General features: G+C 75.0%; 90 protein-coding genes and 1 pseudogene (1 of these 91 running past the window's edge). 57 read left to right on the forward strand and 34 right to left on the reverse strand.

Going from position 1 to position 115,343, the window contains the following annotated elements:
- Nucleotides 1-739: 739 nt before the first annotated feature.
- A complete protein-coding gene (locus D459_RS0118715; protein WP_017594534.1) occupies nt 740-1,291 on the reverse strand; it encodes an isochorismatase family protein in 552 nt (183 codons plus the stop codon).
- A 154-nt stretch (nt 1,292-1,445) separates the two neighbouring features.
- Between D459_RS0118715 and D459_RS0118720 the strand changes: the two genes are divergently transcribed.
- The 5 genes from D459_RS0118720 to D459_RS0118745 all read left to right on the forward strand — a co-directional run bounded on the left by D459_RS0118720 (nt 1,446) and on the right by D459_RS0118745 (nt 9,127).
- Entirely contained in the window at nt 1,446-3,179 is a 1,734-nt protein-coding gene (locus D459_RS0118720; RefSeq protein WP_017594535.1) for an acyclic terpene utilization AtuA family protein, read from the forward strand.
- Entirely contained in the window at nt 3,176-4,771 is a 1,596-nt protein-coding gene (locus D459_RS0118725) for an acyl-CoA carboxylase subunit beta (protein ID WP_017594536.1), read from the forward strand. Before D459_RS0118720 ends, D459_RS0118725 begins: the two co-directional genes overlap by 4 nt.
- 132 nt (nt 4,772-4,903) lie before the next feature.
- Nucleotides 4,904-6,907, forward strand: coding sequence for an ATP-binding protein (locus D459_RS32145; RefSeq protein WP_017594537.1), 2,004 nt, complete (start codon nt 4,904-4,906; stop codon nt 6,905-6,907).
- A gap of 271 nt (nt 6,908-7,178) precedes the next feature.
- A complete protein-coding gene (locus D459_RS0118740; RefSeq protein ID WP_017594538.1) occupies nt 7,179-8,336 on the forward strand; it encodes an acyl-CoA dehydrogenase family protein in 1,158 nt (385 codons plus the stop codon).
- A gap of 167 nt (nt 8,337-8,503) precedes the next feature.
- Nucleotides 8,504-9,127, forward strand: a complete 624-nt coding sequence (locus D459_RS0118745) for a TetR/AcrR family transcriptional regulator (protein WP_017594539.1) — start codon at nt 8,504-8,506, stop codon at nt 9,125-9,127.
- 72 nt (nt 9,128-9,199) lie between these two features.
- Here D459_RS0118745 and D459_RS33780 read toward each other — a convergent pair whose 3' ends face one another.
- Entirely contained in the window at nt 9,200-9,769 is a 570-nt protein-coding gene (locus D459_RS33780) for a hypothetical protein (protein ID WP_017594540.1), read from the reverse strand.
- 176 nt (nt 9,770-9,945) lie between these two features.
- Between D459_RS33780 and D459_RS0118755 the strand changes: the two genes are divergently transcribed.
- A complete protein-coding gene (locus D459_RS0118755) occupies nt 9,946-12,324 on the forward strand; it encodes a phosphoketolase family protein (RefSeq protein ID WP_017594541.1) in 2,379 nt (792 codons plus the stop codon).
- Between the two features lie 148 nt (nt 12,325-12,472).
- The gene (locus D459_RS0118760) at nt 12,473-13,570 is read left to right on the forward strand and encodes an acetate/propionate family kinase (protein WP_017594542.1); all 1,098 of its coding nucleotides are present in this window, start codon (nt 12,473-12,475) and stop codon (nt 13,568-13,570) included.
- A gap of 390 nt (nt 13,571-13,960) precedes the next feature.
- Here D459_RS0118760 and D459_RS0118765 read toward each other — a convergent pair whose 3' ends face one another.
- A complete protein-coding gene (locus D459_RS0118765; RefSeq protein WP_017594543.1) occupies nt 13,961-15,991 on the reverse strand; it encodes an acyl-CoA dehydrogenase family protein in 2,031 nt (676 codons plus the stop codon).
- 151 nt (nt 15,992-16,142) lie between these two features.
- Here D459_RS0118765 and D459_RS0118770 point away from each other — a divergent pair, with 151 nt between their 5' ends.
- From D459_RS0118770 to D459_RS0118820, 11 genes and pseudogenes are all read left to right on the forward strand, one after another.
- The gene (locus D459_RS0118770; protein WP_017594544.1) at nt 16,143-16,598 is read left to right on the forward strand and encodes a GNAT family N-acetyltransferase; all 456 of its coding nucleotides are present in this window, start codon (nt 16,143-16,145) and stop codon (nt 16,596-16,598) included.
- A 176-nt stretch (nt 16,599-16,774) separates the two neighbouring features.
- On the forward strand, nt 16,775-18,076 hold the full coding sequence (egtA, locus tag D459_RS0118775; protein WP_017594545.1) for an ergothioneine biosynthesis glutamate--cysteine ligase EgtA: 1,302 nt from the start codon (nt 16,775-16,777) through the stop codon (nt 18,074-18,076).
- Nucleotides 18,073-19,536: an ergothioneine biosynthesis protein EgtB gene (egtB, locus tag D459_RS0118780; RefSeq protein WP_017594546.1), complete on the forward strand. Its 1,464-nt coding sequence runs from the start codon at nt 18,073-18,075 to the stop codon at nt 19,534-19,536. The genes egtA and egtB overlap by 4 nt, the downstream gene beginning before the upstream one ends.
- Nucleotides 19,536-20,297, forward strand: a pseudogene (egtC, locus tag D459_RS0118785) (ergothioneine biosynthesis protein EgtC); the annotation flags it as partial. The gene egtB and the pseudogene egtC, both read left to right, overlap by 1 nt.
- A gap of 119 nt (nt 20,298-20,416) precedes the next feature.
- Entirely contained in the window at nt 20,417-21,382 is a 966-nt protein-coding gene (gene egtD, locus D459_RS0118790; protein WP_017594548.1) for an L-histidine N(alpha)-methyltransferase, read from the forward strand.
- A gap of 1,497 nt (nt 21,383-22,879) precedes the next feature.
- The gene (gene dapB, locus D459_RS0118795; RefSeq protein ID WP_081620621.1) at nt 22,880-23,623 is read left to right on the forward strand and encodes a 4-hydroxy-tetrahydrodipicolinate reductase; all 744 of its coding nucleotides are present in this window, start codon (nt 22,880-22,882) and stop codon (nt 23,621-23,623) included.
- Nucleotides 23,624-24,081: 458 nt separating this feature from the next.
- Complete coding sequence (locus D459_RS0118800) at nt 24,082-24,771, forward strand: urease subunit gamma (RefSeq protein ID WP_017594550.1); 690 nt, start codon at nt 24,082-24,084, stop codon at nt 24,769-24,771.
- Nucleotides 24,768-26,480, forward strand: coding sequence for an urease subunit alpha (locus tag D459_RS0118805; protein WP_017594551.1), 1,713 nt, complete (start codon nt 24,768-24,770; stop codon nt 26,478-26,480). The genes D459_RS0118800 and D459_RS0118805 overlap by 4 nt, the downstream gene beginning before the upstream one ends.
- A gap of 73 nt (nt 26,481-26,553) precedes the next feature.
- The gene (locus tag D459_RS0118810; RefSeq protein ID WP_017594552.1) at nt 26,554-27,246 is read left to right on the forward strand and encodes an urease accessory protein UreF; all 693 of its coding nucleotides are present in this window, start codon (nt 26,554-26,556) and stop codon (nt 27,244-27,246) included.
- Between the two features lie 28 nt (nt 27,247-27,274).
- Entirely contained in the window at nt 27,275-28,015 is a 741-nt protein-coding gene (gene ureG / locus D459_RS0118815) for an urease accessory protein UreG (protein WP_051065483.1), read from the forward strand.
- Nucleotides 28,015-28,866, forward strand: coding sequence for an urease accessory protein UreD (locus D459_RS0118820; protein WP_017594554.1), 852 nt, complete (start codon nt 28,015-28,017; stop codon nt 28,864-28,866). The genes ureG and D459_RS0118820 overlap by 1 nt, the downstream gene beginning before the upstream one ends.
- Before the next feature lie 72 nt (nt 28,867-28,938).
- On the opposite strand, the gene D459_RS0118825 is transcribed toward D459_RS0118820, so the two are convergent.
- Complete coding sequence (locus tag D459_RS0118825; RefSeq protein WP_026120532.1) at nt 28,939-29,820, reverse strand: 1,4-dihydroxy-2-naphthoate polyprenyltransferase; 882 nt, start codon at nt 29,818-29,820, stop codon at nt 28,939-28,941.
- A 331-nt stretch (nt 29,821-30,151) separates the two neighbouring features.
- The gene (locus D459_RS0118830; RefSeq protein WP_017594556.1) at nt 30,152-30,721 is read right to left on the reverse strand and encodes a GNAT family N-acetyltransferase; all 570 of its coding nucleotides are present in this window, start codon (nt 30,719-30,721) and stop codon (nt 30,152-30,154) included.
- A 164-nt stretch (nt 30,722-30,885) separates the two neighbouring features.
- Between D459_RS0118830 and D459_RS0118835 the strand changes: the two genes are divergently transcribed.
- Nucleotides 30,886-31,269 (forward strand): phage holin family protein, encoded by a 384-nt coding sequence (locus D459_RS0118835; RefSeq protein WP_017594557.1) that lies wholly within the window; start codon nt 30,886-30,888, stop codon nt 31,267-31,269.
- Between the two features lie 106 nt (nt 31,270-31,375).
- Here D459_RS0118835 and D459_RS0118840 read toward each other — a convergent pair whose 3' ends face one another.
- A complete protein-coding gene (locus D459_RS0118840; protein WP_017594558.1) occupies nt 31,376-32,722 on the reverse strand; it encodes a short-chain fatty acid transporter in 1,347 nt (448 codons plus the stop codon).
- Between the two features lie 471 nt (nt 32,723-33,193).
- On the opposite strand from D459_RS0118840, the gene dapA reads away from it, so the two are divergent.
- The 8 genes from dapA to D459_RS0118885 all read left to right on the forward strand — a co-directional run bounded on the left by dapA (nt 33,194) and on the right by D459_RS0118885 (nt 46,042).
- Entirely contained in the window at nt 33,194-34,171 is a 978-nt protein-coding gene (dapA, locus tag D459_RS0118845) for a 4-hydroxy-tetrahydrodipicolinate synthase (protein ID WP_081620622.1), read from the forward strand.
- Nucleotides 34,168-35,853: a ribonuclease J gene (locus D459_RS0118850; protein ID WP_017594560.1), complete on the forward strand. Its 1,686-nt coding sequence runs from the start codon at nt 34,168-34,170 to the stop codon at nt 35,851-35,853. Before dapA ends, D459_RS0118850 begins: the two co-directional genes overlap by 4 nt.
- 300 nt (nt 35,854-36,153) lie before the next feature.
- A complete protein-coding gene (locus tag D459_RS0118860) occupies nt 36,154-38,502 on the forward strand; it encodes a DNA translocase FtsK (RefSeq protein WP_017594562.1) in 2,349 nt (782 codons plus the stop codon).
- Between the two features lie 225 nt (nt 38,503-38,727).
- The gene (locus D459_RS0118865) at nt 38,728-41,403 is read left to right on the forward strand and encodes a RodZ domain-containing protein (protein WP_026120534.1); all 2,676 of its coding nucleotides are present in this window, start codon (nt 38,728-38,730) and stop codon (nt 41,401-41,403) included.
- A gap of 1,602 nt (nt 41,404-43,005) precedes the next feature.
- A complete protein-coding gene (gene rimO, locus D459_RS0118870) occupies nt 43,006-44,442 on the forward strand; it encodes a 30S ribosomal protein S12 methylthiotransferase RimO (protein WP_026120535.1) in 1,437 nt (478 codons plus the stop codon).
- A complete protein-coding gene (gene pgsA, locus D459_RS0118875; RefSeq protein WP_017594564.1) occupies nt 44,439-45,023 on the forward strand; it encodes a CDP-diacylglycerol--glycerol-3-phosphate 3-phosphatidyltransferase in 585 nt (194 codons plus the stop codon). Before rimO ends, pgsA begins: the two co-directional genes overlap by 4 nt.
- A gap of 4 nt (nt 45,024-45,027) precedes the next feature.
- Entirely contained in the window at nt 45,028-45,528 is a 501-nt protein-coding gene (locus tag D459_RS0118880) for a CinA family protein (protein ID WP_017594565.1), read from the forward strand.
- 157 nt (nt 45,529-45,685) lie between these two features.
- Entirely contained in the window at nt 45,686-46,042 is a 357-nt protein-coding gene (locus tag D459_RS0118885) for a helix-turn-helix domain-containing protein (protein WP_017594566.1), read from the forward strand.
- Between the two features lie 288 nt (nt 46,043-46,330).
- Here the strand turns inward: D459_RS0118885 and D459_RS0118890 are convergent, their stop codons facing one another.
- The 5 genes from D459_RS0118890 to D459_RS0118915 all read right to left on the reverse strand — a co-directional run bounded on the left by D459_RS0118890 (nt 46,331) and on the right by D459_RS0118915 (nt 52,089).
- Nucleotides 46,331-46,783, reverse strand: a complete 453-nt coding sequence (locus tag D459_RS0118890) for an RrF2 family transcriptional regulator (protein WP_026120536.1) — start codon at nt 46,781-46,783, stop codon at nt 46,331-46,333.
- Between the two features lie 340 nt (nt 46,784-47,123).
- Nucleotides 47,124-48,593, reverse strand: a complete 1,470-nt coding sequence (locus D459_RS0118895) for a glycoside hydrolase family 3 protein (protein ID WP_017594568.1) — start codon at nt 48,591-48,593, stop codon at nt 47,124-47,126.
- Between the two features lie 156 nt (nt 48,594-48,749).
- The gene (locus D459_RS0118905; RefSeq protein ID WP_017594570.1) at nt 48,750-49,661 is read right to left on the reverse strand and encodes a carbohydrate ABC transporter permease; all 912 of its coding nucleotides are present in this window, start codon (nt 49,659-49,661) and stop codon (nt 48,750-48,752) included.
- Nucleotides 49,658-50,650 (reverse strand): carbohydrate ABC transporter permease, encoded by a 993-nt coding sequence (locus D459_RS0118910; RefSeq protein ID WP_017594571.1) that lies wholly within the window; start codon nt 50,648-50,650, stop codon nt 49,658-49,660. Before D459_RS0118910 ends, D459_RS0118905 begins: the two co-directional genes overlap by 4 nt.
- A gap of 152 nt (nt 50,651-50,802) precedes the next feature.
- Nucleotides 50,803-52,089, reverse strand: a complete 1,287-nt coding sequence (locus D459_RS0118915; protein ID WP_017594572.1) for an extracellular solute-binding protein — start codon at nt 52,087-52,089, stop codon at nt 50,803-50,805.
- A gap of 265 nt (nt 52,090-52,354) precedes the next feature.
- Here D459_RS0118915 and D459_RS0118920 point away from each other — a divergent pair, with 265 nt between their 5' ends.
- From D459_RS0118920 to D459_RS0118960, 9 genes are all read left to right on the forward strand, one after another.
- Nucleotides 52,355-53,560, forward strand: coding sequence for an ROK family transcriptional regulator (locus D459_RS0118920; RefSeq protein ID WP_017594573.1), 1,206 nt, complete (start codon nt 52,355-52,357; stop codon nt 53,558-53,560).
- Nucleotides 53,561-53,792: 232 nt separating this feature from the next.
- Nucleotides 53,793-54,017 (forward strand): DUF5957 family protein, encoded by a 225-nt coding sequence (locus D459_RS0118925; protein ID WP_017594574.1) that lies wholly within the window; start codon nt 53,793-53,795, stop codon nt 54,015-54,017.
- Nucleotides 54,018-54,138: 121 nt separating this feature from the next.
- Complete coding sequence (locus D459_RS32155) at nt 54,139-55,293, forward strand: MFS transporter (protein ID WP_338044437.1); 1,155 nt, start codon at nt 54,139-54,141, stop codon at nt 55,291-55,293.
- Complete coding sequence (locus D459_RS34525; protein WP_081620623.1) at nt 55,290-55,484, forward strand: DUF3046 domain-containing protein; 195 nt, start codon at nt 55,290-55,292, stop codon at nt 55,482-55,484. Before D459_RS32155 ends, D459_RS34525 begins: the two co-directional genes overlap by 4 nt.
- 197 nt (nt 55,485-55,681) lie before the next feature.
- Nucleotides 55,682-56,848 (forward strand): recombinase RecA, encoded by a 1,167-nt coding sequence (recA, locus tag D459_RS0118940; protein ID WP_241485076.1) that lies wholly within the window; start codon nt 55,682-55,684, stop codon nt 56,846-56,848.
- Nucleotides 56,841-57,395: a regulatory protein RecX gene (locus D459_RS0118945; RefSeq protein WP_017594579.1), complete on the forward strand. Its 555-nt coding sequence runs from the start codon at nt 56,841-56,843 to the stop codon at nt 57,393-57,395. The genes recA and D459_RS0118945 overlap by 8 nt, the downstream gene beginning before the upstream one ends.
- Nucleotides 57,396-57,730: 335 nt before the next feature.
- The gene (gene rny, locus D459_RS0118950) at nt 57,731-59,317 is read left to right on the forward strand and encodes a ribonuclease Y (RefSeq protein WP_017594580.1); all 1,587 of its coding nucleotides are present in this window, start codon (nt 57,731-57,733) and stop codon (nt 59,315-59,317) included.
- Between the two features lie 152 nt (nt 59,318-59,469).
- Complete coding sequence (locus D459_RS0118955) at nt 59,470-59,652, forward strand: CopG family transcriptional regulator (protein WP_206540786.1); 183 nt, start codon at nt 59,470-59,472, stop codon at nt 59,650-59,652.
- Nucleotides 59,649-60,041 (forward strand): type II toxin-antitoxin system VapC family toxin, encoded by a 393-nt coding sequence (locus D459_RS0118960; protein ID WP_017594582.1) that lies wholly within the window; start codon nt 59,649-59,651, stop codon nt 60,039-60,041. Before D459_RS0118955 ends, D459_RS0118960 begins: the two co-directional genes overlap by 4 nt.
- A gap of 28 nt (nt 60,042-60,069) precedes the next feature.
- Here D459_RS0118960 and D459_RS0118965 read toward each other — a convergent pair whose 3' ends face one another.
- Nucleotides 60,070-62,259, reverse strand: a complete 2,190-nt coding sequence (locus tag D459_RS0118965; protein ID WP_017594583.1) for a S9 family peptidase — start codon at nt 62,257-62,259, stop codon at nt 60,070-60,072.
- A gap of 242 nt (nt 62,260-62,501) precedes the next feature.
- Here D459_RS0118965 and miaB point away from each other — a divergent pair, with 242 nt between their 5' ends.
- Complete coding sequence (gene miaB / locus D459_RS0118970; RefSeq protein WP_017594584.1) at nt 62,502-63,971, forward strand: tRNA (N6-isopentenyl adenosine(37)-C2)-methylthiotransferase MiaB; 1,470 nt, start codon at nt 62,502-62,504, stop codon at nt 63,969-63,971.
- Between the two features lie 65 nt (nt 63,972-64,036).
- Here the strand turns inward: miaB and D459_RS0118975 are convergent, their stop codons facing one another.
- Complete coding sequence (locus tag D459_RS0118975; RefSeq protein WP_017594585.1) at nt 64,037-65,329, reverse strand: cytochrome P450 family protein; 1,293 nt, start codon at nt 65,327-65,329, stop codon at nt 64,037-64,039.
- Between the two features lie 56 nt (nt 65,330-65,385).
- Complete coding sequence (locus D459_RS0118980; RefSeq protein WP_017594586.1) at nt 65,386-66,135, reverse strand: TetR/AcrR family transcriptional regulator; 750 nt, start codon at nt 66,133-66,135, stop codon at nt 65,386-65,388.
- 158 nt (nt 66,136-66,293) lie between these two features.
- Between D459_RS0118980 and D459_RS0118985 the strand changes: the two genes are divergently transcribed.
- A complete protein-coding gene (locus tag D459_RS0118985) occupies nt 66,294-66,974 on the forward strand; it encodes a class III extradiol dioxygenase subunit B-like domain-containing protein (RefSeq protein ID WP_017594587.1) in 681 nt (226 codons plus the stop codon).
- Nucleotides 66,975-67,392: 418 nt separating this feature from the next.
- Here the strand turns inward: D459_RS0118985 and D459_RS35070 are convergent, their stop codons facing one another.
- Together D459_RS35070 and miaA are read right to left on the reverse strand one after the other, a co-directional pair.
- On the reverse strand, nt 67,393-68,145 hold the full coding sequence (locus D459_RS35070; RefSeq protein WP_026120538.1) for a VOC family protein: 753 nt from the start codon (nt 68,143-68,145) through the stop codon (nt 67,393-67,395).
- A 58-nt stretch (nt 68,146-68,203) separates the two neighbouring features.
- On the reverse strand, nt 68,204-69,199 hold the full coding sequence (miaA, locus tag D459_RS0118995) for a tRNA (adenosine(37)-N6)-dimethylallyltransferase MiaA (RefSeq protein ID WP_051065481.1): 996 nt from the start codon (nt 69,197-69,199) through the stop codon (nt 68,204-68,206).
- 77 nt (nt 69,200-69,276) lie between these two features.
- Between miaA and dapF the strand changes: the two genes are divergently transcribed.
- From dapF to D459_RS0119015, 4 genes are all read left to right on the forward strand, one after another.
- The gene (dapF, locus tag D459_RS0119000; RefSeq protein ID WP_017594590.1) at nt 69,277-70,089 is read left to right on the forward strand and encodes a diaminopimelate epimerase; all 813 of its coding nucleotides are present in this window, start codon (nt 69,277-69,279) and stop codon (nt 70,087-70,089) included.
- Nucleotides 70,086-71,054, forward strand: a complete 969-nt coding sequence (locus D459_RS0119005; protein WP_017594591.1) for an ABC transporter permease — start codon at nt 70,086-70,088, stop codon at nt 71,052-71,054. The genes dapF and D459_RS0119005 overlap by 4 nt, the downstream gene beginning before the upstream one ends.
- A gap of 144 nt (nt 71,055-71,198) precedes the next feature.
- A complete protein-coding gene (locus D459_RS0119010; protein ID WP_017594592.1) occupies nt 71,199-72,902 on the forward strand; it encodes an ABC transporter family substrate-binding protein in 1,704 nt (567 codons plus the stop codon).
- A 1,943-nt stretch (nt 72,903-74,845) separates the two neighbouring features.
- Nucleotides 74,846-75,265, forward strand: a complete 420-nt coding sequence (locus tag D459_RS0119015) for a hypothetical protein (RefSeq protein ID WP_017594593.1) — start codon at nt 74,846-74,848, stop codon at nt 75,263-75,265.
- A 16-nt stretch (nt 75,266-75,281) separates the two neighbouring features.
- On the opposite strand, the gene D459_RS0119020 is transcribed toward D459_RS0119015, so the two are convergent.
- From D459_RS0119020 to aceB, 4 genes are all read right to left on the reverse strand, one after another.
- The gene (locus D459_RS0119020) at nt 75,282-76,589 is read right to left on the reverse strand and encodes a (Fe-S)-binding protein (RefSeq protein ID WP_017594594.1); all 1,308 of its coding nucleotides are present in this window, start codon (nt 76,587-76,589) and stop codon (nt 75,282-75,284) included.
- A gap of 132 nt (nt 76,590-76,721) precedes the next feature.
- Nucleotides 76,722-78,020 (reverse strand): FAD-binding oxidoreductase, encoded by a 1,299-nt coding sequence (locus D459_RS0119025; RefSeq protein ID WP_017594595.1) that lies wholly within the window; start codon nt 78,018-78,020, stop codon nt 76,722-76,724.
- Nucleotides 78,021-78,543: 523 nt separating this feature from the next.
- The gene (locus D459_RS0119030; RefSeq protein WP_017594596.1) at nt 78,544-80,037 is read right to left on the reverse strand and encodes an FAD-linked oxidase C-terminal domain-containing protein; all 1,494 of its coding nucleotides are present in this window, start codon (nt 80,035-80,037) and stop codon (nt 78,544-78,546) included.
- A gap of 92 nt (nt 80,038-80,129) precedes the next feature.
- A complete protein-coding gene (gene aceB / locus D459_RS0119035) occupies nt 80,130-81,734 on the reverse strand; it encodes a malate synthase A (protein ID WP_017594597.1) in 1,605 nt (534 codons plus the stop codon).
- Between the two features lie 312 nt (nt 81,735-82,046).
- Here aceB and hflX point away from each other — a divergent pair, with 312 nt between their 5' ends.
- Both hflX and D459_RS0119045 read left to right on the forward strand, forming a co-directional pair.
- Complete coding sequence (hflX, locus tag D459_RS0119040; RefSeq protein WP_017594598.1) at nt 82,047-83,468, forward strand: GTPase HflX; 1,422 nt, start codon at nt 82,047-82,049, stop codon at nt 83,466-83,468.
- 638 nt (nt 83,469-84,106) lie between these two features.
- Nucleotides 84,107-85,315 carry an amidohydrolase family protein gene (locus D459_RS0119045; RefSeq protein ID WP_017594599.1) on the forward strand — a complete coding sequence of 403 codons (1,209 nt, stop codon included), beginning with the start codon at nt 84,107-84,109 and terminating at the stop codon, nt 85,313-85,315.
- 42 nt (nt 85,316-85,357) lie between these two features.
- Here D459_RS0119045 and holA read toward each other — a convergent pair whose 3' ends face one another.
- From holA to D459_RS0119080, 7 genes are all read right to left on the reverse strand, one after another.
- Nucleotides 85,358-86,326 (reverse strand): DNA polymerase III subunit delta, encoded by a 969-nt coding sequence (holA, locus tag D459_RS0119050; RefSeq protein WP_026120541.1) that lies wholly within the window; start codon nt 86,324-86,326, stop codon nt 85,358-85,360.
- Between the two features lie 57 nt (nt 86,327-86,383).
- Nucleotides 86,384-87,166, reverse strand: a complete 783-nt coding sequence (locus D459_RS0119055) for an alpha/beta fold hydrolase (RefSeq protein WP_017594601.1) — start codon at nt 87,164-87,166, stop codon at nt 86,384-86,386.
- Between the two features lie 121 nt (nt 87,167-87,287).
- Entirely contained in the window at nt 87,288-89,636 is a 2,349-nt protein-coding gene (locus D459_RS0119060; RefSeq protein WP_017594602.1) for a ComEC/Rec2 family competence protein, read from the reverse strand.
- A gap of 63 nt (nt 89,637-89,699) precedes the next feature.
- Nucleotides 89,700-91,094, reverse strand: a complete 1,395-nt coding sequence (locus D459_RS36565) for a ComEA family DNA-binding protein (RefSeq protein WP_017594603.1) — start codon at nt 91,092-91,094, stop codon at nt 89,700-89,702.
- Nucleotides 91,095-91,346: 252 nt separating this feature from the next.
- Nucleotides 91,347-92,354: a phosphotransferase family protein gene (locus tag D459_RS0119070; RefSeq protein WP_017594604.1), complete on the reverse strand. Its 1,008-nt coding sequence runs from the start codon at nt 92,352-92,354 to the stop codon at nt 91,347-91,349.
- A 143-nt stretch (nt 92,355-92,497) separates the two neighbouring features.
- Nucleotides 92,498-92,767, reverse strand: coding sequence for a 30S ribosomal protein S20 (gene rpsT / locus D459_RS0119075; protein ID WP_017594605.1), 270 nt, complete (start codon nt 92,765-92,767; stop codon nt 92,498-92,500).
- Nucleotides 92,768-92,976: 209 nt separating this feature from the next.
- The gene (locus tag D459_RS0119080) at nt 92,977-94,002 is read right to left on the reverse strand and encodes a hypothetical protein (protein WP_017594606.1); all 1,026 of its coding nucleotides are present in this window, start codon (nt 94,000-94,002) and stop codon (nt 92,977-92,979) included.
- 201 nt (nt 94,003-94,203) lie between these two features.
- Here D459_RS0119080 and lepA point away from each other — a divergent pair, with 201 nt between their 5' ends.
- Nucleotides 94,204-96,045 (forward strand): translation elongation factor 4, encoded by a 1,842-nt coding sequence (lepA, locus tag D459_RS0119085; RefSeq protein WP_017594607.1) that lies wholly within the window; start codon nt 94,204-94,206, stop codon nt 96,043-96,045.
- Between the two features lie 37 nt (nt 96,046-96,082).
- On the opposite strand, the gene D459_RS0119090 is transcribed toward lepA, so the two are convergent.
- Complete coding sequence (locus D459_RS0119090) at nt 96,083-97,123, reverse strand: LacI family DNA-binding transcriptional regulator (protein ID WP_017594608.1); 1,041 nt, start codon at nt 97,121-97,123, stop codon at nt 96,083-96,085.
- 103 nt (nt 97,124-97,226) lie between these two features.
- On the opposite strand from D459_RS0119090, the gene D459_RS0119095 reads away from it, so the two are divergent.
- The 5 genes from D459_RS0119095 to hemW all read left to right on the forward strand — a co-directional run bounded on the left by D459_RS0119095 (nt 97,227) and on the right by hemW (nt 104,092).
- The gene (locus D459_RS0119095) at nt 97,227-98,843 is read left to right on the forward strand and encodes a glycoside hydrolase family 13 protein (protein ID WP_017594609.1); all 1,617 of its coding nucleotides are present in this window, start codon (nt 97,227-97,229) and stop codon (nt 98,841-98,843) included.
- Between the two features lie 236 nt (nt 98,844-99,079).
- On the forward strand, nt 99,080-100,348 hold the full coding sequence (locus D459_RS0119100; RefSeq protein ID WP_017594610.1) for a sugar ABC transporter substrate-binding protein: 1,269 nt from the start codon (nt 99,080-99,082) through the stop codon (nt 100,346-100,348).
- Nucleotides 100,349-100,351: 3 nt separating this feature from the next.
- The gene (locus D459_RS0119105) at nt 100,352-101,935 is read left to right on the forward strand and encodes an ABC transporter permease subunit (RefSeq protein ID WP_017594611.1); all 1,584 of its coding nucleotides are present in this window, start codon (nt 100,352-100,354) and stop codon (nt 101,933-101,935) included.
- Nucleotides 101,935-102,810: a sugar ABC transporter permease gene (locus D459_RS0119110; RefSeq protein ID WP_017594612.1), complete on the forward strand. Its 876-nt coding sequence runs from the start codon at nt 101,935-101,937 to the stop codon at nt 102,808-102,810. The genes D459_RS0119105 and D459_RS0119110 overlap by 1 nt, the downstream gene beginning before the upstream one ends.
- A 49-nt stretch (nt 102,811-102,859) precedes the next feature.
- Entirely contained in the window at nt 102,860-104,092 is a 1,233-nt protein-coding gene (hemW, locus tag D459_RS0119115; protein ID WP_026120543.1) for a radical SAM family heme chaperone HemW, read from the forward strand.
- A gap of 54 nt (nt 104,093-104,146) precedes the next feature.
- Here hemW and D459_RS32160 read toward each other — a convergent pair whose 3' ends face one another.
- The 4 genes from D459_RS32160 to D459_RS33785 all read right to left on the reverse strand — a co-directional run bounded on the left by D459_RS32160 (nt 104,147) and on the right by D459_RS33785 (nt 107,130).
- Nucleotides 104,147-104,743: a DUF4870 domain-containing protein gene (locus tag D459_RS32160; RefSeq protein WP_040710494.1), complete on the reverse strand. Its 597-nt coding sequence runs from the start codon at nt 104,741-104,743 to the stop codon at nt 104,147-104,149.
- A 64-nt stretch (nt 104,744-104,807) separates the two neighbouring features.
- On the reverse strand, nt 104,808-105,524 hold the full coding sequence (locus D459_RS36995) for a DUF4870 domain-containing protein (protein ID WP_081620628.1): 717 nt from the start codon (nt 105,522-105,524) through the stop codon (nt 104,808-104,810).
- Between the two features lie 91 nt (nt 105,525-105,615).
- Nucleotides 105,616-106,422, reverse strand: a complete 807-nt coding sequence (locus D459_RS0119130) for a DUF3097 domain-containing protein (RefSeq protein ID WP_017594615.1) — start codon at nt 106,420-106,422, stop codon at nt 105,616-105,618.
- A gap of 78 nt (nt 106,423-106,500) precedes the next feature.
- Nucleotides 106,501-107,130: a hypothetical protein gene (locus D459_RS33785; RefSeq protein ID WP_017594616.1), complete on the reverse strand. Its 630-nt coding sequence runs from the start codon at nt 107,128-107,130 to the stop codon at nt 106,501-106,503.
- Nucleotides 107,131-107,295: 165 nt separating this feature from the next.
- On the opposite strand from D459_RS33785, the gene hrcA reads away from it, so the two are divergent.
- The 3 genes from hrcA (at nt 107,296) to D459_RS0119150 (ending at nt 110,338) form a co-directional block, all read left to right on the forward strand.
- The gene (gene hrcA / locus D459_RS0119140) at nt 107,296-108,309 is read left to right on the forward strand and encodes a heat-inducible transcriptional repressor HrcA (RefSeq protein WP_017594617.1); all 1,014 of its coding nucleotides are present in this window, start codon (nt 107,296-107,298) and stop codon (nt 108,307-108,309) included.
- A 3-nt stretch (nt 108,310-108,312) separates the two neighbouring features.
- Nucleotides 108,313-109,455, forward strand: coding sequence for a molecular chaperone DnaJ (gene dnaJ / locus D459_RS0119145; RefSeq protein ID WP_017594618.1), 1,143 nt, complete (start codon nt 108,313-108,315; stop codon nt 109,453-109,455).
- Nucleotides 109,456-109,591: 136 nt separating this feature from the next.
- On the forward strand, nt 109,592-110,338 hold the full coding sequence (locus D459_RS0119150; RefSeq protein WP_017594619.1) for a 16S rRNA (uracil(1498)-N(3))-methyltransferase: 747 nt from the start codon (nt 109,592-109,594) through the stop codon (nt 110,336-110,338).
- A gap of 143 nt (nt 110,339-110,481) precedes the next feature.
- Here the strand turns inward: D459_RS0119150 and D459_RS0119155 are convergent, their stop codons facing one another.
- Together D459_RS0119155 and D459_RS0119160 are read right to left on the reverse strand one after the other, a co-directional pair.
- Nucleotides 110,482-111,231 (reverse strand): hypothetical protein, encoded by a 750-nt coding sequence (locus D459_RS0119155; protein WP_026120545.1) that lies wholly within the window; start codon nt 111,229-111,231, stop codon nt 110,482-110,484.
- Nucleotides 111,228-111,758, reverse strand: a complete 531-nt coding sequence (locus tag D459_RS0119160) for a SigE family RNA polymerase sigma factor (RefSeq protein ID WP_017594620.1) — start codon at nt 111,756-111,758, stop codon at nt 111,228-111,230. Before D459_RS0119160 ends, D459_RS0119155 begins: the two co-directional genes overlap by 4 nt.
- A gap of 438 nt (nt 111,759-112,196) precedes the next feature.
- Between D459_RS0119160 and D459_RS0119165 the strand changes: the two genes are divergently transcribed.
- The 4 genes from D459_RS0119165 to D459_RS0119180 form a co-directional block, all read left to right on the forward strand.
- Nucleotides 112,197-112,550 carry an HIT domain-containing protein gene (locus D459_RS0119165; RefSeq protein WP_017594621.1) on the forward strand — a complete coding sequence of 118 codons (354 nt, stop codon included), beginning with the start codon at nt 112,197-112,199 and terminating at the stop codon, nt 112,548-112,550.
- A 132-nt stretch (nt 112,551-112,682) separates the two neighbouring features.
- Nucleotides 112,683-113,696: a PhoH family protein gene (locus D459_RS32170; RefSeq protein ID WP_051065482.1), complete on the forward strand. Its 1,014-nt coding sequence runs from the start codon at nt 112,683-112,685 to the stop codon at nt 113,694-113,696.
- Nucleotides 113,697-113,715: 19 nt separating this feature from the next.
- Nucleotides 113,716-114,204, forward strand: coding sequence for an rRNA maturation RNase YbeY (gene ybeY, locus D459_RS0119175; RefSeq protein WP_017594623.1), 489 nt, complete (start codon nt 113,716-113,718; stop codon nt 114,202-114,204).
- 26 nt (nt 114,205-114,230) lie between these two features.
- Nucleotides 114,231-115,343, forward strand: the 5' portion of a protein-coding gene (locus tag D459_RS0119180; RefSeq protein ID WP_152523046.1) for a hemolysin family protein. 225 nt of this gene lie beyond the right edge of the window; the window shows 1,113 of its 1,338 coding nt (coding positions 1-1,113); it begins with the start codon at nt 114,231-114,233; its stop codon lies off the right edge, out of view.

A 115,343-nucleotide genomic window follows, 5' to 3' on the forward strand; every position in this document is an offset into this window, starting at 1 on the left:
TTGCCCGGCACCCTTCATCCCCCTTCGTCCCGGCCGTGTTGCAACACAAACTAGAACCCACCGGTTCCGGCCCCCTGCCTTGCGGCCTTCCGGGCCGCTCGAACCCCCCAACACCGGCCCGACCGGGGCGATTCGGACCCCTGGAGGGCCGATCCGGGCCGGGATGCGCGCCCGGGAATCACCGGGGTGCTCTCGCGGTGCGCAGGGCACCCCACCCCGCCATCACCCTGCGTATTCACCGAGGTCAGAGGGGGGCAGCGGTTTCACGGGTAGCCGGCCCCGGCGCCCGGGCGACGCGGGAACGGCGAACCCGCCCCCCCGGCCCGCCCCGACCGCCCCCACCCGCTCTGCCGCACCCGACCGACCGGCCGGTCCCCTGCCGCCGTCGCCGCCTGCTTGAACCCCGCCCCGCGAGGCGCCGCTCCCGGCCGAGGCGCCCGACCCTGCCCCTACCCTCTCCGTCGCCGCCGGTCTGAACCCCGGCCCCGTGGGTGCCGCACTAGACCGACCGGCCGGTGCCCACCGCTGCCTTCGCCGCCCGCTTGAACCCCCGCCCCGTGAGGCGCCGCGCCCGGGCGACCGCCTGCGCCCCGCCCCTACCTCTGCCGTCGCCGCCTGCTTGAACCCCCGCTCCGTGGGGCGCCGCGCCCGACCGACCAGCCGGCACGCTCCCCTTCCCGCCGTCGCCGCCCGTCTGAACCTTCACCCGGTGGGGCGCCGGGCCCGACCGACTGGGTGGTCAGCTCTCGCGGGGGAAGAGGTCGGCCGCCTTGACCAGGCGGACCCTGCCGCCGGGGTGGATCGCTCGGCTGAGCACCGCGTTGTGGTGCGCGACCACCTGTTCGGGGGTGAGTCCGGCCTCCGGGTCGCCCACCGACATCGGGGCGTGGCCGTCGGACACCAGGTCGACGTCGAAGCCGTGGCTCGCGGCGGAGCGCACGGTGGCGTCCACGCAGTAGTCGGTGGCGGCGCCGGTGACCACCACGGTGTCGGCGCCCAGGTCGCGCAGGGCCTCGGCCAGCCCGGTCCGGTAGAAGGAGTCGGTGGCCCGCTTGGGGACCACCCGGTCGCCGTCGCGCACCCCGATCAGCGGGCTGACCCCGCGCCCCTGCCGCTCCGGGGCGAACAGGCCGCCCGGGTCGTCGTCCACCTGGTGCAGCACCAGCACCGGAACGCCCCGCCCGCGCGCCCGGTCGGCGACCCCGCCGATCCGCCGGGCCGTCTCCGCCCCCTGCCACAGCCCCTCGACCAGGAACTCGTGCATGTCGATGATGAGCAGCGCCTGTCCCATGCCCCGACCCTAGTGGCCGCTCGGCCGGACCGCCGGGGCGTTTTCCCGCCCGCCGCCGGGCGGCGCGGCAGGTCCGGGCCGCGCCCAGTGCCCCTGTCGGAAAAACAATCATGCGCGCTTGTTTTTCCTTCGGGGGCGTGGCACGCTCGTGCGCATGACGGAGACCGGGGTCACACCGCTGCGGATCGGCAATGCGTCCGGGTTCTACGGCGACCGCGCGGAGGCGGTCGCCGAGATGCTGGACGGCGGCCCGCTGGACGTGCTCACCGGCGACTACCTGGCCGAACTGACCATGCTCATCCTCGGGCGGGACCGGCTCAAGGACCCCTCCCGCGGGTACGCGCGGACCTTCCTGCGGCAGATGGAGGGCGTGCTCGGCACGGTGGCCGAGCGCGGCGTCAAGGTCGTCGCCAACGCCGGCGGCCTCAACCCGGCCGGCCTCGCCGACGCGCTGCGCGCCCTCGCCGACCGGGCCGGCGTCGAACTGCGGATCGCCCACGTCGAAGGGGACGACCTGCTGCCCCGCGCCGCCGAACTGGGGCTGGGCGCGCCGCTCACCGCCAACGCCTACCTCGGCGGCTTCGGCATCGCCGCCTGCCTGCGGGCCGGCGCCGACATCGTGGTGACCGGCCGGGTCACCGACGCCTCGCTGGTGGTCGGGCCGGCCGCCGCGCACTTCGGCTGGGCCCGGGACGACTTCGACGCCATCGCCGGCGCGGTCGCCGCCGGCCACGTCATCGAGTGCGGCGCCCAGGCCACCGGCGGCAACTACGCGTTCTTCACCGAGCTGCAGGAGCAGGGGCGCGACCTCACCCGGCCCGGCTTCCCCATCGCCGAAGTGCACGCCGACGGGTCGGCGGTGATCACCAAGCACCCCGGCACCGGCGGCGCGGTCACCGCGGGCACCGTCACCGCCCAGCTCGTCTACGAGGTGGCCGGGGCCCGCTACCCCAACCCCGACGCCACCGTCCGGCTGGACACCGCCCGGCTCACCGAGGAGGGCCCGGACCGGGTCCGGCTGCACGGGGTGCGCGGCGAGGCGCCGCCCCCCGGCCTCAAGGTCGGCATGAACCGGATCGGAGGCTTCCGCAACGACATGGCCCTGGTCCTCACCGGCCTGGACATCGAGGCAAAGGCCGAACTGGCCGAACGGCAGCTGCGCGCCGCGCTGCGCGGCCGCGAACCCGCCCGGCTGCGGTTCCGGCTGGACGGCGCCGGGGCCGCCGACCCCGACGCGCCCACCCAGGACGGGGCGTCCGCGCTGCTCCGCATCACCGCCTCCGACCCGGACCGGAACAAGGTCGGCCGGGCGTTCAGCGCCGCCTGCGTCGAACTCGCGCTCTCCAGCGTCCCCGGGTTCCACGCCACCGCGCCGCCCGGCGACGCCCGCCCCGACGGGGTGGCGTTCACCGCCGCCCAGGTCCCCGCGGACCGGGTGCCGCACACCGCGGTGCTCCCGGACGGCACCCGGCACGGCATCGGCCCCGCCCCGGCCGCTGCGGACCCCGGACCGGTCCCCGAACCGCCGCTCCCGCCGCCGCCCCCGACCGGCCCGGTCCGCCGCGCACCGCTCGGCCTGGTGGCCGGCGCGCGCAGCGGAGACAAGGGCTCCGACGCCAACGTCGGGGTGTGGGTGCGCGACGACGCGGCCTGGAGCTGGCTCGCGCACGCCCTCACCGTCGCCGAGTTCAAGCGGCTGATCCCCGAGGCCGCCCCGCTGCCGGTCACCCGGCACCTCTTCCCGCACCTGCGCGCGGCCAACTTCGTCGTCGAAGGGCTGCTCGGCGACGGCGCCGGCGGCAACACCCGATCCGACCCGCAGGCCAAGGCGCTCGGCGAATGGCTGCGCGGCCGGCACCTGGACGTCCCGGAGGCGCTGCTGCCATGACCGTACTCAGATCCCGCCTGGACACCGCCTCCGCCGGCTACGCGCGGGCGCGCGAGGCGATGCTCGGCAAGCTCGCCGAGATCGACGCCGAACAGGCCAAGGCGCTGGCCGGCGGCGGCGAGAAGTACGTCGAGCGGCACCGCGGCCGCGGCAAGCTGCTCGCCCGGGAGCGGATCGAGCTGCTGCTCGACCCGGACGCCCCGTTCCTGGAGCTGTCCCCGCTGGCCGCCTGGGGCACCGACTTCCCGGTCGGCGCCAGCGTGGTCACCGGCGTCGGCGCGGTCGAGGGCACCGAGTGCGTCGTCATCGCCAACGACCCCACGGTGCGCGGCGGCGCCAGCAACCCCTGGACCGGCCGGAAGACCATGCGGGCGATGGAGATCGCCGAGCAGAACCGGATGCCGCTGATCAACCTGGTCGAGTCCGGCGGCGCCGACCTGCCCAGCCAGAGCGAGATCTTCATCCCCGGCGGACGGCTCTTCCGCGACCTCACCCGGTTCTCCGCGGCCGGCATCCCCACCATCGCCCTGGTCTTCGGCAACTCCACCGCGGGCGGCGCCTACGTGCCCGGGATGAGCGACCACGTGGTGATGGTCAAGGAGCGCTCCAAGGTGTTCCTCGGCGGGCCGCCGCTGGTCAAGATGGCCACCGGGGAGGAGAGCGACGACGAGTCGCTCGGCGGCGCGGAGATGCACGCCCGCACCTCCGGGCTCGCCGACCACCTGGCCGCCGACGAGTACGACGCGCTGCGCATCGGCCGGCGCATCGTGGCCCGGCTCAACCACCGCAAGGCCGGACCCGCCCCGGCCCCGGCCGAACCCCCGCGGTACGACCCCGAGGAGCTCGCCGGGATCGTCCCGGACGACCTCAAGGTCCCGTTCGACCCGCGCGAGGTGATCGCGCGCATCGCGGACGGCTCCGACTTCGACGAGTTCAAACCGGCCTACGGCACCAGCCTGGCCACCGGGTGGGCGCGGCTGCACGGCTACCCGGTGGGGATCCTGGCCAACGCCCAGGGGGTGCTGTTCAGCGCCGAGTCGCAGAAGGCCGCCCAGTTCATCCAGCTGGCCAACCGGTCCCGCACCCCGCTGCTGTTCCTGCACAACACCACCGGCTACATGGTCGGCCGGGAGTACGAGCAGGGCGGCATCATCAAGCACGGCGCGATGATGATCAACGCCGTCTCCAACAGCACCGTGCCGCACCTGTCGCTGCTCATCGGCGCCTCCTACGGTGCCGGTCACTACGGGATGTGCGGCAGGGCCTACGACCCCCGGTTCCTGTTCGCCTGGCCCAGCGCCAAGTCCGCGGTGATGGGCCCCCGGCAGCTGGCCGGGGTGCTGTCCATCGTCGCCCGCGCCTCCGCCGAGGCCAAGGGCCGCCCCTACGACGAGGACCAGGACGCCGCCATGCGGGAGATGGTGGAGAACCGGATCGAGGCCGAGTCGCTCCCGCTCTTCCTGTCCGGCCGGGTCTACGACGACGGCGTCATCGACCCCCGCGACACCCGCACCGTGCTCGGCCTCTGCCTGTCCGCGGTGCACAACGCCCCGGTGCGCGGCGCCGACGGCTTCGGCGTCTTCCGGATGTGAAGGGGCGGCCCGTGCAGACGAACCCCGCCCCGGACCCCGCCGCCCCGGAGGCCGGCGCCCCCCGCACCCGCACCGCGGAGGCCCGGCACCGGCGATGAACCACGCTCCCGCTCCCCACCACGGAGGCCCGCGATGATCACCACGCTGCTCGTCGCCAACCGCGGCGAGATCGCCCGCCGCACCATCGCGGCCTGCCGCGCCCTGGGCGTGCGCAGCGTCGCGGTCCACTCCGACGGCGACGCCGACGCGCCGCACGTCCGCGAGGCCGACGCCGCGATCCGGCTGCCCGGCACCGCCCCCGCCGACACCTACCTCCGCGCCGACCTGCTGGTCGCCGCCGCCGAGCGGGCCGGCGCCGACGCCGTGCACCCCGGGTACGGCTTCCTCTCCGAGAGCGCCGCGTTCGCCCGCGCCGTGGTCAAGGCCGGACTGACCTGGGTCGGCCCCCCGCCGGAGGCGATCGAGGCGATGGGTGCCAAGATCGCCGCCAAGGAGCTCGCCGCCCGGGCCGGCGTCCCGGTGTTCCGCTCGGTGCCGCCCGAGGAGGTCACCGAGGCCGACCTGCCGGTGCTGATCAAGGCGTCGGCCGGCGGCGGCGGGCGCGGCATGCGCATCGTCCGCGACCTCGCCGACCTGCCGGCCGAGGCGGAGGCGGCCCGCGCCGAGGCCGCCGCGGCCTTCGGCGACCCGGCGGTCTTCTGCGAGCGGTACGTGGAGCGCGGCCGCCACGTCGAGGTGCAGCTCCTCGCCGACGCGCACGGCACCGTGTGGGCCGTCGGCGACCGCGACTGCTCGGTGCAGCGCCGGCACCAGAAGCTCATCGAAGAGGCCCCCGCCCCCGGGCTCCCCGGCGGGCTGCGCGAGCGGCTGCACGGGGCGGCGCGCGGGATGGCCGCCGCGATCGGCTACACCGGCGCGGGCACCGCCGAGTTCCTCCTCGCCGAGGACGGCTCCGTCTCGTTCCTGGAGATGAACACCCGGCTCCAGGTGGAGCACCCGGTCACCGAGTGCGTCACCGGCCTGGACCTGGTGGAGTGGCAGCTGCGCATCGCCGAGGGCGAGCCGCTGCCGGACGGCGGCCCGCCGGAGCCGCGCGGCCACGCGGTGGAGGCCCGGATCTGCGCCGAGGACCCGCTGGCCGACTGGCGCCCGCAGACCGGCACCGTGGCCCGGTTCGACGTCCCGGCCGCGCGGACCGCGTTCGCCCCGCCGGACCGGTACGGCGTGCGGGTGGACGCCGGCGTCGAGGACGGCACCGAGATCGGCACCGACTTCGACCCGATGATCGCCAAGGTCGTCGCCTGGGGGAGCAGCCGCGCCGACGCGCTGCGCCGGCTCTCCGCGGCGCTGGCCGGCACCCGGCTGCACGGTGTCGGCACCAACCGCGACCTGCTGGTCCGGGTGCTGCGCCACCCGGCGTTCGCCGCCGGCGAGGTGCACACCCGGTTCCTGGACCTGCACGGCGCCGCCGAACTGGGCCGGCCGCTGGCCGACGGGAGGGCGGTCCGGCTGTCCGCGCTCGCCGCCGCCCTGGCCGCCGCCGAGGCGAACCGCGCCGCCGCGCCGGTGCTCGGCGGGCTCCCCGCCGGCTGGCGCAACCTCCCCTCCGCGCCGCACGTCCGCCGGTACCGCACCGCGGCCGGGGAGGAGGTGGAGGCCGGCTACACCGCCGGCCGGTCCGGCCCGGTCCCGCTGCCCGGCGGCGACGGGGAGGTCCGGGTGCACCGGGCCGCCCCCGACGCGGTGCAGCTGGTCGCGGGCGGGGTGCGCCGCACCTTCGAGGTGCACCGGACGCCCGGGGGAGAGGTGCACGTCGACTCGGACCTGGGCCCGGTGGCCCTGACCCCGCTGAGCCGGTTCCCGGACGGCGCCGGGGACACCCCGCCCGGCACCCTGCTCGCGCCGATGCCGGGCACCGTGGTCCGGGTCGCCGCCGCCGAGGGCGAGCGGGTGCAGGCCGGCCGGCCGCTGCTCTGGCTGGAGGCGATGAAGATGGAGCACCGGATCACCGCCCCGGCCGACGGCACCGTCACCGGTCTGCCCGCCGCCGGCGCCCGGGTCGACACCGGCGACGTCCTCGCCGTCGTCGCCCCCGCCGAGGACGGCGGCCCGGCGCCGGACGGGGCGCCCCGGTGACCTCCGCCCGGAGGCGGCGGCCCGGGGACGGCGGCCCCCGGCGCGCCGTCGCCGTCGACGCGGTCCCGGCGCCGCCCCCTTCCCGCCCGCCCCGGCCCCGCTCCGCGGGCCGGTCCGCCCGAGGGGACGCCCCCGGACCCGGGCGGCGCCCGGACCGGACCCGGCCCGATCGGGGCCGGGGAGTCCCCCACCGCGGTTCCCCGGCCGCTACCCGGCCCGGCGGCCGCGCCCTTCCCCGGGGCTCCGCCCCCCGACACCTCGGAGGTCCCAGATGACATTCACCGAACCCGGCGAGCGGACCGCGCTGCGCGAGGCGGTGGCCGCCTTCACCGCCGGCTACGGGCCGCGCTACTACAGGGAGAAGGCCAAGGCCGGCGCCTACTTGAGCGAGCTGTGGACCGAGGCCGGCAAGCTCGGCTACCTCGGGGTGAACATCCCCGAGGAGCACGGCGGCGGAGGCGGCGGCATCGGCGACCTGGCCGCCGTGCTGGAGGAGCTGAGCGCCGGCGGCTGCCCCACGCTGATGATGGTGGTCTCCCCGGCGATCTGCGGGACGGTGCTCGCCCGGTTCGGCACCGGCGACCAGCGGCGGCGCTGGCTGCCCGGGATCGCCTCCGGGGAGAGCATCCTCGCGTTCGCCATCACCGAGCCGGACGCCGGCTCCAACGCGCACAACATCACCACCACGGCCCGCCGCGACGGCGCGGACTGGCTGCTCACCGGCCGCAAGACCTTCATCTCCGGGGTGGACGCCGCCGACGCGGTGCTCGTCGTCGGCCGCACCGAGGACGCCGCCACCGGCCGGCTCAAGCCCGCCCTGTTCATCGTCCCCACCGACGCCCCCGGCTTCGAGGCGCGGCCCATCGAGATGGACCTGGTCAGCCCGGACCACCAGTTCGGGCTGTTCCTGGACGACGTCCGGCTGCCCGCCGACGCCCTGGTGGGCGACCCGGACAGCGGCCTGCTGCAGCTGTTCGCCGGGCTCAACCCGGAGCGGATCATGGCGGCGTCGCTGGCCCTGGGGTCGGCCCGGCACGCCCTGGACACCGCGGTCGGCTACGCCCGGCAGCGCGAGGTGTGGGGCCGCCCGATCGGCGCCCACCAGGGCCTGGCCCACCCGCTGGCGCAGATCAAGGTGGAGGTGGAGCTGGCCCGGCTGATGACGCAGAAGGCCGCCGCGCTCTACGACGCGGGCGACGACGCCGGCTCCGGCGAGGCCGCCAACATGGCCAAGTACGCGGCGGGCGAGGCCGCGGCGCGCGCCGTCGACCAGGCCGTGCAGACCCTCGGCGGCAACGGCCTGGCCTCCGAGTACGGCCTCGGCGCGGCGATCGCCTCCTCCCGGCTGGGCAGGATCGCCCCGGTCAGCCGGGAGATGGTGCTCAACTACGTCGCCCAGCACTCCCTCGGCCTGCCCAAGTCCTACTAGCGCGCCGCACCGCCGAACCGGTGGTCTCGGGCGCCGTCGCGGTCCCGAAGGCGGTCGAGACCGCGACGGCGCCGGGATCGATGCGGGCTGATCGGGGCGGGCGTCCGCCCGCCGGCGCCGGAACCGGATAGGTTGTCGGCGACGCGAGCGGGGGGAGGGCGTCCGAGGTGGACACCGGGCACGACCAGGGGGCGCGGACGCGCGAACCGAGGCAGGAGCGGAGCCGGGCGACCCGGCGCCGGCTGCTGGAGGCGGCCGCGGCCTGCCTCGCCGAGCGCGGCGTGGCGGGCAGCACGGTGGCCGCCGTCGCGGAGCGCGCGGGCGTCTCCCGCGGCGCCGCCCAGCACCACTTCCCCACCAGGGAGGACCTGTTCACCGCCGCGCTGCGGCACATGAGCGACGGCCGGATGGCCGAGCTGCGCCGCCGGGTCGACGACCTGCCGGCCGGCGCCGACCGCACCACCGCCGTGGTGGAGATGCTGGTGGACGCCTACAGCGGCCCGGTGTTCGCCGGGGCGGTGCAGCTGTGGGCGGCCGCCGCCAACGACCCGCGGCTGCGCTCCCACGTCATCCCGCTGGAGGACCACGTCGGGCGGACCGCGCACCGCGCCGCCGTCGAGCTGCTCGGCGCCGACGAGTCGGCCCCGGGGGTGCGGGAGACCGTGCAGGCCACCCTCGACCTCGCCCGCGGCCTGGGCCTGGCCAACCTGCTCACCGACGACGAGCCGCGCCGCCGCCGGATCGTCGCCCGCTGGGCGGAGATCCTCCGCCGCGAGCTCGGCACGGACTGACCGGCCCGGCGGGCGCGGCCCGGCCGGGCCCGGAGCCCCGCCCCACCCCCGGCCGGGGCGGGGCGGAACCGGTCACATGCCCGGGATCATCGGCTGCGGCGGGGCCGGCGGCGGGACCGTCAGGTAGGCCGCGGCCGCGGCGGCGACCAGCAGGGCGCCGATCAGCAGGACCGCGGTGGACAGCCAGCGGGCCCAGGGCCGGGTGGCCGGTCCGGCCGCGGTGAGGCCGGCCGCGGACAGCGCAACCGCGACCAGGGCGAAGACGCCGTCGCCGAGGGCGACGGCCTTCAGCGCGCCCTCCTGGGAGGCGGCGGTGGTGCTCGCCAGCAGGTCCACCACCCGGGTGCCGACCAGGGAGCCGAGCAGGGCGAGCAGGCCGGCGATGCCGAACGTCTCGGTGGACAGCGCGCCGGCCGGCCCGGCCGGCGCCCCGCCGGACTCCTCCCCGCCGGGGCCCTCCTCGCCGTCGCCGCCGTCCTCCCGGAGGCCGCCGTCCGCTACCGCCTCCCCGGCCCCGCCCTCCTCGTCCGAGGGCTCTTCGCGGGCCCGGTCGGGGCCGTCCGGCGCGGGCGGGGGCTGGACACCGGCATCGTCGCCGCTGGTCGTCTCGGCGCGGTGGCCGTCATCGGAATCGTTGCTCATCGCGGGCCAACCTACCCGCCCCGCGGAGCGCCCCGCCCCGGCCGCGTCCGGCGGGGCGCGGGGATGGGGGAAACGGGACGGACGGATGGGCATCCGGTGACCTCCCTCCGCCCATACCCGGACGGCCCGCCGGGTAGGAGAACCTCCGCTGCAGCCGCAGATCGAGGGGGACAGGCATGACGACGACCGAGACCGGGCCCCGGGCATCCCTGACCGACGAGGAGCTCCGCGCGGTCGACCTCTACTGGCGGGCCGCCAACTACCTTTCGGTCGGGCAGATCTACCTGCTGGACAACCCGCTGCTCCGCGAGCCGCTCGCCCCCGAGCACATCAAGCCCCGGCTGCTCGGGCACTGGGGCACCACACCGGGGCTCAACTTCGTCTACGCCCACCTGCAGCGGCAGGTGCGGCGGCGCGGCACGGACATGATCTGGATCATGGGCCCCGGGCACGGCGGCCCGTCCGGGGTGGCCACCGCCTGGCTGGACGGCACCTACACCGAGGTCTACCCCGAGGTCACCCGGGACGAGGAGGGGATGCGCCGGCTGTTCCGGCAGTTCTCCTTCCCCGGAGGGGTGCCCAGCCACTACGCGCCGGAGACCCCCGGGTCGATCCACGAGGGCGGCGAGCTGGGGTACGCGCTGTCGCACGCCTACGGCGCCGCCTTCGACAACCCGGACCTGGTGGTGGCGGCGGTGGTCGGCGACGGCGAGGCCGAGACCGGCCCGCTGGCGGGCAGCTGGGCCGCCAACCGGTTCATCGACCCGGCCGCCGACGGCGCCGTGCTGCCGATCCTGCACCTCAACGGCTACAAGATCGCCAACCCCACGGTGCTCGCCCGGATGCCGGAGCGCGAACTGGCCGCGCTGATGGAGGGCCACGGGCACGAACCGGTCTTCGTCTCCGGAGACGACCCCGAAGCGCTGCACCGGGAGATGGCCCGGGTGCTGGACGGCGCCCTGGACGGCATCGCCGAGATCCAGCGCCGGGTGCGGGACGGCGGCGACCGCGGCGGCCTGCGCTGGCCGATGATCGTGCTGCGCACCCCCAAGGGCTGGACCGGCCCCGGGGAGGTGGACGGGCTCCCGGTGGAGGGCACCTGGCGCTCGCACCAGGTGCCGCTGGCCCAGGTGCGGAGCGAGCCCGGGCACCTCGCCCAGCTGGAGCGGTGGATGCGCTCCTACCGGCCGGAGGAGCTGTTCGGCCCGGACGGCGCCCCGGTCCCGGAGACCACCCGGCTGGTCGTCCCGGAGGGGGACCGCCGGATCAGCGCCAACCCGGTCGCCAACGGCGGGCTGCTGCTCAAGGACCTCACCCTGCCCGACTTCCGCCGCTACGCGGTCGAGGTGCCGCGCCCCGGCGCGGTCCAGCACGAGGCCACCCGGGTGCTCGGCGGCTACCTGCGCGACGTGCTCCGGGCCAACCCGGACGACTTCCGCATCTTCGGCCCGGACGAGACCGCCTCCAACCGGCTCAACGCGGTGTTCGAGGCCACCGACCGCGCCTGGGACCTGCCGCTGCTGCCCACCGACGAGTCGCTGGCGCCGGACGGCCGGGTGATGGAGGTGCTCAGCGAGCACCTGTGCCAGGGGTGGCTGGAGGGCTACCTGCTCACCGGCCGGCACGGGCTGTTCAACAGCTACGAGGCGTTCATCCACATCGTGGACGCGATGCTCAACCAGCACGCGAAGTGGCTCAAGGTCACCCGGGGCATCCCCTGGCGGCGCCCGATCGCCTCGCTCAACTACCTGCTCAGCTCGCACGTGTGGCGCCAGGACCACAACGGCTTCAGCCACCAGGACCCCGGCTTCATCGACCACGTGGTGAACAAGAAGCCGGAGATCGTCCGGGTGTACCTGCCGCCGGACGCCAACACCCTGCTCTCCACCGCCGACCACTGCCTGCGGATGCGCGACACGGTCAACGTGGTCATCGCCGGCAAGCAGCCCGCGCTGAGCTACCTCTCCATGGACCAGGCCATCGCGCACTGCACCCGCGGCCTGGGCATCTGGGAGTGGGCCAGCACCGACGGCGGCGCCGACCCCGACGTCGTGCTGGCCTGCGCCGGGGACGTGCCCACGCTGGAGGCGCTGGCCGCCGCCGACCTGCTCCGCACCCACCTGCCGGAGCTGCGGGTGCGGCTGGTCAACGTGGTCGACCTGATGCGGCTGCAGCCGGCCGAGGAGCACCCGCACGGGCTCACCGACCGCTCCTACGACGCGCTGTTCACCATCGACAAACCGGTCATCTTCGCCTTCCACGGCTACCCGTGGCTGATCCACCGCCTCACCTACCGCCGCAACGGCCACGAGAACCTGCACGTCCGCGGCTACAAGGAGGAGGGCACCACCACCACGCCGTTCGACATGGTGATGCTCAACGACCTGGACCGGTTCCACCTGGTGATGGACGTGATCGACCGGGTGCCGGGGCTGGCGGTCAAGGCGGCGCACCTCAGCCAGCGGATGCACGACGCCCGGCTGCGCTGCCGGGCGCACACCCGCGAGTACGGCGACGACGCGCCGGAGATCCGGGACTGGACCTGGACCTCCTGAGGCCGGCCGCGGGGGCGGGGGCGGAAGCAGGGGCCGGGCGGAGCGGCGCCCGCGCCCCTCCTTGACCCGGGCGCCGGGCGCGGGGGACATTGCGGAGAACGGCTCAGGGAGCGCGCAACGGCGCGCGCGGAGGAGAGGCGGACGGCGCATGCAGGTGCTGATCGTCAACACCGGATCGAGCAGCGTGAAACTATCGGTCCTCGGCCCCGGGGACGAGCCGCTCGGGCGGCACACCATCGAACTGCAGGGCGGCGCGGTCACCGCGGAGCAGATGGAGCGGGCCCTGGCGGACCTGCCCCGGGTCGACGCGGTGGGGCACCGGGTGGTGCACGGCGGCCCCGAGTACCGGGCACCGGTGCTGCTGGACGACCGGGTGGTGGCGCGCCTGCGGGAGCTGGCGGTGCTCGCTCCGCTGCACCTGCCCAAGTCCCTGGCCGGCATCGAGGCCGCCCGCAAGACGCTGCCGGACCTCCCGCAGATCGCCGGGTTGGACACCGCGTTCCACGCGACGCTGCCCGAGGCCGCCACCGCCTACGCGGTCCCCCGGGAGTGGCGGGAGCGGCTCGGGGTGCGCCGGTACGGCTTCCACGGCCTGTCGCACTCCTACTCCGCCCGGCGCAGCGCGGAGATGCTGGGCCGCTCGGCGGGCCGCCTGGTCGTGGCCCACCTCGGCGCGGGCGCGTCGCTGGCCGCCGTGCACGACGGCGTCAGCGTCGACACCACGATGGGCTTCACCCCGACCGAGGGCCTGGTCATGGCCACCCGCAGCGGCGACACCGACCCCGGCATGCTGCTCTGGCTGATCCAGCACGCCGGGCTCACCCCCGAGGAGGTCTCCGACGGCCTGGACCGCGGCGGCGGCCTGGCCGGGCTGACCGGCGACCCCGACATGCGCGACGTGATGGACCGGGTCGACGCCGGCGACCCGCGGGCCCGGCTCGGCCTCGACGTCTACCTGCACCGGCTGCGCGCCAGGATCGCCGCGATGGCGGCCGCCCTGAACGGCCTGGACACCCTGGTGTTCACCGCGGGCGTCGGCGAGCACCAGCCGCGGGTCCGCTCCGGCGCCGCCGACGGCCTGGGCTTCCTCGGCGTGGCCCTGGACACCGCGGCCAACGAGGCGGCGCAGGGCGACGCCGACGTCACCGCCCCCGGGGCCAGGGTGCGCACCCTGGTCATCACCGCCCGCGAGGACCTGGAGATCGCCCGCGGCGTCCGCGAGGTCCTGGGGACCTCGGAACGCTGACCGGAGATCCCTCCTCTCCCGCGCCAGGTTCCGCCCCGATCCGGGAGACCCCGGCCCCGCGCCCACCCTGTCGAGCCCAGGGCCACCGCTCTCTCCCCAGGCTCCCCGGCCCCGCGCCCACCCTGTCGAGCCCAGGGCCGCTGCTCTCTCCCCAGAGTCCCCGGCCCCGCGCCCACCCTGTCGAGCCCAGGGCCACCGCTCTCTCCCCAGAGTCCCCGGCCCCGCGCCCACCTTGTTGAGCCCAGGGCTGTTGCTTTTCCCGGCCCTGGACACGCGTCCCGCGCGGGATCGCCGGGGCGGTGGGCCGGGCAAAAGCAACAGGCCGGGGCTCAACATCGTCGTGGCCCGCGATGACGACGACGCTGAGCTCGACGGGGTGGGCCGGGGCGGTCAGGAGGCCGGGGCCGGGGCGTCCTGCTCGGCGGTGTCGTTGCGGAGCTGCTCCTCCTGGCGGCGGGCCTCCGCGCCCAGGGCGATCGGGGCGGCCAGCCAGGCGTCGGGCAGGCCGAAGGCGTCGACCAGGGTCCGGGCGTGCGGGCGCAGGCCGCGGCAGAGGTCGTCCACGGCCTGCACGACCGCCTTGGCGCGGGTGCCGGAGAGCCGCTCGTGCTCCAGGAACCAGGCGCGGTCCTCCTCCACCACCGACAGCACGTACAGGTCGCAGACGCGCTCCAGCAGCTTGCGGGTCACCGGTTCGGGGCACCGCTCGATCGCGGCGACGAACGCCTCCAGCACCACCCGGTCCACGTGCACCCGGGCCGCCTTCAGCACGTGGTCCTGGGCGTCGTCGAAGATCCGGAACGCGCGCTCGGGGTCCCCGCCGCCGGCCCGGCGCAGCCGGCGGGCCAGCCCGGTGACGGTGTGCTCCTCGCGGTCCTCCAGCAGCTTGAGCTGCCAGCCGCGGTCGTACAGGTCGGCCTCGTCGCCGCGGCCCGGGGCGGCGCTGACCAGCCGCTCGATCAGCGAGCGGGCCGCGGTGCGCTCGACGACGCCCTCCAGCACCTGCCCGGCGGCGAACCGCGCCATGCGCAGCGCGTCCAGGTCGCCGAAGGCGTCCCGGTGCTCGGTGAGCAGCGCCTTGGCGAGCAGCTGGAGCAGGACGACGTTGTCGCCTTCGAAGGTGGTGAACACGTCGGCGTCGGCGCGCAGCTGGGTCAGCCGGTTCTCCGCCAGGTAGCCGGCGCCGCCGCAGGCCTCCCGGCAGGCCTGCACGGTGTCCAGGGCGTGCCAGGTCGCCACCGCCTTCAGCCCGGCGGCGCGGGACTCCAGCTCGCGCCGGCCGTGCTCGTCCAGCGGCCGCTCCCCGGTCTCCGCGTCGTGCAGCGCCGCGACCAGCTCCTCCTGGGCGAAGTGCAGGGCGTAGCCGCGGGCCAGCCGGGGCAGCAGGCGGCGCTGGTGCGAGCGGCGGTCCAGCAGCAGGACCTCGCCGTCCGGGCCCTCGAACTGGCGGCGCGCTTCGGCGTAGCGGACCGCGATGGCCAGCGCCGCCTCGGCCGCGGTGCCGGCGCCCCCGGCGACGCTGATCCGGCCGCGCACCAGGGTGCCGAGCATGGTGAAGAACCGCCGGTTCGGGTTCTCGATCGGGCTGCTGTAGGTGCCGTCCGGGGCGACGGATCCGTACCGGTCGAGCAGCGCCTCGCGCGGGACGCGCACCCGGTCGAAGGAGATGCGCCCGTTGTCGACGCCGTTCAGCCCGCCCTTGGGGCCGCAGTCGGAGAGGGTGACGCCGGGCAGCGACCGCCCCTCGGCGTCCCGGATCGGCACCACCAGGGCGTGCACCCCGTGGTCGGTGCCGAGGGTGCGCAGCCGGGCGAAGACCACCGCGGCGCGGCCGTCCCGGGCGGCGTTGCCGATGTAGTCCTTGCGCGCCGCCTCGTCCGGGGTGTGCACGGTGAACTCGCCGGTCGCCGGGTCGTAGTCGGCGGTGGTGCGCAGCCGCTGCACGTCGGAGCCGTGCCCGGTCTCGGTCATCGCGAAGCAGCCGGGCAGCTCCAGCGACATGACCCGGGGCAGGTACTCGGCGTGGTGCCGGTCCGAGCCCAGCGCGTGGATCGCGCCGCCGAACAGCCCCCACTGCACGCCCACCTTGACCATCAGCGACATGTCGCAGACCAGCATCTGGAAGGCGGCCACGGAGGCGCCGAGGTCGCCCGAGCCGCCCACCGCGGTGGGGAAGCCGTAGCCCGACACCTCGGTGGCGGCCAGCGCGGCCAGCTGCTCCGACACCCGCGTCCGGTGCTCCTCCACGGGCAGCCCGGCGACCGGGGCGAACAGCTCTCCGGTGAGCCGCTCCCGGGCCCGCTCGCGCACCTCGCGCCAGCGCCCGTCGAGCAGCTCGCGCAGCGCGGCGCCGCCGTCCGGGGGCTCCAGCCCGACCCGTGCGCCCCCCACCCCGGTTCTGGCCCCGCGCTCGTCCGCCATCGCTGCCCCCTCGCTCGGTCCGGTGCCGTCTACCTGGGCCTACCACCCGCGGATCGCCTCGAACCACCCCGGACCACCGCGAAAAGGGTGATGCCCGGCACAAGGGGAACACCACTAGGGACCGCTGCGGCGACGCACGGAACGGGGGACCATGACGACCGAAACCCGACTCACCGTCCGGAAGGCCCTGCCCACCGACGCCGCGGCGATCGCCGTGCTCGCCGAGCGCGACGACCCGGCCGCGGCCGGGACCGCGGAGACGCTGCGCTCCCGCATCGCCGCGCTGGTCGGCGACCCCGCCGCGACCACCCTGGTCGCCACGGAGCAGGAGGTGGTGCGGGGCTACCTGGTCGGCGGCACCGCCCGCTCCACCACCCGCCCGCGCGAGGGCCAGACGGCCCGGATCGAGGAGTTCGCGGTCGCCGACCCGCACGAATGGTGGCCGGTGGGATCGGCGCTGATCGAAGAGGCCCGGTCCCGGCTGCGCGCCGCCGGCGCGGTCCGCCTCATCGTCACCACCTCGGCCCGCGACCCCGCCAAGCAGGCCTTCCTCTGGCGCTGCGGCCTCACCCTGGTCACCGAGTCCTACCAGGAGGAGCTGCGCTGAGACCCCCGGGAGGGGCGCCGCTCCCCGCCCGCGCCGCCCCCTCGCGCCGGCGCCGCCGCCCGCTCTGACCGGACGGCGACCGCACCGGGAACATCGCGGAGGCGAAGATCGAAGACGTTTCGGGTGCGCGGTCCGCGGGGCATGTGTAGTCGGTGCGCGACGAATGGGAGTGAGCGATGACTCGACTCACCGAGAGCGACGTCCACCACTACATCCGCGGCATCTGCTTCAAGAACGGCCCTCCCGGCCGGGTCGGGATCGAGACCGAATGGCTGGTCACCGATCCCGCGGACCCCCGCCGAACCGTCCCCCTCGAACTGCTCCGATCACTGGTCGACCAGGCCGGCCCGCCCCCGGCGGGCAGCGCGGTCACCTACGAGCCCGGCGGGCAGCTGGAGCTCAGCTCGCCGCCCCTGCCCGGACCGGCCGCGGCGCACGCCGCACTCGCCGCCGACCTGGCGCACGTGGAAAAACCCCTGGCCGACGCCGGACTCCGGCTGGAGGGCCGGGGCCTCGACCCGCACCGCCCCCCGCGCCGCCAACTCGACCTCCCCCGCTACGCCGCCATGGAGCGGCACTTCGACACCGGCCGGTGGACCGGCGGCCGGACCATGATGTGCAGCACCGCCTCCATCCAGGTATGCCTGGACATCGGGGCCGACGCCGCCGACGCCGCCCGCAGGTGGCACCTGGTGCACCGGCTGGGCCCGGTGCTCACCGCCCTCTTCGCCAACTCCCCGGTGTGGCGTGGCCGCCGCACCGGCTGGCGCTCGGCGCGGTGGGCGGTGTGGGCCGGCATCGACGCCACCCGCACCCGGCCGGTCGGCGGCGGCGACCCGGCGGCCGCCTGGGCCGATTACGCCCTGGGCGCCCGGCTGATGGCCGTCCGCGGCGACGCCGGGCCCTGCCCGCCGCCGGCCCGGATGGCCTTCGCCGACTGGATCGCGGGCGCCGGACCCCGCCCGCCCGACCACGACGACCTCCTCTTCCACCTGAGCACCCTGTTCCCGCCGGTGCGGCCGCGGGGCTGGCTGGAACTGCGGATGATCGACGCCCTGCCGGACCCCTGGTGGCCGGTGCCGACCGCGGTCGCCGCCGCCCTCCTGGACGACCCGGACGCCTCCGCCGAGGCCGAGCGGGCGGTGGCGGAACTGCACCGCTCCGAACCGGACCCCGGCCGGCTGTGGCTGGCCGCAGCCCGCGACGCCCTCGCCCACCCCGCGCTCGCCGCGTGCGCGCGCGCCTGCACCGCCGCCGCGAGCCGCGCCCTGCCCCGGATGGGCGCCGACCGGCTCCCCCCCCCCCCCCGCGCCTACCGGGAGCGCTACACCGACCGGGGCCGCTGCCCCGCCGACGACGCCGACGGCGCGGGCGGCGCCCCGGGGGAAGGACCGGGCGCCGTCCCCGCGCAGCGGGCCGACCGCACCCCGCCGCAGGGGGCGGGCACCGAACCGACCGCGAAAGGCAGGCCGCGATGACACCGAAGCCCGACGGGCCCGCTGCCGGGCCCGCCCCCGCCGGAACCGCAGAGGAGGAGCGGCTGCGCGAGCGCATCGCCGCCGACCTGGAGCAGGTGCGCCGCCGCAGCGAGGGCCTCACCGTCGCGGCGCTGGACGAGGGCGAGCTGCTCGCCCAGCACTCGCCGCTGATGTCCCCGCTGGTCTGGGACTACGCCCACGTCGGCAACTACGAGGAGCAGTGGCTGCTGCGCGCCGCCGCCGGACGGGAGGCCCTCCGCCCCGACATCGACGTCCTCTACGACGCCTTCGAGAACCCGCGGGCCGGCCGGGTCTCGCTGCCGCTGCTCCGCCCCGAGGAGGCGCGCGCCTACAACGCCCGGGTCCGGCGCGCGGTGCTGGACTCCCTGGAGCACGCCCCGCTGGCCGACGGGGAGGGGCTGAGCGCGCACGGGTTCGTCTACAACATGGTGGTCCAGCACGAGCACCAGCACGACGAGACGATGCTCGCCACCCACCAGCTCCGCAAGGGCGCCCCGGTGCTGCCCGACCCCGAGCCCGCCGCCCCGGACGAGGTCCCGCCCGGCCCGGACGAGGTCCTGGTGGAGGCCGGGCCGTTCACCATGGGCACCACCGCCGACCCGTGGGCCTACGACAACGAGCGCCCCGCGCACACCGTGCACCTGCCCGCGTTCCGGATCTCCGCCCGCCCGGTGGACAACGCCGCGCACGCCGCGTTCATCGACGACGGCGGCTACGACGACCCGCGCTGGTGGAGCGGGCCCGGGTGGCGGTGGCGCACCGAGAGCGGCAAGCGCGCCCCGGCGTTCTGGTTCCGGGACGGGGACCGGTGGATGCGCCGCCGGTTCGGCCGGGTCGAACCGGTCCCGCCGGACGAGCCGGTGCAGCACGTCTGCTTCCACGAGGCCGAGGCGCACGCCCGCTGGGCCGGCCGGCGGCTGCCCACCGAGGCCGAGTGGGAGAAGGCCGCCCGCTGGGACCCGGCCACCGGCCGCTCCCGCCGCTTCCCCTGGGGCGACGAGGAGCCCGGCCCCGACCGCGCCAACCTGGGCCAGCGCCGGCTGCGCCCGGCCCCGGCCGGGGCGTTCCCCGGAGGCGCCTCCCCGCTGGGGGTGCGCCAGCTGATCGGCGACGTCTGGGAGTGGACCTCCACCGTCTTCGACGGCTACCCCGGCTTCACCGCCTTCCCCTACCGGGAGTACTCCGAGGTGTTCTTCGCCGACGGCTACCGGGTGCTGCGCGGCGGGTCGTGGGCGACCGACCCGACGGCCGCCCGCGGCACCTTCCGCAACTGGGACCTGCCGATCCGCCGGCAGATCTTCAGCGGATTCCGCCTGGCCCGCGACGCAGCACCGGACGAGGGACGGAGCGCGGGACGGAGCGAAGGCCGACGGAGCGAAGGGCGGAGCGAGGAACGGAGAGGTGAAGGACGACGGGGCGAGGGGCGGGTGGCGCCCTGATGTGCCGACACCTGGCCTACCTGGGCCCGCCGGTCACCCTGCACCGGCTGCTGCTCGAACCGGCGCACTCGCTGCTCCGCCAGTCCTACGCCCCGCGCGAGCAGCGGCACGGGACGGTCAACGCCGACGGGTTCGGCGCCGGCTGGTACCCGGGCGGCCCCGGCGCGGAGCCGCTCCGCTACCGGCGCGCCATGCCGATCTGGGCGGACGCCTCCTTCGCCGACGCCGCCCGCGCCATCACCACCGGGTGCGCGGTGGCGGCGGTCCGCGACGCCACCCCCGGGTTCGGCCCGGACGAGTCGTGCGCCCAGCCGTTCCGCGCCGAGGGGCGGCTGTTCAGCCACAACGGCGCCGCCGAGGACGATGCGGCGCTCACCGCTGCGCTGGCCGCGCCGCTGCCCGCCGGGGCGCTCGACGCCCGCACCCCGGTGGACTCCGCGCCGCTGTTCGCACACGCCGTGCGGCTGTGGCGGGAGGGCGCGGGCACCGCCGAGGCGCTCGCCGAGGCGCTCGCCGAGACGGTCCGCCGGGCCGAAGAGGCCTCCCCGGGCCGGTACAACCTGCTCGCCTCGGACGGCAGGACGCTGGCCGCCACGGTGTGCGGCGACAGCCTGTACACCGGCCGGCTGCCGGGCGGCCCCGGGGGCGGCGGCACGGTGATCGCCTCCGAGCCGCTGGACGACGGACCGGAATGGCGCCGGATACCGGAGCGTTCCCTGGTCATCGCCGACCCCGACGGGGTCAGAGTGGTCCCGCTCGACCGGCCCGCGGAGGCCGATCAGGGCGGGCAGACGGGCCCCGCCGGGGACCGGGCCGCCGCGGGCACCACGGACACCGGGGACAGCGCGGGCACCAGGGACGCCGGGGACGAGGAGGGCACATGCTCCGCACCGATCGCCATCTGACCGACGACGACTTGGCCAAGGCGCTCCGGCACGACGTCGCCGAAGGGCTCACCGCGAGCCCCAAGGAGCTGCCGCCGAAGTGGTTCTACGACGAGCGGGGCAGCGTGCTCTTCGAGGAGATCACCCGGCTCCCGGAGTACTACCCGACCCGCGCGGAGCGGGCCATCCTGCGCGCCCGCGCGGCCGACATCGCTCGCGCCACCGGCGCCGACACCATGGTCGAACTGGGCGCGGGCTCGGGGGAGAAGACCCGGCTGCTGCTGGACGCGCTGCACGAGGCGAACGGGCTGGCGGGCTTCGTCCCGGTCGACGTGAGCGGCGACTTCCTGGAGGAGGCGGCGGCCCGGATCGCCGCCGAGTATCCGGGCGCGGACGTGCACGCCGTCGTCGCCGACTTCGAGCGCCACCTGGACCTGCTGCCGGCCGGCGGGCGCCGGGTGGTGGCGATGCTCGGTTCCACCATCGGCAACCAGCCGCCCGACCGCCGGGTGGGGTTCCTGGCCGGGCTGCGCGGGGTCCTGGGCGACGGCGAGTCCCTGCTGCTCGGCGCGGACCTGGTCAAGGACCCGGCGCGGCTGGTCGCCGCCTACGACGATGCGCGCGGGGTGACCGCCGAGTTCAACCGGAACGTGCTCCGGGTCATCGGCCGCGAGCTGGAGGCCGACTTCGACCCCGCCCGCTTCGAGCACGTCGCGCTCTGGGACCCGGAGCAGGAGTGGATCGAGATGCGGCTGCGCTCCCGCACCGCCCAGCGGGTCCGGGTCAAGGCACTGGACCTGGAGGTCGACTTCGCGGAGGGAGAGGAGATGCGCACCGAGATCTCCGCCAAGTTCCGCGAGGAGGGCCTGCGCACCGAACTCGCCCGAGCCGGCCTGGCCCTCACCCACTGGTGGACCGACCCGGACGGCGACTTCGCCCTGCTCCTGGCCGAACCGTCCTGAGCGACCGCAGGCACCGCGCCCGGCACTCGGTCGGGCGCGGCGTCTCGCGGAGCGAAGGTTCAAGCGGGCGGCGACGGCGGCAGCGGGGACCGGCTGGTCGGTCGGGCGCGGCGCCTCGCGGAGTGAAGGTCAAGGCGGGCGGCGACGGCGGAGGTAGGGGCGTGGTCGGGCGCCCCTGGCCGGGCGCGGCGCCTCACGGGGCGGGGGTTCAAGCAGGCGGCGAAGGCGGGAGGGCATGCCGGCCGGTCGGTCGGGTGCGGCGCCCCACGGGGCCGGGGTTCAGACCGGCGGCGACGGCGTAGGCAGGGGCGGGGCGGAGGCGGTCGCCCGGGCGCGGCGTCTCGCGGGGCCGGAGTTCAAGCAGGCGGCGAAGGCGGGGAGGGGAACCGGCCGGTCGGTCGGGTGCGGCAGAGCGGGTGGGGCCGGTCGGGGCGGGCTGGGGCGGCGGGGTGGCCGTTCCCGCGTCGCCCGGGCGCCGGGGCCGACCGCCCCTGAAACCACCATCCCTCCCTGACCTGGGTGAATACGCAGGGTGATGGTGGCGTGGGGTGCCCTGCGCACCGCGAGAGCACCCCGGTGATTCCCGGGCGCGCACCCTGGGCCGGATCGGCCCCTTGGCGGCCCGATTGGCCCTGATCGGGCCGGTGTTCGGGGGTTCGAGCCGCCCGCAAGGCCGCAAAGCAGGGGGCCGGAACCCGGGCAGGGGCGGCACGAAGGCGAGATGTCGCTTTTGCCCTGCCGGGAGGGCCCGCCTCGGCCACTCTGGGTGATCGGCGAGGGGGCGATTGGGGCCTGGGGGCTTACTACTCGCTGGTAGATGTAATCGGGGTGCTCTCGCGGTGCGCAGGGCACCCCCGCTCCCGCCCGATCCCCGCCGCGAACCGGGCATACAGGGATAAGGCTCCCTGGTGGGTCCGGGTGAGCGGCCCGCCCCCTTCACCGGCGCCGCCCCGCCCGACTCCCACCCTCGCTGCCCGCTTTGACCTTCGCTCTGCGGGGCGCCGCACCCGACCGACCAGCCGGTCCCCCTACTGCCGCCGTCGCCGCCAGCCTGAACCTGCACCCCGCGACCCGCCGCACCCGACCGACCGGCCGGTCCCCCTTCCGCCTTCGCTGCCGGTTTGAACCCCGGCCCCGTGAGGTGCCGCGCTCGGGTGAGGCGTCCGGCCCCGTTCCTACTGCTGCCGCCTGCTTGGACCTTCGCTCCGCGAGGCGCCGCGCCGGACCGACCGGCCGGTCCCCTTACTGCGCCGTCGCCGCCTGCTTGAACCTTTGCTCCGTGGGGCGCCGCGCCCGACCGGTCGGCCCGCCCCTCCCGCCCTCGCCGCCCGCTTGAACCTGCACTCCGCGAGGTGCCGCGCTCAGTCAGAGCGTCCGGCCCCGCCCCCGGCAGGATCGCTCTCCGGTGGTGGGCTGAGGTGATCGTCTCAGCTCGGGGTGGGGGTGAAGTGCGGCGCGCCCGCGAGGTGGGAGCGGGGCGGCAGTAGGCTTGCCTCCGTGATCAAGGTAGGAGTATTCGGCGCCCGCGGGCGCATGGGGTCGGAAGTCGTCAAGGCGGTCGAGCAGGCCGAGGACACCGTTCTGGCGGGCACCGCCGACGCCGCGGAGGAGCGCTCCGCGGTGCTCGGGGCGGAGGTGGTGGTCGACTTCACCCACCCCGACGCGGTGATGGACAACCTGCGCTGGCTGGCCGAGAACGGCATCCACGCCGTCGTGGGCACCAGCGGCTTCGACGAGGACAGGCTCGCCGAGGTGCGCGAGATCCTCGCCGCCCACCCCGGCGTGAAGGTGCTCATCGCGCCCAACTTCGGCATCGCCGCGGTGCTGATGATGAACTTCGCGGCCAAGGCGGCCCCCTACTTCGAGTCCGCCGAGATCGTCGAGCTGCACCACCCGAACAAGGCCGACGCGCCCAGCGGCACCGCGTACCGCACCGCCGAGCTGGTCGCCCGGGCCCGCGCGGACGCCGGCAGCGCGCCGATGCCCGACGCCACCACCTCCGAGATCGACGGGGCCCGCGGCGCCGACGTGGACGGGGTCCGGGTGCACGCGCTGCGCATCACCGGCCTCATCGCCCACCAGGAGGTCGTCTTCGGCACGCACGGCGAGACCCTGAAGATCCGGCACGACTCGATGAACCGGGAGTCGTTCATGCCGGGCGTGCTGCTGGGCGTGCGCCGCGTCGGCGGCCTCCCCGAGCAGCTCACCCTGGGCCTGGAGCCGCTGCTCGGCCTGGACTGAGCCGGCCCCGGTCCCGGGCCCCGTTCCGGGGGTCCCGATTCCGGGCTTCCCGGCCCCGGTCTCGGCCCCCGATCCCGGGCCCCGGCCCCGGCGCCCGTGTGTCGGAGGGCCCGAGGGCCGGCCGGTTTCGTGGGAAAAGACGAATGCCCCGCGCCGTGTGCGCGGGGTATTCGTTTTGCTACCGATTGGAATTCATGTCCCGGAGTGCTTCACGGAAAAGGTTTCCGGTGTTCCGGGGAGGCGGATGAAGATTTCTCCATGGATCATGCTATCTTCAAGAAGCCAATGATCCGATGACTCGCATGGTGCTCTGACGTGGTCTTCTTTCCCGTCCCCTGCTGAGCCGCTCGTCTTCACTGGCCTTTCTTAACAGCCCTGCAATGGGCTTGAAACGTCGTTTTCCCGCCTTCGGGCAGCATTGCCTGGAAGGCGTGTTCGTCGTGCGCTGTGGAGGTCCGATGTTCTTGACCCCGTCCGATCGGGAGAAACTGCTGCTCAGCGTGGCGGGGATGGTCGCCCGCGACCGCCTGGAGCGGGGGGTGCGGCTGAACCATCCCGAGTCGATCGCGCTGCTGTCCTGCTGGGCGCTGGAGCGGGCCCGCGAGGGCGCCACCGTGGAGCAGCTGATGGCCGAGGGCGTGCACGTGCTCACCGCCGACCAGGTCATGCCCGGGGTCCCCGAGCTGGTGGACCACCTCCAGGTCGAGGCCACCTTCCCGGACGGGCGCAAGCTCGTCACCCTGAGCGGCCCGATCCGCCCCTCCGCAGACGCCGAGGCGGTCGCCGAGCCCGGCGAGGAGCCGGGCGCGATCCGGGTGGGCGAGGGCGAAGTGCAGATCAACACCGACCGGGAGGTCCGCACGGTGGTGGTGGTCAACGACGGCGACCGCCCGGTGCAGATCGGCTCGCACATCCACCTCGCCGACGTGAACCCCGCGATCTCCTTCTCCGGGCCCGACGGCGAGGCCGCGGACCGCTCCCTGGTGCACGGCTTCCGGCTGGACATCCCCGCCGGGACGTCGCTCCGCTTCCAGCCGGGCGACTCCCGCGCGGTGCAGGCGGTGGCGCTGGGCGGGCGGCGCGAGGTCCCCGGCATCCGGGTGCCCGCCGGCTCCGGCCTGGACGAGAAGCAGGAGGAGGCCCGATGACCGGCATCGCGCGCGCCGACTACGCGGCGCTGTACGGCCCGACCACCGGGGACCAGGTCCGCCTCGGCGACACCGACCTGTGGATCGAGGTGGAGGAGGACCGCTGCGTCGGCGGCGACGAGGCGGTCTTCGGCGGCGGCAAGTCGATCCGCGAGTCCATGCTGCAGTCCATCGCCACCTCCGCCGAGGGCGCCCTCGACATGGTCATCACCAACGTCGTGGTGCTCGACCACTGGGGCGTGGTCCGGGCCGACGTCGGCGTGCGCGGCGGCCGGATCACCGCCGTCGGCAAGGCCGGCAACCCCGACGTGCAGGACGGCGTCCACCCCGACCTGGTGATCGGCCCGGGAACCGAGGTGCTGGCGGGCGAGGGGCGCATCCTCACCGCCGGCGGCATCGACTCCCACGTGCACTTCATCAACCCCGAGCAGCTCTGGGAGGGGCTGGCCACCGGCATCACCACCGCCATCGGCGGCGGCGCCGGGCCCGGCGAGGGGAGCAAGGCCACCACGGTCACCCCCGGCCGGTGGAACCTCGCCCTCACCCACCGCGCCCTGGACGCCGTCCCGGTCAACGTCCTGCTGCTGGGCAAGGGCAACACGGTCGGCGAGGCCGCGCTGGAGGAGCACGTGCTGGCCGGCGCCGGCGGCCTCAAGATCCACGAGGACTGGGGCGCCACCCCGGGCGCGATCGACGCCTCGCTGCGCGCCGCCGAGTCGTTCGGCATCCAGGTCTCGCTGCACGCCGACAGCCTCAACGAGGCCGGCTACGTGCAGGACACCCTGGGGGCCGTCGCCGGGCGCGGCATCCACGTGTTCCACTCCGAGGGCGCCGGCGGCGGGCACGCCCCCGACATCATCGTGGTGGCCGGCGAGCCCAACGTGCTGCCCTCCTCCACCAACCCGACCCTGCCGTACACGGTGAACACGGTGGCCGAGCACCACGACATGCTCATGGTCTGCCACCACCTCAACCCCGACGTCGAGGCGGACGTGCAGTTCGCCGACTCGCGCATCCGCGACACCACCATGGCCGCCGAGGACATCCTGCAGGACATCGGGGCGATCTCGATGACCTCCTCCGACGCGCTGGCGATGGGCCGCGCCGGGGAGGTGGTCACCCGCACCTGGCAGGTGGCGCACGTGATGAAGGCCCGGCACGGCCGCTCCTCGGAGCTGCCCGCCGACAACGAGCGGGCCCGCCGCTACGTCGCCAAGTACACGATCTGCCCGGCCATCGCCGCCGGCATCGACCACGAGGTCGGCTCGGTCGAGCCCGGCAAGCTCGCCGACCTGGTCCTGTGGGACCGCGCGTTCTTCGGCATCCGCCCCGCCGCGGTGGTCAAGGGCGGCGCGGTGCTGATCGCCCCGCAGGGCGACGTGAACGCCTCCATTCCCACCGCGCAGCCGATGCTGCTCCGCCCGGGCACCCCGGCGGGCGCCGGGGCCGACCTCGCGGTGACCTTCGTCGCCCAGGCCGCCCTGGACAGCGGGCTGGAGGAGACCCTGGGCCTGCGCCGCCGGCTGTCCGCGCTCAAGGACACCCGCGGTGTCACCAAGGCCGACATGCCCAACAACACCGCGCTGCCCGAGATCGGCGTCGACCCGGAGACCTTCGAGGTCACCGTGGACGGCTACCGGGTCGACCCGCACGGCGCCGACGGCCCGGTCGCCGAACTCCCGCTGGCCCAGCGCTACAGCCTGTTCTGACCCCTCCTCCCCTCCCGGCGGCCGCCGGGAGGGGAGGAGGCGGACGGGACGGCCACGGGCGAGGAGGAACGGAATGGAAGGCGGTACGGGGGCGCTCGGCGCACTGCTGCTGGCCGACGCGCGGCTGCCCGTCGGCGGGCACGCCCACTCGGCGACCCTGGAGGCGGCGCTGGAGGCCGGCATGCCGGCCGAGCGGATCCCCGACTACATCCGGGCGCGGCTGGCCACCGTCGCCCGCACCGAGGCGGCCGCCGCGGTCGCGGCGCTGCGCGCCGCCCGCGGCGAACCGGTCGACTTCGGGCCGGTGCAGGCCGCACTGGCGGCCCGCACCCCCAGCGCGCCGCTGCGCGAGGCCTCGGCCGCGCTCGGCCGCGGGCTGGCCCGGCTGGCGCGCCGGGTCGCCGCCGGCCACCCGGCGGTCCGCGCCCTGGACACCGCCGGCCGCGCCGTGCCCGGGCTGCGGGTGCTGCGCCCGGTGGCCCTCGGCGCGCTGGGCGCGGCGTTCGGCATGACCGCCGAGCAGACCGCGCGCGCCTCGCTCTACGACGACGTGCAGACGGTCACCGCCGCGGCGCTCAAGCTCCGCCCCGGAGACCCTCTCGCCGCGGTCGACCGGCTCCTGGCCGCCGCCCCTCGGATCGAGGAGGTGGTCCGGGAGGCCGCCGCGACCGCCACCCCCCACGACATCCCCGCGTGCTCCGCCCCCCTGATCGACCACTGGGCCGGCGCGCACGCGCACACGACAAGGAGGCTGTTCGTTGCCTGAGAACACTGCGTCGCCTGAGAACACCGCACTGCCCGAGGACACCGCGGCCGGCGGAGCCGGCACCGCCCGCCGCACCCTGCGCCTGGGCGTCGCCGGGCCGGTCGGCACCGGCAAGAGCTCGCTCATCGCAACCCTCTGCCGGGAGCTCTCCGGCGAGCTGTCCATGGCGGTGGTCACCAACGACATCTACACCGACGAGGACGCCCGGTTCCTGCGCTCGGCGGGCGTGCTCGCCGAGGAGCGGATCCGCGCGGTGGAGACCGGGGCCTGCCCGCACACCGCGATCCGCGACGACATCACCGCCAACCTCGACGCGGTGGAGGACATGGAGGAGGAGTTCGCCCCGGTCGACCTGATCCTGGTGGAGTCCGGCGGGGACAACCTCACCGCGACCTTCAGCCCCGCCCTGATCGACGCGCAGATCTTCTGCCTGGACGTGGCCGGCGGCGGCGACGTGGCGCGCAAGGGCGGCCCCGGCATCGGCGGCGCCGACCTGCTCATCGTCAACAAGTCCGACCTGGCGCCGCACGTCGGGGTGGACGTGGAGCAGATGGTCGCCGACGCGGAGAAGGCCCGCGACGGCCGCCCGGTGCTCGCGCTGTCCCGCACCGACGCCGACTCGGTGGCCCGGCTCTGCTCCTGGGTCCGCGAGGTGCTGGCCGCGCACCTCAGCGGCGCGCACACCCCGCAGGACCCGGGCCCGATGGCCCCGCACAGCCACGGCCCGGAGGACGCCGGCCACGGGCACGGCCACGGACACGGGCACTGATGACGCGGACCGACACCGCCGCGCCCCGGCTCCCGGCCCGGGAGACCGGGGCCCCCGCCCCGGGGCCCGGGCCCGCGGGGGCGCCCGGGACCGGCGCGGGGCCGGCCGCCGGATCCGGCGGGGGCGGCCTGAACCCGGCCGAGCCCGCGGTCATCGCCGTGCGCCGGGTCGGCGCGCGCACCGTGCCGGTGGCCCTGGAGGCCGGGACCTTCCTCCGGCCGCGGGTGATGCGGCGGCCCGGCACCGCGCTGCGGGTCGCGCTCGCCGCGGTCCGCGCGGCGCTGTGCGCCGGCGACGACGTGCGGCTCCGGATCGACGTCGGCCCCGGCGCCGAGCTGGAGCTGGTCGACCCCAACGGCACGGTGGCCTACAACGCCCGCGGCGGCCGGGCCGCCTGGGGTGCGTCGGTGCGGCTGGCCGAGGGCGCCAGGATGAGCTGGACGGAGCCGTCGTTCGTCGTCTCCGACGGGGCCGACGTGCTGCGCGAGATCGACGCCGACCTCGCCGAGGGGGCCGAGCTGCTCTGGCGGGAGGCCCTGGTGCTGGGCCGGACCGGCGAGCGGGGCGGCGCCCTGCTCGCCACCACCCGGGTCCGGCTGGCCGGGCGCGAGCTGCTCGCCGAGGACCTCGACCTGCGCGCCCCGGGGCTGCGCGGCCTGCCCGGGGTGCTGGGCGGCGCCCGGGTGGTCGGCCAGGTCGGCCTGTTCGGGCGGGCCCCGGGCGGCTCCGCCGACCCGGACCGCCTCGACCTGGCCGGCCCGGGCGCCCTGTGGCGCTGGACCGGCGAGCACCCCTACCGGTCCGAGGCCCCGCTGACCCGCGTCTGGCGCGCCTGGGGCGGCCACGCCTGACCGCGCGTCCCCGGGCGTCGAGAACACCGTGAGGGGGCGCGGCCCCGGCCGGGCGGCCCCGCCCGGGGCCGGTCAGCCCAGGGCGCCCAGGGACAGGCCGACGGTGAACAGCACACCGAAGGCCATCTGCAGCTTCCCGGTCTCGCCGAGGCCGAGGACGAGGTCGCCGCCGGTCTGGCCGCCGCGGACCCGGCCCAGCGGGCGGACGGCCAGCGGCAGGGAGAGCAGCACCAGGGCGGTCCAGGGGGTGACGGCGACGGTGGCCAGCGCGACCAGGTAGGCGGCGGCGATGCAGCCCTGGTACAGCAGCCGGGTGCGGGCCTCGCCCAGCCGCACCGCCAGGGTGATCTTGTCGGTGCGGGAGTCGGTCCCGATGTCCCGCAGGTTGTTGATGACCAGGACCGAGCAGGACAGCAGCCCGATCGGCACCGCGGCCGCCCACGCCTGCCACGGCACCGAGCCGAGCTGGACGAAGACCGTGCCGACCACGGCGACCAGGCCGAAGAAGACGAACACCGAGACCTCGCCCAGGCCGCGGTAGCCGTAGGGGGTCCGGCCGCCGGTGTAGTACCAGGCGGCGACGATCGCGGCGGCGCCGATCAGCAGCAGCCACCACGACGAGGTGGCGACCAGCACCAGGCCCGGCACGGCGGCGGCGGCGAACGACGCCCAGGCGGCGATGAGCACCCGGCGGGCCGGGGCGGTCCCGGTGGCGGTCAGCCGCATCGGGCCGACCCGCTCGGCGGTGTCGGTGCCGCGCACGCCGTCGCTGTAGTCGTTGGCGTAGTTCACCCCCACCTGGAGGGCGAGCGAGACCACCAGGGCCAGCACGGCCTTCCACCACACCGCCCCGCCGGCCCCGATCGCCACCCCGGTCCCGACCGCGACGGGGACGATCGAATTCGGCAAAGTTCGGGGGCGGGCCCCTGCGACCCACTCGCTGACCGTGGCCACGCGCGCGACTTCCTCTCGGTGCTCTCCCGGCGCGCCCCGGCCGGACGCGCCGCCGGGCGGGCGGCGCGGCGCGGGGCGCGCAGTTCACCCGACAACGTTAGCGCCGCGTACGCGCACCTCCGCGCCCAGGAGCGCGGACGCCCTCCGTCCGGACCCCGGTGCCGTGCCGCGGCGGCCGGACCCGCACCGGCCCCGCACCGGGGGCGGTGCGGGTGCGCGGGGCCCGTATCGCATGCCCCGGAGCGCGCCTCGGAGGCGCGGCCGGTGCGGGTCGCGCGGGACCGGGTGCGCCGCTGCCCGCGGTGGGTCCTCCGGAGCGGGGGAGGCGTGCTCAGCCGCCGATCGCGACGTGCAGCCGGACCATCGGCAGCAGGCCGTCGGCGTCCACGGTGCGCCGGGCGCCGTCCGGGCGCCAACCGGAGGACTCGGCGAAGGCGCGCAGCGGGTCGCCCTCCTCCAGGGTCCACAGGTGCGCGGTGCGGAAGCCGTCCTCGACGAGGTGGTCGACGGCGGCGTTGAGCAGCCGGCTGCCGTGCCCCGCCCCGGCGAGCTCCGGGTCCACGTGCAGCGCGTACACCTCGGCGTCGGTGGCGGGCCACAGGTCGGGGTCGGTGGCCGGGCCCAGGGCGGCGAACCCCGCGGTGATCCGGTGCGGCGCGGAGCCCTCCCCGCCGGCGGTGTCGGTGGCGATGATCACCCGGTGCCGCGAGGTCGGCGGGGTGCGCACCGCGGCGAGCCACTGCTCGCGGAAGCGGCGCCCGGCCTCCTCGCCGGTGATCTCCTCGAGGACCGGTGCGGGCAGGCGCGGCCCGTAGGCGGCGCGCCACGCGGCGACCTGGATGCGCACCACGTCGTCGATGTCGGCGATGCGGGCGGCGCGGACGAAACGCTCAGCGGACATGGCGCCATCGTGGCAGCAGGAGCCCGGTGTGGCGAACCGCACCGGGACCCGTAGGGGAGACCACCCAGCGGCCCCGGGCGCCGCGGGGGACGGGCCTCTGAGTTTTCCCGGAATCACGCCCCGGCCCGTACGCCGGCGCCCGGCGCCGTGGGACCATCGGTGGCGTGAGCATCATCATCCGCATCATCGTGAACGCCCTGGCGCTGGCGGCCGCCGCCTACCTGATCGACGGCATCGAGATCGCCCCCACGGGGTCCACCTCGGAGCAGATCCTCACCTACTCGGTGATCGCGATCGTCTTCGGCGTGGTCAACGCGGTCATCAAGCCGATCGTGAAGACGGTCGGCTGCGCCTTCTACATCCTCACCCTCGGCCTGGTGGCCCTGGTCGTGAACGCGCTCCTGCTCATGCTCACCGCATGGGCCGCGGGCGTCCTCGGCTTCCACTTCACCATCGCCGACTTCTGGCCCTCCGCGGTGCTGGGCGCCCTGGTGATCTCGATCGTCAGCTGGCTGCTGAGCTTCCTGGTCCCCGACTCCGAGGACTGACCCGGGCGGCAGGACGGTCCGGCACGGGACCGGTATCGGGAGGGCCGCCGCGCACACCGCGCGGCGGCCCTCCCGCGTGTTCCGGGCCGCTGGGCCTCCGGGCCGCTCAGCTCAGGAACGAGATGCACAGCGAGGCCACGGCGATCCCGTAGACCATCACCACCGCGCTGTAGCCGAGCACCTTGCCGGCCGGCAGCCGGGTCAGGGCGAGCAGCGGCAGCGCCCAGAACGGCTGGATGCCGTTGGAGAGCTGGTCGCCCATCGCCACCGCCATCACCCCGACGCCGGGGTCCAGGCCGAGCGAGGCCGTGGCGTCCACGACGATCGGCCCCTGCACCGCCCACTGCCCGCCGCCGGAGGGCACGGCCAGGTTGACCAGGCAGGCGCTGATCAGCGCCCAGAAGGGGTAGGTGGCCGGGGTGGAGAAGGAGACGAACCAGTCGGCGACGATCCCCAGCAGCCCGGAGTGCTCCATGATGCCCATGATCCCGGCGTAGAACGGGAACTGGACGATCACCGAGGCGGCGCTCTTCGCCCCTTCTGCGGCGGCCGCCGCGTAGCCCGCCAGGGTGCCGTGCAGCCCGAGGCCGGCGATCAGGAACACGAAGTTGAGCAGGTTCAGGTCGAGGCCGACCAGGCCGTTCTCGATGATCGCGGGAACGATGTGCACCAGCCCGGCCACCAGCACGACCAGCACCGGGACGCGGCTGTGCATGAGCCGCTGAGCGGGGGAGAGGGCCCGCCGGGCGGCCTTGGTGAGCGCGGTGCCGGCCGGGGCCTCGCCGTCGTCCTCGGCCCCGATCTCCTCGGCGTCCTCGCGCGCCGGGTGCATGCTCATCAGCAGCAGCGGGGCGCCGATCAGCATCGCGGCGAGGAAGACCAGGTTGAACGGCTGGAAGACGGTCTCGCTGAGCGGGATGATGCCGATGGCGTCCTGCAGGAAGTGGCCCTCGGTGTTGACCAGCAGCGGGGACGAGCCGGACAGGCCGCTGTGCCAGACCATCAGGCCGGTGTAGCCGGCCGCGGCGAGCAGCGGGAAGTGCACCTTGACGCCGCGCTCCCGGCAGGACCGCGCCACCCGCACCGCCAGCATCGCCCCGGCGATCAGGCCGAGGCCCCAGTGCACCATGCCGAGCAGCGTGGCGCCGACCGCGGTGAGGGCGCACGCCGCCGGCGCGCTCTTCGGCAGTGCGGCGATCCGGGCGATGGCCCGCTCCGCGGGCGGCGAGGACGCCAGCGCGTACCCCGTGACCAGCACCAGCGCCATCTGCATGGCGAATTCCAGCAGCCCCCAGAAGCCGGCGTACCAGTCACCGACCAGCTGCACCGGCCCGTGGTCGGTCAGCCCGAGCGCGAGCAGGTAGACCAGGACCGAGAGTCCGACGGCGAAGACGAAGGCATCGGGGATCCAACGGGTACTGAACGCCGCGAGCGCGTTGCCGAACCTGCGCATGGGGGATGAATCCTGTCCGTGTCCGGGGAGAACGGCCCTGACCAGCGGCCGACGGAGCGAAAGTCTGTAACGCCCGTCACATATCGGTCAAGGGGGACATCAGGTCCGGTCGCGCCGCTTCTTCGGTCCTCCTCTCCGCCGCCCGGGACGGGCGGGGCGGTGCGGAGGGCGCCGAAGCATGCGGAGCAGTGCGGCGGGGGCTCCGCTCCGCGCTCGGTGATGAACCGCGGGCCGCCGGTCCGCGCCGATTCGAGCAGTGCGGCGAAGCACTCTGCGGCCTCCCGTACCTGCCGGTGCATGACCCCGCCTTCCCCCGTCCCGCCCGATGAAGTCCATGCGGTGGCGGGAAGGAGGGAGAGGGGCCGGGCGAGTTGTCCGCGGCCGGGCGGAGAGGGTGGTTAGGGGCGGAAAATCCACTTCGGAGGGGTGGCGTGGCCGCAGCGTGCGCCCGATCGCGGTACGTTGTGCATCATGGGAGCCAGCACTACCCCGAACGCGCCGTTCGGCCAGATGTTGACCGCGATGGTCACCCCGATGCAGGAGAACGGCGACGTCGATTACGACGGCGCCGCCCGCCTCGCGTCGTACCTGGTCGACGAGCAGCGCAACGACGGCCTGATCATCAGCGGCACCACCGGTGAGTCGCCGACCACCAGCGACGACGAGAAAGACCGGCTGCTCCGTGCCGTGCTGGAGGCCGTGGGGGACAGGGCGACCATCGTCGCCGGTGTCGGCACCAACGACACCCGGCACAGCATCGAGCTGGCCAAGGCGGCCGAGCGGGCCGGCGCGCACGGCGTGCTCACCGTCACGCCCTACTACAACAAGCCCCCGCAGGAGGGGCTGCTCCGGCACTTCACCGCCATCGCGGACGCCACCGGCCTGCCGATGATGCTCTACGACATCCCGGGGCGCACCGGCACCCCGATCGCCTCGGAGACGCTCGTCCGGCTCGCCGAGCACCCGCGCATCGTCGCGAACAAGGACGCCAAGGACGACATAGGCGCCAGCTCCTGGGTGATGGAGCGCACCGGCCTGGCCTACTACTGCGGCAGCGACATGCTCAACCTGCCGCTGCTCTCGGTGGGCGCGGCCGGCTTCGTCAGCGTCGTCGGCCACATCGTCGGCGCCGACCTGCACGACATGATCGATGCCTACAGCAGCGGCGACGTGGCCCGGGCCCTGGCCATCCACCGGCGCCTCACCCCCGTCTACACCGGCATCTTCCGCACCCAGGGCGTGATCACCACCAAGGCGGTGCTGAACATGTTCGGCCTGCCCGGCGGGCCGGTGCGCACCCCGCTGGCCGACGCCTCCTCCGAGCTTCAGGCGCTGCTCCGCGAGGACCTGGCCGCCGCCGGGGTCAAGGGCCCGATCGGGCTCGCCCCGCATCAGGCCGTCCCGGCCAGCGCCGTGGGAGTCGAACGGTTGACGGAAGGATCCGCATGAGCCACCCGCACCCCGAACTGGGGCCTCCGCCGCCGCTCGCCGAAGGCGCACTGAGGGTCGTCGCCCTCGGCGGCCTCGGTGAGATCGGCCGGAACATGACGGTCTTCGAGTACGGCGGCCGGCTGCTGATCGTCGACTGCGGCGTGCTCTTCCCGGAGGAGGAGCAGCCCGGCGTCGACCTGATCCTGCCGGACTTCGACTACATCCGGGACCGCCTGGACGACGTCGAGGCCCTGGTGCTCACGCACGGCCACGAGGACCACATCGGCGCGGTGCCGTTCCTGCTCCGCGAGCGGTCCGACATCCCGCTGGTCGGCTCCCGGCTGACCCTGTCGCTGCTGTCGGCGAAGCTCGGCGAGCACCGGATCAAGCCGGAGACGGTCCAGGTGGCCGAGGGCGAGCGGCGCTCGTTCGGCCCGTTCGACCTGGAGTTCTTCGCGGTCAACCACTCCATCCCGGACGCGCTGGCGGTGGGGATCCGCACGCCCGCGGGCAACCTGCTGCACACCGGCGACTTCAAGATGGACCAGCTCCCGCTGGACGGCCGCCTCACCGACCTGGCCGGGTTCGCCCGGTACGGGGCGGAGGGCGTCGACCTGCTGCTGTCCGACTCCACCAACGCCGAGGTGCCCGGGTTCGTCACCAGCGAGCGGGACATCTCCCCGGTCATCGACAAGGTCTTCGACAAGGCCGACCAGCGCATCATCGTGGCCTGCTTCGCCTCGCACATCCACCGGGTGCAGCAGGTGCTGGACGCGGCGCACGCGCACGGCCGCAAGGTCGCCTTCGTCGGCCGCTCCATGGTGCGCAACATGAACATCGCGCGCGACCTGGGCTACCTGCGCGTCCCCGGCGACCTGCTGGTGGACGTGAAGAGCCTGGACGACCTGCGCCCGGAGGAGGCCGTGCTGGTCTCCACCGGCTCCCAGGGCGAGCCGATGTCCGCGCTGACCCGGATGGCCAACCGGGACCACCAGATCCGGATCGAGGAGGGCGACACGGTGCTGCTCGCCTCCTCGCTGATCCCGGGCAACGAGAACTCGGTGAACCGGGTCATCAACGGGCTCACCCGGTGGGGCGCCAAGATCGTGCACAAGGGCAACGCGCTGGTGCACGTCTCCGGGCACGCCTCGGCCGGCGAGCTGATGTACGTGCTCAACATGGTCAAGCCGAAGAACCTCATGCCGGTGCACGGCGAGTGGCGGCACATGCGGGCGCACGCCAACATCGCCAAGCTCACCGGGATGTCCGACGACCGCATCGTGATCGCCGAGGACGGCGTCGCGGTCGACCTGCACAAGGGGAAGGCGCGGATCACCGGCGCGGTCCCCGCCGGCTACGTCTACGTGGACGGCACCTCGGTGGGCGACGTCACCGAGTCGGCGCTGAAGGACCGCCGGATCCTCGGCGAGGAGGGGTTCATCTCCATCGTGGTGGCGGTGGACTCCACCACCGGCAAGATCCTCGGCGAGCCGGAGATCCACACCCGCGGCTCCGGCATCGACGCCGACGCCTACGACGAGGTGCTGCCCAAGATCGCCGAGTCGCTGGAGCGGGCCGCCGCCGACGGCGTCACCGACCCGGCCCAGCTGCGCCAGCTGGTGCGGCGCGGCATCGGCCGGTGGGTCAACGAGTCCTACCGGCGCCGCCCGATGATCGTCCCGGTGGTCGTGGAGGTCTGACGGCCGCCCGCCCGGCCCCGCGGCGTCCGCGCCCGGGGCCGGGGCCTGCGCTGCGCGTCCGGGCGTCCGGGCGCGACACGCCCGGCGCCGCGGCCGATCCGCGCGGCGTTCCTTAGTAAGCTGCGCACCATGGCCACGCGTGCGCCCAACTCCTCCCGGCGAAGCGGCGGCTCCTCCCGGGGCGGCGGCGGTTCCTCCCAAGGCGGCAAGAAGGCCTCCGGGTCCCGCGGCGGGGCGCGGAAGAGCGCCCCGGCCAGGAAGCCGTCCGCGAAGAACGCCCCTGTCCAGGGGCCGGTCGCCATGCTGTTCGTCTGGCTCGGCCGGGCCCTGCTGCTGGTGTGGCGCCTGCTCGCGCACACCGTCGGCGGCATCGCCCGCGCCGCCGGGCGCAGCGCCCGCGACCTCGACCCGGACCTGCGCCGGGACGGCCTGGGCCTGGTGCTGCTCGCCGCCGGCCTGCTCATCGCGGCCGCGGTGTGGTGGGACACCCAGGGCCCGCTGCCCGAGGTCACCCGGACGGTGGTGCTGGGCGCCTTCGGCACCTTCTCCCCGGTGCTGCCGCTGCTCTTCCTGCCGTTCGCCTGGCGGCTGATGCGCACCCCCGGGACCGGCCGGACCGACGTGGGGCGGCTGTTCATCGGCTCGGCCGCGCTGCTGGCCGGGCTGCTCGGGCTGATCCACATCGGCCACGGCATCCCCTGGCCCTCCGACGGGCAGGAGGCGGTCCAGCGCGCCGGCGGCATGATCGGCTTCGCCGCCTCCGGCCCGCTGAGCTCGCTGATCACCCCCTGGGTCACCGGGGTGCTGCTGGGCATGCTGATGGTCTTCGGCCTGCTGGTGGTGACCGCCACCCCGGTGCACCGGATCCCGGAGCGGATGCGCCAGCTGTTCGGCGGCCTGATGGAGCCGGACGGCGGCCCCCACTCCGGGCTGGGCATCCTCGGCGACGAGGAGGAGCCGGCCAAGCCCAAGCGGAAGCCGCGGGCCAAGGCCAAGGCGGCCGAGACCGCGGTCGAGGAGCCGGTCGGCGGGGAGAACGAGCGCCCCTACGACACCCCGGTGGTGGAACCGGAGCCGCGGCCCAAGGCCAAGGCGAAGGCCAAGACGCCGCCGCCCGCGCCGCCGGAGCCCACCCCGGCCCCGGCCGAGTCCGAGCAGCTGTCCATCCCGTCCCGGGTGATCGAGGGCGACTACGAGCTGCCGGCCCCGCTCCTGCTCAAGCCGGGCACCCCGCCCAAGCCCCGGACCCGGGCCAACGACGAGGTGGTCGAGGCGCTCACCGGGGTGCTGGAGCAGTTCAACATCGACGCCGAGGTCACCGGGTTCACCCGCGGCCCGACGGTCACCCGGTACGAGATCGAGCTCGGTCCCGCGGTCAAGGTGGAGAAGGTCACCGCGCTCACCAAGAACATCTCTCTCGCGGTGAAGAGCGCCGACGTCCGGATCCAGTCGCCGATCCCGGGCAAGTCCGCGATCGGGGTGGAGATCCCCAACACCGACAAGGACATAGTCAGCCTCGGCGACGTGATGCGCTCCGGCGCGGCCACCGGCGACGACCACCCGATGCTGGTCGGCCTGGGCAAGGACGTCGAGGGTTCCAACGTGGTGGCCAACCTCGCGAAGATGCCGCACGTGCTGGTCGCCGGCGCCACCGGAGCGGGCAAGTCGACCTGCATCAACGGGCTGATCACCTCGATCATGATGCGGGCCACCCCGGACGAGGTGCGGCTGATCCTGGTCGACCCCAAGCGGGTCGAGCTCACCATGTACGAGGGCATCCCGCACCTGATCACCCCGATCATCACCAGCCCGAAGAAGGCCGCCGACGCGCTGCAGTGGGTGGTCGGCGAGATGGACCGCCGCTACGACGACCTGGCCGCCTCCGGGTACCGGCACGTGGACGACTTCAACGCGGCGGTGCGCAAGGGCAAGCTCACCGCCCCGCCCGGCAGCGAGCGGGAGTACGAGCCCTACCCCTACCTGCTGGTCATCGTGGACGAGCTGGCCGACCTGATGATGGTCGCCCCGCGCGACGTCGAGGACTCGGTGGTGCGCATCACCCAGCTGGCCCGCGCGGCCGGCATCCACCTGGTGCTGGCCACCCAGCGGCCCAGCGTCGACGTGGTCACCGGCCTGATCAAGGCGAACGTGCCCTCCCGGCTGGCGTTCGCCACCTCCAGCCTCTCCGACAGCCGGGTCATCCTGGACCAGCCCGGCGCGGAGAAGCTGGTCGGCAAGGGCGACGCGCTCTTCCTGCCGATGGGCGCGGGCAAGCCCATCCGGCTGCAGAACGCCTGGGTCTCGGAGAAGGAGATCCGGCAGATCGTCGAGCACTGCAAGAAGCAGGCCGAGCCGAGCTACCGGGAGGACGTCGGCACCGCCGAGGCGAAGAAGAAGGAGATCGACGAGGAGGTCGGCGACGACCTGGATCTGCTGGTCCAGGCGATCGAGCTGGTGGTCACCACCCAGTTCGGCTCCACCTCGATGCTCCAGCGCAAGCTGCGGGTCGGCTTCGCCAAGGCCGGCCGGCTGATGGACCTGATGGAGAGCCGCGACGTGGTCGGCCCCAGCGAGGGTTCCAAGGCGCGCGACGTCCTGGTCCAGCCGGACGACCTGCCCGGCGTCCTGGCTGAGCTGCGCGGCGGCTGACCCGGGCGGCCGATCCGGTGCGGCCGCCCGGAAGGCGGAGAAACGGTGAAGCGGGAATGAAAGGTCCGATTCGCCGGGAAGGCGATGAAGGGCGGGCAGATCCGCCCCGCGCGGCCGCGTTGACTCACTTTTAACCCGTTGCCCTGGAGTGTCACCACTCGATCACTCTCAGTGAGGTGCACAGTGGTTGAGGTGGACACAGGGGAGCAGCCGGAGGCAGCGGCCATGAGCACGATCGGACAGATCCTCACCGCGGCCCGGGACCGGGCCGGGTACACCATCGCCGAGCTGAGCGCCCGCACCTGCATCAGGGACATCGTCCTGAACGGCATGGAGCACGACGACTTCGGCCCGTGCGGCGGCGACTTCTACGCCAGAGGGCACATCAAAGCGGTCTGCCGGGAGCTCGGCGTCGACCCGACCGAGCTGGTCGAGCGGTACGACGCGGAGCACTCCTCGGCCGCCTCCTCGCCGCTGGGCGAAGGGGCGGGCCGGACCGCCCGGACGGCCCGGCCGGTCCGCGGCGAGGCGCGCGCCAACGCCGACCCGCCGGACGGGGCGGCGGGGGGCGCGGAGGCGGGGCGGGCCGGAGACGGCCGCCCGCAGCGCCGCGGCCTGTTCGCCCCGCTGCGCTCCGCGATGGCCGAGGCCGTCGGCGCCTTCACCGCGGAGGCGGACGGCGCCCACCAGGACCGGCGCGCCCCGGGGGAGCAGCGGCCGGACGCCGACCGCCCCGGGCACCCGGCGGAGGGGCGCCACCCGGACCCCGCCCCCCAGGCGGAGGGGTACCGGGGGGAGCCGTACTCGGAGGTCGAGTCCTACCCGCGGGTCGAGCCCTACCCGGAGGAGTACCTGCCGGAGCAGGCCTGGCCGGAGCAGAGCCGGCCGGAGCCCGACCGGCGGGCGCGAGAGTACCCCCAGGAGGCCGGGCAGGACCGCCGGGCGGTACCGCACCCGGCGCCGCCCCCGGCACCGCTCGAAGAGGCCCCGGAGCCCGCCGCCCGCCCCGAGGAGGCGGCGGCGTTCGCGGAGCCGCGGGAGGCCGTCGGCACCGAGCGGGCGGCCCGACCCGAGGAGGAAGCGGCGCAGGCCGCTCCAGAGGCGGCCGGGGAGTACCGGCCCGCCCCGGCGGACGGGCCGGCGGAACCGGTCCGGAGCGCCGCGGAGCACCGGTCGGAGGCCGCCGCGGAGTCGGTCGCGGACCGGCCTGCGCCTCTCCCCGACACGCAGCCGTGGGATCCCTTCCCCGGCGCGACGCCGGAGAACGGCCTGCAGGAGTCGGCGGCGGCCGCGGCGGAGGAGGAGTACGGCGAGGCGTCGCTGCGCGGCGCCCCCCAGCTCCCCGGCCCGGACGTCGGCCGGGAGGACGCGGACGAGGGGCGCGACCGTCCCCCGATCAACCTGGAGACCGCCGGGCTCGGCGCCTTCCGCTCCCGCCGCTCGACCGGCGGGATCCTCGGCGCCGGCACCGCCCGCCCCGAGCCGGAGCGCCGAGAGGCCGGGCCCGAGGAGCACGCGGTGCCCGAGCGGCCGGCGGAGGAGCACGCGGCGGCGGCCGGACCGGCCGAAGCCGAGTCGGTCGAGGCCGGGCCGGTCGAAGCAGGGCCGGAGCACCGGCTCTCCGACCCGGAGCATCGGCCCTCCGACGGGGCGGTGCCCGCGGCGGGCTTCGGTCGGCGCGGGACCGCGTCGGCGGGGCACGGCCTCTCTCCGGTCGAGCAGCCGGCGCCGGACGAGTTCGGGCGGCCGGTGGCCGGCGGCGCGGCGGAGCGCCGCGAGCCGTACCGGGACGCCCCCGCGGAGCAGGGGCGCCCGGCCCCGGACCCGGTGGCGCCCGCCGCGTACCGCTCGGCGGAGGCCCCCGCCGGCGGCGGCGCCGAGCCGTTCGGCGCGGCGTCCGAGGGGCACAGGGGAGGGCGTCCGGGCCGCGCCGGCAGCACCGTGCGCCCGGTCGACCCCGGCCTCGCGATCCACGAGGTCCTGGGGCTGCCCGCCCCGGAGAGCGGCGGCGGGGCCGCCGCCGGCGGATTCCGGCGCTCCGGAAGCAGCGCCCGGCGCCCGGACCCGGTCGAGCCGCCCGTGGCGCAGGTGCCCGCACCGAGGGACGCCCGGGCCGCCGAGGCGGGCCGGGCCGGGGATACGGGTCGGACCGGCGCGGCGCCGGCCGCCCTGCGGGCCGGCTCCCCCTGGAGCGGCCTGGGTCTGACCGGAGACGGAACGGTGCTCACCGCGGCGACCGGCGACTGGGAGTACACGACGCCCTACCCGCCCGGCCAGGGCCGGCCCGAGGAGGGCGGCGCACCGAGCGACGGCCGGGGCGAGCTGGGCGCGAGCACCGAGCGCCCCGGGTGGCTGCGCCGGAACTGGCCGCTGGGGGTGGCCGCCTGCCTGGTCGCCGCGGCGGTGATCGCCGGCATCCGGGCCTGGCCGGAGGGGGGCATCCAGGAGGTGCGCGAGGCCGGCATCGAGCAGAAGGCCGGCGAGCAGTCCGGGGCCGTGGTCGGGGAAGGGGGCGCGGCCGGCGCGGACGGTGCCGGCGGCGGCGAGGCGGAGAAGGGGGCCGCCGAGGACGCCGGGACCGCAGCGAAGGAGCACGCGGCGCTGCGCGACCAGGAGCCGCAGCAGGCCAGCGACACCACGCAGGCCCTGCAGCGGGCCGAGGAGGTCCGGGTCCGGCTGCAGGCGACCGAGCGCACCTGGGTGGAGGTCACCGATGCCAGGGGGGCCGTGGTCTACACCGGGACCGTCCCGCAGGGCACCAGCCGGGAGTGGACCGATGCGGACGAGCTCAACCTCCACCTCGGCGACCCGTCGAGCGTCCGCGTCGCGGTCAACGGCGAGGAGCAGCAGACCGGCCGCATGACCCGTCTCACCTTCCGAGCGGACGAGCTCGCCCCGTGACGGGGCCGCCGATACGGCGGAGCATGACGAACGCGGCGGGGTCCGACCGGGCCCCGCCGCCTCCGTGTGCGGAGCGGATCGAGCGAGCCTCCCGCAATCCCGACAGGCTCCCAGCCAAGCGCGGCGCCCCACGGGGTGGAGGTTCAGACGGGCGGCGACGGCAGAGGTGGGGGCACAGGCGGTCGCCCGAGTGCCGGGCCCCGCGGAGCGAAGGTCAAGACGGGCGGCGAGGGCGGGTGGGGGACCGGTTGGTCGGTCGGGTGCGGCGCCCCGCGGAGCGAAGGTCAAGACGGGCGGCGAAGGCGGGTGGGGACCGGCCGGTCGGTCCGGTGCGACGCCCCGCAGAGCGAAGGTTCAAGCGGGCGGCGACGGCAGCGGTAGGGGCGGAGTGAGGGTGGTCGCCCGGGCGCGGCGCCTCGCCGGGCCGGGGTTCAAGCGGGCGGCGAGGGCGATGGTGGGAACCGGCTGGTCGGTCGGGTGCGGCAGAGCAGGGAGGGGCGGGCCGGGGGCGGGTTCGCCGTGCCCGCGTTGCCCGGGCGTCGGGGTCGGCCGTCTCTGAAACCGCTGACCCTCTCTGACCTGGGCGAATACGTAGGGTGATGGCGAAGTGGGGCGCCCTGCGCACCGCGAGAGCACCCCGGTGATTCCTGGGCGCGCATCCCGGCCCGGATCGGGCCCCGAGGGGCTGAATCGCCCTGATCGGGCCGGTGGTGGGGGTTCGAGCCGCCCGGAAGGCCGGGATGCAGGGGGCCGGAACCCGGGGAGGGCAGGGGTGGGAGCGAGATGTCGCTTTTGCCCTGCAGGGAGAGCCCGCCTTGACCACTCTGGGTGATCAGTGAAGGGGCGGTGGGGGCTTCGGGGCTTACTACTCGCTGGTAGATGTAATCGGGGTGCTCTCGCGGTGCGCAGGGCACCCCCGGTCCCGCTCGATCCCCGCCGCAAACCAGGCATATAGGGATAAGGGCACCCTCGGCGGGGGCACGTGCCGTGCCGGTGAACGCGGCGCCCGGCCCCCTCCCGCCTTCGCCGCCTGCTTGAACCCCCGCTCCGTGGGGCGCCGCGCCCGGGTGAGACGCCCGGCCCCGGCCCTACCTCTGCCGTCGCTGCTTGCTTGGACCTTCGCTCCGCGAGACGCCGCGCCTGACCGACCGGCCGGTCCTCTCGCTGCCGCCGTCGCCGCCTGCTTGGACCCTCACCCCGTGGGGTGCCGCGCCTGACCGACCGGCCGGTCCCCCTCTCGCCCTCGCTGCCCGTCTTGACCTTCGCTCCGCGAGGCGCCGTGCCCGACCGACCAGCTGGCACGCCCTCTTCCCGCCGTCGCCGCCTGCTTGAACCCCGACCCCGCGAGACGCCGCGCTCGGGCGATCGCCTCCGCCCCGTCCCTTCCTCTGCCGTCGCCCCTCGGTCGGAACCCCCTGGACCTCTGGAGCCCTGGGCGGGGGTGGGAAGGTGAGGCTGGTCACCGGTGGTGCGGGGACGCCGGTGCGGGGGGTGCGGGGGCGGTTCCGGCGGGGTCCGGGCCGGAGTTCGGGTGGAATGGATCTAGGCTGGTAGCCAAGCCGGGTCACTCCGGGCACCCGATCTCCTTTAACCTTGGAAGCTATGTCATCGCGCCGTACTGTTTCGCTCGTCACCCTCGGGTGTGCGCGAAATGAGGTTGACTCCGAAGAAATCGCCGGCCGGCTCGCGGCCGGCGGGTGGGACCTCGTCGATGGGGACGACGGCGGGGACGCCGACGTCGTCGTGGTCAACACCTGCGGCTTCATCGAGGCCGCCAAGCAGGACTCCATCGACGCGCTGCTCAGCGCAGCGGACAACGGCGCGAAGGTCGTCGCGGCGGGCTGCATGGCCGAGCGCTACGGCTCCGAGCTCGCCGAGGCGCTGCCCGAGGCGCAGGTCCTCGGGTTCGACGACTACACCGAGATCGCGGGCCGGCTGGACGACGTCGTCGCCGGGCGCAAGCTCGTCCCGCACGACCCCCGGGACCGGCGCACCCTGCTGCCGATCTCGCCGACGGAGCGCCCCTCCTCCGGCGCGCACGTCCCCGGGCACGCCGCGTTCGAGCCGCTGCCGGAAGGGGTGGCCCCCGCCTCGGGCCCGCGCGTCCCGCGCAAGCGGCTCAGCGGCGGCCCGGTGGCCAACCTGAAGATCGCCTCGGGCTGCGACCGGCGCTGCACCTTCTGCGCCATCCCGGCGTTCCGCGGCGCTTACATCTCCCGCCGCCCCGACGACGTGCTGCGCGAGGCCGAGTGGCTGGCCGGGCAGGGCGTCCGCGAGGTCTTCCTGGTCAGCGAGAACTCCACCTCCTACGGCAAGGACCTGGGCGACCTGCGCTCGCTGGAGAAGATGCTGCCGCGGCTGGCCGCGGTGGAGGGCATCGAGCGGGTCCGGGTCAGCTACCTGCAGCCGGCCGAGGTCCGCCCGGGCCTGATCGACGTGCTCACCGGCACCCCCGGCGTGGTGCCCTACTTCGACCTGTCCTTCCAGCACGCCAGCGGTCCGCTGCTCCGCCGGATGCGGCGCTTCGGCGACCGGGAGCGCTTCCTGGAGCTGCTCTCCACGGTGCGCGCCAAGGCGCCGGAGGCCGGTGCGCGGTCCAACTTCATCGTCGGCTTCCCCGGCGAGACCGAGGAGGAGTTCGCCGAGCTCACCGCGTTCCTGGAGGAGGCCCGGCTGGACGCGATCGGCGTGTTCGGCTACTCCGACGAGGACGGCACCGAGGCCGCCGGACACCAGGGCAAACTGCCCGAGGACGTCGTCGCGGAGCGGGTGGACCGGCTGAACCGGCTGGCGGAGGAGCTCATGGCGCAGCGCTCCGAGGAGCGCATCGGCACCCGCGTCGACGTGCTCATCGAGTCCGACCTGGGCGACGGCGCCTACGAGGGCCGCGCCGCGCACCAGGCGCCCGAGGTCGACGGCAGCACCGTGGTGCACGGCACCGGGCTGCGGGTCGGCGACATCGTCGGCGCCACCGTGACCGAGGCCTACGGCGTCGACCTGGTCGCCGAGGCCCCCGACGACCGCCCGGACACCCGATGAGCGCCCCGGAGTCGCCCTCCCCGCCGGTTCCGGTGTTCAACATCGCGAACATCCTCACCATGAGCAGACTGGTCATGGTGCCGCTGTTCGTGGTCTTCATGTTCCTGCCGGAGCCCGGCTGGCGCTACGCGGCGTTCGGGGTCTTCGTGCTCGCGGCCGTCACCGACCGGATCGACGGGGAGCTGGCCCGGCGCCGCAACCTGGTGACCGACTTCGGCAAGCTCGCCGACCCCATCGCGGACAAGGCGCTGACCGGCGCCGCGCTGGTGGTCCTCTCCCTGCTCGGCGAGCTGTGGTGGTGGGTGACCATCGCCATCCTGGTCCGCGAGTGGGGCATCACCGCGCTGCGCTTCGCGGTCATCCGCTACGGGGTGATGCCGGCCGGCCGGGGCGGCAAGCTCAAGACGGTCCTGCAGATCGTGGCGATCGCGGTGTACCTGTTCCCGCTGCCCGAGCCGCTGCACCTGGTGGCGCACGTGGTGATGGCCGCCGCGCTGGTGGTCACCATGGTCACCGGTGCGGACTACGTGCAGCAGGCGGTCCGGCTGCGCCGCGCCGCCCGCCGGGGCGCGGAGGGCTAGCCGGGTGGAGGCCGCACGCCTCGGCGAGGAGGCCCGGGACGCGCTGCGCGCCCTGGGCGAGCGCGGCCTGACGCTGGCCACCGCCGAATCGCTGACCGGCGGCATGATCGGTGCGGCGGTCACCTCGGTGGCCGGCGCCTCCGCGGTCTACCGGGGCGGGATCGTCGCCTACGCCACCGGCGTCAAGGCGGGCCTGCTGGGGGTCGATCCCGGGCTGCTCGCCCGGCACGGCGCGGTCCACCCCGATGTGGCGGCCGCCATGGCGGAGGGCGCGCGGAGCGCCCTGGCGGCCGATACCGGCCTCGCGGTGACCGGGGTGGCCGGCCCGGAACCCCACGACGGGATGCCGGTGGGCCGGGTCTACATCGCGGTGGCCGCGGCCGGCCGCCGGACCACCGGACTCCGCCTGGACCTCGGCGGCGACCGGGCCGGGATCAGGTTCCACACCGCGCTGTCCGCCCTCTCCCTGCTGACCTCGACCGTTACCGGCGAGCCCGGGAAATAACGGGTCCGGGGCCGTTCAAGACACGCGCCGTGGGGAACAAATCGACATCAAGATCGTGTTACCCCTCCAGCGAACAGCTGGTCATGAGGTGCGACGATCAGGCGGTGGGCAGGTACGGTGTTTTCATGATGGTCGCTACCGCTGGGAGGGAGCGCGAATGATGGTCCTGCTTCGTCACCTGCTCGGTGACGTGCTACGGCGGCTTCGGCAGCGACAGGGCCGCACCCTCCGCGAGGTGTCGGCCGAGGCCCGGGTCTCGCTGGGCTACCTGTCGGAGGTCGAGCGCGGGCAGAAGGAGGCCTCTTCCGAGCTGCTCTCCTCGATCTGCGGGGCGCTGGGCGTTCCGCTCTCCCAGGTGCTGCGGGAGGTCGCCGACCAGCTCGCGCTCGCAGAGCTGCAGGAGGCCGCCCTGCTCAGCGGATCGGTCCCAGCCGAGTCCGTGTCCGACGGCCGCATCGACATCGACCAGGTGCCGGACCGGGTCCCCGACGTGGTGGACATGGTCGGCGTCTGACGCCTCCGGGGCCGCCCTCCCCGGACCGGGGCGGGGCCGGAACCGGACACCGCGCCTCCTCCACACCTGAACAACGGAAGTCCGTACTCGGACGATGCGGCGGTGGCGGCCCCAGGAGCGGGGCCGCCACCGCCGCATGTGCGTCCGGGCGCCTTCCGCCGCTCCCGGTGCTGCCGGCGCCCCGGGGCCCTCCGGCACGCGGCAGGGCTCCGCGGCACCGGGACCGGTGCGGGGAGGGGCGGGAGCGTGCCGGGGGAGGGACGGAGGCGGAAGAGGGCCGGCGGAGGGTCAGCTGGCCCAGGCCTCGGGGTCCTCGGCGAGCCGGCGCACCGGGCCGGGCAGATCCCCGGTGGACAGGTGCTCCAGGGTCACGCTCTCCAGGATGGAGCGCTCGCTGGCGCGCAGCGCGATCCAGACCAGCTGCAGGCTGCGGGCGGCACCGTCGTAGTCGACGTCCTCCGGGCGCTCGCCGCGGACGTTGGCCAGCGGACCGTCCACCGCGCGGATGATGTCGGCCAGCGATATCTCCGAGGCGGCGCGGGCCAGCCAGTAGCCGCCGACCGGGCCGCGCTGGCTGCGCACCAGGCCGGCACGGCGCAGCTGGGTGAGGATGTTCTCCAGGAATTTTCCGGGTATGGCCTGGGCGCGCGCGAGCTGTTCGGCCGTAACCGGGCCGCCACTGGCGGCTGCGAGTTCGGCCGCGGCGCGCAACGCGTAATCGACCCGGGCAGAAAGGCGCATGCTGCGATTATGCCGTGAATCGAGAGGAGGACGGTGCAAAGGGGCGGCGGTGCGCCGCCGGGATCCTTCGGTTCGGGGTCATGCCAGGCTGCTCCTGCCGGATTCCGAGGACGCGGCCCCGGTGCGGGCCGCCTTTTCACCCTACCGAGGCGCGGCACCGGGCGCGCCCCGCCGCCCCCAGCATCGCGCTACCCGCGGCACCGCCCCACCCCGTTGAGCTCCGGCTTGTCATCTTTGCCCGGCCCGCGGAGGCGACCGCGCTCCACCGGGTGGAAAGGGGGCCGGGAAAAGACGACGGCCCTGAGCTCAACGAGGTGGGCGCGGGGCCGCGCGTCCCGCCTCAGCGCACCGGGGTGCGCACCGCCCCGCCGAGTAGTTCGGCGACGCTGAGGCCGTTCACCCGGGCCGCGCCGTAGCTGCGGACGTGGGCCCGGCACTCGGGCCGCCAGACCGGCAGGCCCATCTCCACCACCACGGCGTCCGGGCGGCGGCCGCACAGCGCCGCGACGAACCGGCGGACCTCCGGGTAGCGGTGCGCGTCGCGGACGACGGCCACCAGCGGCCGCCCCGCGGCGGCGGCCAGCACCCGCTCCGGGTCGGCCGCCGCGGCGTCCAGCCGCTCGGTGCCGGGGAACCACGGGGCGATCCCCCAGGGGACCTCGCCCACCGCGATCCCGGTCGGCACGTCCAGCTCCACCACGACCGGGTCGGCGAGCTCGGCCGGGGACGGGAGCACGCCGTCCACGCCGACCGCGCGCCGGGCCCCGTCCAGCCCGGAGGCGGAGGGCGGTTCCGGGGCGGGCCGGTCGGCGGTCCAGGCGCGCAGCGCGGCGGTCCGCTCGGCCGCCTCCTCCAGGCGCTCGCCGGGCAGCCGCCCCTCGCGCACCGCCGCGGTGATCGCCCCGCGCACCGCGGCCACCTCCTCGGCGTAGCAGAACCGGCCCAGGCAGAGCAGGTCGCAGCCGGCAGCCAGGGAGCGCACCGCGGCCTCGGGGACGCCGATCTCGCCGCTGACCCCCGCCATGTCCAGGGCGTCGCTGATCACCGTCCCGTCGAAGCCCAGCTCGCCGCGGAGCAGGTCGACCAGGACGGTGCTGCTGAGCGTGGCGGGCCCGGTGACGCCCAGCCCGGGCAGGGTGATGTGGGCGGTCAGCACCGCGCGGGTGCCGGCCTGCACGGCGGCGCGGAAGGGGAGCAGCTCCCGGGAGCGGAGCAGCTCGGCGGAGGCCTCCACCACCGGCAGGTCGACGTGGGAGTCCTGGCTGGTGGCGCCGTGGCCGGGGAAGTGCTTGGCGGTCGCGGCGATCCCGCTGTCCTGCAGGCCGAGCACGGCCGCCGCGGCGTGCCGGGCGACCAGCGCGGCGTCGGAGCCGAACGAGCGGGTGCCGATGGTGGGGTTGTCGTCCTCGGTGTTCACGTCCACCGAGGGGGCGAGGTCCAGGTTGAACCCGAGGCCGCGCAGCTCCGCGCCGAGGGCGGCGTGCACGTCGCGGGTGAGCGCGGTGTCGTCGATGGCGCCCAGCGCGGCGTTGCCGGGGTAGTCGCTCCCCGCCGCCTGGCCGATCCGGGTGACGTCGCCGCCCTCCTCGTCCAGGGAGATCAGCGGGGCCGCGGCGGCCGAGGAGAGGGTGCGGTTCAGCGCGACCAGGGCGTCCGGGCCGCCGGACAGGTCGATGTTGTTGTGGAACAGGCAGACGCCGGCGATGCCGTCGGCCAGGCCGTCGAGGATCCACCGGGGGGCGGAGGTGGACTCGAACGGCACCAGCAGGGTGGCGTTGGCGAGGCGGTCCAGGGAGCGGTCCGCGGGCATGGAGGGCTCTCCGTTCGTTGCGGGCGCGCGGGGCGCGGAGGCGGAGGACGGTGGGGAGGGGGCGGCGCCGCGCGGGCGGGAGCCCCGGCCGGACGAGCCGGTCCGGGCCGGGTGCGTCGCGCGGCGCCGCCGCGGTGCAAGGGGCTGAGGAGGGGGCTACCCCTTGACCGCGCCCATGGTGAGTCCGGAGACCATGCGCCGCTGCACGAAGAGGAAGAAGACCATCACGGGGATGGTCAGCAGGGTGGAGGCGGCCATGATCGGTCCCCATTCGGTGCCGGTCCGGCCGAAGTAGTAGGACAGGGTCAGCGGCAGGGTGAAGCTGTCGGTGCTGCGGCCCAGGAAGGTCAGCGCCACCACGAACTCGTTCCAGGCGGTGATGAAGGCGAAGATGCTCGCCGCGACCAGGCCCGGCGCCACCAGCGGCATCAGGATCCGCCAGAACACCACGGCGTTGGTCGCGCCGTCGATGGCGGCGGCCTCCTCCAGCTCCTTGGGCACCGCGGCGACGAAGCCGCGCAGCATCATGATGGTGATCGGCAGCGAGACCGCGGTGTAGACGATCAGGATGCCGGTCAGGTTGCCGAGCATGGTGATCCCGGAGGCGTCCTGCAGCTTCCGGAAGTTGATGAAGATGGAGATGATGATCGCCTCCATCGGCACCATCTGGATGATCATCAGCAGCACGATGAAGGCGGTGCGCAGCCGGAACCGGAACCGGGCCACGGCGACCGCGGCGAGCAGCGAGAACAGCGCGCCGAGCAGGACCGAGCCGAGGGCCACGATCAGGCTGTTGGTGAGGAACTGCCAGAAGTCGACGCCGGGCAGCAGCCGCCCGTTCACCACCCGGTCGAAGTGCTCCAGGGTGAGGGTGCGGGGGAAGAGGGTCTGCTCGGCGGAGAAGATCTCGCCCTGGGAGCGGAAGGCCGTGGCCACCATCCAGTAGACCGGGAAGACGGAGAACAGCAGCACGGCGACGCCGGCCAGGTAGAGGCCGGCCCGGCGGGCCAGGACCATCGGCGGGCGGCGCCGGCGCGGCCGGCGGTGCGTGCTGGCGGTGGCGGTCATCGGGTCTCCCCCTGGCGGATCATGATGCGCAGGTAGTAGGCGGTGACCGCGAGGATCATCAGGGTCATCACCACCGCGATCGCCGAACCCATGCCGTAGTTGGGCGGGTTCGCGCTGAACCCCTGCTGGTAGATGTAGTACGAGAGCAGGTAGACGGACTTGTTCTGGAAGCTGTTGGCCAGGATGTACAGCTGGGTGAAGACCCGCAGGTCCCAGATGATCTGCAGGATCAGCAGCAGGGCGAACAGCGGCCGCAGCATCGGGAAGGTGACGCTCCAGAAGCTGCGCCAGCCGTTGGCGCCGTCGACCTTCGCCGCCTCGTACAGCTCGTGCGGGATGCTCTTCAGTCCGGCCAGCACCGAGACCGCGACGAACGGGAACGCCTGCCAGACGATCACCAGGATCAGCACGGAGAAGAGCGGCACCGGCTCCAGGAACCAGTTGAAGTCCCGCCACCCGGAGCCGACCAGCCAGTCCGGCATCCGGTCCAGGGTCACGTTCACCAGGCCCCGGCCGGGCATGAACAGCCAGCGGAACACCAGCGAGGCGCTGATCGCGGGGGTGGCCCAGGCGAGCATCATGCCGATGGCGACCGTGGTGGAGAACCACTTGGGCAGCTTGTGCAGCAGGATGCCGACCAGGGTGCCCAGCACCAGGGTGATGCCGACCATCAGGACGCACACCACGACGGTGTTGGCCAGGATGCGCCAGAAGGCGGGGTCGCTCAGCAGGGTCTGGTAGTGCTCCAGGCCCTTGAACTCCGGTGCCGGGGCGTTCGGCATCAGGTGCCGGGTGCTGTACCCGTGCATCGAGTACCACACCATCTGCACGATCGGCCAGAGCAGCACCCCGGAGAGGATGATCAGTGCCGGTGCGATGAGCAGGTAGGGCGCGGGGAGGCGCGGGCGGCGCCGGGGCCGGGGCGGGCGTTCGGCGCCGGACTCTCCGCCGGTGCGGCCGGGCGGCGCCGCTTCGATGGTCTGTGCCATGACTGGCTTCTCAATCTGGAGGGCCGGGACGGGGGGAACGGGCGCTCGGTCGGCCGGCGTCCCGGGGCGGGCTCGTCGGAGGGGTGGGGAAGGGGCGGCCGGGAGGAGAGAGAGGGGACCGGCCGCCCCGGGTCATGGGGCCTGCGCCCGGATTACTCGGTCTCCTCGTTGAGGGTCGCGGTGAGGTCCTTGTTCGCCTGTTCCAGGACGGCGTCGACGTCCTCGCCCTTGACGATCTCCAGGACGGCGGCCGGCAGGATCTTCTGGTCCTGGTCGGCGGTGGTCCAGCGCGGGGTGGCCGGGAAGAACTGGGTGTTCTTCATCTGCTCGGCGCCGGCCGCGGTGACCGGGTCCTCCTGGTAGCTCTGGTCGTCGAGCAGCTCCGGGTAGGCCGGGAAGTAGCCGGCGGCGTCGGCGTAGCCCTTGCCGCCCTCCTTGTCGCCCATCAGCTTCAGCAGCTCGAAGGCGTGGGCGGGGTGCTCGGTGGTGGAGAAGACGGTGAGCGCGGAGCCGCCGGCGAAGGCCGGGGCGATCCCCTCGGCGCCGGGGATCGGGGCGGCGGAGATCTCCTCCAGCAGCTCCGGGTCCTCGGCCTGCTCCTCCATCTGGCCCATGGCCCAGGAGCCGTCGATGTACATGCCGAGCTTGCCGTTGGCCATGTCGGCCAGCGGGATCAGCTCGTTCTCACCGACGTAGGACTGCGGGGAGATCTCCTCCTCGGTGGTGAGGGAGGCGTAGAAGTCGATGGCCTCCTTGGTCTCCGGGGAGGTCAGCCTCCCCTCCCACTGCTCGCCGTTCTGCACCGCGATCTCGCCGCCGTTGCTCCAGATGAAGCTGGCGATGCCGTTGGTGAAGTCGGTCGGCGCGGCGAAGCCGGGGACGTCGTGCTCCTTCTCGACCGCCTTGGCGACGTCGACGAGCTCCTTCCAGGTGGTCGGGGGCGCCATGCCGAGGTCCTCGAGCCAGTCGGCGCGGTAGTAGAGGGTGCGCACCCCGGCGAACCACGGGACGCCGTACTGGACCCCGTCGAACTGCCCGTACTCCAGCGCGTTCTGGTCCAGGTCGGCGGCGTCCTCCCAGTCGCCCATGTGCTCGTCCAGGGAGAGCAGCGCACCCTGGTTGGCCCAGTTGCCGGTCTGGTCGTTGCCGACCTCCAGCACGTCGGGGGCGTCGCCGCCGGCCACCGCGTTGGTGATCGACTGCTGGGCGTCCTCCCACGGGATGAACTCCACCTCGACCGCGGTGTCGGGGTAGGTCTCCTGGTACCGCTTCTCGATGCCGTCGAAGTACTCCACCAGCGGGTCCTGGGCGGTGCCCATGACCCAGACGGTCAGGCTGTCCGGGGCCTCGGAGGGGTCCGCGGCGTCTCCCCCGCCGCCTCCGCAGGCGGTGGCGAGGAGGACCGCCGTGGAGGCGGCCGCGATCTTCGGGAATCTCACTCGTTCTCTCCCTTCACGCGTCGCCACGCGTGCGCCGTCGCGTCGGTGAAGACGCCCCCCGGTCATCTCTGGGTCGGCTACGAACGCTGTGCGGGCTTCGTGTTCGGTGCGGGGGTGTGCTGATATAGCACTCGTGCATCCGCTGGTCCCGCTCTCCGACGCCGCCCGGCAGCGGGCGGGGGCGCCCGGGAACGAGACCTGGTTCACGTTGGCGCTAAACTAACAGGAAACTTTCCTAACTAATAGGGACGGGGGTGTCACGGTTATGTCTCGGCGTCCGGGGACTCCGCGGCTGCTGAGGCAGCTGAACGACCGTGCCGCACTGGAGCTGCTGCTGGCGTCGGGGCCGCTGACGCGGACCCGGCTCGGCCAGGAGACCGGGCTGTCCAAGGTCACCGCATCGCAGCTGCTCGCCCGGCTGGAGGAGCGCGGCCTGGTGCAGGTGGTGGGCAGCCAGGCCGGCGGCCGCGGCCCCAACGCCGCGCTGTACGCCGTGGTCCCCTCCAGCGCCTACGCGGTGGCGCTGGACGTCAGCGCGACCGAGGTCGACATCGTGCTGGCCGACGTCTCCGGCACCGTCGTCGCCCAGGACGCGGTGGACCCCACCGCCGCCCCCGACCCGGTCGGCGCGGTCTGCGCCGCCGTCACCGGGCTGATCGAACGGGCCGGAGTCCCCCGGGACCGGCTGCACGCCTGCGTCATCGGCACCCCCGGAGTGGTCGACCCCCGGACCGGGGCGGTCCGCTTCTCCTTCGACCTGCACGCCTGGTTGGAGGGCGTGTTCGACGCGCTCGGCACCGAGCTGGAGCGCCCGGTCGCGATAGAGAACGACGTCAACCTGGCGGCGCTGGCCGAGCACGCCGAGGGCGCCGCCGAAGAGGTCTCCGACTTCGTGCTGATGTGGCTGGGCAGCGGGGTCGGCATGGCCATCGTGCTCAACGACCGGATCCACGGCGGCCGCTCCGGCGGGGCAGGGGAGATCGGCTACCTCCCGGTCCCCGGCGCGCCGCTGCCGGGCGACGTCGGCCTGCCCGGCGGCTACCAGTCGCTCCGCACCGAGGAGGGCACCATCGCGCACGGCTTCCAGTCGCTGGTCGGCGCCCGGGAGATCGTGGTGCTCGGCAACGGGCACGGCTTCGAGGGGGGAACCGCGGCCGAGGTGATCGCCGCGGCCCGCAAAGCCGGCTCCGGCGGCGACGCCTTCCTCGACGAGCTCGCCGAGCGGATCGCCCTCGGCGTCGCCTCGGTCAGCGTGGTGCTCGACCCGGGCCTGGCGGTGCTCGGCGGGGCCGTGGCCGAGGCCGGCGGCGACGACCTCGCCCGCCGGGTGGCCGCCGCGGTCCCCCGGGTCGCCCCCAACGCCCCCGACGTCGCGATCGGCCGGGTGCCCGACCCGGTCCTGCGCGGCGCCCTGCTGCTCGCCGTGCAGAACGCCCGCGAGGAGCTGTTCGCCGCCACGGCGGAGGAGTAGCCCGCGCGCGCCGCCCGGAGCGGTCCGCCCGGTGGCCGGCCGGACCCCGGGCGGGGTACCCGCCGCGGGCCGCGTACCGCGGAGGATGCAGGGCGGGTTCACCCGTGCGGCGGACGCGGGGCGGGCGGGCCGCTCCCTAGCGTCATCGGTGCAAGGCTCCGCCCGCCCCGGAACCGCCCCCTCCGCGGGGCCGGGGCGGGCGGGGGTGGCACGGAGTGAAGGGGGAGCGGCGATGAAGATCCTCGGCGCCGCCGTGGCCGGGCTCTTCGGCGGATGGCTGCTGGGCTTCCTGCTGTCCAGCGCGGTGCGCATTCTGCTGCACTACACCGGCATCGGGTCCGACGGGATCGGCGTGGCGGTCGCGGCGGGGCCGGCGCCCTACGCGACGGCGCTGATCGGGGCGGTGGCGGTCCCGGTCATCGCGGCGAAGCGGCCGGAGGAGAGCGGCGGCCGGTAGCGGCCTTGTCCGCCGCACGGGGGCGGCCTATCCTCGGAGCATGTTCCGGCGATGTTGATCCCGCCCCGAGGCGCGGACGGCGCGCGCCCTCTACGGCTACGCGCTCCTCACCGACCTCGTCCTGCTCTACCCGCTGTACGCGCTGCTCTTCGCCGACGCCGGGCTCTCCGCCGGGCAGATCTCCACGCTGCTGATCCTGTGGTCGGTCGCGGTCTCGGTCCTCGAAGTGCCCACCGGCGTGCTCGCCGACACCCTCCCGCGCCGTGCGCTGCTCGCCGTCGCGCCGCTGTTCTCCGCGGCCGGCTTCGCGCTGTGGACGCTGGTCCCGGCCTACCCCGCCTTCGCCGCCGGCTTCGTGCTCTGGGCGGTCGGCCTCGCCCTGGCCTCGGGCACGCTGCAGGCGCTGGTCTACGACGAGCTGGCGGCGGCCGGCGCGACCGGGGCCTACGCCCGGCTGATCGGGCGCTCCCGGGCGCTGGGCACCGCCGCGATCGCCGCCTCCACCGCGCTGGCCGCCCCGGTCATGGCGGCCGGCGGCTACCCGGCGGTCGGCGCCGGCAGCGTGCTGGCGATGCTCGGCGCGGCCCTGGCGGCGCTCGCCTTTCCCACGGCGCGGCGGACCCCCGGCCCGGAGCAGGACGGAGAGGAGGCCGCCCCGGCGGCGGCCGGCCCCTGGTGGCGGCGGCACGCGGCGGTGCTCGGCGCCGCGCTGGGCGAGGCGCGCCGCTCGGCGGCGGTGCGCACCGGGCTGGTCGCGATGGCGGTCCTGATGGGCGCGACCGCGCTGGACGAGTTCCTGCCGCTGCTCGCCGCATCGCTGGCGGCCGGCCCGGCGGCCGTCCCGCTGCTGCTGGTCCCGGCCGCGGTGCTCGCCGCCGCGGGGGAGTGGGCGGCCGGGCGGGGCGTCCGCCGGGCGGCTCCGGTGCTCGCCGCGGCCGCGGCCCTGCTGGCGGCGGGCGCCCTGATCGGGCACCCGGTGGGGATGGTGCTGGTCGGCGCGGCCTTCGGCGCCTTCGAGTGGGCCTCGGTGGCCGCCGAGACCCGGGTCCAGCACGCGGTGGCCGGCCCGGCGCGCGCCACCGTGCTCTCGGTCGGCGGGCTGGGCGCCGAGGCGGTGGCGGTCCTGGCCTACGCCGGGTACGGACTGGGCTCCCAGGCGGCCGGCCCGGGCGTGCTGTTCGCGCTGGCCGCCCCGGTGTTCCTGCTGATCGCCCCGCTGCTGCGGACCCGCACCGGCTCCGGCCGCGCCCGGCGGGACCGATACTGGAGGCGATGAGACTGACACTTTTCTGGGAGCGGATGTACGAGCAGTTCGGCGAGGCCTACGCGGAGAGCCTGGCGCAGGACTACGTGATCGACGGGCTGGGGTCGCGGACGGTCCGCCAGGCGCTCGCCGACGGGATCGCGGCCAAGGAGGTCTGGCGCCGCGTCTGCGAGGCGTTCGACCTGCCCGAGGCGGTCCGGTAGCGGTCCGGGGCGCGCCGCCCGTGCGGAGGTACCGGTAATCGAACAGAAGTTCGGGTAGGCTTGGCGGTGACACCGGGGTCCGCGAGAGTGGTCGAAGACACGCGGCGCGCACACGTCCGGCGCCGCGCCCCCGGCCGTCCACAGGTGGCGGAAGCCGTCGTGAAATGTCACGGCGAGGGCGTAGCGTCACTTCCGAGATGAAGAAGAAGACACCGACCCAACAGGGGTTCCCCGTGGCAGCTACTGACCGAGACAAGGCTCTCGAAACCGCGCTCGCGCAGATCGAGCGCCAGTTCGGCAAGGGGTCCGTCATGCGCCTCGGCGATGACGACCGCCCGCCGATCCAGTCCATCCCGACCGGTGCCATCGCGCTGGACGTCGCCCTGGGCATCGGAGGCATCCCGCGGGGCCGCATCGTCGAGGTCTACGGCCCGGAGAGCAGCGGTAAGACCACCGTCGCACTGCACGCCGTCGCCAACGCCCAGCGCGAGGGCGGCATCGCCGCCTTCATCGACGCCGAGCACGCCCTGGACCCCGAGTACGCCAAGAAGATCGGCGTGAACACCGACGACCTCCTGCTCTCCCAGCCGGACACCGGCGAGCAGGCGCTGGAGATCGCCGACATGCTGATCCGCTCCGGCGCGGTCTCCATCCTGGTGGTCGACTCGGTCGCGGCCCTGGTGCCGCGGGCCGAGATCGAGGGCGAGATGGGCGACAGCCACGTCGGCCTGCAGGCCCGCCTGATGTCCCAGGCGCTGCGCAAGATCGCCGGCGCGCTGCACCAGACCAACACCACCGCGATCTTCATCAACCAGCTCCGGGAGAAGGTCGGCGTGATGTTCGGCTCCCCGGAGACCACCACCGGCGGCCGGGCGCTGAAGTTCTACTCCTCGGTCCGGCTGGACGTCCGCCGGATCGAGACCCTCAAGGACGGCACCGACGCGGTCGGCAACCGGACCCGGGTCAAGGTCGTGAAGAACAAGACCGCCCCGCCGTTCAAGCAGGCCGAGTTCGACATCCTGTACGGCGTCGGCATCTCCCGCGAGGGCGGCCTGATCGACCTCGGCGTGGAGAACGGCATCGTGCGCAAGTCCGGCGCCTGGTACACCTACGAGGGCACCCAGCTGGGCCAGGGCAAGGAGAACGCCCGCAACTTCCTGCGGGACAACTCCGACATGGCGCTGGAGATCGAGAAGAAGATCAAGGAGAAGCTCGGCGTCCCGATGAAGGGGGACGACTCCGCCTCTCCGGCCGCCGACGCGGCGGCCAAGGAGCCGGAGAAGGAGAAGGAGCCCGCCGCCGCGGTCCCGGCCGCCGCCAAGCGCGGGGCCAAGGCCAAGACCGCCGCCGCGACGGATGCCTGAGCCGCACTCCGAGTCCGGCTCCCCCGCCGAGGGGGAGCACGACGAGCACGACCCCGAGGCCCGGGCGCGCATCGTCTGCCTGCGGATGCTGGCCACCGCACCGCGGACCCGCGCGCAGCTGGCCGAGGCGCTGCAGCGGCGCGGCATCGACGACCGCGTCGCGGAGACCGTGCTGGGCCGGTTCGGCGAAGTGGGGCTGATCGACGACGAGGCCTTCGCCGCCGCCTGGGTGGAGTCCCGGCACACCGGGCGGGGGCTGGGCCGCCGCGCCCTCGCCGCCGAGCTGCGCCGGCGCGGGGTCGCCGCGGAGACGGTCCAGGCCGCGGTGGACGACCTCAGCGCCGACCGGGAGGAGCAGACCGCCCGCGAACTGGTCCGCCGCAAGCTCGCCGCCACCCAGGGCAAGGACGACGCGGTCCGGGTGCGCCGGGTGATGGGCATGCTGGCCCGCCGGGGATTCCCGGGCGGGACGGCCTACCGGCTGGTCCGCGAGGAGCTGGAGGCGGAGGGCTCCGACCTGGAACTGCCCGACCCGGACCTGGGCTGAACCGCCGGGCGCCGGCCCGATCGTGATGGTTCAGTGATCAACTACCGCGCCGCCGGGTGTCCCCCCAGGTCGGGGCCTTTCCCGGGGGCGGTCGTCCTCCGGGCGGCCACGGTGCGTCACCGTCCTTCACTTGCCCGTCATGTGACGGGAGCCCTAACCTCGCCGGACAGGCGTATTAACTCCGCGCGCCTCGGGTAGCCCTATCCACAGCGGGCCACCCGCACACCGGGAACGGCGGAGAGAGCGCCGGGCGCCCGGTCCCGGGCGGCCGCGGTCCGGAGGCGCCGCGCGCCGCGCGGTCCGCCCCCGGCGGCGGAGACGGTTGGGGGAGGGGCATGGACGCTGCGACCGGCCCGCTGGCCGCCGGGGCGGTCGCGCTCGCCGTCCTCGCCGCGGTCACCCTGCTCCTCCTGGTCCGCGTCCTGCTCGCGGCCAGGGAGCGGCGCGCCGGAGAGATCCGCCGCGAGCTCACCGAGGCCAGGGAGCAGGCCGGGCGGATCCGCGCCGAGGCCGAGGCGGAGGCCGAGCGGCGCACCGGGGAGCTGGAGGCCCGGCTGGCGGCGCGGCGCGCCGCCGCCGAGGAGGAGTGGGCCGCCGACCGGGCGCGGATCGAGGAGCGCCGAGCCGAGGCGGAGCGGCGCGAGGCCCGGCTGGACGAGCGGGAGCACCGGCTCGACGCGGAACTGCGCCGGGTCACCGACGCCGGGCGCCGGCTGGACGAGCGCGAGGAGCGGCTGGCCGGGCTCGAACGGGACCTGGCCGACCGGGACCGGGAGCGGGTCAGCGCGCTGGAGGCCGCCGCGTCGCTCACCGCGGAGCAGGCCCGGGCCGAACTGGTCGCCGCGGCGGAGGCCCAGGCCAAGCGGGACGCGGTGCTGACCGTCCGGGAGATCGAGGCGGAGGCGCGCCGGAACGGCGAGAAGCGGGCCCGCAAGATCATCTCGCTGGCGGTGCAGCGCCTGGCCACCGAGCAGACCAGCGAGTCCGTGGTCTCGGTGTTCCACCTGCCCTCCGACGACATGAAGGGCCGGATCATCGGCCGGGAGGGGCGCAACATCCGCGCCTTCGAGTCGGTCACCGGGGTCAACCTCATCATCGACGACACCCCCGGGGCGGTGCTGCTCTCCTGCTTCGACCCGGTGCGCCGGGAGGCCGCCCGGATCACCCTGGAGCGGCTGGTCCAGGACGGCAGGATCCACCCGCAGCGGATCGAGGACGTGCACGGGACCAGCAGGGCCGAGGTGGACCGGCTGTGCGTGCGGGCCGGAGAGGACGCCCTGGTGGAGACCGGCGTCGCGGACATGCACCCGGAGCTGGTCACCCTCCTCGGCCAGCTGCGCTACCGCACCTCCTACGGCCAGAACGTGCTGGAGCACCTGGTGGAGTCGGCGCACCTGGCCGGGATGATGGCCGCCGAGCTGGGCATGGCCCCGGCGTCGGTGAAGCGCGGCGCGCTGCTGCACGACATCGGCAAGGCGCTCACCCACGAGGTGGAGGGCAGCCACGCGGTGATCGGCGCGGAGATCGCCCGCCGCTACGGCGAGTCCGACGACGTGGTGCACGCGATCGAGGCGCACCACAACGAGGTGGAGGTGCGCACCGTCGAAGCGGTGCTCACCCAGGCCGCCGACGCGATCAGCGGCGGCCGCCCGGGCGCCCGCCGGGAGTCCCTGGAGGCCTACGTGGAGCGCCTGCAGCGGCTGGAGGAGATCGCCCGCTCCAACCCCGGCGTGGAGAAGGTCTTCGCCATGCAGGCCGGCCGGGAACTGCGCATCATGGTCCGCCCGGAGGACGTCGACGACGTCCAGTCCCAGGTCATCGCCCGCGACGTGGCCAAACGGGTGGAGGAGGAGCTCACCTACCCCGGCCAGATCCGCGTCACCGTCGTCCGAGAGTCCCGCGCCACCGAGACCGCCCGCTGAGGACCGCCCGGAGCGGCGGAAACCACCGGTCGGGAGAGGGACGGCTTGTTGGACTCGACTCCATGAGCGATGCCCCTGCTCTCGGCGAAGGGCCCATACAGGACGTGTCCCTCTCCCTCCATGAGGGAACGCTCGCCGCGCTCGAGAAGCGCATGGGCGAACGTGGAATGTCCGCGTACGTCGAGGACCTCATCCAGCGCCAGGTGGAGCGGGAGCACCTGCGCGAGCTGATCGAGTGGGCCGAGGCCGAGCACGGACCGGTCGACCCCGTATCGGTCCAAGCCAAACGCGCGATTCTGCGCGGAGAGGCGGAGGGATCGGCGGACGCCGCGTGAGCGGCACGCTCGTCCTGGACAGCGAAGGGCTGTCCGGGCTCGTTCGGAACGCTCCCGTTGTCACCGACTGGCTGGCCGCGGCCGAGGCGGAGGACATCCGGGTGGTGGCGAGCTCGGTGACCCTGGTCGAGGCGCGTGACCCCAAGGTCCATCAGGCCCGGTTCGACTACGCGGTCTCCCGGGTGACCGTCGTCCCGTCCAGTGAGGCGATCGCCCGCCAGGCGAGCAGGGTCCTGGCCGCAGCGGGGCTGCACGGCCACGAGCACGCCCTCGACGCGATCGTCGCGGCCACGGCGCTCGCCGCACCCCCTCCGGTCACCCTGCTCACGTCGGACCCCAAGGACCTCCGGACCCTGTGCGGTCCGCGCGTCCAGGTGGCCGTGCTCTGACCTCCGCTGAGATCCAGGCCGGGCGGGATCAGCCCTTCTCCGCCCCGCTCGGGGTGCCGCCGGGCCAGATCGGTTCGGGGCCGGGCGGGGGCGCGGCCGACCCGGGGGCGGCGGGTTCGGCGGGGTTCCCGGCGGCCTCGGGTGCCGTCGGCTCCCCGGCGGTCTCGGGGGAGGGGGCGGCCGCGGCCTCGTCCAGGGCGGTCTCGTCCAGCTCCGGCAGCGGCTCGGCCTCCAGTTCGGGGTCGGGGTACTCGGTGACCAGCTCCACCGGCGGCACCCCCGGCGGGGTGAAGCCGAAGACCTCGCCGTAGAAGGCCAGCTCGGCTTCGAGGGCGCGCTGCACCGATTCGGCGGCGCGGAAGCCGTGCCCCTCGCCCTCGAACTCGATCAGCGCGTGCCGCACCCCGCCCTCGGCCAGTGCGGCGGCGAACTCCGACGCCTGGGCGCGCGGCACCACCCGGTCCTCGGTGCCCTGGAGCAGCAGCAGCGGCACCCGGACCCGGTCCGCCCTGTTGATCGGGGAGCGCTCGCGGTAGGTCGCGGAGTAGCCGGGCAGCGGGCCGAGCAGCGAGTCCAGGAACCGGGACTCGAAGTCGTGCGTCTCGGCGGCCAGCCGGAGCAGGTCGGTCACCCCGTACAGGGAGGTTCCGCAGGCGAAGGCGTCGCCCCCGGCGGCGAGCAGCGTGGTGAAGCCGCCCGCGCTGCCGCCGCGCACCGCGATCCGGTCCGGGTCGGCGGTGCCGTCGGCGGCCAGCGCCCGGGCCACCGCCTCGGCGTCCTCCACGTCCAGCACGCCCCACATGCCGTGCAGCCGCTCGCGGTAGGTGCGGCCGAACCCGATGGAGCCGCTGTAGTTGACGTCCACCACCCCGATGCCGCGGCTGGTGAAGTAGGCCTTGGCCAGGTCGAGGCCGGTGGTGGCGCGGGCCACCGGGCCGCCGTGCACCCAGACCGCGTACGGCGCCGGCCCGTCCGCGGCGGCCTCCGGGTTGGCCGGCCGGTAGAGGTTGGCGTGCACGGTGCCGCCGTACCGCCCGGGCAGCTCGACCGCCTCGGGCTCCGGCAGGTAGCCGGGGTCGGGCAGGTCGTCCAGGGAGGCACGGAGTGTCCGCACCCGGCCGGTGTCGGGGTCCAGCTGCACCAGGCTCTGCGGGGTGCGCGGCCCCGAGGCCAGCCCGACCACCCGGTTCCCGTCTCCGCCGAGCGTCTCCCAGCTGGTGAACGGGGTGTCCAGCGGGGCGAGCTCCAGGGTCCGCGGGTCGTAGACGGCCGGGACCAGGTCGGCGCCGCCGTGCAGCACCACCAGGCGGCCGTCGTCCAGCCGCACGTAGGGGAGGGTGCCCAGCCGCGCCGGGCCCGGGGTGAACTCGCTCTCGTCCGGGTAGAGCGCGATCGCCTGGCCGGTCAGGCCGATCTCGTAGAGGTTCCAGAACCCGGGCCAGTCGGAGACGAAGCAGAGCCGGGAGGGGCCGTTCCAGACCGGGTGCAGCACCGACTCCGAGACGCCGCCCTTGAGGGTGTAGGCGCCGGTCACCCCGTCCGGGCCGAGTCGTCCCACCCGCAGCTCAGTGCCGTCCCAGGGCATGCGCGGGTGGTTCCACGCCACCCAGGCCAGGTGCCCGCCGTCCGGGGACGGCACCGGGGAGGCGAAGAAGTCGGCCCCGGTGACCAGCACGGACACCGCTCCGGGCTCGTCCGCGGCCCGGCCGGACAGCGGCACCGAGACGATGGCGCGCCGCACCGACCCGTCCGCGGCGTGCTCCTCGCGCACGCATACCACCCGCTTGCCGTCGGCGGACAGCGCCGGGTCGGCGTAGCGCAGCGCGGCCGGGGCCTCCGGTTCAGGGGTGAGCGGGGCCGGCGTCCGGGAGTCCCGTTCGAGCAGGTAGAGCCGCTGGTCGGCGGCGTTGGCGAAGACGATCCCGTACCGGGTGCGGGCCTTGTCGTCGCGGCGCGGCACGGGCAGGTGGGAGCGCCCGCCGTACTCGTGCACCCGGGTGCAGGCGCTCCACGGGGCGGGCAGGAGCTCGATGTCGGCCCCGTCGGCGCCGCGCCGCATCACGGTGGTGCGGCCGCCCTCGTCCGGGCGGGCCTCCTCCCACCAGACCTCGTCGCCGGCGACCGAGGGGAAACCCAGCCGTCGGACTCCTCGGGCGACGTCGCTCGCTGCGATCGGCGATGGCCAGGCGCCGTAGGGGGCCGTGACGCGGTCGGTCATAACGGAGATCTCTGTGCTCGCGGGGGTGAAGACCTACAAGTCGACCTTAGTGGTCGGGAGGGGTGCGCGCATCGCCGCCGGGCCGCCGCGGCCCCGCCCCCACCCTCTACCACCTGAGGCGACGCCCACGGAAACCCTTCGCCGGGCGCGGCCGGGACCGGCCCGGATCCGGGCCGGCGCGGGGCCGAGCGGGTCGCGCGGGCCACTAGCCTGGAGAGGTGAGCCAGAGTCGTACTTACGAGGTGCGGACCTACGGCTGCCAGATGAACGTGCACGACTCCGAGCGCCTGTCCGGTCTGCTGGAGGATGCGGGGTACGAGCGCGCAGCCGAGAACAGCACCGCAGATGTCATCGTCTTCAACACGTGCGCGGTCCGGGAGAACGCGGACAACCGCCTCTACGGCAACCTCGGGCACCTGCGCCCGGTGAAGGACGCCCGCCCCGGCATGCAGATCGCCGTCGGCGGCTGCCTGGCGCAGAAGGACCGCGGCGAGATCGTCCGCCGCGCGCCCTGGGTGGACGTGGTCTTCGGCACGCACAACATCGGCTCGCTGCCGATCCTGCTGGAGCGCTCCCGGGTGCAGCGCGAGGCGCAGGTGGAGATCGAGGAGTCGCTGCAGGCGTTCCCCTCCACCCTGCCCACCCGCAGGGAGTCGGCCTACGCGGCCTGGGTGTCGGTCTCCGTCGGCTGCAACAACACCTGCACCTTCTGCATCGTGCCGTCGCTGCGCGGCAAGGAGAAGGACCGCCGCCCCGGCGACGTCCTCGCCGAGGTGCGCGCCCTGGTGGACGAGGGTGCCGTCGAGGTGACCCTGCTCGGCCAGAACGTCAACGCCTACGGCTCGGAGTTCGGCGACCGGCAGGCCTTCTCCAAGCTGCTGCGCGCCTGCGGCGGCATCGAGGGGCTGGAGCGGGTCCGGTTCACCTCCCCGCACCCCCGCGACTTCACCGACGACGTCATCGAGGCGATGGCCGAGACCCCCAACGTGATGCCGCAGCTGCACATGCCGCTGCAGTCCGGGTCCAGCCGGGTGCTCAAGGCGATGCGCCGCTCCTACCGGCGCGAGCGGTTCCAGGGCATCGTGGAGAAGGTCCGCGCGGCCATGCCCGAGGCGGCCATCACCACCGACATCATCGTCGGCTTCCCCGGTGAGACCGAAGAGGACTTCCAGGAGACCCTGGACGTGGTGGCCGAGTCCCGGTTCGCCTCCGCGTTCACCTTCCAGTACTCCAAGCGCCCCGGCACCCCGGCCGCGGAGATGGACGGGCAGCTGCCCAAGGAGGTCGTGCAGGAGCGCTACGAGCGCCTCATCGCCCTCCAGGAGCGGATCTCCGCGGAGGAGAACGCCAAGCTCGTCGGCACCGAGACCGAGCTGCTGGTCGCCGAGGGCGAGGGGCGCAAGGACGGCGAGCGCCGCCGGCTCTCCGGCCGCGCCCCGGACAACCGGCTGGTCCACTTCGCGGTGGAGGAGGGCGCCGAGGAGCCCCGCCCCGGCGACATGGTCCGGGTCGGCATCACCTACGCCGCACCGCACCACCTGGTCGCCGACTCCGGCGTGCGCGGGCTGCGCCGCACCCGGGCCGGTGACGCCTGGGCCGCGCGCAACGGCGCCGCCGAGGAGCAGGGCAAGCCGGGGGTGATGCTGGGCATGCCGTCGATCGGCGCCCCGGCCCCGGCGCCGGCCGCCGCGGGCGGTTGCTGCGACGCCTGACCGCCGCCCCGATCGGCGCCGCGGAGCCGCCGGACCCGGAGGACCGGGCCGGCGGCTCCGCCCGTTCAGCCGGTCCGCACCGGCAGCTCGGCCAGCCGCCAGCTGAGCGGGAGCGGTTCGCGGCGCAGCTCGGACGGGGGCACCGCGAGCGAGAGGCCCGGGTAGCGGTCGAACAGCCGGGTGAACGCCACCTCGCCCTCCTGCCGGGCCAGGGCCGCGCCCAGGCAGTAGTGGGCGCCGTGCCCGAAGCCCATGTGCGACTCGCGCCGCCCGGCGGGCTCGCGGGACAGGTCCAGCCGGCGGGGGTCCGGGAACTCGGCGGGGTCGGAGTTGGCCGACCCGAGCAGCGCGATGTAGGCGTGCCCCCTGGTCAGCCGGAGCCCGTTGACCTCCATGTCCTCCGAGGCGTAGCGCAGCCGGGTGCCGTGGATCGGGCCGCACCAGCGCATCAGCTCGTGCACCGCGCGCGGGCCGATGTCCGGCTCGGTGCGGAGCAGGTGCAGCTGGTCGGGGTGGGTGAGCAGGGCCAGGGTCCCGTTGCCGATCAGGTGCGCGGTGGTCTCGTGCCCGGCCAGGATCAGGGTGAGCACCAGCGAGACCAGCTCGTCGTCGGAGAGCCGCCCGCCGTCCTCGTCGTGCGCGCGGATCAGCGCGGTCATCAGGTCGTCGGCCGGGGTGGACCGGCGCTCGGCGATGAGCGCCTTGGACTGCTCGGCGATGCCGATCAGGGCGTCCGCGCGCAGCCCCTGGTCGTCCAGGCGGAACAGCTTCCTGCCCCAGTCGCGCCAGGCGCTCCGCTCCTCTTCGGGGACGCCGACCAGCTCGCAGATGACGGTGATCGGCAGCGGGTAGGCGAAGTGCTCGATGAGGTCCACCGCGCCGTCCTCGGCGTGCCCGGGCAGCGCGTCCAGCAGGGCGTCGGTGATCTCCTCCACTCGGGGGCGCAGCGCGTTGACCCGCTTGACGGTGAAGGCCCGCGAGACGAGCTTGCGGATCCGGGTGTGGTCGGGGGCGTCCATGTCGAGGATGCTCGCGTCGACCAGGTAGCGGCTGTACTCCCGGGGCACCCCGCTCTCCTCCAGCAGCTGGAGGCGCATGTTCCCGGCGCCGCGCCGGCCGGACGGGAAGAGCGGGCTGGGGTCGTTGAGCATCCGCTTGTCGGCGAGGACCGCCCGGGCGTCCTGGTAGTGCGGGATCACCCAGGCGGTCCGGCCCTTGAAGGGGAACTCGACCGGGATGAGCCGCCCGCGGGCGCGCAGCTCCTCGTACCTGGCGTAGGGGTCGGTGTGGAAGCCGGGGTCGCCGAGGTCGACCGGGGCGCCGGCGGCACTCGTGGTGTTCTCGGTGGGCGCGGACATGTCGCTTCCTCTCTGCATCGGGTGCCGGCCCCGCCGGGTCCGCGGCGGGGCCGGCCTCAGCTCGACTTCTGCCGGGCGATCTCCTCGACCAGCCGGTCCAGCAGGTTCTGGAACAGGCCGATGGCCGCGGGGGCGGCGGCCCGCAGCCGCTCCGGGTCGGGTTCGGGGCCGGCCTCGAACGCGTCGCGGACGGTCCGCCCCAGCAGCTCGGCGGGGGCCTCCCCGCCGGGCAGGTCGAACGGGGACAGCGCCCCGATGACCAGGAACCCGGCCACCGTCGCGGCGTAGCCGTACATCCGCTCCTCGGGGGTCCCCCCGGGGCGGAGCAGGCCGTGCTCGTCCAGGAGCCGGAAGTGCGCGCCCAAGGTCTCGAAGCGCAGCCGGGACAGCTCGGCGACCTCGGTCGCCGCGGTGCGGGCCAGCACGCCGAGGGTCTCGGTGTCGCCGGTGACCACGGTGCGCGCGACCGGGTCCCGGTCGACCATCCGGTAGGCGGCGGAGGCGATCCGGCCGGGCAGGATCGCCGCGGGGTCGGCGCGCATCTCCGCGATCTCGGCCCGGAGCATCCGCTCCTGGGAGCGCATCAGCACGCTGAGGAAGAGCGCCTCCTTGGTGGGGAAGTGCAGGTAGACGGTGCCCTTGCCGACACCGGCGCGCTCGGCGACCTCGCTGATCGAGACCCGCCGGTACCCCAGGGCGGTGAGCAGCTCCCCGGCGGCCTGCAGGATCCGGTCGGCCCGCTCCTCGCGCCTGTCCCCGGCGCCCCGCCGCTCCCCGGTGCGCTGTTCCGTTCCGCTGCCCGCCATGCTCTCCGCTCTCCTGCGCGACGCCATTTCATGACCGAATCGACCGATCCGGTCATACGGTCACGATAGCCCTCCGGCGGCCGCCCGTACAGGCCCGCGGAGGGAAGTCCTCCCTCACCGGCGGGGCGGGGCCGCGGGCGGCCGTAGGGTGGTGAGCCATGCTGATCGCCGCCGCCGTCTGCCCGCACCCGCCGCTGCTGGTCCCCGAGGTCGCCCGGGGCGCCGCGGCCGAGCTGGACGGGGTGCGGAAGCTGTGCGGGGCGGCGCTCTCCGCCGTCGCCGAGGCCGGCGCCGACCTGGTCGCGGTGGTGGGGGCGGGCGAGCGGGAGCGGGCGCACGGACCGGACGCCGGCGGGGACCTGGCGCCGTTCGGCGCGGCGCTGCGGGTGGGGCCGGGGCCGGTCGAGCTGCCCCTGGCGCTGACCGTGGGCCGCTGGCTCGCCGAGCGCGCCGGGCTCCGCCCCGACCGCTACCTGGAGGTCCCGGCGGACGCCGCCCCGGAGCGCTGCGCCGCGATCGGCGCGGAGCTGGCCGCCTCGGTGCCACGGCTGGCCCTGGTGGCGATGGGGGACGGCAGCGCCCGCAGGCCCCCGGCCTCCCCGGGCCGCCCGGACGAGCGGGCCCCCGCCTTCGACGCCGAGGTCGCCGCCGCACTGGGCGGCGCGGACACCGGGGCGCTGGCCGCGATCGACCCGGCCCGGGCCGACGAGCTGATGGCGGCGGGCCGCCCGGCCTGGCAGGTGCTGGCCGGCGCGGCCGCCGGCGCCGGCCTCTCCGGCGAACTCCTCGCCCACGAGGCGCCTTACGGCGTCGGCTACTTCGTGGCCCGCTGGAGCTGAGCGCGGAGTCGTACGGCCTAGAGATCATCGATGGGGGGTCACCCGCCTTGTCGAGCCCGGGGCCACTGCTCTTCCACCCCGGCCCCGCGCTCACCTTGTCGAGCCCAGGGCCGCTGCTCTTTCCCTCGGTCCCCGGCCCCGCGCGGGATCGCCGGGGCGGTGGGCCGGGCAAAAGCAACAGGCCGGGGCTCAACACCGTCGTGGTACCGCTGCGATGACGTCGAGCTCCGCGTCGTCATCTTTGCCCGGCCCACCGGAGGCGGTCTCGTTTCCCCGAGCGGGAAGGGGTCGGGAAAAGACGACGACGCGGAGCTCGACGAGGTGGGCGCGGGGTCGGGGCCGGGAAAGGCGACGACGCTGAGCTCGAGGAGGTGGGCGCGCCCGGGACGGGTAGGCATGTCCGGGCCGGTCAGTCGTGTCAGTCGCCGTTCGGGACCTCCATCGCGGCGAAGCGGGCGCCGAACGGGTCGGCGATCAGGCTCCAGCGGCCGTAGCCGGAGGCGCCGGCCGGGCGGAGCACCGCGCCGCCGTTCTCGACCGCGCGGTCCGCGGTCCGGTCGGCGTCCTGCACCACCAGGTAGCACAGCCAGGCGCCGCGGCCGGAGGCGGTGCGCTCGCCGGCGCCCGCGTAGACGCCGCACACCGGGGAGCCGCCGCTGTACAGCGTCACGTACTCCGCGTCGGCGATCCGCTCGGCCTCGTAGCCGAACAGCCGGACCAGGAAGTCCGCGGTGGCCGGCACGTCGGTGCTGGTCGCCTCGGCCCAGATCGGGGCGCCGGGGACGCCGAACGCCTCGGCGCCGCCCAGCGAGCCGCGCAGCCACAGCGCGAACTCGGTGCCGGCCGGGTCCCGCACCACGGCGCGGGTGCCCAGCCCGGCGACGTCCTCCGGGCCGGAGAGCACCCGGCCGCCCAGCCGGGCGGCGGCCTCCAGGGAGCGGTCCAGGTCCGGGGCGGCCAGGTGCGCGGTCCAGTAGGCCGGCCCGGACGGGTCCGCGGCGGCGCTCAGCCCGGCGACCCGGTCCCCGTCCAGCAGCGCGGTGGTGTAGGGGCCGGTGTCGAACTCCCAGCCGAGCAGCTCCCCGTAGAACCCGGCGGCGCGGCCGACGTCGGGGACCGTCAGGTCCAGCCAGGCGGGCGCCCCGGAGGGGTACTCCACGGAAGTCGTCATGGCGCGATTGTCCCTGAGCAGGGGGCGCACCACCCCGGAAAACCGGGTAAAGGGGACGTCAAGCGTCCATCGGACTTCTCCGGGCGCTCTCCCCGATTCCGCCGGTCCCGGCCCCCGCCGCCCCGGCGACCAGCTCCAGGGCCCGTCCGAGCAGGTCCGGGTCGTCGTAGCGGAGCCAGCGCACCCGCGGGTCGCGGCGGAACCAGGACTCCTGGCGGCGGGCGAACCGGCGGGTGGCGCGGACGGTCTCCTCGCGGGCCTCCTCCTCGCCGCACTCGCCGGCCAGGAAGCGCAGCACCTGGGCGTAGCCGAGGGCCCGGGGGGCGGTGCGCCCCTCGGCCAGGCCGTGCCGGGACAGCTCGCGGACCTCCTCGACCAGCCCGGCCTCCCACATCAGGTCGACCCGCCGGGCGATGCGCTCGTCCAGCTCGGGCCGGGGGACCTCCAGGCCGATCTGCACGGCCGGGTAGCGGGACTCGTGCCGGGGCAGGGTCGCGGTGAACGGGCGGCCGGTCAGCTCGATCACCTCCAGCGCGCGGACGATGCGCCGCCCGTTGCTCGGCAGGATCGCCTCCGCCGCGGCCGGGTCCGACTCGGCCAGCCGGGCGTGCAGGGCGGCCGGGCCGCGCTCGGCGAGCTCGCCCTCCAGCCGGGCGCGGACCGCCGGGTCGGTGCCGGGGAACTCCAGCTCGTCCAGGACCGCGCGGACGTACAGGCCCGACCCGCCCACCAGGACCGGAACGGTCCCGGCGGCGAGCATCCCGTCGACCAGGCCGCGGGCCATCCGCTGGTAGCGCGCCACGTCGGCCGGCTCGGTGACGTCCCAGACGTCCAGCAGGCGGTGCGGGACGCCGCGGCGCTCGTCCTCGGGCAGCTTGGCGGTGCCGATGTCCATGCCGCGGTACAGCTGCATGGAGTCGGTGTTGACGATCTCGGCCGGCCGCAGGCTCAGCGCGAGGCCGACGGCGAGGTCGGACTTGCCGGCCGCCGTCGGGCCGACCACCGAGACCACGACGCCTCTCCCCGGTTCCGGGTGTGTTCTACCGCTGCCCATCCCTCCAGTCTGGCAGCGCCGGAGCAGTGCTCGCGGACGTGCCCCGGGTCCCGTTCGGGCGGCTTAGGATGAGCCGCATGCGTTTCGCCAAAGGCCACGGAACCGAGAACGATTTCGTGATTCTCCCGGACCCCGACGGTGCGCTGGACCTCAGCGCCGACCAGGTCGCGCGGCTGTGCGACCGGCGCGCCGGCATCGGCGGCGACGGGGTGCTGCGGGTCGTGCGGACCGGGGCCCTGGGGGAGCCGGTGACCGGGGGCGCCGCGGACGCCGAGTGGTTCATGGACTACCGCAACGCCGACGGAAGCATCGCCGAGATGTGCGGCAACGGGGTGCGGGTGTTCGCCCGCTACCTGATCCATGCGGGCCTGGCCGGCGCGGGGCCGATCACCGTCGGCACCCGGGCCGGGGCGCGCCGGGTCGAGGTGGAGGCCGACGGCGACATCACCGTCGACATGGGCCTCCCCGAGGTGCTCGGCGAGGGCGCCGCCCGGCTGGCCGGCGGCGAGGAGGTGCGCGGGATGCGCATCTCGGTGGGCAACCCGCACCTGGCCTGCGTGCTGAACCGGCCGGTGGCCGGGTTCGACCTGAGCGCGGCGCCCGAGCTGGACCCGGCGGAGTTCCCCGAGGGCGGCAACGTCGAGGTGGTCGCCGAGACCGGCCCGGGCGCCCTGGACATGCGGGTCTACGAGCGCGGCTCCGGGGAGACCCGCTCCTGCGGCACCGGCATCGTCGCGGCGGCGGTCGCCGCCACCGGCGCCGCCGGGACCCCGGCCACCTGGAGGGTCCGGGTGCCCGGTGGCGAGTGCACGGTCTTCCTGGACGCCCGCGGCGCCCGGCTGCGCGGCCCGGCCGTGATCGTGGCCGAGGGCGAGGTCCAACCCGGGTGAGCCCGGCGGCGGGGTACCTGCTGCGCCGGCTGCTCGGAGGGGTGTGCCTGCTGGCGGCCGCCTCCAGTTGCGCCTACCTGCTCTGCGCGGCGGTGCTCGACCCGCGCGGCAACTACCAGGCGATGAGCCCGCCGCCCCCGCCGGAGGCGGTGTCGCGGATGCTCGCGGAGAACAACCTCGACCCCGAGGCGCCGCCGGCCGAGCGGTACCTGGTCTGGGCCTCCGGCGTCCTCACCGGCGACCTGGGGCGGACCTGGGACGGCCGCGACGTCTCGGAGGAGCTGCTGCTGCGGGCCGGGGCCAGCCTGCGGCTGCTGGCCGCCGGAGCGGTGGTAGGCGCGGTCGGCGGCGTGGCGGCCGGGGCCTGGGCGGGCTCCCGGGGCGGCCGGTGGGACACCGCCGCCGCGGCGGGGGCGGCGCTGCTCCTCGCCGTCCCGCCGGTCGTGGTGGCGCTGGTGCTGCAGACGCTCGCGATCGCGCTGAACCGGTCCGCGGGCGGCGTCCTGCTGCCCGCGGTGGGCGAGCCGGACGCCGGGGCGCCGCCGGGGGACGTGCTCGCCCATATGATCCTGCCCACGCTGGCCCTGGCCCTGCCGCTGGCCGCGGTGTTCAGCCGCTACCAGCGCGCGCTGATGGCGGACGAGGTCCGCTCCGACTACGTCCGCACCGCGCGGGCCAAGGGGCTGCGCCGGGGCCGGGCGCTGCGCGCCCACGCGCTCCGCTCCTGCCTGGCCCCCACCGCCGCCTACTTCGCTTACACCACGGCGGCCCTGTTCACCGGGGCCGTTTTCGCGGAGAAGGTCTTCGGCAGGTACGGGGTGGGGGAGATGCTGATCGACGCGATCGAGGCCGGCGACACCAACGCCGCCGCGGCGGTCTGCGTCTTCGGTGCACTCTGCGTGACCGTCGCGGGGTTCGCCGCGGACGCGGTCCGGGTGGCGCTGGATCCTCGGGTCAGGGCCTGAACAGGGGAGAGCGGTCACCCCGGCCGGACGGGAGGAGTAGTATTCCCGGATTGTTCCAATAGTGGCTTTCGTTCCGGCGGCTGTCCGGTCACTGCCCGAGAGGGGGCCCAGGTGCGCGAGGGACGGGCTCGCGGAGGTCTCGCCGTGCTGTCCGCGGTTCTCCTGGCGGCCTCCGCCTGTACCGGCGGAACCCAGAACGAGCAGCGGACCGCGGCGTCGGCCGAGGCCGCCGACATCAACGCCGCCGACCGGGACGAGCTGGCCGACGGCGGCACGCTGGAGTGGGGCATCAACGAGTTCCCCGCCCAGTGGAACCCGCACCACGCCGACGGCAACCTGGCCACGGTGCACACGGTGATGGACGCCCTGCTGCCCACCCCGTTCGAGCCCGGCCCGGACGGGGACGCCCGCCCCGACCCCGACTACGTGCTCGGCGCCGACCTGCGGCGCGACGGCGGGGGCCAGGTGCTCACCCTGGAGCTCAACCCCGAGGCGCACTGGTCCGACGGCACCCCGATCACCTGGAAGGACTACCGGGCCACCGCCGAGGCGCTGGCCGGCGGGGCCGACGGGTACAAGGTCCGCGGCGAGGTCGGCTACGACCGGATCGCCTCGGTGGAGCGCGGTGCCGACCGGTTCGAGGCGGTCGTCTCCTTCGACGAGCCGTTCTCGGAGTACCCGTCGCTGTTCGACCCGCTGCTGCCGGCCCGCTACGCCGGCGACCCGGACTCCTTCGACACCGGGTACCTGGAGGACGTCCCGCTGACCGCCGGCCCGTTCGCCTTCGCCGGGATGGACCGGAAGCGGCGGACCGTGACGCTGGAGCGTTCGGCCGACTGGTGGGGCGACCCGGCCAAGCTCGACGAGATCGTCTTCCGCACGATGGACGGCGAGGCGCTGACCACCTCCTTCCTGGAGGGCGGGGTGGACGCCTTCGAGCTGCCGGTCGACGCCGCCGCCTTCGAGCGGGCCTCCTCGGCCGACGGCGGCGAGGTCCGCACCGCCCTGGGGCCGGACTACCGGCACATCACCCTCAACGGGGAGAGCCCGGCCCTGTCCGACGTCCGGGTCCGGCACGCCCTCTTCCTCGGCATCGACCGCGAGGCCCTCACCGACGCCGCCCTGGAGGGCGTGGACTGGTCGGCCGAGCCGCTCGGCAACCACTTCCTGCTGGAGGGCCTGCCCGGCTACACCGACAACAGCGGCGAGTGGGGCGAGCGGGACACCGACCGCGCCGCCGAGCTGCTGGACGAGGCGGGCTGGAAGGCCGGCGACGGCGGGACGCGCACCAAGGACGGCGAGCCCCTGGCCCTGCGCTACCTGGTCCCCCGCGGCCACGCCCCGGCGCAGAGCGAGGCCGAGATGGTCCAGGCCATGCTGGAGGAGATCGGCGTCGCGGTGGAGATCGAACCGGTCGGCGGCGACGAGCTGTTCTCCCGCTACGTGCTGCCCGGCGACTACGACCTGGTCTCCTTCGTCAACACCGGCGGCGACTTCCCGGTCTCGGCCTCCCTCCCGCAGTGGGCCTCCCCGGCCGGCGGCGCCGAGGGCTCCGGCGGCGGTGAGGGCTCCGGCGGCGCCGGCGAGCCGGACTGGCGCTCCAACGTCGGCCGCATCTCCTCCCCGGAGATCGACGCCGCCATGGAGGAGGCCCTGGCCGCCCCGGACGCCGAGGCCGCCACCGCCGCCGTCAACGAGGCCGACCGCCTGCTCTGGGAGGCCGGCCACACCCTCCCCCTCTACCAGCGCCCCCAGCTGATGGCCGCCCGCACCGACCTCGCCAACATCGGCGCCCCCGGCTTCCGCCCCCTCGACTACGCCGACATCGGCTACCTGAAGAAGGGCTGACCCGCCCTTCCCTCCCCCTCCCAGACCCCTTCCCTGATCCCCTCCCCGAGGATCTCGGCGCCGCGGCCCTGCCAGAGCGCTCGTCGTCAAGCGGCCGTTGCGGCAAGTGGGCCGTTGCAGCGAGGAAACCGAGGAACTCGGGGGAGGGACGAGGAACGGGAGGCGCCCCTACCGGGCGCGGCGCCTCACGTGGCCGGGGCCCAAGCGGGCAGCGACGGCGGCAGTAGGGGGACCGGCTGGTCGGTCGGGTGCGGCGCCCCGCGGAGCGAGGGTTCAGGCGGGCAGCGACGGCGGGGGCAGGGGCGGGGCGGGCGCCTCGCCCGGGCGCGGCGCCTCACGGAGCGAGGGTTCAGGCGGGCGGCGACGGCGGCAGTAGGGGGACCGGCTGGTCGGTCGGGCGCGGCGCCCCGCGGAGCGAGGGTTCAAGCGGGCGGCGACGGCGGCGGTAGGGGCGGGGCGGGCGCCTCGCCCGGGCGCGGCGCCTCGCGGAGCGAGGGTTCAGGCGGGCGGCGACGGCGGCAGTAGGGGGACCGGCCGGTCGGTCGGGTGCGGCGCCCCGCAGAGCGAAGGTCAAGACGGGCAGCGAGGGTGGGAGTCGGGCGGGGCGGCGCCGGTGAAGGGGGTGGGCCGCTCGCCCGGACCCACCAGGGAGCCTTATCCCTGTATGCCTGGTTCGCGGCGGGGATCGGGCGCAGGCGGGGGCGCCTTGCGCACCGCGAGAGCACCCCGATTACATCTACCAGCGAGTAGTAAGCCCCCAGGTCCCCACCGCCCCCTCGCCGATCACCCAGAGTGGCCGAGGCGGGTCCTCTCTGCAGGGCAAAAGCGACATCTCGCCCCCACCCCTGCTCTTCCCGGGTTCCGGCCCCCTGCATGCCGGTCTTCCGGGCGCCTCGAACCCCTCACCACCAGGCCGATCAAGGCGATTCGGGCCTCCCGGGGGCCGTTCCGGCCCGGGATGCGCGCCCGGGAATCACCGGAGTGCTCTCGCGGTGCGCAGGGCACCCCTCCCCGCCATCACCCTGCGTATTCGCCCAGTTCAGAGAGGGGTAGCGGTTTCAGAGGCGGCCGGCTCCGACGCCCGGGCGACGCGGGAACGGCGAACCCGCCGCCCCGGCCCGCCCCGACCACTCCCTCCCTGCTCTGCCGCGCCCGACCGACCAGCCGGTCCCCACCCGCCGCCTGCTTGAACCCCGGCCCCGTGGGGCACTGCGCCGGACCGACCGCCTCCGCCCCGCCCCTGCCGCTGCCGTCGCCGCCAGCCTGAACCCCAGCCCCGCGGGGCGCCGCACCGGACCGACCGGCCGGTCCCCGCTGCTGCCCTCGCCGCCTGCTTGAACCCCCGCCCTGTGGGGCGCCGCGCCCGGCTGGGGCGCCCGACCCTGCCCCTACCGCTGCCGTCGCCGCTGGCCTGAACCCCGGCCCCGTGGGGCGCCGCGCCCGACCGACCGGCCGGTCCCCGCTGCCGCCGTCGCTGCCGGCTTTAACCCTCGCCCCGTGGGGTACCGCGCTCGGGCGCCCCCTCGCCCCGTCCCTGCCGGTGCCGTCGCCGCCCGTCTTGACCTTCGCTCCGCGGGGCGCCGCGCCCGACCGATCGGCTGGTCCTCTTCTGTCCTCTGGTGGGCGGTGTTGCAACAGGAACTGGAGACCACCCGCTCTGATGGGGCCGCAACGTCAAGATCATCGAAAGGGGAGCGGTCGCGGGCGGCGGCAGGTCGGCGGTGCCGGGCGTTCTGCGGATGCGCTTCTCGAGTCTCCCTCGTGCGGGCGTCGTTACCATCACATGCCTAGAAATGGACATTTACTTCCTTTCTGGTCATGGACGTTGCGCCCAGGAAGGACCCCGGCGACAGCAGCGCCCCCGGAACCGGGCCCTGTCGCAGTTCAGGCGCCTCCGGCGCCCTCTCCGCGCATCCCTACCGCGAAACGGATGGTCGTCCCCCGTGAGCACGCACTTCCCCCCGAGCCTGACCGCCGCCCGCATCCTGCTCTTCGCGTTCACCGGAGTCTCCCTCCTCAGCGGCGGGAACAACCTCTACTTCACGGGGTTCTCCTCCCTGGACGCGGTCGCGCCGACCCTCATCTTCATCCTGACCCCCGGAGTCGCGTCCTTCCTCCTCGCCTTCTTCCTCCCGCGCGGCGGCCCGGCCGTCTTCTGGCTGCTCATCGCCATGTGCGTGTTCTGGACCTTCTCGGCCCTCGGCAACATCGGCAAGGACCCCGCCTGGATCCTGCACATCTGCTGGCCGCTCCTGCTCGCCGTCTTCACCACCCGCAAGGCCTCCCGCACCTACCTCCTGCACCGCACCCGCGACGGCGAGCAGAAGGAGAGAGAAGATGCCTCCCCGAAGCAGGCCCACTGACCGCGCACGGGCGCGATCACCCCAGCAGCGCCTCCGGGCCCAGGTTGCGGAGGGAGGCGTCGAGGACCTGGGCGGTGTGGGCGACGGCGATCGGGCGGCCGGCTCGCTGCAGGGACGAGGCGATCTGCAGGGTGCAGCCGGGGTTGCCGGCGATGAGGAGGTCGGCGCCGGAGGCGGCGACGCCCGCGGCCTTGCGGTCGCCCAGATCGCGGGCGGGCTCCGGGTTGAGCAGGTTGTAGACGCCGGCGGAGCCGCAGCAGATCTCCGGTTCGGGCAGTTCGGCCAGGTCCAGGCCGGGGATCGCGCGGAGCAGCCCGCGGGGCTGGGCGGTGATGCCCTGGCCGTGCGAGAGGTGGCAGGCGTCGTGGTAGGCGGCGCGGACCGGAAGCGGGTGGCGCTCGGCGCGCGGGCCCAGGTCGGCGAGGAACTCCGACAGGTCGACGACCCGCTCGGAGAGGGCCTCGGCGCGGCGCACCAGGGCGGCCGGGGCGCCCGCCTCGCGGAGCAGGCGGCCGTAGTGCTTCATCGTGCCGCCGCAGCCGGCGGAGTTGACCACCACCGCCTCCACCCCCGCCCGGGCGAAGGTGCGCACCGTCGCCTCGGCCAGCAGGGCGGCCTCGCCGGCGCGGCCGGAGTGCGCGGACAGCGCGCCGCAGCAGCCCTGGGCGCGGGGGATGGCGACCTCGCAGCCCTCACTGGCCAGCACCCGGGCGGTGGCCGTGTTGACCTGGGGGAAGAAGGCGCCCTGCACGCACCCGGTGAGCATGCCCACCCGGGCGCGGAGCCCGCCCCGGGCCCGGACCAGCTCCGGCAGGGCGGGCACCTTGGCGCGGATCGGCGGGGCCACCCGCTCCATGGTGGCCAGGGTGGGGGAGAGCCGGTCCAGCAACCCGGACCGGCGCAGCGGCCCGGACAGGCCGCTGGCCTGGTAGGCGCGGAGCGGCCCGCGGAGCAGGCGGAGCCGCCGGCGGTGCGGGAAGAGCGCGAAGACGGCCGAGCGGAGCAGCCGCTCGGCGAGCGGGCGCTCGTGCCGCTCCTCGACCCGGGCCCGGGTGGTCTCGATCAGCGCGTCGTAGGCCACCCCGGAGGGGCAGGCCGTCACGCACGCCAGGCAGCCCAGGCAGTTGTCGAAGTGGCCGACGGCCGCCTCGGTCAGCACGTCGTCCTGCTCGGCCTGGCCCATCAGGTGGATGCGGCCGCGCGGGGAGTCCATCTCCTCGCCCCACAGCACGTAGGTGGGGCAGGTGGGCAGGCAGAAACCGCAGTGCACGCAATCGCCGAGCAGCTCGGAGAAGCCGCGCTCCCGGTGCACGCTCTCGGTCATGGGGCGTCCTCCTCGATAACCGGCGGCGGCGCCGGGGTCGTCGCTGGGTGGGCGGTCGGGTCCCGCCCCGCGGATCGGGCGGTGCGGGTCGGGCTCCCCGGCCCGGTGGCGCCGGGACCGGGGCGGCGGGGGTCAGATCCCGCCGGCGAAGCGGCCGGGGGAGAGCAGTCGGTGCGGGTCGAAGGCGTCCTTGACCGCCCGCATCAGCGGCAGGCCGGGGACCTCGCCCCACAGGTCGACCCCGTGCCGGTGCAGCGCTGGGGCGGCGTGCGGCACCGTCAGCGAGCCGTGCCCGCCGGTGGCCCGGACCAGGGCGGCGCGGACCGAGCCGACCAGCGCGGCCGCCGCCCCGGGGTCGGCCCCGGCCGGCACCGCGGCGAACAGCGCCCCCGATCCGGCGGAGCCGCGCACCGGCACCGGCAGGCCGGCCTCCCGGGCGCCCGCCGCGAGCGCGTCCAGGGCCTCGGCGAGCCGGGCCGGCGGCAGCACCGCCTTCAGCAGGGTGTCCCCGGGGGAACCGGGCAGCGCGCCCCAGCCGGGCGGCACCGCGTCGCCGACGTTGTCGGCGCCCACCAGGTCGGCGGTGTGCTCGGCGCGCGCGTCGATCCCCTCCGCCGAGCCCTCCAGCAGCACGTGCAGCCGGAGCGGCCCGCCGACCGGAGCGTCCAGCTCCACGGCGGCCGGGACCACCGGCGAGGCGGCGACGGCGGCGGCGCGGGCGCGGATCCCGGCCGGGTCCGCGGCGGTCGCCGAGACCAGCCGCACCGCGGCGGGCAGCGGGCGCAGCCGGAAGGTCACCGAGGTGACGACGCCCAGCGTGCCCAGCGCGCCGGTGTGCAGCTTGGCCAGGTCGTAGCCGGCGACGTTCTTCACCACCCGGCCGCCGGAGCGGGCGGCCGTCCCGTCGGCGCGGACGAACTCCATGCCGATGATCAGGTCGCGGAGCCGGCCGTGCAGCAGCCGCCCGGGACCGGACAGCCCGGCGGCGACCGCGCCGCCCACCGTCGACCCCGGGACGACCTCCTCCACCGGCAGCCGCTGCCCGGCCCCGGCCAGCTCCGAGGCCAGCCGGGCCAGCGGGGCCCCCGCGCCGGCGGTGGCGATCAGGTCCCCGGCGGCGTGCTCGACGGCGTCCAGCGCGGAGGTGTCCAGCAGCACGTCGCAGCGGTCCGGCGGGGCGCCCCAGTCGATCTTGGTGCCGGCGCCGCGCGGTACCACCGCCAGCCCCAGCCGGGCCGCGGCGGCCATCGCGGCCGCGCACGCCCCGGCGTCCGGTGGTACCGCCACCCAGCGCGGCACGGTGCCGCCGACCGCGTCGCCCCCGGTGCCCGCGCGGACCTCGCAGCCGCCGGCGCCGAGTTCGGCGGCGGCGTCACCTGCGGTCGCGGGTGCGGCCTCCGCCGCCGGTTCGCCTGCCGGTGCCATCGGCATCCCTCTCTTCTTCACGCCGTTCTTCACACTGTTCCGGCGCGCGTGCCGGACCGGCGCCCGGTCCGGGGGCGCCGCTCTTCTCCGCCCGCCCGGGCGCGGGGTGCGAGGGGAGGGCGGGGAAGCGCGGCTCCGGAGCCGCCTCCGCTCCGCGGCGGTGTCGGGGGCGGACGGGCCGGAACCGGTCCGGGAGGGGCCGCCCGGTCCCGCCGCGCCACCGCAGCGGGCTCCGCGGCGGTCCCTGCTCGGGGTCGGTGCCGGGGGATGCGCCCCGGGTCGGGGCCGGCCGGAGGCGGATGGGCACCGCCGCCTTCGCCCGGCCCGCTCGAAGGCGGAGCGCGCACCTCGGCGGAAGGGGCCGGGAGGCGGCGGTGCCCGGCGGATCCGGTGCGGCCGGGCATGGGAGCGGGGACCCGGCGGCGGGCGGGCGCGGCGCCTCGGGGAGTCGGGGCCCGCCGGGGCGGTGCGGGGGCCGTCCAAGGCCCTGTCCGGGGCATCGCCTCTCCTCCCTCCTCTGCCGGGCCGGTCAGAACAGCTCGGCCTTGCCCTCGGCGACCAGGGGGTGCGGGTGGGCGCCCTTGACGACGCCCGGGCGCTCGCCGCACAGGCGCGGGGTGGGCAGCAGCTTCTCCGGGTTGGCGGTGCCGCCCGGGTCGAGGGCGGCGCGGAAGAGGTCCATGGTCTCCAGGTCGGCCGGGCCGAACATGCGGGGCATCTGGCAGGCCTTGTCCACACCCACGCCGTGCTCGCCGGTGATCGAGCCGCCGTGCCGAATGCACAGGTCCAGGATGGCACCGGAGACCTCGGCGGCGCGGTCGCCCGCGCCGGGCTCGGCGTCGTCGAAGAGGACCAGCGGGTGCAGGTTGCCGTCGCCGGCGTGGAAGACGTTGGCCACCCGGATCCCCGACTCCGCGGAGAGCCGGGCGATGTCGCCGAGCACCTCGCCCAGCGCGGTGCGCGGCACCACGCCGTCCTGCACGATGTAGGCCGGGCTGATCCGGCCGACCGCGGCGAACGCCGACTTGCGCCCCTTCCAGATCCGGGCCCGCTCGGCGGCGCCGCTGGCCTCGCGGATCTCGAACGCGCCGGAGCCGGTGCACAGCCGGCGGACCTCGGCGGCGCCGGCGTCCACGTCGGAGGCGGGGCCGTCCAGCTCGACGATGAGCACCGCGCCCGCGCCGGGCGGGTACTCGCAGGCCACCGCGGCCTCGGCGGCCTCGATCGCGAGCGCGTCCATCATCTCGATCGCGGCGGGCAGCACCCCGGCGGCGATGATCGAGGAGACCGCGGCGCCGCCGGCGTCCACGGTGTCGAACGCGGCGAGCAGGGTGGTGGCCTTCTCCGGGGCGCGCAGCAGCCGCACGGTGGCCTCGGTGGCGATGCCGAGGGTGCCCTCGGAGCCGATGAAGGCGCCCATCAGGTCGTATCCGGGGGCCTCGGGCGCCTTGCCGCCCAGCCGGACCAGCTCGCCCCGGGGCGTGGCGATCTGCAGCCCGAGCACGTGGTTGACGGTGAACCCGTACTTCAGGCAGTGCGCGCCGCCGGAGTTCTCCGCGATGTTCCCGCCGACCGAGCAGACCTGCTGGCTGGACGGGTCGGGGGCGTAGTAGTAGCCGTGCGGGGCGGCGGCGCGGGTGATGTCGAGGTTGGCCACGCCCGGTTCGACGACGGCGCACTCGTTGCCGATGTCGATCTCGATGATGCGGCGCATCCGGGAGGTGACCACCAGGACGCCGTCGGCGCGGGGGAGGGCCCCGGCGGAGAGCCCGGTCCCCGCTCCCCGGGGGACGAAGGGCACCCCCTCCTCGGAGCAGAGCCGCAGCACGGCGGCGACCTGCTCGGCGGTGCTCGGCAGCACCACCGCGCCGGGGACCTCGGCGTGGTAGGTCAGCCCGTCGCTCTCGTAGGTGCGGCGGCGCGAGGCGTCGGTGAGGACCCCGTCCTCACCGCAGATCGCGCGCAGCCGCGGGACGAGCGACCGCAGCCGGTCCGGGTCGATCCGCGTCGGGGCGTCCGGCATCGGGACCCGCCCTCCCCCACATCCGTCGAGACGGCCGTGCCCTGGGCCGCGCGGGGGCACCGCCCCGCGCGGCCCGGGCGTCGAGCCCGACGTTACGGCATCCGCTCGTAAGCGGGAAGGGTAAGGAAGTCGGCGTAGTCGTCGGCCAGCGCGACCTCCTTGAACAGCTCCTCGGCCTGGGTGAAGAGGTCGGCGTCGAAGGCCTCGCCCTGCGCGGTGCGGATCGCCTCCAGCTCCTCGGCGATGAGCCGCTCGACCAGCTCGGCGGTGACCTTCGGGCCGTCGTCCAGGGTGACGCCGTTGTGCAGCCACTGCCAGATCTGCGAGCGGGAGATCTCCGCGGTGGCGGCGTCCTCCATCAGGTTGTGGATGGCCACCGCGCCGTTGCCGCCCATCCACGCGGCGAGGTACTGCAGCGCCACGTTGATGTTGCCGCGCAGGCCCGCCTCGGTGACGCCGCCCTCGGTGGCGTCCACCGCGAGCAGGTCGCCGGCCTTGACCGAGACGTCCTCGCGGAGCCGGTCGATCTGGTTCGGCTTCTCGCCCAGGACGCCGTCGAAGACCTCCTTGGCCACCGGGACCAGGTCGGGGTGGGCGACCCAGGAGCCGTCGAAGCCGTCGCCGGACTCCCGGGACTTGTCGTCGCGGACCTTGGCCAGGGCGCGCTCGTTGACCTCGGGGTCGCGGCGGCTGGGGATGAACGCGGCCATGCCGCCGATGGCGAACGCGCCGCGCCGGTGGCAGGTGCTGACCAGCAGCTCGGTGTAGGCGCGCATGAACGGGGCGGTCATGGTGACCGCGTTGCGCTCCGGGAGGAGGAAGCGGCGGCCGCGGGTGCGGTGGTACTTGATCACGCTGAACAGGTAGTCCCAGCGGCCGGCGTTCAGGCCCGCGGAGTGCTCGCGCAGCTCGTAGAGGATCTCCTCCATCTCGAACGCGGCCGGGATGGTCTCGATGAGGACCGTGGCGCGGATGGTGCCGCGCGGGATGCCGAGCCGCTCCTGGGCGACGACGAAGATGTCGTTCCAGAGCCGGGCCTCCAGGTGGCTCTCCATCTTCGGCAGGTAGAAGTAGGGGCCCTTGCCCTTGTCCAGCTGCCGCTGGGCGCAGTGCAGGAAGTAGAGCGCGAAGTCGACGATGCCGCCGGAGGTGCGCTCGCCGTCGACCAGGATGTGCTTCTCGTCCAGGTGCCAGCCGCGCGGCCGGACGACGATGGTGGCCAGCTCCGCGTCGCCCTTCAGGGCGTAGGTCTTGCCCTGGGGGGAGGTGAAGTCGATCTCGCGGTCCAGCGCGTCGCGCAGGTTGAGCTGGCCGCCGATCATGTTCTCCCACAGCGGGGTGTTGGCGTCCTCGAAGTCGGCCAGCCAGACCTTCGCCCCGGAGTTGAGGGCGTTGATGGTCATCTTGCGGTCGGTGGGGCCGGTGATCTCGACACGCCGGTCGGTGATGCCGGGGGCGGGCGGCGCGACCTTCCAGGAGGTGTCCTCGCGGATGGCGCGGGTCTCGGGCAGGAAGTCCAGATCGGCGCCCTCGGCGACCTTCTGCTGGCGGACCTTGCGCGCGGCGAGCAGCTCCTGGCGGCGCGACTCGAAACGGCGGTGCAGGTCGGCGATGAGCGCGAGCGCGTCATCGGTGAGGATCTCGTCGTACCGGTCGTGCAGGGGGCCGGTGATCTCGACCCCGGTCGTGGCGCCCATGAGAAACCTTCCACGAAGCGAAAGCTGGTTTTGGATTGCGGAATATGACGCTACTCTTCGGTTCGGGCGGTGGTCAATGTTGTGCGCCACTCACACGGCGGAAAACCTTTGGATCCGGGTAAAGATATCGATTCTTTCCGGTGAAGGTCGCCGTGATCTTCGGTCAGCGGCAGAAACGATGTGTTCTGTCTGTGGTCGTAGCGGGACCGCCGCGGGGCGCGGTGTGAAAACCTGATGCCCGCCGATCGGCCCCGTGCGACGATCCTGGGAACATCGTGCGCGGACAGGGCGTTGCCCTGGCTGGAGGGATATTTGCGTACTGCTCACGACCACGAGACCGACCGCGAAGACGAGACCGCCGGCGCGCCCGCGCAGGGCGAGCTCGAACTGGAGGAGCGCCACGCGCTGCGCCGTGTGGCGGGCCTGTCCACCGAGCTCGACGACGTCACCGAGGTGGAGTACCGCTCGCTGCGGCTGGAGCGCGTCGTCCTGATCGGGGTGTGGACCAGCGGCACCCAGGCCGACGCCGACAACTCGCTCGTCGAGCTCAAGCACCTCGCCGAGACCGCCGGCGCGATGGTCCTGGAGGGCGTCACCCAGCGCCGCTCCAAGCCCGATCCGGCCACCTACATCGGCCGCGGCAAGGCCGAGGAGCTGCACGGCATCGTGGAGGCCACCGGCGCCGACACCGTCATCTGCGACGGCGAGCTGGCCCCCGGCCAGCTCCGGCAGCTGGAGGACGTGGTCAAGGTCAAGGTGATCGACCGCACCGCGCTCATCCTGGACATCTTCGCCCAGCACGCGCGGAGCAGCGAGGGCAAGGCCCAGGTCGAACTGGCCCAGCTCAGCTACCTGCTGCCGCGGCTGCGCGGCTGGGGCGGCTCGCTGTCCCGGCAGGCCGGCGGGCGCGCGGGCGGCAACGGCGGCGTGGGCCTGCGCGGCCCCGGTGAGACCAAGATCGAGACCGACCGGCGCCGGATCAACACCCGGATGGCCAAGCTGCGCCGCCAGCTCGCCCAGATGGTCACCGCCCGCGACGTCAAGCGCGACCGCCGCCGGGCCCGCGAGGTGCCCGCGGTGGCGATCGCCGGCTACACCAACGCGGGCAAGTCCAGCCTGCTCAACCGGCTCACCGGCGCCGGGGTGCTGGTGGAGGACGCGCTGTTCGCCACCCTGGACCCGGCCGTGCGCCAGGCCCGTACCCCCGACGGCCGCGGGTTCACCCTCAGCGACACCGTCGGATTCGTCCGGCACCTGCCGCACCAGCTGGTCGAGGCGTTCCGCTCCACCCTGGAGGAGGTCGCCGACTCCGACCTGATCCTGCACGTGGTGGACGCCTCCGACGCCGACCCGGAGCGCCAGCTCGCCGCGGTCCGCGAGGTCTTCGCCGAGATCGGCGCCGGCGACGTGCCGGAGCTGGTGGTGCTGAACAAGACCGACGCCGCCGACGAGCTCACCGTCAAGGCGCTGCGCACCCGCGAGCCCGGTGCGGTCGAGGTCTCCGCCCGCACCGGCGCGGGCATCGGCGAGCTGGTCGCCGCGGTCGCCGCGGCCCTGCCGGAGCTGGACCGCGAGGTCCGCGCGGTCGTCCCCTACCACCGGGGCGACCTGGTCTCCCGGGTGCACCAGGAGGGGCGCGTCGTCGCCGAGGAGCACACCGCGGACGGCACCTCGCTGCACGCCTGGGTGCCCGAGCGGCTGGCCGGCAAGCTCGCGGAGTACGCGGGCGTCTGACCCGGAGGCGAGCGGACCGGAGGCGGACGGGCCGCCGGAGGCGGCCGCGGGGCGGGCGCCGGGGAACGCACCCCGGCACCCGCCCCTTTCGCGTCCGCGCCGCCCCGGACGGGACCGCTCCGGCGGCGGAGGGCCCCTTTCCCATCGGGCCCGGCCAGGGCGGCAGGGCCCCGGCGCCCGGCGCGGCACGCCCGAGCAGGGCGCGGGACCGGACGGCCGCCGGCGGCTGCGGCGGGCGGAACCCCCTCCGGTCGCCGCGGCGGGGCCGGAGCGGCGCGCAGGGGCACGGCCGAAATGCGGCGATCCCGGCGAATCCTCCTGCGGCGGCTCCTCCGGCGGCGCGGCGCGGCGGCGGAACCCCGCGCGGGGCTCCGCCGTTGGGCCTATCGTGGGGGTGCCCCTTCGGGCCGGGCCCGGCGGGCGCCCGCCCAGCGGTGGCAGAGGTGTACACGCCCCGGCCGATGAACTAGGTTCTACGACCATCGGCGCGGCACGCCCGAGCCGCCGGCCTCCCCAGGCCGCACCGCCGCCCTCCCGGCCGGACCAGCTGAGATCGAGGTCGCTTATGCACGCCCTGCCGTCGAGCCCTTCCGAGCCGGCCGCGCACCCGCGGCCGTGACCCCGGCCGGGGCGAGACGATGACCGTACGACTCCTCACCAATATCGGCCGCCTGTGGACCGGGACGGACCTGCTCAGCAACGCCGCGATGCTGCTGCGCGACGACCGGGTCGCCTGGGTCGGCGCCGCGGCCGACCTCCCGCAGAGCCTGCCCGGGGTGATCGACGACATCGTCGACGTCGACGAGGTGGACAACCTCGGCGGAGGCCTGGTGACCCCCGGTCTGGTCGACGCGCACAGCCACCCCGTCTACGCGGGCAACCGCTACGCCGAGGTGTCGATGCGCGCCGGCGGCGCCACCATGGCCGAGATCAGCGGGGCGGGCGGCGGGGTCGCCTCCACCGTCACCGTGACCCGCGGGACCGACCCGTGGACCCTGTGCAACGCGGTCCGGGAGCGGCTGCGGCGCTGGGTGCTCTCCGGGTGCACCACCGTGGAGACCAAGACCGGCTACCACCTCACCCGGGACGGCGAGCTGGCCGACGTGCGGCTGCTCCGCTCCCTGGAGGAGGAGCCGGGCATGCCCCGGCTGCACGTCACCTTCTTCGCCGCGCACGCCGTGCCGCCGGAGTACTTCGGCCGCCCGCACGACTACGTCGAGGCGGTCGCCTCCTGGCTGGGCGACGCCGCGCAGGCCGGAGCGGAGGGCGTCGACGTCTACTGCGACAACCACCAGTTCACCGCGGAGGACGCGCAGCGGCTGCTGGCCGCGGGCCGCACCGCGGGCCTCCGCACCCACGTGCACGCCTGCGCCAAACCCCGGCACGGCGCCGTCCGGATGGCCGCGGACATGCAGTGCGACTCGGTGGACCTGCTGCACGACACCGACGAGGACGACGTCCTCGCGCTGGCCAAGACCGGCACCCCGGTGGTCGCCTGCCCCACCACCTCGCTGCTGGAGCAGCGCCGGCCGCCGATCCGCGCCCTGCTCGACCACGGCGTCCCGGTCGCGCTGGGCACCGACCACAACCCGGGCCAGTCGGGCGCGACCTCGCTGCCGCTGGCCATCTCCCTGGCGGTGTCCATGTTCGGGATGAGCGTGCTGGAGGCGCTGCGCGCCGCCACCGCGGGCGGCGCGCTCGCCCTGGGCAGCACCGACGTCGGGATCCTCGCCCCGGGGCGCTACGCCGACATCGTCCAGTGGGACGCCGACCACGAGGGCGCCTTCGCCTGGTCCTACGGCCTGAACACCATCCGGGTGTGGCGCGGCGGCGAGACCATCCGCTGACATCCGCTGCCCCCGGCCGCCGAGGGGCCGGCCCGGGGCCGCTCAGCGCTTGGCGCGGTGGGTGGCGATCTCGATGACGGCCCGCTCCAGGGCGTAGGCCGGGTCGCGGCCGGCGCCCTTGATCAGCGCGTCGGTCTCGGCGATGATCCGCATGGCGTGCGCGACGCCCTGCGGGGTCCAGCCGCGCGCCTGCTGGCGGAGGGTCTTCAGCTTCCACGGCGGCACCTTGGCGCGCTTGGCCAGCTCGGCCTCGGGGACGCCGCGCGGCGGCTGGGCGGCGACCGCGAGCCCGCGCACCGCCCCGGCCAGCGCGCTGTTGATCAGCACCGGCGCGGTCCCCACCGCCAGCGACCAGCGCAGCTGCTCCAGCGCCTCGGGCAGCCGGCCCTCCACCGCGCGGTCGGCGACGGTGAAGCCGCTGGCCTCCGCCTTGCCGGAGTGGTACCGGGCGACCGCCGCGGCGTCCACCCGGCCCTCGGTGTCGGCGATCAGCTGGGTGCAGGCCGCCGCGATCTCCCGCAGGTCGTTGCCGACCGCGTCGAGCAGCCCCTGCGCGGCGTCCGCGGTGATCTGCCGCCCGGCGCGGGAGAACTCGTCCTTGATGAAGCGCAGCCGCTCGGCGGGCTTGGTCGGCTTGGCGCAGTCGACCCTGGCCGCGCCGGCCTTCTTCGCCGCCTCCAGCAGCGCCTTGCCCTTGGCGCCGCCGGCGTGCACCAGCACCAGGGAGACGTCGTCGGCCGGGTCCTTGAAGTAGCCGGAGACCTCCGCGGCGAGGTCCTTGACCAGGTCCTGGGAGGAACGCAGCACCACCACCCGGCGCTCGCCGAACAGCGACGGGGAGACCACCTCGGCGAGCCTGCCCGGGCTCACCTGCGACGGCACCAGGTCGTGCACGTCCACCTCCGGGTCCTCCGCCCGCACCTGCGCCACCAGCGCGGCGACGGCCCGGTCGACCAGGAGCTCCTCGTCGCCGACCACGAGGGTCAGCGGAGCGACAGGGGTGGAAGCCATGAGAGCAGCATGCCATGGACCGAGGACCGGACGGTGCGGATCTGCGGGCGGCCCCGCTCACCATCCGATGCCGTCGAGGAAGCCGGCGAGGATCCGGTCGAACTCCTCCGGGCGGCACAGGTTGGAGGGGTCGAAGGAGTCCTCGACCACGGCGAGCCGGCCGTCCGGCACCGCCTCGGCGATCCGCCGCGACATCGGCACCAGCCAGGGGGAGTCGCCCGCGACGGCCAGCACCGGGCAGTCGAGGGCGGACAGCTCCGGCAGGTGGTCGACGCGGTTGAGGGCGTAGCGGATCTTGACGGTCTCCATCCGCCGCATCTCCGCCAGGCCGGCCTCCAGCCGCCGCAGGGCGTGCGGCCACCGCGCGTACTGGTGCCGGATCCCGGGGCGGAGCAGCCCGGGGAAGAGCCACAGCCAGCCGGTGGCGTAGAGCAGGGCGAGGTTGGCGGCCTCGGCGGGGGAGCGGGGCCGGGTGTCGGCGAAGGAGTCCACGGTGACCAGCCCGGCCACCCGGTCGGGGGCGTCGAGGGCGAAGCGCTGCGCCAGCACGCCGCCGTAGCTCACCCCGCAGACGACGGCCCGCTCGACCCCGAGGCGGTCCAGCACCGGCCCGATGTCCGCGGCCTGCCGGGACAGCACGTTCCGCCACCCCCGCAGCGGGGAGGAGCCGCCCGCGCCGCACGGGTCGAGCGCTATGACGCGGTGGTCCGCGGAGAACCGCTCGACCTGCGCGGCCCAGACGGAGCGGTCCAACCCCAGCCCGGGAAGGAGCAGCAGAGCCGGGCCGGCACCGCGGTCCTCGAAGCCGATCACGGTGTCGCCGATCCGGACGTCGGGCACGGGACGCACCTCCTGGAGGCGGCCGGGGCGGCCGCGGGAGCGGACGGGGTGCCTCCAGCACTATCAACCGCCGCTCCCCCGGGGCGTGGGCCCCCGCCGGAGGGCTCACCCGCGGGAGGGCTCACCCGGGGAGCGGGCCGCGGGCGGCGATGCGCGGGCCGTCCGGGCCGGGCAGGACCGCGACGTCGCCGTGCAGGTCGGTGCGGTAGTGGGCGGGGGTGAGCGATTCGAGCACCCGGACCGTCTCCGGGGCCGGGTGGCCGTAGCGGTTGTCCGCGCCGACCGAGGTGACCGCGGCGCGCGGCCGGACCGCCCGGAGGAAGCCGTGCTCCTGGGTGCCCGCGCCGTGGTGCGGCGTCTTGAGCACGTCGACCCCGCGCACCAGCGGCTCGGACATCAGCGCGCGCTGGGCGCTCTCCTCCGCGTCCCCGGTGAGCAGCAGGGTCAGCGGCGCGGCCGCCCCGCCGTCCGGCGGCTCCCAGCGGGCGTGCAGCACGATGCTGCGCGCGTTGCCGTCCTCCGGGGCGGCGGCCCCCGGAGAGGGGCGGGGCCACAGCGCGCGCAGCGTCCACGCGCCGAGCGTCCAGGCGTCCCCGGAGGCGGCGGTGCCCGGACGGACGCCGGCGGCGGCCAGTGCCGCCGAGGCCGCCGGCGCGTCGAACCCCTCCGGCACCAGCGCGCCGCCGACCGGGCGCCCGGACAGCGCCCCGGAGGTCCCGCCGACGTGGTCGGCGTCGCCGTGGCTGAGCACGAGCAGCGGGATCCCGTCCACGCCCAGGTCGGACAGGCAGCGGTCGACCGGCTCCGGATCCTGGCCGGTGTCCACCACCGCGGCCCGCCCCGGCGCCGTGGAGAGCACGGCCGCGTCGCCCTGGCCGACGTCGCACAGGACCGCCGCCCAGCCGCGCGGCGGCCAGGCGGGCACCGCGCAGGTGGTGGCCGCGGCGGAGAGCACGACCGCCAGCAGCGCCGCCCTGGCCCGTCCGCGCAGCACCAGGGCGGCGGCGACCAGGGCGGCGAGCCCGGCGGCGCCGGCGGCGTCGCCCCGCCACGGCACCGCCGCGAAGGGGACCCCGGAGGCCGCCTCCGCGATCCGGGCGATCAGCAGCACGGCCGCACCGGGGACCCACGCCGCGGCGGCCGCCCCGACCGGCCAGAGCAGGGCGGCCGCGGCGGTGCCGAAGCCGCCGACCATCGCGACCGGGACGAGCGGCGCCGCGGCTGCGTTGGCCGGCACCGCCACCCAGCCCACCTCCGGCCGGAGCAGGACCAGGACCGGCAGGCAGGCCAGGTGCGAGGCGGCGGAGACGGCGAGCACGTCGGCCGCGGCGGCGGGCATCCGGGCGGCCAGCAGCCGGCTCCAGCCCGGGGCGAGGACCATGATGCCGCCGCTGGCCAGGACGGACAGCGCGAACCCGTAGGACACGGCGAGCGCCGGGTCGAACAGCACCAGGACCATGACCGCGGCGGACAGCGCGGCCAACCCGGTGCGGTCCCGGCCGAGCGCGGTGGCCAGCAGCGCGATCAGCCCCATCAGCGCGGCCCGCAGCACACTGGGCCCGGGGCCTGCCACCAGCACCATGGCGCCGATGAGCCCCGCACCGGCCAGCGCGGTCGGCCACGGAGGGCAGCGCAGCCACCGCCCGGCGGCCAGCACCGCACCGGTGAGCAGCGCCAGGTGGGAGCCGGAGACGACCATGAGGTGCGTCATGCCGGCGGCGCGGAAGTGCTCGGCGGTCTCCTCCGGGACGGCGGAGGCGTCGCCGGCCACGAACGCGGGCAGCAGCGCGTCGGCCGGGGCGGGGAGCCCGGCGGACGCGTCGCGCAGCCGGTCCCGGAACCCGCCGGCCCAGGCCTGGGCGGCCACCGGAGGGGCGGTGGAGGCCGGAGGACCGCGCACCGGGACCAGCCCGTGCACGGTCCCCGGCCCGGCCGGCAGCACCGGACCGCGCACCCGGACCCGCTCGCTCGGCAGCACCGCGCGCCACTCCTCGCCCGCGACGAGCAGCACCACGGGCACCCGGATCGCCACCCGCTCCGCCCCCTCGCCGGGGACGGCCCACACGGTGTGCGCCGGGACGGTGAACCCGGGGCCGCCGCCGAACGACGGCCCGTCCCGGGGGCGCGGAACCTCGGCGACCTCCACCTCGGCGGTCAGCTCCCCGCCGGTGCGCGCCAGCGCGGCGACGGGGGACGACTCCACCGCAGCCAGCCGCCCTCCGCAGGCCAGCGCGGACGTCGCGGAGCAGAGCGCCGCGGCCGCGACCGCCGCCGCCCACCCCGCCCGCCGCACCGCGGGGACCAGTGCGAGCAGGGCGCACCCGAGCAGGACCCCGGCCGCGCACAGCGCCGCCCGGGCGCTCCCACCGCCGAGCAGCGCGGCGGTCGCCCACACCCCGAGCGCCGGGCCGACCAGCCGGACATCGGCCACCCGCTCCCGGGTCGGGGCATCGGTCCCGAACAGGTTCATCGGACTCCTCTCGGACGGTTCCCTTCGAGGGGCGGGCCGGGGCGCCGCGGGCAGGACGGGCGATCAGGGCGGGGCGGGAGCGGCGCCGCCGACCTGGACCAGGGGTTCGAGTTCGGCGAAGCGCTTCTCGCCGATGCCGCTGACGTCGTGGAGCTGGTCGACGGAGGCGAAACCGCCGTTCTGGGTGCGGAAGGCGATGATGCGCTCGGCGAGCACCGGGCCGACGCCGGGGAGCTCCTGGAGCCGCTCCGAGGTCGCGGTGTTCAGATCGACCGGACCGCCGGGGGTGCCGGGCGCTCCGGGGGCGCCCGTCGGGGGCGGCTCCGGGAGGTGCTCCTCGCCGACCAGGATCTGCTCGCCGTCGGCGACCGGGCGGGCCAGGTTCAGCGCCCCGGGATCGGCGTCCGGGGCGAGGCCGCCCGCGGCGTCGATCGCGTCGGTGACCCGGGAACCGGCGGGGAGGGTGATCACCCCCGGCTTCCGCACGTCCCCGCCGACGTGCACGGTCACCTTGCCGTTCGCGGCCGGGGGAGCGGGGCCGCCGGCCGGGGCGGAAGGCCCGCCCGGCGGCGGGGCGGTCTGCGCCGAGGACGCTGCGGCCGGGGCGGCCTGGGATGCGGGGAGGGCTTCGGCGTCGGGGCGGGCGCGCAGCGCGAACCAGGCGGTGCCGGCCACGGCCAGCGCGCACAGCACGGCGAGGGCGACCAGGCCGTGCCGGCCCAGCCGGGGACGCTCCCCCTCCGCCCGCCCGGGGAGGCGGCCGAGGACCTCCTCCAGCAGGGAGCCCCGGGACGGGGCCTCGGCGTACCCGCGCGGGAGGGAAAGATCGCCTTCGGCGGACTCCGGACCGCCGTCCCGTGGCGCGGCGGAACCGCGGGTACCGCCCGGTGGCGCGGCGGGCCCGCGGGAGCCGTTCGGGGGCGAGGCGGCTTCGCGGGTGTCGTTCGGAGGTACGGCGGGTTCGCGGGTACCGCCCGGGCGCGCGGCCGGTTCGCGGGTGCCGCCCGGGGGCGAGGCGGGTCTGCGGGTGTTCTTCGGTGGTGCGGCGGGCCCGGGGGTGTCGTTCGGTGGCGCGGTGGGTCTGCGGGCGGCGGCCGTATCCGGGAAGGCCCGGGCCGCCCGGGCGGAGCGTTCCGTTCGGGCGGGGCGTCCGTCGCGGGAGGACCGGTCCGGGGCGTCCAGTGGTGCTCGGGGCCGGGGGAGCGGATCGGCGGGGAGGCCGCCGGGGACCGGGGCGGCGCGGGCGGGGACCGCGTAGGGCGGTGCCGGGATGGCGGGGGTGTCCGGGGCGGCGGCCTCGTTGGGCGGGGACGCGGCCTCCTCCCTATCGGGAGGGCCGGACGGCGGCCGGGGTGCGGCGGCCCGCAGCCGGCGCAGGGCGGCGCCGGCGGGGCCGTCGCCTTGGGCGGGGGCGTGCTCGGATCGGGGGCGGCGGAGGCGGTCGGTGAAGAGCGGCATGTCGGCAACGCTAGGGACTCCGCGCCCCGGTGGCGGAGCGGATTCTCCGGCTGTGGACAGAGCCCTGTGGACAACGGCTCCTGTGGACAGAGGCCTGTGGGCGACGGCCTCTGTGGGCAGAGCCCTGCGGCGGCGGCCCCTGCGGGCGGCGGCTCCGGGGCCGCTCGGCCATGGAGCCGTGCCGCTCCGCTCCGGACCGGACCCGCCCGGCCGTGGAGCCCTACCGGAGCGGGAGGGCGGGCCCGGTGGCCGTCACGTCCGGTCCGGGGGCGGGGGGAGGGCGTCTCCGGTCAGGCGGCGCAGCCAGGCGGCGGTCTGCCGGAGGTGGGCGTCGCGGACCTCGTCGCGGAGTTCGGGGAAGACGCGGGTCCAGGCCAGCGCCCTGGAGATCGCGCCCAGCCGCAGCGCGCGGCGGACCGCGGTGCGCAGCTCCGCGGGCGGCGCGGCGCCGCTCCACGGCTCGAGGTAGGCGTCGCGGAGCCGGCGCATCACCCGCACCCCGGGGGAGAGCTCCGCGGCGATGAAGTCGAAGGGGACGAGCAGGCTGGTGAAGGGGTGCGCGACCGAGGCGTCCCCCCAGTCGATGAACCGGTAGCCGCCCGCGTGCCGGAACACGTTGCCCATGCTCAGGTCGGAGTGGTCGACCGAGGCGGGGACCCCGGAGTCGGCCAGGGCGCCGGTGAACCGGTCCAGGCCGGCGCGGAACGCGGCGACCGCCGGAAGGTCCTCGCCGAGCTCGGCGGCGACGCCCGGATCGGCGAGGAGCCCGTCCAGCCGGTGGCCGAGCGCGGGCGGGCGCAGGTCCGGGACGCCCAGCACGAGCATGTCGCGGACCCGCCCGGTCAGCCCCCGCTGCAGCTCGGCGTAGCCGCGCAGCACCGACTCCCAGACCGCGAAGTCGCGCAGGGAGCGCATCCGGCCGACCATCGGGGCCCCGCCGTCGGGCAGCAGGGACCAGCCGCGCTTGGCGTCCACGGCGATGGGGGCGGGCACCCTGCCGGGGACCCAGGCGTGCAGCGCGCCCAGCAGCGCCGCCTCGAAGGCGGATTCGGGCGGGTCGGCCTTGAACCAGACGGGCCCGTGCGAGGTGGCGAACCGGGCCGTCGTCGACCAGGGCCGGACCCGGACCCGGGGCGGGGCGGGCAGCGGCTCGATGCCGCGCTCGGCCAGCCGCCCCTCGATCCACGCGGACAGCTCGCCCCGGGCGCCGGGCTCCTCCCACAGGGCCAGGCGCAGCCGGGTGTAGTCGACTCCGTCCACCCTTCCCACGCTAGATCAGCACCGGCCCGGAGTCCTGGGCCGCAGGCGGTGGCGCGGGCGGAACTCCGGCGGAGCGGGTCCGGAACGGCGACGGGCGGGCCGCACCGGAGAGGTGCGGCCCGCCCGCGGCGGTGCGTGCGAGGTCAGGCGCTCTTGGCCTGCTCCAGGCGCTTGGCGATGGCGCTCTTGCGGTTCGCGGCCTGGTTCTTGTGGATGACGCCCTTGCTGGCGGCCTTGTCCAGCTGGCGGGCGGCGGCGCGCTGCAGCTCGGTGGCCTGCTCCACGTTCCCGGCCTCGGCGGCCTCGCGGAACTTGCGGACGGCGGTCTTCAGGGACGACTTGACCGCGCGGTTCCGGATCCGGGCCTTCTCGTTCTGCCGGATGCGCTTCTTCTGCTGCTTGATGTTGGCCATGCGAAAACGTGCTCCAGTAACTTTCGATCAGTGAGGCGACACACGCGGCCCCGTCCGCGGGCAGCCGATCCGCGGGAGGCCGGGCGAGGACCGGCACCGAGTTTGTGAGTCCGAAGGGCTCGATCGAACGTGGACCGTCCGAGACACGGACTTCCATTATGCAACGGCCGCGGGGGTGTTCCGGACCATCGGGGCTCCGGTGCCGCACCCTATCCGGCGGGTTCCACCCACCCCTCCAGGTAGGCCCGCCACTGCGCGTCACCGGCGGTGTCCAGCGGGTAGAGCGCGATGCCGACGTCCTCACGGCGGTCCGCCCTGGTCAGGCCGATGCGCACGGCCTGCACCGCGGTCTCGGTGCTCTCCCCGCCGGAGGGCTCGCCCCACTCCTCGGACGCGTCGGGGCCGTAGCCGGGCACGCCGAAGCGGAGCGCCGTCCCGGCCGTCTCCTCGCGCTGCTCCAGCGCCGCCACCGCCTCCTCGACCTGGCGCACCATGTACCCGCCGTACATCGAGGAGAGCGGCATCCCGGAGCCGTGCCCGGGGACCACCACGATGTCGGCCCGCTCGGCGATCCGCCGCAGGTAGCCCTTGGACCAGTAGCGCTCGCCCCGGTCGATCGCGAAGTAGGGCACCCGCAGGCCGGGGACCAGCTCCACCGGCAGCGCCTGCACCGACAGCACCGCGTCCCCGCCGATCTCCTCGCGCACCGCCTCCAGCAGCCGCGGCATCGACGGGTCGTTCACCGACACCGGGCTGACGTCCAGGTGGACCCCGTCGAAGCCGGCCCCGGCCACCTCGCCGGCGGCCGCGGCGATCCGGCCCCGGGCCTCCTCGTCGAACCGGTCCTCGACCAGGGAGGAGCCGTCGGCCCGGTGCCGGAGCAGGCCCAGCACCGCGGTGTCCGGCAGCTCCTCCTCCGCCCAGGCGAGGAAGTCCCGGGCCGCGGCGGAGCCGTACGCGCCCTCCACCGAGCCGTCCGCGCCGATCTCCCCGGCCGGCACGTACACCTCGCCGATCCCGCCCCGGGCGATCCGATCGCGCAGCTCCGCGCGGTCCTTCGCGCTCTTGTCCCCGGTGAGCCAGGCGGCGCTCAGCCAGGCCCCGTTCTCGCCGCCGGAGGCCGCCCAGGCCGCGGGCTCGCCGGAGAACCGCATGCCGAGCAGCGCGCCCGCGGCCACCATGACGACCAGTACCGCCGCGCATGCGGCGAGCACGCGCTTCAGCAGCCACTTCACCGGTGTCTCCCGCCCTTCGGCCGTGCCATAGCCTGATAGCCGACGCCCGCCCGCCGGATACCGCCGGCCGCCCGCCCGGGCGCCCGGTCCCGGGGGACATGGGATCATGAAGGACAGTGCCCGCGCATCAGTGCACGGTGCCGCTCTGCGGCGGCCGGGAGCACGGGCGGGGGCGGAAGCCGACGACGTGAACGGAGCACGGTGGCACAGCCGAAGCGGACCGATCCCGCGCTGATCCGCAACTTCTGCATCATCGCGCACATCGACCATGGCAAGTCGACGCTGGCCGACCGCATGCTCCAGTTGTCCGGCATCGTCGAGGACCGGCAGATGCGCGCCCAGTACCTCGACCGGATGGACATCGAGCGCGAGCGGGGCATCACCATCAAGTCCCAGGCGGTGCGCCTGCCGTTCACCGCCCTGGACGACACCGAGTACGTGCTCAACCTGATCGACACCCCCGGGCACGTCGACTTCAGTTACGAGGTGTCCCGGTCGCTCGCCGCCTGCGAGGGCGCGATCCTGCTGGTCGACGCGGCGCAGGGGATCGAGGCCCAGACGCTGGCCAACCTGTACATGGCGCTCGACAACGACCTCGCCATCATCCCGGTGCTGAACAAGATCGACCTGCCCGCGGCCCAGCCGGAGAAGTACGCCGAGGAGCTGGCCGGCATCATCGGCTGCGAGCCGGGCGACGTGCTCAAGGTCAGCGCCAAGACCGGCGAGGGCGTCGAAGAGCTGATGAACGAGCTGGTCCGGCAGGTCCCGGCGCCGGTCGGCGACGCCGACGCGCCGGCCCGGGCGATGATCTTCGACTCGGTCTACGACACCTACCGCGGCGTGGTCACCTACGTCCGGGTGGTCGACGGCCACCTGGGCACCCGCGAGCGGATCGAGATGATGTCCACCGGCGCCACCCACGAGTCGCTGGAGGTCGGGGTCATCTCCCCGGAGCCGACCAAGGTGGGCGGCCTGGGTGTGGGCGAGGTGGGCTACCTGATCACCGGGGTGAAGGACGTCCGGCAGTCCCGGGTCGGCGACACCGTGACCTCGGCCTCGGGCGGCGCCACCGAGATGCTCTCCGGCTACCAGGACCCCAAGCCGATGGTGTTCTCCGGGCTCTACCCGATCGAGGGCACCGACTACCCGGTCCTCCGCGACGCCCTGGAGAAGCTGCAGCTCAACGACGCCGCGCTGGTCTTCGAGCCGGAGACCTCGGCGGCGCTGGGCTTCGGCTTCCGGTGCGGCTTCCTCGGCCTGCTCCACCTGGAGATCACCCGGGCCCGGCTGGAGCGCGAGTTCGACCTGGCGCTCATCTCCACCGCCCCCAACGTGGTCTACCAGGTGGTCATGGAGGACGGCACCGAGCACGTGGTGACCAACCCCAGCGAGTTCCCCGAGGGCAAGATCGACCGGGTCTTCGAGCCGGTGGTCAAGGCCACGCTGCTCTCCCCGGCGGACTTCGTCGGCCCGATCATGGAGCTGTGCCAGGCCCGGCGGGGCAACCTGCTCGGCATGGACTACCTCTCCGAGGACCGGGTGGAGATGCGCTACACCCTGCCGCTGGCCGAGATCGTCTTCGACTTCTTCGACCAGCTCAAGTCGCGCACCAAGGGGTACGCCTCGCTGGACTACGAGCCCACCGGCGACCAGGTCTCCGACCTGGTCAAGGTCGACATCCTGCTGCAGGGCGAGCCGGTCGACGCGTTCTCCGCGATCGTGCACAAGGACAACGCCTACTCCTACGGCGTGGAGATGACCAAGAAGCTGCGCGAGCTCATCCCGCGGCAGCAGTTCGAGGTGCCGGTGCAGGCGGCCATCGGCTCCCGGGTGATCGCCCGGGAGAACATCCGCGCCATCCGCAAGGACGTGCTCTCCAAGTGCTACGGCGGCGACATCAGCCGCAAGCGCAAGCTGCTGGAGAAGCAGAAGGAGGGCAAGAAGCGGATGAAGATGGTCGGCCGGGTGGAGGTCCCGCAGGAGGCGTTCATCTCGGCGCTGTCCACCGGCGGGGACGCCAAGGAGGACGCGAAGAAGAAGTAGCCGGGCGGGCGGCCCCGGGCCGCCCCCGGCGGGGTTCTCAGACGGCCGTTCCGGCCGGGTCCGCGGTGCGCGCGGACGCGGGCGGGGCGGCCGTCGACGCGCGCACCACCAGCTCCGGGTCGAACAGGTACTCGTCGTGCGAGACCTCGTGGCCGTTGATGGCGTCGGTGAGCGCGCGCACCGAGGCGTGCGCCATGGCCTTGACCGGCTGGCGGACGGTGGTCAGCGGCGGGTCGGTGAACGCGATGAGCGCCGAGTCGTCGAAGCCGACCGCGGAGAAGTCGCCGGGCACGGCGAGCCCGCGCTGCCGGGCGGCGCGGATCGCGCCCAGCGCCATCAGGTCGGAGCCGCACACCATGGCGGTGGCGCCGGCGCGCAGCAGCCGGACCGCGGCGGCGTAGCCGCCCTCGACGCCGTACTGGGAGAGGGCGATCAGGCCCTCGGGGTCCAGCCCGTGCCGCTCCATCGCGGCCAGGTAGCCGGCCCTGCGGCGCTGCACCGGGACGAACCGCTCCGGGCCGCTGGCGAAGCCGATCCTGGTGTGCCCGAGCGCGGCCAGGTGGTCCACGGCCAGCCGCGCGGCGACCCGCTCGTCGCAGGAGACGAAGGCCGCGCCGATGCCCTCGGCGTAGCCGTTCACCAGCACGATGGGCAGCCCGCGGGAGACCAGCCGGCGGTACCGGTCGTGGTCGGCGGTGGTGTCGGCGTGCAGGCCGGAGACGAAGACGATGCCGGCGACGTTGCGCTCCAGGAGCATCTCCACGTACTCGTCCTCGGTGTTGCCGCCGGGGGACTGGGTGCCCAGGACCGGCGTGTAGCCGTGCTGGCCCAGCGCCTTCTCCGCCTCCTGGGCGAACATCGGGAACACCGGGTTGTCCAGCTCCGGGACGACCATGCCGACCAGGCCCGCCGAGCGCTTGCGCAGCCGCGCGGGCCGCTCGTAGCCCAGGACGTCCAGCGCGGTGAGGACGGCCCGGCGGGTCTCGGCTCCGACCCCGGGCTTGTCGTTGAGGACGCGGGACACCGTGGCCTCGCTGACGCCGGCGTGCCGGGCGATGTCCGTGAGTCGTGGAGCCATGGGCAGCACTCTAATGCAGAAGCCCCTTCGCCCGAACGCAAGAGATCGGTAAGCTTGCGCAAGATCTTTCACGAGTTCGGCCGAACCATGGAGGTACCCCCGCATGCCCGAGCGCAAGTGGTGGCAGGACGCCGTCATCTACCAGGTCTACGTGCGCAGCTTCGCCGACTCCGACGGGGACGGCGACGGCGACCTCGCCGGTGCGGCGGACCGCCTCGGCGAGCTGGCCGCACTGGGGGTGGACGCGGTCTGGCTCACCCCCTTCTACGTGTCGCCGATGGCCGACGGCGGGTACGACGTGGCCGACTACCGCGACGTCGACCCGCGGTTCGGCACGCTGAAGGACTTCGACGCCCTGCTGGAGAAGGCGCACCGGCTCGGCCTCAAGGTGATCATCGACGTGGTCCCCAACCACACCTCCTCCGCGCACCGCTGGTTCGCCGAGGCGGTGGCCGCCGGACCGGGGTCGCCGGAGCGGTCCCGCTACCTGTTCCGACCGGGCCGGGGCCCCGGGGGAGCGGAGCCGCCGAACAACTGGCGGTCGATCTTCGGCGGCCCGGCCTGGACCCGGCTGGAGCGGCCGGACGGCACCCCCGAGGAGTGGTACCTGCACCTGTTCGCCCCCGAGCAGCCGGACCTGGACTGGACCTGCGAGGAGGTGCGCGAGGAGTTCGACTCGGTGCTCCGGTTCTGGCTGGACCGCGGGGTGGACGGGTTCCGGATCGACGTCGCGCACGGCATGGCCAAGGACCCGGCCCTGCCCGACATCGCCGAGGACGCCAGCCCCGACCTGCTGGACGGGAGCACCCGGCTGCCCTACTTCGACCAGGACGGCGTGCACGGGATCCACCGCAGGTGGCGCAGGCTGATCGAGGCCTACGGCGGGGACCGGGCGCTGGTCGCCGAGGCGTGGGTGGAGGACGCCGAGCGGGTCGCCCGCTACCTGCGCCCGGACGAGCTGCACCAGGCGTTCAACTTCGAGTACCTCTCGGCCGGCTGGGACCCGGAGGCGCTGTCCCGGGTGATCGACGGCTCGCTGGCGGCCAACACCGCGGTCGGCGCCCCCACCACCTGGGTGCTCTCCAACCACGACGTGGTCCGGCACCGGACCCGCTTCGGCGGGCCGGACGGCGGGCTGCGCCGGGCGCGGGCGGCGGCCCTGCTCACCCTCGGCCTGCCCGGCTCGGCCTACCTCTACCAGGGCGAGGAGCTGGGCCTGCCGGAGGTCGCCGACCTGCCGGAGGAGGCGCTGCAGGACCCGACCTGGGAGCGGTCCGGGCGCACCGAGCGCGGCCGGGACGGGTGCAGGGTGCCGCTGCCCTGGGAGGGCGGCCGGGAGCCGTACGGGTTCGGCCCGGAGGGCTCGCGGCCGTGGCTGCCGGTGCCCGAGGCCTGGGCCGGCCTGGGCCGCGCGGCGCAGCGGGAGGACCCCGGCTCGGTCCTCGCGCTCTACACCGAGGCGCTGCGGATCCGCCGCGAGGTGGTGGGGAGGGCGCCGGGCATGGACGGGCTGGAGTGGCAGGACGCCCCGGAGGGCGTGCTCAGGTTCCGCCGCGGCGCCGGGTTCGGCTGCGCGGTGAACCTCTCGGCGGAGGAGGTCGAGCTGCCCGGGGTGGAGCGGACCCTGCTGGCCAGCGGTGAGCCGGAGGAGCGCGACGGCGCGGTGCTGCTGCCGCCGGACACGGCGCTCTGGTTCGTCCCGGAGGCGGCGGAGCGGTAGCGGCCGGGAGGGCGCCGGTGCGGGGGTGCGGGGGCACCCCCGCTTCCGTGTGTCCGGGGTGCTTCGGGGCGCCGCGCCGGTGCCGGGTTGCGGTGCCGTTTCCGGATCGTGACGTCATCGCTCTGCAAGTTCTTTCAAATCTTGCGGAAACTTGCTAGCGTCACTTCACTGCAAAAAGCGACGACCGTGCGATTTCGGGGGGATTCGCACGGCGGTGCCCTTGACAAGGGAGAACCATGAGACTGCGTACCCCCGGCACGACCCCCTCCCCGCTCTCCCGGCGGGCCGGCGCCCCGGCCGGTGCGGCGGCCCTGCTGCTGGCGGCCGCCGCCTGCGGCGGAGGCGGAGGCGGCGAGACCGCCGCCCAGGGGAGCCTGACCATCTGGTCCGACCCGGAGCGCGCCGAGGTCCTGGAACCCTTCGCCATGGAGTTCGGCGAGGCCAACGGGGTGGAGGTGAAGGTCGAGGCGCTGCCCGCCGACGACCTGCAGGGCGACTTCGTCACCGCGCACGAGGCCGGATCCGGCCCCGACATCGTGGTCGGCGCGCACGACTGGATCGGCAACCTGGTGCAGAACGGCGCGATCGAACCGGTGCGGCTGCCCGAGGGCGCCGAGGCCGACTACGACCCGGCCGCCATCGACGCGGTCACCTACCAGGGCCAGGTCTACGGCGTGCCGTACGCGATGGAGTCGCTGCTGCTGCTCCGCAACACCGAGCTGGCCCCGGACGCCCCCGCCACCATGGAGGAGCTGGTGGAGACCGGCAAGGCGGCGAAGGAGGACGGGAAGGCGAAGGAGGCGCTGGCCCTCCAGGTCGGCCAGACCGGCGACCCGTTCCACCTGCAGCCGCTGTACACCTCGGCCGGCGGGTACCTGTTCGGCACCGACGGCGACGGCGACCCCGACCCCTCCGACCTGGGCGTGGGCACCGACGCCTCGGTCGAGGCGATGGAGCGGATCGCCGAGCTCGGCGAGGAGGGCGAGGGGGTGCTGAAGCGCTCCATCGACGCGGACAACGCCCCCTCCCTGTTCGAGGGCGGCGACGTCCCCTACTACGTCACCGGCCCGTGGGCGCTGGCCGGCGCCAAGGACGCCGGGATCGACTACGCCGTCTCCCCGGTGCCCGGCTTCGAGGGCGCCGAGGAGGCCGCGCCCTTCCTCGGCGTGCAGGCCTTCTTCGTCGCCGCCGGGAGCGGCAACAAGGTGCTCGCCGAAGAGTTCGCGGTGAACGGCGTCGGCGCCCCGGAGCTGGCCTCGGCGCTGTACGAGGCCGACCCGCGGCCCCCGGCGCTGATCGAGGTCTCCGAGACCTACCAGGAGTCCGACCCCGACCTGGCGGCGATGCGCGAGGCGCTGGAGAGCGCCGTCCCGATGCCGGTCATCCCGGAGATGAGCGCGATCTGGGACCCGTTCGGCAAGGCCCAGGCCGCGGTCATCGGCGGCGAGGACCCCGCCTCGGCGGTGGCCGCCGCGGAGAAGGCCGTCTCCGAGCAGATCGGCTGACCGGTGGCGACCGAGAAGACGCCCCCGCCGCTGCCCGGCGGGGGCCTGGCACCGCGCGGCCCGCTCGCCGGCCACCTGGCCAAGGCCGCGATGCTGGCGCTCTCCGCCGGCATCGCCGCCTGGGCCGCCTGGCCGCTGTACGAGGCCCGGAACTGGATCGGGCTGGGCCTGGTCGCCGCCGTCACCGGCCTCGTCTGGTGGGTCTACCTGTCCGAGCGCCGGGTGCCCGCCAAGTACCTGCTGCCGGGCCTGCTGCTGCTGACCGCCTTCCAGGTGGTCCCGGTGGTGTACACCGTGGCCACCTCGGCGACCAACCACGGCGACGGCCACCGCGGCACCAAGGAGGAGGCGATCGCGCGGATCGAGGCCTCCTCGGTGACCCGGACCGCCGACGGCCGCGAGTTCGCCCTCACCATCGCGGCCGAGGGCGATTCCCCCTCCGGCGAGCTGGTCTTCCTGCTGGCCGGCGAGGACGGCGAGGTCTACGCCGGCGACGCCGAGGGCCTGACCCCGCTGCCCGGCGCGCGCACCGGACCGACCGGCCGGGTGCTGGACGCGGACGGCTACACCCCGCTGACCGCCGCCCAGGCCAACGGGCGCGGCGCGGAGGTCTCCGGACTCGCGGTGCCGACCGGCGACGGCGCGGGCATCCGCGCCCAGGGCCTCTCCGCCGCCTATGAGGGGCGCGCGGCCCGGGTCTACGACGACGGCTGCGACTGCATCACCGACTCGGAGACCGGGACCGTCTACACCGCCGACGACGAGCGCGGGGTGTTCGCCGCCGACGGCGGCGAACGGCTCTCCCAGGGGTGGCGGGTCGGCGTCGGCGCGGACAACTACGCCCGGATCGCCGCCGACCCCGGCATCGCCTCGGCGTTCCTCTCCATCCTCGGCTGGAACACCGCGTTCGCCGCCGGCACCACGCTGGGCGTCTTCGTGCTCGGCCTGGCGGTCGCGCTGGCCCTGCACACCCCGGACCGGCTGCGCGGGCGCACCCTGTACCGGCTGCTGCTGGTACTGCCCTACGCGATGCCGGCGTTCGCCATGATGCTGCTCTGGCGGGACATGTTCAACGCCGACTTCGGGCTGGTCAACCGGGTGCTCGGCACCGACACCGACTGGCTGGGCGGCACCGGGACCGCCCGCGCGGTCGCGCTCACCGTCAACATCTGGCTGGGCTTCCCCTACATGTTCCTGATCTGCACCGGGGCGCTGCAGGCCATCCCGCGCGAGCTGGTGCAGGCGGCGCGGCTCGACGGCGCCGGCGCCCGGCAGGCGTTCCGCCACGTCACCCTGCCGCTGCTGATGGTGGCGGTGGCGCCGGTGCTCATCGCGACGTTCGCGTTCAACTTCAACAACTTCAACGCGATCTGGCTGACCACCGAGGGCGGGCCGTTCCCGCCGGACAGCCCGACGGCGGGCTCCACCGACCTGCTGATCACCTACACCTACCGGCTGGCCTTCGGCGGGCAGGGCGCCGAGTACGGCTACGCCGCGGCGGTATCGGTGCTCATCTTCCTCATCGTCACCCTGATCTCCTACGCCGGCCTGCGCAAGAGCGCCTCCCTGGAAGAGGTGAACCGCTGATGGCGGCCACCGCCCGACCCGCCCGCCGGCCCGCCCGGCGCACCCTGGACCGGCTCTGGCGGCACGCGCTGCTCCTCGCGGTGACCGCGTTCGCGCTCTTCCCGATCGTGTTCGTGGTCTCCGCGGCGCTCGACCCGCTGGGCACGCTGAGCGGCTCGCAACCGCTGCCGGTCCGGGTCGGCCCGGACAACTTCGAGCGACTGCTCACCGAGACCGCCTACCCGCGCTGGTACCTCAACTCGCTGCTGCTGGCGGTCTGCAACGCGGCGGCAACGGTGCTGCTCTCCGCGCTGGCGGCCTACGCGTTCAGCAGGTTCCGCTTCACCGGCCGCCGGGTGGGCCTCTACGGGCTGCTGGTCATCCAGATGTTCCCGCAGTTCCTCGCGATCGTCGCGATCTACCTGATGTTCTCCGCCGTCACCGAGCTGCGCCCGGAGATCGGCTTCGACACCCACTGGGGGCTGCTCCTGGTCTACCTGGGCGGCGCGCTGAGCATCAACACCTGGCTGATGAAGGGCTTCTTCGACACCGTCCCGGCCGAACTGGACGAGGCGGCCCGGGTGGACGGCGCCTCGCACGCCCAGCTGTTCTTCCGGATCCTGCTGCCGCTGGTGGCGCCGGTGCTGGCCATCGTGGGGCTGCTCGTCTTCATCTCCACCGTCAACGAGTTCGTCATGGCCAGCGTCTTCCTCCGGGACGGCGACTCCAAGACCGTCGCGCTCGGCCTGTACGCCATGGTCGCCGACCGGCGCGACGCCGACTTCGGGATGTTCGCCGCCGGCACGCTGCTGCTGGCCCTCCCGGTCCTGGCGGTCTTCTGGTACCTCCAGCGGCACATCGCCGAGGGGCTGACCTCGGGCGCGGTCAAGGGGTGAGCCCCCGCGCCGGTCCCGGGCACCGGCGCGGATGGCGGAGACTGGAGGCATGCCTTCTGTAGTGCTCGACGGCGAGCCGGTCCCGGCCGACGGCGCCCTGCCCGCATCCGCCCTCGACGGGTTCGGGGACCGCCCGTTCGGGGTCTACGTGCACGTGCCGTTCTGCGTGACCCGGTGCGGCTACTGCGACTTCAACACCTACACCGCCGAGGAGCTGGTCTCCCGGGACGGCTCGGCCACCGCGACCCGGGAGGGCTACGCGGCCCTCGCCGAGCAGGAGGTGCGGTTCGCCCGCCGGGCGCTGGGGCCGGCCGACGCGCCGGTGCGCACCGTGTTCGTCGGCGGCGGCACCCCCACCCTGCTGCCCCCCGAGGACCTGGGCCGGGTGCTGCGCGCGATCGGCGAGGAGTTCGGCCTGGCGCCCGGCGCCGAGGTGACCACCGAGGCCAACCCGGAGACGGTGGACGCGGGCTACCTGGCGCGGCTGCGCGAGGCCGGCTTCACCCGGGTCTCCTTCGGCATGCAGAGCGCCCGGGAGCACGTGCTGAAGGTGCTGGAGCGCACGCACACCCCCGGTCGGCCGCAGAAGTGCGCGCAGTGGGCGCGCGAGGCCGGGTTCGAGCACGTCAACCTGGACCTCATCTACGGGGCGCCGGGAGAGACCGACGACGACTGGCGGGCCTCGCTGGAGGCGGCGCTGGAGGCCGGCCCGGACCACGTCTCGGCGTACTCGCTGATCGTGGAGGAGGGCACCCGGCTGGCCGCCCGGGTCCGCCGCGGCGAGCTGACCCCCTGCGACGACGACGTGCTGGCCGACCGGTACCTGATCGCCGACGAGATGCTGGAGAAGGCCGGGCTGCACGCCTACGAGGTCTCCAACTGGGCGCGCGACACCGCGGCGCGCAGCGAGCACAACCGGCTGTACTGGACCGGCGGGGACTGGTGGGGGGTCGGCCCCGGCGCGCACAGCCACGTCGGCGGGACCCGATGGTGGAACGTCAAGCACCCGGCCGCCTACGCGGCCCGGCTGGCCGCGGGGGCCTCGCCCGGGCACGCCCGGGAGGTGCTCGGCGCCGAGGACCGGCGGTTCGAGCGGATCCTGCTGGAGCTGCGGATCGCCGAGGGCTGCCCGCTGGAGCTGCTGGACGGGCCCGGGCGGGCCGCCGCCGAGCGGGCGGTGGCCGAGGGGCTGCTGGACGCCGCCGCACACGCCGGCGGCCGCGCCGTACTGACCCGGCGCGGCCGCCTGCTGGCCGATGCGGTGGTCCGCGACCTCACCTGAGCCGGGACCGGCGGCCCCGCGGCGGCCCGGGCGGGGCCGCCGCAGGGCGGCGCGTCACTTCGCGATCGGGATGCCCATCGGGTACTTGTACCACTCGCCCTGCTTGGCGGCGTTGTTCGCCTTGATGCCCAGCATGATCGCGACGACCAGGGTGATGATCCAGGTGAGGAAGCCGATCAGGACGATCATCAGCAGCCCGTTGACGAACTGCAGGATCCCCATCAGCAGGTGGAAGTTGGCGGCCTGCCCGATGTGGTGCTTGGCGAACGGCGAGGCGTCGCCCTTCACGAAGTACATGATGATCGGGATCAGCGGGATGATCGCGCCGCCGATGTGGCACAGCGCCACCGTGCCCTGCTCGTCGGAGGACATCTGGCCGGCCCCCTGGCCGTAGCCGCCGCCCTGCTGCTGGTACTGCTGGTATCCGCCCTGCTGCTGGTAGGGCTGGGGCAGCTGGCCGCCCTGCTGCGGGTAGCCCTGCTGGGGCTGCTGGGGGTAGCCGGGCTGGCCCTGCTGCGGGTACCCCTGCTGGGGGTAGCCCTGCTGGGGCTGCTGCGGGTAGCCGGGCTGGCCGCCGGAGGGGGCGCCGTAACCGGGCTGGCCGCCGGTGGGCTGCTGGCCGTAGGGGCCGGGCTGGGGCGGGTAGGACATGGTTCGCTTCTCCTCGGAGCAACGGGTCGGTCGGGGAAGAGGGGGATGCGCGCGCCTTCTCGGGTCACTTCACCAGGCGCAGGGACACCGGATAGCGGTATCGACCCCCCTTGTTGGCACGGACGGCGGCGAGGACGCCGAACACGATCGACAGGGCCCAGACCAGAGCGATCAGCACGGATCCGATCCAGGAGACCTGCGGCGCCATCAGGGCCAGCACGATGTAGACGATCCACGAGAGCGCGTACGGGATCAAGAGGGTGATCTGGAAATTCAGCGCCTCGGCCGCGTGCTCCCGGGTGAACGGGGAGCGGTCCTTCCGGCCGGAGAAGACGGCGAGCGGCGGCACCCAGCCCAGGCAGGCCACCAGGGCCCCGGACAGGTGGGCGACCATCGCCCACACCGGGTCCTCCGCGGACGGCGCCGGGCCGCCGGGGACCGGACCGCCGGGGGCGGCGCCCGGGGGCGGCAGCGGCGCGCCCTGCGGGGGAGCGCCGTAGGGCGCACCGGGCGGCGGGGCGTACCTCGGCGCCGCGCCCTGGGGGAGCGGGGCGCCCTGCGGGTGCGGCGGCCGCTGCGGCCCCGAGCCCGGCGGGACACCGGGGGCCGGGTGGCCCGCGGTGTGCTGCGGACCGGGCTGCTGCGGACCGGGCTGCGGGGCCGGAGGCGGCGCGTACCCCGGCCGGCCGCCGGCGCCCGGTCCAGGAGCGCCGCCCTGGGCGGGCCCGGGCCCCTGCGGGGGCTGCTGGGGCTGTGGTTGGTTGGGCGGGGTCTCGCTCATCTCGTCCCTTGGCTTGCCGTTTCCATCGGCGGCGGCCGTGCCGGTTCCCGCGGCCGCCGCGGTCCGTCCGCGCGGTTGCGCCGTCCCGCCCCTAGTCTTCCACCACGTGGGGCGCGGTCACGAAGTCGATCAGTTCTTCGACGCGCCCGAGCAGTTCTGGTTCCAGGTCGGTGAAGGATCGCACGGATCCCAGGATCCGCCGCCACGCCTCCCCGGGCTCCTCGGTGCTCCCCAGGGCGCGCAGCACCCCCTCTTTCCAGGGGACGCCCCGCGGCACCTCGGGCCAGGCCCGGATGCCGAGCGCGGACGGCTTCACAGCCTGCCATACGTCGACGAACGGGTGACCGGTCACCAGGACGTGGGGGGAGGAGACCCGCTCGGCGATCCGGCTCTCCTTGGAACCGGGGACGAGGTGGTCGACCAGGACGCCCAGCCGGCGCTCCGGGCCCGGGCCGAACCCGGCGACGATCTCCGGCAGGCGGTCGACGCCCTCCAGGAACTCCACGGCCACGCCCTCCACCCGCAGGTCGTGGCCCCAGATCTTCTCCACCAGCTCGGCGTCGTGCGCGCCCTCGACGTAGATCCGGCTCTCCCGCGCGACCCGGGCCCGCGCCCCGCGGACCGCGATCGAGCCGGAGGCGCTGCGCAGCGGGCCGGACGGGGCGGCGGCCGCGGGCCGGACCGCGGTCACCGGCGCGCCGTCCAGCAGGAACGCCGCCGGGGCCAGGTCGAAGACGCGGGTGGCGCCGTGCCGGTCCTCCAGGGTGACGGTGGACTTGTCCCAGCCGGTGACGGCGCCGCAGAACCCCTCGTCGGCGGTCTCCAGCACCAGCCCGGCCTCCAGCGGTACCTCGGCGACGGCGCCCTTGCGGGGCCGCCGCGGGTCGCCGGCGAGCACGTCGCCGCGGTATCTGTCGGTTCTCTTGGGCACGCGCCGGATTGTAGTGCCGGGGGCGGCCGCGGAGCCCGAACCGGGTCAGTACGGCGGGTACCCGCGCTCGGCGAGCAGCCGCCGCCGGTGCCGGGAGCGCCCGCTGTAGGCGGTGACGATGAGGACCAGGCCGATCACCAGGCCGGCGATCGGGAACAGGAACATCGACCCCAGGCCGCCCAGCACGCCCAGCCCGGTCCCGGCGGCGTCGCCGCCCGGGGTGACCGCGTAGATCGTGGCCCCGTCCGTGCAGCCCAGGGTGTACTCGCCTGCCTCGGCCGGGGTGAAGGAGCCGGCGACCTCCCAGTACTGCCCGCCGTTCTGGACGCTGTGGCTCACCGCAGAGGGGCCGATCGGCACGTCGGCACCGGTCGGGTCGGTCACCGAGCAGCTGCTCGCGGCGTCGGCGCCGGGGGCGTCGGCGTAGACCGACCAGGAGGAGCCGGCCTCCTCCGCGCCGACCTCGAAGGAGGTCATGTCGTTCGGCTCGATCCGGCCGGCGAAGTCCGGCACCTGGGCTGCGACGACGATTCCGGTGATCAGCCCGACCAGTCCGGCGATGAAGCCGAGGGCGATGGCGGCGCCGCCGATCCAGTACCGGGCGCGGCCGGGGCGGAGCTCGGAGGGGTCGATCCGGGGCGGGGGCGGAGGGCCTCCCGCGGGGTGCTGGGCCATGCCCGGATCATGCCTCCGCGTCCCGGTGAGGTACAACACCCGGAGTGCGGATCGGCCTGTACCGGCCGTCCACCGGCAACGCCCGGCCAGGAGCTTGACAAGGGCCGCTTTGCCAAGCGGCATAGAATTAGCACTTAAGACCACGGAGTGCCAGGAGGTGAGTGCGTGCTGAACGACCGGAAGCTCGCGGTCCTGCGCGCCATCGTCGAGGACTTCGTCTCCACTGACGAGCCCGTCGGATCGAGGGCGCTGGCCGAGAGGCACTCACTGGGGGTATCCCCGGCCACCATCCGCAACGACATGGTCGCGCTGGAGGAGGAGGGGTACATCGCCCAGCCGCACACCAGCGCCGGCCGGATCCCCACGGACAAGGGCTACCGCCTCTTCGTGGACAGGCTGTCCACGGTCAAGCCGCTGTCCCCGGCCGAGCGCAGGGCGATCGAGACCTTCCTCGGCGGGGCCGTCGACCTGGACGAGATCGTCGCCCGCACGGTGCGGCTGCTCGCGCAGCTCACCCGGCAGGTGGCGATCGTGCAGTACCCCTCGCTCACCAGGTCGTCGGTGCAGCACGTGGAACTGGTGCCGCTCGGCCCGCAGCGGGTGATGATGGTCCTCATCACCAACACCGGCAGGGTCGAGCAGCGGGTCATCGACGGGCTCGACCGGGTCTCCGAGGGCTCCGTCGAGCACCTGCGGCGCTCGCTCAACCAGGCCCTGGCCGGCAAGTGGCTGAACGAGGTCCCCGACGCGGTGGCCGACCTGCCCGAGACCCTCGAACCGGAGGACCGCCCGCTCGCGGCGTCGGTGCTGTCGGTGCTGCTGGAGAGCCTGGTCGAGCGGCACGAGGAGAAGGTGGTGATGAGCGGCACCGCCAATCTCGCGGGCATGGGATTCTCCGCTAGCCTGCGGGACGTACTCGAAGCGCTGGAAGAAAACGTGGTCCTCATCCGTTTGCTGGGGGAGGCGGGCGATCCCTCCATGCTCACGGTACGCATCGGCGCGGAGAACTCCCATGAGAGCCTGAGAAGCACTTCGATCGTGTCCGCCGGCTACGGAGTGGGCGACCAGACGCTGGCCAAGCTCGGCGTCGTGGGACCGACACGAATGGACTATCCGGGAACGATGGGAGCGGTACGCGCGGTGGCTCGGTACGTCGGCTCGATACTAGCGGGGCAGTAGTAAGTGGCTAGAGACTATTACGAGATCCTCGGCGTACGCCGGGACGCGTCCAAGGACGAGATCAAGAAGGCGTACCGCAGACTCGCCCGGGAGCTGCACCCGGACGTGAACCCGGACCCCGAGACCCAGGAGCGGTTCAAGGAGGTGACCCAGGCCTACGAGGTCCTCTCCGACGACGAGAAGCGCCGCATGTTCGACCTGGGCGCCGACCCGTTCGCCCCCGGTGGCGGAGGCTTCGGTCCGGGCGGCTTCGGCGCGGCGGGCTCCCCCTTCGACGACATCATGAACGCCTTCTTCGGCGGCCAGGCCCGGGCGCGGCGCAGCCCGCGGGAGCGGATGCGGCGCGGCCGCAGCATCAAGATCCGCATCGAGCTGGACCTGGCCGAGGCCGCGTTCGGCGTGGCCAAGGACATCGCCTTCCCCACGGCGGTGCTCTGCAACACCTGCCAGGGCGAGGGGACCGCCGCCGGCACCTCCCGCACCAGCTGCGGCATGTGCCACGGGCACGGCGAGATCATCCAGGAGCAGGAGTCCTTCCTCGGGCGGGTCCGCACCTCCCGGCCGTGCCCGCAGTGCAGCGGGATGGGCACGGTCATCACCGACCCCTGCGCCGACTGCGCCGGCGAGGGCCGGATCCGCGAGCGGGTCACCCGCAACGTGGAGATCCCGGCCGGCGTCGAGGACGGCACCCAGATCCAGCTGGCCGGCGAGGGCGAGATCGGCCCCAACGGCGGCCCGCGGGGCGACATCTTCCTGGAGATCGTCCAGCGCCCGCACCCGGTCTTCGAGCGCCGCGGCGACGACCTGCACTGCACCATCACGGTGCCGATGACCGCCGCCGCGCTGGGCGCCTCGTTCACCTTCGAGACGCTGGACGGCACCGAGGAGATCGACCTCCGGCCGGGCACCGGCTCCGGGCACGTCATCACGCTGGCCGGCAAGGGCGTCAAGCACCTCAACGGCGGCGGCCGCGGCGACCTGATGATCCAGGTGGACGTGGAGACCCCGTCCCGCCTGGACGAGGAGCAGGAGGCACTGCTGCGCAAGTTCGCCGAGCTGCGCGGCGAGGACAAGCCCCCGGGCAAGTTCAGCCCGGGCCACGGCGGCCTGTTCTCCCGGCTGCGGGACGCCTTCGGCGCCCGCTGACCCGGCGCCGGAACCCAGGGGATCCCCCGGCCCGAGGCCGGGCGGGTCCCCTCGGCGTCTCCGGCGCTCCTTCTCCATCCCCCTTCCCACTCTGCTCCCGGCTCCGCCCGGGACCGGCACGGAGGTTCCCGACACGATGACGGCACCGGTCTTCCTCGCCGAGGAGGGCGCGCTCGACGGCGCGCGGGCGGTACTGCGCGGCCCGGAGGGGCGGCACGCGGCCACGGTCCGGCGGATCTCCGTCGGTGAGACCGTGCACCTGGTGGACGGGGCCGGCACCCGGGCCCGGTGCACGGTCGCCGAGGTCGGCAAGGACACCGTGGTCTGCGAGGTGCTGGAGCGGGGGACCGACCCCGAGCCGGCGCCGCGCATCACCGTGGTGCAGGCGCTGCCCAAGGGCGACCGGGGCGAGCTCGCGGTGGAGGTGATGACCGAGGCCGGGGTGGACCGGATCGTGCCCTGGCCGGCGGAGCGCTGCGTGACCCGGTGGAAGCCGGAGCGGGCGGAGAAGGCCCTGGCCAAGTGGCGCGCCGCGGCCCGGGAGGCGGCCAAGCAGTCCCGCCGCAGCCGGGTCCCGGAGGTCACCGCGCCGGCCGGCACCGCCCGGGTGGCCGAACTGCTCGGCGGCGCCGCGCTCGGCGCGGTACTGCACGAGGAGGCCGCCGAGCGCCTCTCCGCGCTGCCGCTCCCGGACGCGCTGTCCGCCCCCGGGGGCGAGGCCGTGCTGGTCGTCGGCCCCGAGGGGGGCGTCTCCCCGGACGAGCTGTCCGCCTTCGACGCGGCGGGCGCGGTGCGCGTGCTGCTCGGCCCCACGGTGCTCCGCACCTCCACCGCGGGCGTCGCCGCCCTCTCGGTCCTCCAGTCCCGCTGCGGCCGCTGGTGACCCTGGTGACCCTCGCGGGGCGCTCGATGGCCCTGCCTGGCGCTCCCCGCCCGCCCGGGGCTCAACGTCGCCGTGACAAGCTCGACGAGGTAGCGCTGTAGCGGAGGCAACGCTGCACCGCAGGCGAGTCCCGGGTGCCGGGGCTACTCCACCGGGACGTCCGGCGGGGTGCCGGGGTCGGGCTTGCCGCCCGGGTCGGGGGAGGGCGAGCCGCCGCCCCCGCCGTCGCCGGGTTCGGGGTCCTCGCCGCCGCCTCCGCCGCCGTCGTCACCGCCGGGGTCGGGGTTCTCGCCGGGGTGGCCGTCGCCCTCGCCGTCGGTGCCGCCGGAGCCCTCCTCCGGGTCGCACTCCGGGGCCTGCGGGGCGGCCGGGTCCTGCTCGGTGCCGTCCCGGGAGGACGCCGACGGGGACGGGTCGGCGGAGTCGTCCGGCTCGGGCGTCACACAGGCGATCGAGGCGCCGCCGGACTCCTCCTCGGCGGGGTCCTCGGCGCCGCCGGGGCGGTCCTCCTCCCCGCGGCCGGACGGGTCCTCGGCGCCGGGCGACTCGCGGTCGGACTCCGGCCGGGTGTCGTCGTTCGCCTCGCGCTCGGAGACGGCCAGGTCGCGGGGGCCCTCCTGGTCCTGCTCGGCCCGGCTGTCGAAGGAGGCGGGCAGCAGCTGGTCGCGGAACTGAGGGGTGCCCATCAGCACGGTCCCGGCGATCGCCGCGGCGGCGCCGACCGCGAGCGCGGGGCGGAGCCAGGGGAGGCCGAGCCAGCCGGTGCGTCGGCGCCGCTCGGTCCGCTCGCGGATCGCCGCGAGGGCTTCGGGGGAGGGCTCGACGGAGCCGGCCTCGGCGCGCAGTGCGGCGCGGAGGCGCTCTTCGATCCCCTCGTCGAACGGGTCGGTCATGTCGTCTGCTCCAGAACCGAGCGGAGAGCCGCGATGCCGCGGGCGGTATGGCTCTTGACGGCGCCCCGGCTGATCCCCATCGCGTTCGCGATCTGGGCCTCGGACAGGTCACCGTAGTATCGCAGCACGATGGCCTCGCGCTGCCGGGTGGGCAGCTTGCGGAGCGCCTCGATCACGGCGGCGCGCTCCAGCTCCCCCATGGCCCCGTGCTCGGCGCTCGGGGCGTCCGGCAGGGCCTTGGGGGCGTGCTTCTCCACGACGGCCCGGTGCCGCAGCACCGAGCGGGCCCGGTTGACCACCGACTGGCGCAGGTAGGACAGCGCCTTGTTGGGGTCCCGCAGCCTGCGCCAGGCGCCGTGCATCGCCACGAACGCGTCCTGCACCACCTCTTCGGCGGTGGCGTGGTCGCGCACGAGGAGCGCGGCCAGCCGGACGAGCGGCCGGTAGTGCTCGCTGTAGAGCTGCGTCACGGCCTGGTCGGCGTTCCACTCGATCGTCGTCGGCGCCGCGGTCCTTCCCGCGACCATGGTCTCCGTCACGTCGGTTTGACGCGCGCCCTTGTCGCCGGGTTTACGAAAGGGCATACCTGTTCTTCTCGTTGAGTCGTGTGGTAGGGCACATTCTCCGCACCGCCGTGCTGCACTCCCCGCCGAGCGGGTGCGGAGAAACCGGAAGACACGGGCGATATCACGTGGAGCACACGATAGCCCGATACCGCGGTCACCGCCGGACGATCCAGGAATAAGGCTTCCCCGGCGGCGTGTTCCCCGAAACCCGCCCGTCCGGCACCGGCCGCCCGGCCAGGGTCCACCGTAGAAGAGCCGGCGCCCGGGAGCGACCCGAACGGCCGATGTCGCCCGGCCCGGGATATCGGGAGGCCCGCGGGGCCGGTGCTGCGGCATGATGGGGGGCGGCAGGGCCGGCCCGCGGCCGGCGGACGGCGTACGCAGAGGGAGAGGACGCAGGTGGCGCAGAGGGACCCCGATTGCCTGTTCTGCAAGATCGTGGCGGGCGAGGTGCCCGCCGAGATCGTCCGCGAGGGCGAGCGGACCATCGCCTTCCGCGACATCAACCCGCAGGCGCCCACGCACGTCCTGGTGATCCCGCGCGACCACGTCCCGAACGTGGGCACCGCGGCCCGAGCGGGCGCCGGGCTGGTCGACGCGATCGCGGCGGAGGCGGCCGAGGTGGCCGCGGCGGAAGGGATCGGCGACGCCTACCGGATGGTGTTCAACACCGGTTCGGGGGCCGGGCAGACCGTCTTCCACGTGCACGCCCACGTGCTGGGCGGGCGCGGGATGGAGTGGCCTCCGGGGTAGCCCGGGACCGCCCGGGCGCGTGCCCGCGCCCGGGCCCGCGGAGGTCCCGTTGGGATAAAGTGGGGGAGCCGCTTCGGGCGAATCCCCATGGACGCGAGTAGACAGGGGCGAGACGGCCGCCAGGCCCAACCCATGGTCGAATCAACACAGAACAGCACGCAAGTCAAGATCGTCGTGCCCGAAGAGCACATGATGGTCAGCCTGCTGGGGTCCTCCGACGAGCTGCTGCGCACGGTCGAGCGCGCGTTCGAGAGCGACATCCACGTCCGCGGCAACGAGATCACGATCAGCGGCAGCCCCGAGGAGACCTCGGTGGTGGTCCGGCTGATCGAGGAGCTGCTGGAGCTGGTCAAGAACGGCACGCACATCACGCCGGACGCGATCGACCGCACGCTGGCCATGCTGCGCTCGCCCTCGGTGAGCGAGCGCCCCGCCGACGTGCTCACCATGAACATCCTGTCGGCGCGCGGGCGCACCATCCGGCCCAAGACGCTGAACCAGAAGCACTACGTGGACGCGATCGACCGGCACACCATCGTGTTCGGCATCGGCCCGGCGGGCACCGGCAAGACCTACCTGGCCATGGCCAAGGCGGTCAAGGCGCTGCAGAACAAGCAGGTCAACCGGATCATCCTGACCCGCCCCGCGGTCGAGGCCGGGGAGCGGCTGGGCTTCCTGCCGGGGACGCTCTACGAGAAGATCGACCCCTACCTGCGCCCGCTCTACGACGCGCTGCACGACATGCTCGACCCGGACAGCATCCCCAAGCTGATGGCGGCGGGCACCATCGAGGTCGCCCCCCTGGCGTACATGCGCGGCCGGACCCTCAACGACTCCTTCATCATCCTGGACGAGGCGCAGAACACCTCTCCCGAGCAGATGAAGATGTTCCTCACCCGGCTGGGCTTCGGCTCCAAGATCGTGGTGACCGGCGATGTCACCCAGGTGGACCTGCCCAGCGGCACCTCCAGCGGGCTCCGCACCATCGAGGAGATCCTCACCGGCATCGACGACATCTGGTTCTCCAAGCTGACCAGCGAGGACGTCGTCAGGCACAAGCTGGTGAGCGCGATCGTGGACGCCTACGGCAGGTACGACGGCGGGGGACAGCGCTCGGGGCGCCGCTCCGAGCGTCCGCAACGATGAGGATGGGCGCACGAGAGCAATGAGCATCGACGTCGCGAACGAGTCCGGCGTCCCGGTCGACGAGTCGGCCCTGTCCGAACTGGCCAGGTACGTCCTGGACGCGCTGCGGATACACCCGCTCGCCGAGCTGTCCGTCGTCCTGGTGGACGAGGAGCCCATGGCGGAGCTGCACATGCGCTGGATGGACCTGCCCGGTCCCACCGACGTCATGTCCTTCCCCATGGACGAGCTGCGACCGGGCGGACCGGACCGGCCCTCCGAACCGGGCACCCTGGGCGATGTGATCATCTGCCCGCAGGTGGCCGCGCGCCAGGCCGAGCAGGGCGGCCACGGCGTCCAGGACGAGCTGGACCTGCTGTGCACGCACGGCATCCTGCACCTGCTCGGCTATGACCACGCCGAGCCCGAGGAGCGCACCGAGATGTTCGGGCTCCAGACCGAGCTGCTGATGGGGTGGCGGCCGAGCGCGGCCGCCGCCTCGCGGACGGCCGAGACGCGAGAAGGCTGACCGTGGACCCGACGCACCATAGCGCCCTGGCCGCCGGGGCGGCCCTGTTCCCGTCGCCGACCGCCGCGGTCGCCGGCCTCCTGGCCGCGGTCGTGCTCGGCCTGCTCTCCGCCTTCCTGGTGGCCGCGGAGATCGCGGTCACCCGGGTCGCCGCGGGCGGCACCGGGGGGGCCGGAGGCAAGGACCCGTCCCGGCTGCAGGCCGTCGCGGCCGACCCGGGCAGGTTCCTCAACCTCGTCCTGATGCTCCGGGTGGCCTTCGAGGTGGCGGCGGTGGTCGCCGCCGCCGCGGGCTTCGCGGGCCTGCTCGGCGCCGGCTGGCCGGCGCTGCTGGCCACCCTCGTGGTGGTGATCCCGGTGGACTACGTGCTGATGGGCGTCACCCCGCGGATCCTGGGCCGGCAGTTCTCGGTCCCGGTCGCGGGCACGGCCGTGGCGCTGCTGGCCCCGGTCGCGGTGGTCCTCGGCCCGGTGGCCCAGGGCCTGGTCCGGCTGGGGCGCGGCCTCACCCCGCGGAACAAGGGCGAGCGCAGCGGCCCGTTCAGCAGCGAGGAGGAGCTGCGCCGCCTGGTCGACCTGGCCGAGCGCGGCCACGTGATCGACGCCGAGGAGCGGGAGATGATCCACTCGGTGTTCAAGCTGGACGACACCGTCGTCCGCGAGGTCATGGTGCCGCGCACCGACATCGTCTTCATCGGCGGGGACGAGGGCCTGGACGACTGCCTGTCGCTCGCGCTGCGCAGCGGCTTCTCCCGGATCCCGGTGACCGGCGAGGACGAGGACGACGTGATCGGCATCGTCTACCTGAAGGACGCCGCCGCGCTCATGCAGGAGCGGTGGGCCCGCGGGGAGGACGAGCGGGGCCCGGTGCCCACCGCGCGCGAGGTGATGCGCCCGGCCAGCTACGTGCCGGACTCCAAGCCGATCGACGAGCTCCTCCGGGACATGCAGCGGCAGCGGATCCACGTCTCGGTGGTCATCGACGAGTACGGCGGCACCGCCGGGCTGGTCACCATCGAGGACATCGTGGAGGAGATCGTCGGCGAGATCACCGACGAGTACGACGACGAGATCCCGCCGATCGAGCGGCTCGGCGAGGACCGGGCGCGGGTCACCGCGCGGCTGCCCCTGGGCGAGCTG

Source organism: Nocardiopsis potens DSM 45234 (genome assembly GCF_000341105.1).
GTDB lineage: Bacteria > Actinomycetota > Actinomycetes > Streptosporangiales > Streptosporangiaceae > Nocardiopsis_A > Nocardiopsis_A potens.

Excerpts from the sequence above, each read along its gene's own strand:
- D459_RS0118865 (WP_026120534.1), top strand. The coding sequence starts at position 38,728 with ATGAGCACGATCGGACAGATCCTCACCGCGGCCCGGGACCGGGCCGGG.
- rpsT (WP_017594605.1), bottom strand. The coding sequence starts at position 92,767 with ATGGCCAACATCAAGCAGCAGAAGAAGCGCATCCGGCAGAACGAGAAG.
- pgsA (WP_017594564.1), top strand. The coding sequence starts at position 44,439 with ATGAGCGCCCCGGAGTCGCCCTCCCCGCCGGTTCCGGTGTTCAACATC.
- D459_RS0119160 (WP_017594620.1), bottom strand. The coding sequence starts at position 111,758 with ATGGTCGCGGGAAGGACCGCGGCGCCGACGACGATCGAGTGGAACGCC.
- egtA (WP_017594545.1), top strand. The coding sequence starts at position 16,775 with ATGACTCGACTCACCGAGAGCGACGTCCACCACTACATCCGCGGCATC.
- D459_RS32160 (WP_040710494.1), bottom strand. The coding sequence starts at position 104,743 with ATGTCCTACCCGCCCCAGCCCGGCCCCTACGGCCAGCAGCCCACCGGC.
- D459_RS0118720 (WP_017594535.1), top strand. The coding sequence starts at position 1,446 with ATGACGGAGACCGGGGTCACACCGCTGCGGATCGGCAATGCGTCCGGG.
- D459_RS0118740 (WP_017594538.1), top strand. The coding sequence starts at position 7,179 with ATGACATTCACCGAACCCGGCGAGCGGACCGCGCTGCGCGAGGCGGTG.
- D459_RS0119025 (WP_017594595.1), bottom strand. The coding sequence starts at position 78,020 with ATGCCGATGGCACCGGCAGGCGAACCGGCGGCGGAGGCCGCACCCGCG.
- dapF (WP_017594590.1), top strand. The coding sequence starts at position 69,277 with ATGCGTTTCGCCAAAGGCCACGGAACCGAGAACGATTTCGTGATTCTC.
- D459_RS0118910 (WP_017594571.1), bottom strand. The coding sequence starts at position 50,650 with ATGGCACAGACCATCGAAGCGGCGCCGCCCGGCCGCACCGGCGGAGAG.
- rimO (WP_026120535.1), top strand. The coding sequence starts at position 43,006 with ATGTCATCGCGCCGTACTGTTTCGCTCGTCACCCTCGGGTGTGCGCGA.
- D459_RS34525 (WP_081620623.1), top strand. The coding sequence starts at position 55,290 with ATGAGACTGACACTTTTCTGGGAGCGGATGTACGAGCAGTTCGGCGAG.
- D459_RS36565 (WP_017594603.1), bottom strand. The coding sequence starts at position 91,094 with ATGCCGCTCTTCACCGACCGCCTCCGCCGCCCCCGATCCGAGCACGCC.
- D459_RS0118800 (WP_017594550.1), top strand. The coding sequence starts at position 24,082 with ATGTTCTTGACCCCGTCCGATCGGGAGAAACTGCTGCTCAGCGTGGCG.
- D459_RS0119030 (WP_017594596.1), bottom strand. The coding sequence starts at position 80,037 with ATGCCGGACGCCCCGACGCGGATCGACCCGGACCGGCTGCGGTCGCTC.
- D459_RS0118860 (WP_017594562.1), top strand. The coding sequence starts at position 36,154 with ATGCTGTTCGTCTGGCTCGGCCGGGCCCTGCTGCTGGTGTGGCGCCTG.
- D459_RS32170 (WP_051065482.1), top strand. The coding sequence starts at position 112,683 with ATGGTCGAATCAACACAGAACAGCACGCAAGTCAAGATCGTCGTGCCC.
- D459_RS0119045 (WP_017594599.1), top strand. The coding sequence starts at position 84,107 with ATGACCGTACGACTCCTCACCAATATCGGCCGCCTGTGGACCGGGACG.
- D459_RS0118725 (WP_017594536.1), top strand. The coding sequence starts at position 3,176 with ATGACCGTACTCAGATCCCGCCTGGACACCGCCTCCGCCGGCTACGCG.
- D459_RS0118840 (WP_017594558.1), bottom strand. The coding sequence starts at position 32,722 with ATGCGCAGGTTCGGCAACGCGCTCGCGGCGTTCAGTACCCGTTGGATC.
- D459_RS0118925 (WP_017594574.1), top strand. The coding sequence starts at position 53,793 with ATGAAGATCCTCGGCGCCGCCGTGGCCGGGCTCTTCGGCGGATGGCTG.
- D459_RS0118830 (WP_017594556.1), bottom strand. The coding sequence starts at position 30,721 with ATGTCCGCTGAGCGTTTCGTCCGCGCCGCCCGCATCGCCGACATCGAC.
- D459_RS0118760 (WP_017594542.1), top strand. The coding sequence starts at position 12,473 with ATGCAGGTGCTGATCGTCAACACCGGATCGAGCAGCGTGAAACTATCG.
- D459_RS0119060 (WP_017594602.1), bottom strand. The coding sequence starts at position 89,636 with ATGAACCTGTTCGGGACCGATGCCCCGACCCGGGAGCGGGTGGCCGAT.
- dapA (WP_081620622.1), top strand. The coding sequence starts at position 33,194 with ATGGGAGCCAGCACTACCCCGAACGCGCCGTTCGGCCAGATGTTGACC.
- D459_RS0119150 (WP_017594619.1), top strand. The coding sequence starts at position 109,592 with ATGACGGCACCGGTCTTCCTCGCCGAGGAGGGCGCGCTCGACGGCGCG.
- ybeY (WP_017594623.1), top strand. The coding sequence starts at position 113,716 with ATGAGCATCGACGTCGCGAACGAGTCCGGCGTCCCGGTCGACGAGTCG.
- D459_RS0118755 (WP_017594541.1), top strand. The coding sequence starts at position 9,946 with ATGACGACGACCGAGACCGGGCCCCGGGCATCCCTGACCGACGAGGAG.
- D459_RS0119020 (WP_017594594.1), bottom strand. The coding sequence starts at position 76,589 with ATGACCGAGAGCGTGCACCGGGAGCGCGGCTTCTCCGAGCTGCTCGGC.
- D459_RS0118965 (WP_017594583.1), bottom strand. The coding sequence starts at position 62,259 with ATGACCGACCGCGTCACGGCCCCCTACGGCGCCTGGCCATCGCCGATC.
- D459_RS0118895 (WP_017594568.1), bottom strand. The coding sequence starts at position 48,593 with ATGCCCGCGGACCGCTCCCTGGACCGCCTCGCCAACGCCACCCTGCTG.
- D459_RS0118715 (WP_017594534.1), bottom strand. The coding sequence starts at position 1,291 with ATGGGACAGGCGCTGCTCATCATCGACATGCACGAGTTCCTGGTCGAG.
- miaA (WP_051065481.1), bottom strand. The coding sequence starts at position 69,199 with ATGGGCAGCGGTAGAACACACCCGGAACCGGGGAGAGGCGTCGTGGTC.
- aceB (WP_017594597.1), bottom strand. The coding sequence starts at position 81,734 with ATGGGCGCCACGACCGGGGTCGAGATCACCGGCCCCCTGCACGACCGG.
- D459_RS35070 (WP_026120538.1), bottom strand. The coding sequence starts at position 68,145 with ATGACGACTTCCGTGGAGTACCCCTCCGGGGCGCCCGCCTGGCTGGAC.
- D459_RS0119095 (WP_017594609.1), top strand. The coding sequence starts at position 97,227 with ATGCCCGAGCGCAAGTGGTGGCAGGACGCCGTCATCTACCAGGTCTAC.
- D459_RS32145 (WP_017594537.1), top strand. The coding sequence starts at position 4,904 with ATGATCACCACGCTGCTCGTCGCCAACCGCGGCGAGATCGCCCGCCGC.
- D459_RS0118850 (WP_017594560.1), top strand. The coding sequence starts at position 34,168 with ATGAGCCACCCGCACCCCGAACTGGGGCCTCCGCCGCCGCTCGCCGAA.
- D459_RS0118975 (WP_017594585.1), bottom strand. The coding sequence starts at position 65,329 with ATGTCCGCGCCCACCGAGAACACCACGAGTGCCGCCGGCGCCCCGGTC.
- egtB (WP_017594546.1), top strand. The coding sequence starts at position 18,073 with ATGACACCGAAGCCCGACGGGCCCGCTGCCGGGCCCGCCCCCGCCGGA.
- D459_RS0118955 (WP_206540786.1), top strand. The coding sequence starts at position 59,470 with ATGGGCGAACGTGGAATGTCCGCGTACGTCGAGGACCTCATCCAGCGC.
- D459_RS36995 (WP_081620628.1), bottom strand. The coding sequence starts at position 105,524 with ATGAGCGAGACCCCGCCCAACCAACCACAGCCCCAGCAGCCCCCGCAG.
- D459_RS0118980 (WP_017594586.1), bottom strand. The coding sequence starts at position 66,135 with ATGGCGGGCAGCGGAACGGAACAGCGCACCGGGGAGCGGCGGGGCGCC.
- rny (WP_017594580.1), top strand. The coding sequence starts at position 57,731 with ATGGACGCTGCGACCGGCCCGCTGGCCGCCGGGGCGGTCGCGCTCGCC.
- D459_RS0119090 (WP_017594608.1), bottom strand. The coding sequence starts at position 97,123 with ATGGCTCCACGACTCACGGACATCGCCCGGCACGCCGGCGTCAGCGAG.
- D459_RS0119155 (WP_026120545.1), bottom strand. The coding sequence starts at position 111,231 with ATGACCGACCCGTTCGACGAGGGGATCGAAGAGCGCCTCCGCGCCGCA.
- D459_RS0118820 (WP_017594554.1), top strand. The coding sequence starts at position 28,015 with ATGACGCGGACCGACACCGCCGCGCCCCGGCTCCCGGCCCGGGAGACC.
- holA (WP_026120541.1), bottom strand. The coding sequence starts at position 86,326 with ATGGCTTCCACCCCTGTCGCTCCGCTGACCCTCGTGGTCGGCGACGAG.
- D459_RS0119100 (WP_017594610.1), top strand. The coding sequence starts at position 99,080 with ATGAGACTGCGTACCCCCGGCACGACCCCCTCCCCGCTCTCCCGGCGG.
- D459_RS33785 (WP_017594616.1), bottom strand. The coding sequence starts at position 107,130 with ATGGCCCAGCACCCCGCGGGAGGCCCTCCGCCCCCGCCCCGGATCGAC.
- D459_RS0119110 (WP_017594612.1), top strand. The coding sequence starts at position 101,935 with ATGGCGGCCACCGCCCGACCCGCCCGCCGGCCCGCCCGGCGCACCCTG.
- hemW (WP_026120543.1), top strand. The coding sequence starts at position 102,860 with ATGCCTTCTGTAGTGCTCGACGGCGAGCCGGTCCCGGCCGACGGCGCC.
- D459_RS0118885 (WP_017594566.1), top strand. The coding sequence starts at position 45,686 with ATGATGGTCCTGCTTCGTCACCTGCTCGGTGACGTGCTACGGCGGCTT.
- D459_RS0118890 (WP_026120536.1), bottom strand. The coding sequence starts at position 46,783 with ATGCGCCTTTCTGCCCGGGTCGATTACGCGTTGCGCGCCGCGGCCGAA.
- D459_RS0118805 (WP_017594551.1), top strand. The coding sequence starts at position 24,768 with ATGACCGGCATCGCGCGCGCCGACTACGCGGCGCTGTACGGCCCGACC.
- D459_RS0118770 (WP_017594544.1), top strand. The coding sequence starts at position 16,143 with ATGACGACCGAAACCCGACTCACCGTCCGGAAGGCCCTGCCCACCGAC.
- D459_RS33780 (WP_017594540.1), bottom strand. The coding sequence starts at position 9,769 with ATGAGCAACGATTCCGATGACGGCCACCGCGCCGAGACGACCAGCGGC.
- D459_RS0118920 (WP_017594573.1), top strand. The coding sequence starts at position 52,355 with ATGTCTCGGCGTCCGGGGACTCCGCGGCTGCTGAGGCAGCTGAACGAC.
- recA (WP_241485076.1), top strand. The coding sequence starts at position 55,682 with ATGAAGAAGAAGACACCGACCCAACAGGGGTTCCCCGTGGCAGCTACT.
- D459_RS0118985 (WP_017594587.1), top strand. The coding sequence starts at position 66,294 with ATGCTGATCGCCGCCGCCGTCTGCCCGCACCCGCCGCTGCTGGTCCCC.
- D459_RS0118810 (WP_017594552.1), top strand. The coding sequence starts at position 26,554 with ATGGAAGGCGGTACGGGGGCGCTCGGCGCACTGCTGCTGGCCGACGCG.
- egtD (WP_017594548.1), top strand. The coding sequence starts at position 20,417 with ATGCTCCGCACCGATCGCCATCTGACCGACGACGACTTGGCCAAGGCG.
- D459_RS0118765 (WP_017594543.1), bottom strand. The coding sequence starts at position 15,991 with ATGGCGGACGAGCGCGGGGCCAGAACCGGGGTGGGGGGCGCACGGGTC.
- D459_RS0118905 (WP_017594570.1), bottom strand. The coding sequence starts at position 49,661 with ATGACCGCCACCGCCAGCACGCACCGCCGGCCGCGCCGGCGCCGCCCG.
- D459_RS0118945 (WP_017594579.1), top strand. The coding sequence starts at position 56,841 with ATGCCTGAGCCGCACTCCGAGTCCGGCTCCCCCGCCGAGGGGGAGCAC.